This window comes from Maribacter spongiicola, assembly GCF_052119685.1.
GTDB classification, from domain to species: Bacteria; Bacteroidota; Bacteroidia; order Flavobacteriales; family Flavobacteriaceae; genus Maribacter; species Maribacter spongiicola_A.
In genome coordinates this window covers 57672-157779 of sequence record NZ_JBGQOO010000008.1, presented here as the reverse complement: position 1 = coordinate 157779, position 100108 = coordinate 57672, and the positions used below count along the sequence as shown (strand labels likewise).

The following is a 100108-nucleotide window of genomic DNA, read 5'->3' as shown; positions in this document are numbered from 1 at the left end:
GCGCCCGCGACCCAATCGGGACCGTTATCGCTAGAGACTACCGATGGACCGGCAGCGTTCAATCGATAATGATAGGCATTTGTTGTAGGTGTACTTTCTGTACCTTCAAATCTCCATTTCATTCTATCAGAACCATCATTTAGTGCAACAATTACGTTGCCATCTGCCAAAGCTGTTAGAAATTTAGAAGTTCTCTTGTTTACAATAAAGAAAGAATCATCACCTGCATCTAGAACTTCCCATAATTGGGCATCAGAACCATTGCCGTCATACTGCCATACATTACTTCCGGTCATTGGACCAAAACCTGCTACATCTAAAGCTCTACCGCTATGAGCCGCTTTAAATTCATAATAACCAACATCGGCAATGTCAAATTGAAATTGCTGCCATAGTTCTTCTTGATACCCTTGGTGAACAATATTTACAGAATTCCCCACTGCCCCGGCCAATGCTTGTAACGTGTTATTAGATGATACGTTTACTAAACGATATATTCCTGATTTAGGAGGTTTTACACTTGGCACAAGACTATTAATCCAACTTTCAATAAGCGCTACCCCAGCTTCATCAACTTGATTTTTAGCTAATGGCGGCATCATAACACCTGGTTGGACGCTGGCGGCACGATGATAAATTATAGATTTTAATGCTTCACCTTCGAATAAAATCTTTTCATCTGGGTCAATATTTAGAGATTCATTTACACCGGCAGTCAATAACCCAGTCTGTGCCAAAGTTCGGTCTAATCTTAAATCGAAATTTGCCCTATTCGCTGCGGCAGGATTATGGCAGTAAGCACAATTTAAATCTAGATATGATCTAGCTCTAGCATCTAAGCTACTATTTGTGTCAAGTATTGAGGTATGAGTTATATAGCCCGGAGTATCAAGGTCAGTTATCGACGCATCTAATATGCCTAAGGCACTTAAAGTGACCAATTGATTACCAACAGTACCCCCTACATCACTATAATTATAATTTTTATTTAAATATCTAGTTCTCGGACCCAATGTACCGCCACTCGAAGGATTGTGACAGGTTAGACATTCACCCTCAGAAGGAAAATGCCATTTAATTTGACGTGATGTTCCACCAACCCCAGTTACTTGTATAATTTCATCAATACCACTTTCTACCAAATAAGCTTCAGTTTGTTGCTCGTTCCATTTATAAGTTAAGAAGTAAAAGTTACCCTCGGTATCTTTAATAGAAAATCTAGTTTCAATTTTTTTAGTAATAGAAATATCATTATCATTAACAGGATAGTCAAAATGCTTTATTAAAACTGTACCAGTAGGAAAATTCCAATTACCGTTTTCTGAAAAGTTAATTTTCTCAGCTGGGGTATCATGAGAACCATTATTAGGTATGGCCATCCATCTCTTTTTAATAGCACCGTCTGAGTAAAAAGAATCAATTAAATCATAAGGCACGAATCCGTCTCTTACATTTAAATTAGCTACATCGCCTATGAATACTCCTGTTTCAGTCAATGTTTGAGGTGCAGATTGAATATCTGAGCTAGACTTCATTTTGTATAACTTAACTCCATCACCTTGTTTTAACAGATACAGTTCACCGTCTTTGTCTTGACCGAAAGAGACAATAGTTGTGGGTGAAAAATTCCCTACAAGACTATAACTTCCATTAGAGGTATCCACTGCCCAAATTTCACTCCCAATACCATAATCTGCACAAATATATTTACCTGTTAACTCAGGTATATCGCTACCTCTATACACATAGCCACCAATAATGGCATTAGCATCGGATCTTGGAAAAGAAACTAACGGTCTAGTATGTGCCATATTATTATATAATGATGGCAAACAATTCAACTTAGGTCCCGCAAAGCCTTCATAAAGTGGCCAACCATAGTTTTTACCTGCAGACAAAACATTAATTTCTTCATGAGTATCTTCCCCTACTTCACCAATATAAAAAACTCCTGTTTGTTTATCTTTAGTTAATCGATGAGGATTTCGGTGCCCAATAGAAAAATATTCTTCGAAAACGGTTCCATCAGCATTTACAAAAGGATTAGTATTTGGTATGGTATAAAATCTACCTGAAAATTCATCGGGATCACCTGCATCTACTCCTAAGCTACGAATAGGCATATGACTTGTATTGAGGTTCATATCAACATCTAATCGTAGTACCCCACCATCTAAATTTTCTGAGATTTGTTGCGCGTTCACATATGCTGCTTGATCACCTGTAGATACATATAGATAACCATCATTACCAAATTCCATTCCACCTCCTCTGTGGGTGGTGTTGAACATTCTTCTTTTAATTAATGTTACCCGCCTATTGTTTACGAACTGAAGCGTAGAAGTATTTACTTCGAAACGCTCTAAAACTAAATAATTACCATGAAATCTTTCTAACCCACATGAAAACGCCAAAGGACCTTCTAATGTTTTATCATTGGATTGTGTGGTATAATAAACATAAATGAAATTTTTACCGGCTACTGACCCAAATTGAGGATGTATACTTAGACCTAAGAAGCCACCATCCCAAACTTTACCCCCAACTTCTGAAGATAAATCAATTAACAAATTTTTCTGAAGTACATTAGGGTTATCATCAAACCAAAAAACTTTACCATCTCTTTGCCCTACAATTATCTTATTTGAGTTCGGCACCACATTAAAATTTAAGGGTGTATCGAATTCTAAGTTAAAAAAAGCAACATCATACGGTTGTGTTCCAGTAGGTAATGGATCAAATGAGGTATCAGATACTAAGTTGAATGCCTTTGAAGTGGTAAGGCCCGAACCAAAGAATAATGGAACAAAACTTGTCAGTAATATAAAAGTAAAAATCAATAAAATTAAACCCCTGTAATTCTTCTTCATAGCGTTGAAATCCTTATAATAGTATAGGGGAATATCAAAATTATACTATTTAAATCAACTAGAATTTAAGAGGTTTAAAATTCGATAAAAGACAAATTTAATACGTTCAAACGCACATTAAACCATAAAAATCTTCTTTTAAGTTAAATTACAGCTAATTAATATTAAGTAATTTAAACTCGTTTGTAATCCAAACGCCCTTTTGAAATCACCATTTTACTACATCGTTTCTACCCTAAAGATTACCTTAAACTTTTTTTGCCCCCTTTTGAACGAATATTTTTAATTGTACAAGAATTCATTTCTTTCTTTGTTACTGCGTAATTTTACGCGTTAAATAATATGAAATGAAAATTGACCTGCGTAAATCCGCATTTTTGAAATTCCTAGTAGTTGGTGGTTTTGGAACTATCATCAATATTAGCTTTTATACTATTTTTGTAAAATATGGATTACACTTTATTATAGCCTCATTACTTGCTTTTGTTATAGCAGTTACAAGCAACTATTATTTTAATTCTATTTGGACGTTTAAAAATAGAGCCACCCATAAAACAAAAATCAAAAAGTACTTTGAATTCATAAGTATAAGTGGTCTGAATTTAGTAACTAACTTAATTATACTAACTATCTCACTTTGGTTCTTAAATAAAAATATGACCTTTGGTGAGTTTCTATCAAATAATTTAAATTTTTTACTAGAAGGTGATGCTGTTTTTTATAACAAAATAGTATCGCAAATTATTGGAATTGGATTTGCTACAATTTTAAATTACTTAGGTAATAAATTCATAACCTTTAAAGAAGACCCCCAAAATACATTCATAAAGCCCTAAACCATGAAAAATAAAGTTTTAATCATTGTACCAACCTACAACGAAATAGATAATATACCTGTTATCTTAAAGCAAATATATGCTCAACAAGAATTTATTGACCAAAACAAAACGATTCATGTTTTAGTTGTTGATGATAATTCGCCAGACGGAACCGCAGGTTTAGTAAAAAAGCTACAATCGGAGCTTTACAGTGACAAACTGTATCTTTTACAACGTGAAGGCAAACAAGGGTTAGGTACTGCTTATATAGCTGGTTTTAAATGGGCTATTAGTAATAATTATGACTATGTATTTGAAATGGATGCAGATTTGTCTCATAACCCTAAATATTTACCTGAATTTCTTGAAAAAATAAAAACTTCAGATTTGGTTTTAGGAACCAGATATATGAAAGGTGGAGGTGTTGTAAACTGGGGAAAACACAGAATTTTAATTAGTAAAGGTGGAAATCTATATTCTAAAGTTATATTAGGTTTACCATTTAGAGATTTAACAGGAGGCTACAAATGTTTTTCAATTGAAGTTTTAAAGACCATAGACTTAGATTCTATTATCTCGAACGGATATGCTTTTCAGATCGAATTAACTTATAGAGCTTACTTAAGAGGATTTAAGATTAGTGAAACACCTATTATATTTCACGATCGCGTTGCAGGGAAGTCAAAATTATCTAACAATGTTTTTACCGAAGCCGTGAAAAATATTATTCTTCTTCGATTAAAAAAGAACTCACTTTTAAAAGAATTCAATAGTACTTCAAAATCTTTCAATACCGTTGAATCTGTAAAAGGATAATTAAAATTAGAAATTACCAAACATGTATTGACTCAATAATTATTGAAGGAAAATTAAAAGGTTTGGTACTAATTTATAAATCCTCTTTTACCATAGGAATATGGTGAAGGAGGATTTTATTTTTATAAGAAAATAAAGAAAGTTTTTTATTGAATTTTACTTGTTCAAATCATTTAGCTTATAAAGCATAAACCTATGAATCTCTTCTTCGTAGTATTGATTCTTCTCCATCACCAAGGTATAATTTGCCTCTAACAATTCATTTGAATACGGTTTGTCGACATTCGCCCGTAATACAACAAAATCAATTTCTTTATTTCTTACATACGAATTAAGGGCATCTACATCAAAAGGGTACACATCATAGTCAAAATTATGTTTCATGTAATAAAAGGTAGTAGGCTCAATGTTAGCCGTGTTATAAACACCCATATCAAGAAACATATAATTCAATAAAGTGGGATTTTTATACTCTTTTATATAATCTGCGAATTGATATTGAAATAAATCAGCTTTACTATAATCCCTCATATACGCATTATGATGCATAAAATTCATTATAACACATAAGATGACGATTGTACCTATTGTAAGATAGTTTGCCTTACTTTGAATTATACTTAATAGATTACTTGGTACTAATTTAAAAGCCAATAAAATACCTAAGAATATAAAGGGTGTGAATATTTGAAAATAATAATCTAATCGAATTCCGCCACCATAAACTGATAGAAAAAGAAAAACGAAGGGTACTAAAATACCCAACTTCACCATTTTACTAGTCTCTACTTTTTTGGTCATCAAATACCCAATAAGACCCCCGAGAAATAAAACACCAAATACCGGATTTTGTCTAAAATAGACAAGTATAATTTTACCAATTATAGTTACTAGATTCATTAACATTCCGTTAGAACTAGCATAATATTTGATATTCGTAATAAAATACACATCAATAAAATTAGAAAGGCCATCAACAGAATAAAAGTAAATTAACCAGGGTATACCTGATAACACCATTCCTAAGAGGAATAGTATACTGGCTTGAAAAGCCCTAATTATTTTGTTATTAATTAGTAGCGTAAATAGTATAACTAGCATCCATCCAAACCAGAAGCCTATCATTGAATATTTGATCCAAATTACAGATCCAGCTAAGACACCATTAAGCAATAATAATTTAAATGTCATTTCGCTCTTACCATCATTTTTTAAATGGCGAATTAGGTAAAACAAACTTGCACCTAATAATGGTATACAGTATTCTTCTGCACTATCACCATGAACAAAATTAGATACATTAACCATAAAAAATGCCAACAAAATGGTAGCAAAATTTGATAGTTGCCCATTTAGGTATAATCTGAAAATTCTTCTAGCAAAAAAGAGAAAAACTGAAAAAGAAATAACCTCCATCACATAAATACCAAAGAAGGTGTTATGTGATATCAAAGAACCCACACCATGAATTAAGTATAAGGTTGGACCTTTCTGTTCAAATATATCTTTATAAACCACCTTACCATCCATCATACTTTTACCGACCGTAAAAATAGCATTAGCATCTACCCAATCATTTAAAGGGTAGATTGGCGATGATTTAGAAGCAAACAAAAGAAATAGAAACGATACTAATATGGTAAAGCCTATTGTTTTGAGGAAATCAGTTTTAAAATTCATAAACTATTATAAAAAGTAAAAGTGACTATATTACGAGATATAGCCACTTTTATTGTGTTATGTTAATAATTATATTATTTATTAATAACCAACCTTTTAGAAATTGGTTCTTGACTATTCATTACCAATGTTATTACATACACTTCGTTATTAAAAATTGCAGTTGAAATTCTAAATTTATTATCATCTGCTATTTCTTCTGGCATGTATCTTCTTATTAATCTACCACTCATATCATGAATCATTAATCCGATTACATCATCCATATTAAAATCTCCAGAGAACGAAACCTCTACATAGTCAACAGATGGATTTGGTGATAAAACAACTTCGAAATCATCATTTTCAAGTACCGTTTTTTCATCTAGCACCTGTAACGCTATGCTACTCTCGCCAACTAAACCTCCATTATCTGTAACTATCAACGTGATGGTATAGGTACCAGGCTCAGCAAAAGTATGAACTGGGTTAACTTCAACTGAAGTACTACCATCTCCAAAACTCCAAGCATAAGACACAATCTCAGTATCATCACTAGACTGATCACCTGTAAAATTAATTTCAACTAAAGCCTCTCCAATTTCAACACTGGAAGAAATTACAGCAATTGGTGCTAAATTAACACCACCCGTAACAGTAATTTCTATAGTAGATGTACCAGTTAACCCTTCGCTATCGGTAACAATTAAAGTAGCCATGAAGGTACCTGGTGTATTATAAATATAAGTTGGGTTAGCTTCAGTGGATGTTTCACCATCTCCAAAATCCCATGCATAAGATACAATTTCATTAACACCTGTAGATTGATTTCCAACAAATGACACAACTAACGGAGCTTCTCCACTAGTAACATCAGCTGTAGCCACAGCTGTAGGATTTTCTACTGCAACACCATCAACGGTAATCTCTATTGTAGATGTTCCGGTTAACCCTTCACTATCCGTTACAATTAATGTTGCTATATACGTACCAGGTGTATTATAAATATAAGTTGGGTTAGCTTCAGTTGATGTTTCACCATCACCAAAATCCCATTCATATGAAACAATATCATTAACACCTGTAGACTGATCACCGGTAAACTGAACCGCTAAAGGCGCATCACCTTGTGTCACGCTAGCTGAAGCCACAGCTGTAGGATTATCTCCAACAACACCATTAACACTAATCTCTATGGAAGATGTTCCGGTTAAGCCTTCACTATCCGTTACAATTAACGTTGCAATAAACATCCCAGGAGTATTGTAAGTATATGTTGGGTTTGCCTCTGTCGATGTATCACCATTACCAAAATCCCAAGCATATGAAACAATATCATTTACACCTGCAGACTGATCACCGGTAAACTGAACCTCTAAAGGCGCATCACCTTGTGTCACGCTAGCTGAGGCAACGGCAACAGGAGTTTCATCTACTGTTACTATAATTTCAACAGTCATAGTATCTTCCAAACCACCAGCATCAGTTACTACCATAGTAACGATATAAGTACCTTCTGTAGTAAACGTATACGTTGGGTTAGCCTCGATTGATGTTTGTCCCAATTCAAATGTCCATAAATAAGATACTACACCTACATCATCAGTTGACTGATCACCAGTAAATTGCACTTCTAAAGGTGCATCACCTGTCATTACATTAGAAGAGGCAACAGCAACTGGAGCTTGATTATCTGCTGTTACTGTAATATCAATTGTCGTTGTACTCTCTAGTCCTTCTATATCGGTAACTGTTAATTCTACCGTATAGACACCTATATCATTAAAGGTATAAGTTGGATTAGCTTCTGTGGATGTTTCTCCTGGCTCAAACGTCCATAAGTATGTTTCAACCCCTACATCATCAGTAGACTGATCTCCTGTGAAATTAACTTCTAAAGGCACAATACCACTTGCAACATTAGAAGTTGCAACCGCAACAGGAGCCTGATTAGGAGCTGTAATTGTAATCTGTAAACTCATCGTATCTTCTAAACCTCCCTCATCAGTAACCGTTAAGGTAACATCATAAGTTCCTTCTGTGGTAAATGTGTAAGTAGGATTGGCAGCAATAGATGTCTCTCCAGGTTCAAATGTCCATAAATAAGTTTCGACACCTACATCATCTGTAGACTGATCACCTGTAAAAGCAATGTCAATTGTAGCTTCACCACCATTCAAATTAGAAGATGCCATAGCAACAGGTGCTCCATTAACATCAATGATTATAGTATCGGCGACATCTGTATAACCGTCACCATCTTCAATTGTTAAAATAACATCGTATGAACCACCATCTTCAAATGTGTATTCTGGATTAGCCTCATTCGAAGTATCACCATTGCCAAAATCCCATAGATAAGATACTATATCATTTTTGTCATCGGTAGAACCAGCACTAGAAAATTGTACTGTAAGGTCCTCATTACCTGTTAGCACATCTGCAGTTGCATTTGCAACAGGGGCAAAACCTGTACTTAAGAATTGCCATCTATAAATGTCACCTCCATTATCAGCATCAATATTAATATTACCGTTCGCTGCTTCTGTCAAGTAAAAACCACTCAATTTACTAATTATGTGATATGTATTATTACCCGCATCAACAATTTGCCATAACTGCGCATTGGAACCATTATATGTATACTGCCAAACATTCGCACCAGCAGCTGTATTTGAAGACTGCACATCTAAATATTGATCATTGGTATGTAATGTTCTTAATATAAAATAACCATCACCTGCATCTTCTAAAGCAAACTCTTGATAATCTGAACCATCATAAGCACCAGTAACTAAATTAGTACCTTGTATTAATTCGCCATTTGCAGCTCTAATAGTATTCTGTGTCTGCACGTTTACTAGTCTATACTCACCAACTACCGGAGCACCATTATCACCACCATCATTGTCATAGTTCAGACCTTTAATAGTAGCACCAAGTCCTTCGTAATTTGTATCGTTTATAGGGTCAACTACAAGCACATCAAATATAAAATCTTGTACCCCATCTGCAATAGCATCATCAACACCAGTTACTACAACGGTTTGTGGCGTATCCCAGTTTGTTGCATCGAAAATCAATTGCGTTTTATCTAGTGTAAATTCATCAGCACCAAGTAGCACATTAAATTCAAGAATAACTTGACCAGTAGGCACAGTATTCAAGGTTACATTAAATGAATCTGTATCTAAATCTTCATCAACAACTACAATATCTTTACTTACATTAACACCAGCACTAGCAGGAGTACCGATAGGCAAAAATGTCCATTTGAAAATATCTGTATTTAGATTAGCTACAACTTCAATATTGCCTTCTGGAGAAATTCGAAGATAGTTACCAGTAGATTTACTGATTATAAAATAAGTATCATCACCATCACCGGTATCAACTATTTCCCAAAGTTGTGCGTTAGTACCATTAAAATCATATTGCCAAACATTAACACCAACTCCAGCTCCTATACCAGCAACATCCATTGCTTTCAAACTATGTTGCGCGATGAATGAATAGTAGCCAGCTCCATCATAGTCAATTTCAAAATGCTCATTATTCGCACTTTGGTAAGGACCTTGCTGAACGTTAGCTTCATTATCTAGACTAGATGCCAAAACTTCTAAAGTTTGTCCGCTATTTTTATTTATAATTCTATATATACCTGGATTTGGTGGTGCTACACCACCACCATCGTTATCAGAATTAACTCCGTCTAATATAATCGTAGTACCAATATAATCAGCATCTATAGAATTTTCATTCGCTCTAATTTGAATTTGAAAATCTTGAGGACCATCTACATCTACATCGTCTACCCCAGTAACATCAACAGTTTGTGGAATGTTCCAATTTAAATTAGTAAAAACCAATACCGCATCAGACAACAAAATTTCATCCGCATTTAGAATAGCAGTTACATCTAATTCAACATCACCTGTTGGCTCAGCACCTAGAGAAACCTGAAACTGTGCGATATCTTCATCTTCACTTGTTGTAATAATATCAACATCAAGAACGATTTCTCTTTCTACAACAGCACCAATATCATCAAATCTCCATTTAAAAATATCTGTACCATCATCATCTAAAACCGCCACATTTCCATCGACTTGAATTCCTAAATATTTACCAGTACGGGAGTTTACAATATGAAATTCGTCATTACCAACCCCTAGTACTTCCCATTGTTGTGCATCACTACCATTGCCGTCATACTGCCAAACATTTACGTTTTGTGCAGCTCCAAACCCAGCAACATCTAAATATTTATTACTATGTACTGCGCGAAACTCAAAATACCCCGCATATGCATCTTCTAAGATAAAATGTTGGTTATCGGCACCTTGGTACCCACCCTGAAGTACATTAGCAGTATTGTTATTTGATGCATTTGCAACTTGTAATGTCTGTCCTGAGCTAACATTAACAATTCTATAAGTACCAGTATTTGGTGCAGGTAAAGGAGCTTGCAATCCATTGATCCAAGCTTGTAGCATAGCCACACCTTCTACATCTACTCGGTTTTTAGCTAACGGAGGCATTGCCTCACCAGGCGTAACACTATTGGTTCTGTGCCATAACACCGATTTGTTTGCATCACCAGCAAATACAATTTTCTCATCTGGCGTAATTCCCAAAGGTTCATTTACGCCTGCAGTTAACAATCCTGTTTGACTTAAAGTTTTAAATAATCTCAAATCAAAATCACCACGATTATTTGTACCCTCTTGATGACAATAAGCGCAGTTCAAATCTAAATAAGACCTTGCTTTATCATCTAATGAGCCATTTAAATCATTAATTGAAGTATGAGTCAATATACCAGGCGTATCTGTATCAGTAATAGTAGCGTCTAAAATACCTAGCTCACTTAGTGTTACTAATTGATTACCTACAAAACCACCTTTATCGGAATAGTCATAATCACTATTTAAATATCTTGAACGGGCTCCAAGAGTTCCCTGAGAAATATCATTATGGCAAGTAACACACTCACCATTATTTGGAAAATGCCAAGTATCTGTTCTTGTACCACCACCTACTAATGTAACTTGAACTGGCTCATCTAATCCATCTTCTTGTAAAATAGCATCAGTTTGGGCGTCATTCCAATTATATGTAACAAAGTAAAAGTTTCCATCACCACCTTTAATAGAAAACCTGGTTTCCATTCTTTTGACAATATTCGGGTTATTCTCATCAATTGGATAATCAAAATGCTTGATTAATACACTACCTATAGGAAAATCCCAAACACCATCTTCTGAATATGCGATTTGTTCTGCCGGAGTATCATGTGTTCCATCATTTGGTACTGCCAACCATCTCTTTTTAAGAGCACCGTCTGACCAGAAAGGATCTATACCTTCGTAAGGTATAACACCATCTCTAACCGTTAAATTTATCATATCGGTAAAGATGCCTGTATCACTTAAATTTTGAGGCAGATTGCTATAGTTCGTAGCTTCTGGTGATCTAAGTTTATATAACTTAACACCAGCCCCTTGACTAAGAATATACAATTCACCATCATAATCTTGACCCCAAGATACCATATTACCAGGAGCAAAATTTCCTAAAGAAGTATAGGTATTATTTGCTCCTATATCAACCTTCCAAATTTCTCCACCTACACCATAATCACCACAGATATATGAACCAGTAAGGTCATTATAATCTTGACCTCTATATACATAACCACCAATTATTGCATTTGCCTCTGCCCTAGGAAACTGCACTAAAGGCCCGGTATGCGCCATGTTATTATATAACTGAGTTAAACATACATCGCCTGCTCTTGTTCTAGGTGTGTAGGGAACATTTGCCTCGAATAAAGGCCAACCATAATTTAAACCAGGTGTAGCCGGGTTTACGACATTTATTTCTTCATGTCTATCTTCACCCACTTCACCAATATAAAAGATGCCGGTAGCACTATCTTTAGTCATTCTATGTGGATTTCTATGACCCAAAGTGAAGTATTCTTCAAAAACTGCCCCTGAATTATCATTAAAAGGGTTATCATTAGGAATAAAATATCCTAAACCAGAAAATTCATCAGCCTCCCCTGCTTGATTACCTAGAGTACGAATAGGTGCATGGCTAGTTGTACCACCTATCATATCTACATCAATTCTTAATACACCACCATCTAAATTTTCATCTATTTGTTGTGCATTGATATAAGCTGCCTGATCACCCGTTGTTACCCATAAATACCCATCATTACCAAACTCCATACCACCACCTCGGTGCGTAGTATTATATAGTTGACGCTGAATCATCGTCATTTTAGAATTAGGAACAGCCACCATTGTAACCGGGTTCACTTCAAATCTCTCTAAAACTAAGTAGTTTCCATGAAATTTTTCTTCACTACAATAAAAGCCTAATGGTCGTTCTAAAGCAGTATCATTAGATGCTGTACTATAATATACGTAGAAGTAGTTGTGCAATCCATCACCAAAATCTGGGTGAATTGACAATCCTAAAAATCCCCCATCCCAAACTTGTCCTCCGACAACATTTGATAAATCGATCACCGTATTTTTAACTGCAGTATTATCTGCATCGTCAAACCAAAATACCTTACCATCTCTTTGGCCAACAATAATCTTATTTTGACCCGGTACAACATTAAAATTTAAAGGGGTATCGAAATCGAGATTTGGATAAGCAACAACATAAGGATCTTGTGTAAAACCTGTATTAGGAAATACACCATCCAAATAATTACCAATAGGTTCTGCATCAGTTAAACCTGGGCCAAAAAACATAGGACCAAAACTCATTCCAACTGCAGACATTACTATTACCAAAGAAGTTAGGGCAACATTCTTTTTGTTCTGTAACATATTCTTGTAAGAAACTTTTCTCATTTTAAAGACTTCTAGGTTAATTCAAACAACAAAAAAAAGCTATTTAAGCTGTTTGAAGTATTAATATCGTCCAAAGGGATTTATTTACGATATAGTTCAATTCTGCAAATTTACCGCAACCCATAATCATTAAGAACTTTTTTCTGAGAAAAATAAAACATAATGCAATAAAAGAAAGAATAGGTCGTTTTTTCTAAAACTTGGAGGAATGGCAGAGTGGTCTATTGTAGCAAGTAATGAATTTTATTTGTAAGGTTAACGCCTTCGAGGGTTCGAATCCCTTCTTCCTCCGCAATTAAAAAGCCTGATTCTTTCAGGCTTTTTTTTATTAAAATTATTTTAGAGTTTAAATAAATTGCAACATGTCGAATTTATTTACTAGTTAAACCAATTGTCAAGAAAAAGTATTCTTTTCTCTTAAATAATGTTCATTTTTGAGTAAATATTCATTTTAAGTATATGTCAGAAAAAATTTCCTTTATTGGTGCGGGAATCGCTACAAGTTATACCTTAATTCCATTAATTGAGAAATTATTAATGGACACTAAGAGAGTTGACCTATATGTTATAGATAAAACTGATAGTTTCTATAGCGGAGTACCTTATGGCAAAAGTTCTGGAGAAACCGTTTTACTTATAAATGATTTAAAAAATTTCATCCCTTTAGATGATCATAGAACACGTTTAAAAAATTGGCTAGATAAAAATTTAGACGAATTATTACAGACATTTATGCTAAAAGGTGGAGAACTTTCAAAAGCATGGATAACAAACAATAAAGAGGATATTTATAGTGGTAAATGGGATGATTTATATATACCACGATTCTTTTTTGGAAGATATATCAAAGAACAAGTTGGTAACCAAATTGAAAAGGCTAAAAAAAGTAGTCACATCACCATTAAAGAAATAAAAAAGGAAGCTATAAACATTGATTCTACTGAAAATGGATTTGAAATAAAATTTAGTGATGAATCTACCTTAACATGTGACAAAGTAGTAATTTCAGCGGGGTCGTTACCAAATAAGAAGTTGTTTGAAGCTAATAAAAAAATTGCATCTAGCTTAAAATACGTCAACAATTTATATCAACCCACAATTGATGAAAATATAATTGATATTGTAGATGTAATTACTTTAAGAAATAAGAAAAAACTTATTACAAACATCTTAGTATTAGGTGCAAACGCAAGTGGTTTAGAAGCAATTTATAGAATTTTCGACCAACAATCTTTTAAAGATTCACAAAACTCGTTTACTTGTCTTTCAACTCATGGTACTATGCCAGACGGCAAAATAAATCACGATAAACTGACCGCCTTCAATACCCTAAACCTCGATAAGTTAAAGAAATTAGAGAACATTACTGCAGACCAAATTGCTGAAGCTGTAAATAAAGACCTAGACCTTGCCGAAGGCTTAAAACTAGGAGCCGCTTCTACTGTAGGTATCATCTCAAAAGGCTTTGGCAGCTTATTACCAAAGTTGAATAAAGAACAATTAATAAAGTTTGCATGTAATCATGGAAATCAAATCGGCAGAAGACAACGATGTGCAGGCGCTCATTATTTATCTGTCGTTAATAGGTTAGTCGAAGAAGCAAAATTTGCTCAAATTAAAGGTAGATTTGAAAATTTAAAACTTCAAGACGATTCATTTAAATTGAATTATTACTCGCCAGAGGTAAATGCTTCTAAAAGTTTAGAGAATTTTCATGTTGTAATTAATTGCCTAGGAAGCATTAATTTAGAAAGTGAATATATACCAGAACTATTTAAAAATCTATTCGACAAAAAGTTAGCCTTTATAAATGATTCTAAAATTGGATTAAAAATTGACGACCAATTACAAGCTTCTAAAAATGTTTATGTTGCGGGACCAATGCTAGCTGGGAATCTAATTGAGGATCGTGCACTATGGCATTTAGAACATTGTGGCAGAATCATTTGGAGTAGTGACATTTTAGCCAATAAAATCTTCGAAAACATTTAACAAGTCTCCAAATCATTTAAATTAATATAATTGCATTTACAATTAATTTAAGATTTAATTGAGCTAAAATCTGGCTTGACATTATCTATCTTTAGCGCGTAATTTTAACATGCGCCATCTATAAATGAACATTAATCCTAAATTAAATTTTTGGGTCTTTTTACTTTTTATTTTTTTTAACAACCCAATATTCGCACAGGTTTCTTATCAAGAAGCCTTCCCAAACCTTTCATTCAATTTCCCTACCGAAATACAACCTAGTGTAGACGGTACTAACCGCATGTTCGTCGTAGAACAGCCTGGGGTAATAAAAGTATTTCCGAACAAAGAAAATGTTACTGCGCAAGAGCAAAGTACATTCTTAGATATTTCTTCCATAGTTTCTTATAGTGCTGGTCAAGAAATCGGACTTTTAGGTTTGGCCTTTCACCCCAATTACAATACTAATGGATATATTTTTGTTTACTATATAGATCAGCCCAGTAATTATAGAATTAATATTGCTCGATATACTGTTAACAGCGCTAACCCTAATTTAATTGATGCTGATTCAAGAACAATTATAGCGCAATTCACTAAAAACCAATCAGATTCGAACCATAACGGTGGCAAAATTGCTTTTGGTCCAGATGGTTATCTGTACATCTCTATTGGTGATGGCGGCGGCGGCGGCGATCCACAAGGTAATGGACAAAATTTAAATACCGTTTTTGGTAGTTTACTTAGAATCGACATTGACCTTGATGGTAATAATCCGGTAGAAACAAACACTGAACTACCAAATGGAAATTATGAAATACCTTCAGATAATCCAAGACTAGGTCAATTGGGATTAGATGAGCTCTATGCCTGGGGTATTAGAAACACCTGGAAATTCTCTTTTGACCCCACTGGTAACCTTTGGGGATCAGATGTAGGTCAAAATTCATACGAAGAAATAAATATAATTACCAGAGGCGGTAACTATGGTTGGAACAGATTTGAGGCTAATACAGAACCAAGTTATGGTAGCGAAACATTACTCTCTACTTCACCTGATATTAAACCAATTTTCTTTTATGATCATAGTGCATCCGATGTTTCAATAACAGGAGGCTACACCTATAGAGGATCGCTAACAAGTAATAGCTTAAAGAATAAATATATTTATGGTGACTATGTTTCTGGTCGTGTATGGGCTTTAACATATAATTCAGCCAACGGAAGTGCATCTAATGAATTACTCTTTAAAACTAACGGAGAGTTCATTTCCTCATTTGGTGAAGATGAAGCTGGTGAATTATATTTTTCTGATTATAGGGCGAATGCTAAATTATTTAAATTAACAGAAACGATAATAGGTCCCGTAACCACTCCCGTAAACGGAATCGGAGAATGGAAAGCACTATCCTCAGGTATAGATGGTATTGTACAATCTATTACATCATCTACCAATGGCACGAGTTACATTGCTGGATCTTTTAATTCTGCTGGTGATATTAGTGCATCAAACTTAGCTACTTTGAGTATTACTGAAGTTTGGTCATCACTTGGTAGTGATATAGAAGGTTCTGTTCTAGCAAAAGCTTTAGCCCCCGACGGAACACTTTACATTGCTGGTGATTTCACCATAGTAAACGGCATTGAAGCTAATAATATAGCGAAGTGGAACGGTACTTCTTGGTCAGCCTTGAGCTCTGGTACTAACGGACCAATCTCAACCATGGCTTTTAACAAAAACGGAACTTTATTCGTGGGCGGTGTATTTACAACTGCCGGTGGCTTGAATGCCAATAATATCGCTAAATGGGAAAATGAATCTTGGAACTTACTTTCCGATCCTACGACTAATATTTCAGGAACAAACAATGAGGTCCGATCTATACATATAGACAATGACAATAGGGTCTATATTGGTGGAAATTTTGATACAGCTGGTGGAATAGCAGCTGCAAGAATTGCCTTATGGAACGGCTCTAATTGGTCTGCTCTTGGTTCTGGTACAAGTGGATTTGTACAAGCCATGGATTCTGCGGGTGACTATTTATATGTTGGAGGTAATTTTGCCATTGCCGGAGATAAAACAGTAAATAGAATAGCCCGATACCATAAAAATAATAACACTTGGGAAGCTTTAGGTACTGGAGTAAGTGGAAATGTAAACGCAATTACTAACAGTGGAACGTATATATACGTTGGTGGTACATTTGATACTGCAAGTGATAACGGTACAGTTGACAAAGTAGTGAACAATATTTCTCGTTGGAGTACGCAAAATGGTTGGCAGGCTTTGGGCACAGCAACAAATGTTGGGGTAAATACTAGAGTTAATGCTTTACAGTTTATTAAAAATGATACCGAACTTTTGGTTGGTGGTAATTTTAGTACTGCAGGAAATATCAATGCGAATAACATTGCAAAATGGGGAGCGGTTTTTTGCACTAACGAAAGTGTAATACCTGAATATTTGATTGGTGGCACTTGGGATAGTGGCAGCAACAACGTAACTATAACTGAAGGAGAGGACATAACATTAAGCATTTTACCTAATGACATTTCTTTTACCATCACTTTACCTGGAGGTTCTGTGGTAAATAATGATCATCTAATAGAGAACACAAATACCTCACAATCTGGTACATATACTTTCACAACGTCAGAAGGCTGCACTACAGATTTTATATTGACAATAGCTGCCGCTAGTAATGAATCAGATGATGATGGTGACGGAGTACCTAATACCAATGATTTATGTCAGAATACCGCAGCTGGAGCAATTACAGACACCAATGGCTGTTCTAGTGCACAATCAAATAATGATGGAGATGATGATGACGACGGTGTATTAAATATAAATGACATTTGCCCAAATACTCCTGATGGTGAAATAGTAGATGAAAATGGGTGTACAGCAACGTCATATCCTGCTAATCAGTTTAAAATTACTTCAACGGGTGCTTCTTGTATTAGCTCCGATAATGGATCAATATTCATTGAATCTTTAACTGATGAAGAATTTAATGCTACTATTACTGGCGAGGGTGAAAATAGAACTATTACCTTCACTGAAACGCTTACTATTATTGACTTAGCCAAAGGGGAATATAATTTATGTATATCTTCTAGCATCTATACCAATTATCAAAATTGTTCTAAAATCATTATTACCGAGCCTTTACCGTTAAGTGTATTGTTAGACTTCGATACTTTGACCAACAGCGTCAATTTAAAAATGAGTGGTGCCGATGAATATACCGTGCAAGTAAACGGTAAAAGTTTTCAAACTAGAAAAGAACAAATCAGCATTCCATTGTTAGATGAAACCAATACGATAAGTGTTAATACAAATCAATTATGCCAAGGGGAATTTAAAGAAACGATATACTTGGGAACGACTCCAATAATTTATCCTAATCCGGTTGGTAATAGTCTATCAATAGATTTAAAAACTCTTACCCTTGATAACATTGAAATAGCTATTTTTACAGAAGCAGGAGTTTTAGTACATTCTGACAACTATAAAGTTGAACAATCAATCATTGAAATTAATACTAGCTTATTAAGCTCAGGTATTTATTTTATAAGATTGAAGAATGATAACTTCAATAAATCCTTCAAACTTTTAAAACAGTGAAAAAAAGCGGATTTTTAGTTTTACTATTATTAATACTTCAATCGTGCGGTGTAGATTCAGATGTTTTGGAATACGCCAAAGATCAAATAAACATCACGCTTATCTTCCCTGAAGATGACTCTGAATGTACCGAAGGAATCATCGTTTCCGAAACACAAAGCGAGCTCGTTTTTGAATGGTCTGATGAAAATGATAATAGTCCGTATATCGTTCATTTAACGAAAGTTGAAAGTTCACAGACAGAATTAATTGAAAGTGATGACACGGACGTCGCCATTACTCTTGATCGAGGTGTAGCCTATTCATGGTTCGTAACAGGAAAAATTAATAGTAGTAGCGAAATTTGGAATTTCTATAATGAAGGACCAGGTTTAGAATCTTCTATACCCTACCCTGCTACAGCTATTTCCCCTGTTTCAGGAGCCTCAATATCGCAAACTAGCACATCGGTTAATCTAATCTGGAAATCAGAAGATCCTGATGACGACATTGTTTCTTATGATTTATTTTTTGGTGAAGCAAAAGACCCTCAGCTTTATGGAACAGATGTCACAGAAACAAGATTTAATGATATCCCAGTTGAGGCTGGAAAAACCTATTATTGGAAAATTATTACCAAAGATAGTATCGGTAATGAATCTACCTCAGAAGTATTTACATTTTCTGTAGGTTAACGTATTTTAAAAACTACATTAAATTTCTCCATTAGTTATAAAAAAAAGCCACTTTAGTAATAACTAAAGGGGCTTTATATATGATGTATTCTTATTAAAATTCTAATATCACAAACTCAGAACGTCTGTTAACTGCATGCTTTTCTTCTGGACAATAAGTATTGTCATCACACTCGTTTAATAGCTGGGTTTCACCATAAGCTTCTGTTGTCAACTTATCGGCAGATACTCCTTTAGACACTAGGTAGTCTTTTGTTTTATCGACTCTTCGCTGTGATAGCCAGTCATTATATTTCGAGGTTCCTCGAGAATCGGTATGGGAAGTAATTTTTAAAGTTAATGTTGGTATTTCTTCTAAAACCTGCGCTAAAGAGTCTAACACCTTTTTAGATGAAGAAGTAACAACTGATGAATTTAATCCAAAATATACATTTCCTAAATTCTCAATTCTCGACTTAATTTCTGTCTTACGCTTATTTATCGCATCTACTTTAGCTTTCTCAGCAGCAGCCAATGCATCTTCCTCCTGTTGTTTTTTAAGTCGCTCTGCCAATAACAGTTCGTCCTTTAAACGGTTAACTTCATTAATAGAATCTCTTTGACGTTGCTTTTCTTTTTCGATAGCTGCTAAAAGCTCTAGTTTTTCCTCTCCTCGTTTAGAAAGCCCTTTTTCAATACCGAATTGGTAAACAACTCCCGCTGCATGTTGTATATGGTTGGTGGCGCCTTCACCTTGGCTCATAGCCCATTTACCTGTAGAGTTAAAATCTAATCCCCAACGATCCGAAAACCATGTTCTAAAGCCGACAACTGCATTATAAGTACCTCTACCTTTACTATTTGCATCTGTATACCCAGCACCAATACCTACATAGGGATCAAACCAACCTGTCTGACCAATAATCTTATTAATATCATAAGTTACTCTACCATCGATTCCAAAATAACTGATATTTTCAGTAATAACAGCAGCATCAATAATATTACCTTCTTTATATTGGTTATAGGTTCCAATAGCTTCTAGACCAAGTCCACTTTTAAAATATCTACCAATACTTACTCTCGATGGAAAAGGAACAATATTCCATTCTTCACCTACATTAAAAATACCGTCAAAAACATTACCTGAATCATCTACAGCGTTTAAACCGACACCGAAAATCCAAGAGCTCTGTACAATACTATCTTTTGCCGTGATTTGAAGTTCATCTTGAGCAAAGGTTATAGAAGATACCATGAGAATTAATAATAAACTAAAAATTTTAGCCGTTTTCATAATATAAAATTTGGGTTTATAAAATGTAAAATTAGTTGTAGATCAGGAAGTTGACAAATAATTACCATGTACAGCAATTAAAATCGTTCGTTAGTTGAATGTAGAATAATAATCGACTAATTACTTTATAATTTTAAGAGTTTTTATACTTAAAGGCAGCTTGTACATACTGAAAGGACTCACAATAAAAGTATTTTCTTCTTTTGATGCTGTAGCCTTCAACTTATGCACTTCCAAGTAATCACCTTTTTCGTTCAACTGAAAATCAGCATAATTAGAAGCTGTACTATCGCCACACCAAATAAGAATCATATCGGTGTTAAAATCTATTGAAGGCGGAGTCAATCCAGGTTTTCTGGTCCGGTTTATTTTACCGTAAAAAGCGTTTAATTCTTTTTGATTTTTAATTAAAAGATACTCCTCTTGCTCAAAGCCACTATAATTCTCATTTAAAATAAGTTCCATATCCGTATCATTAGATTCTTGCAAGCTACTTTGAGCAGCGCTCTTACAAGAATTCAGTTGAATTATAGCTAATAGAAAAAAACAAGTAAAATATTTAAACATTTTTGAATCTTCCTTTATAAGCCCTTTCATATACTTCTTCGTAAAGCGGAACCACTTTTTGAATATCAAAACGCTGTGCTTCTTTTAAGGCATTAAGTTTGAATCTTTCTAAGACGCTATCATTCTTTAAAATGGTAATTGCTTTTGCGGCCATATCGTTGATATCACCAACATCACTTAAAAATCCACTTACGCCTTCGGTATTTACCTCTGGTATACCACCAGCATTACTAGAAATAACTGGAACTTTATTTATCATTGCCTCAAGAGCCGCTAGTCCGAAACTTTCTGATTCTGATGGTAATAGAAATAAATCTGAAAAGCATAAAATCTTATCGATCTCATTACTATTCCCTAAAAATATCACCTTATCTGATATACCTAATTCTTCGCATAAACGCTCAGCACCTTCTTTCTCAGGTCCTTCACCTACCATAATAAGTTTTGAAGGAATTTGAAGTTGAATTTTACTGAAAATTTTAATTACATCAGGTATACGTTTTACTTTTCTAAAGTTACTTATATGCGTCACTATGCGCTCGCCTTCAGTTGCCATGTTAGACCTTTGGCAATCGGTAAAAGAAGTACTGTATTTTTTGGCATCGATAAAGTTGGGTATAACTTCAATTTCACCTTTGATGTCAAAAGTATCTAAAGTACCTTTTTTCAAACTTTCAGAAACTGAAGTAACCACATCAGACTGATTAATACTAAAAGTAACTGCAGGTTTGTAGAAAGGATGTTTACCCACCAAAGTGATATCGGTACCATGTAATGTTGTAATCATTGGCACATAGATACCTTCTTCTTCTAACATTTTCTTTGCCATATAGCCAGCATACGCATGAGGTATAGCATAATGAACATGTAAAAGATCGATCTTATGAAGCTTTATGGTATCAACCAACTTACTAGATAATGCAAGTTCATAAGGCTGATAATGAAATAGTGGATATTCTGGCACATGAACTTCATGAAAGAATATTTTATTACTTAACAACTCTAAACGAACAGGTTGCTTGTAGGTAATAAAATGAATCTCATGACCTCTATTCGCCAATGCAATTCCTAATTCTGTTGCGACTACACCACTACCACCAAAGGTAGGGTAACATACTATTGCTATTTTCATTACAACAAAACTACCTTTTTTAATTCAGAATTGAATCGTAAATAGCCTGTTGAATTCTAGTTCTTAACCCAGATTTAACTAAAAGTGTGTTCGATGCAGATGGATATGTTCTGTTAGATAAAAATACGTAGACAATTTCTTCTTCTGGATCTGCCCAAGTATATGTTCCGGTAAAACCACTATGTCCGAAACTTTTTCTTGATACACAACCACAAGTCGGACCGCTATGTTGTAACTGTGGCTTATCGAAACCTACTCCCCTACGCACATTATTGTCACAGAAATAACAAGTGTTAAATTTTTTTACTGTTCGCGAATCGAAAAATTTAGTGCCGCCATAATACCCGTCTTGAAGATACATTTGCATAATCTTGGCGACATCATTAGAGTTACTAAAAAGTCCGGCATGACCGCCTACACCAGCTTGCATAGCTGCACCCATATCATGAACATAACCTTGTACGGTACCATATCTATAATAATCATCTTCCTCTGAAGGAACAATCATGTTCTTATCAAATTTATCTAAAGGATTATATGAGGTATGGTTTGCCCCAATTCTATTGTACAGAAAATTGTTTGACAAAGCGTCTAACCTTTGCCCGTAACTCTCTTCAACAACCTTTTTCATTACATAATAAGGAACGTCGCTATAACGGTATCTATTTGACTTTAAATCTTGTCTCCCTATTCTATTGTAAATAGAATCTTTGTATGCATCTGCTAAGTACAGATTATCATACACTTTTGTGGAAAAATCTGGTAATGGCGAATTTCTATAAAATTCACCAGATGGCTTTTTATTTTCATCTAGCGTATTGATGTAAAAAGGAATCCATGCAGGCAAACGCCCATAATGTGAAAGTGCTTTTAATACCGTAACATTTTTAATTTCGGTATTAGAATAATTAGGCACCAACTCTTCAAAAGTATTATTCAAGCCAATTCTACCCTCTTCCTCCATTTTCATTACCATTGGCAATGTGGCTAATATTTTAGTCAAAGAAGCCAAGTCATATATGTAATCGTTGGTTATTTTTTCTTTACTATCGTATGTTGGTTTACCGAAACTTTTCTGATAGATTACCTTTCCTTTTCGAGCAACAAGAACCTGACCACCAGGAAACATTAAACTATCTAACCCGTCGTTCATTAACTCGTCAATCCGTCTTAGTCCCTTAGAACTCATTCCAACACGTTCTGGTATACTATAGCCCAACCTACTTAAAGATTTAACTTGCACCCCGATATTCACGGGAAAGTTTTTGTGGGCACTAACAGGTAATTTACCAGTTGCACTTACGGCACCAAACAAAATTTCAGCTGTTTTTTCTTGTGCAATATCGCTATTCTGATAAGACATTACCACTGCATCGATATCGTTAAAGTTATCAATATCTGTTAATGCATAAGGTTTTGCGAATACACATAAAACAAGGTTAGAAGTTCGTTCGCTTGCTATTTCTTGTAGCCAGTTTAATTCTTTAATTGAAAATTTATAAGATTTCCACGGACTTTCATTACTCATGTGATGTCCTACAATTATTAAATTGAAATCTTTAAGTTTTGTTTTTAACGTATTAATATCACTAGCTTCGACCACGGTGATATCTGCATAGTTTTTCAATCCTTTTACAAATGCCTCATTATGTGAATCACCCATTTTTACATAAGCGATTTTTTTATTATCGAGATTTTTAATTGAAAGTAAGTCTAACTTATTCTTAACAACAGTAATAGCATTCTCAATAGCTTGCTCATAAATAATATCATCTTCAAGACCATTTAAATCTTTATACAAATTGTCTAAACGAATTGGCTTGTAGCTATTAAGACCTGCCTTATATTTTGCCTGTAATATTTTTTTGACCGAATAAGCTAATCGCTCTTCAGATAACCTACCTTTTTCGTAAGCTTTGGTTAATTTCTCTTTTGCGCTAACAATATTTTCTGGCATTAGTAACATGTCGTTACCTGCCATAAAAGCATCTAATTCAACACTACCATCTTTACCCTTTGTAGAGACCCCTTTCATATTTAGGGCATCGGTAAAAATTAATCCTTCGTAACCTAATTCTTCTTTTAAAATTCCGGATATGATTTGTTCCGATAAAGAAGAAGGCATCCCTTTTTTCATTTCAAGTGCAGGTACCTCTAAGTGTGCGACCATTATACTGCTTAACCCTGAACTGATTAATTTTTTAAACGGATACAATTCTAAGCTATCCAGTCTTTGTCTTGAGAACGGAATTACCGGCAAATTGTGATGAGAATCTACTTCTGTATCACCATGACCGGGAAAATGTTTTCCATTTGCCAAAACCCCTGCGCTTTCCATACCTCGGGCGAAAGCGGTTCCTTTATCAACCACATTATCTCTATCCTCCCCAAAAGAACGATTGCCGATAATCGGATTTTTCGGGTTTGTATTGATATCTAAATCCGGAGCAAAATTGATATGCACCCCTAATCGTTTAGCATGCTTACCAATTTGATGACCGACGTTTTCTACAATTGAATTATCTTGAATAGCACCCAAGGTCATATTCCAAGGGAAAGCATAGGTAGAATCTAGTCTCATGGAAAGTCCCCACTCGGCATCCATTCCAATTAATAACGGAATTTTTGAAGCAGCCTGATAATCATTCGTAAGTTTGGCCTGTTTTACCGGACCACCTTTTGAAAAAATTACACCGCCTAAGCTCTCTTGAACTATTAATTTTTTGATTTGATCAGTAGCCTGCTTACTTTGGTTAGAAGCTACACTTACCATAAAAAGTTGACCCAATTTTTGATCTAAGCTCATTTGAGCGTATTGGGTATCTACCCACCTCTGTTGAGCAGTACTGTCTTTGGTTACCAAAGGGTTTTGAGCTAGTATACTTGAACAGCAAAACAACCCACAAATAAGAATAAAAATATAGCGCATAAAAATATATGTACTGAGATAACTATTATGGATTGAAATTATTGCATTTCATCGATAAAACCCAATAAAATCTGATACTTAAGAAGAAATTATGTTAAAGGAAACGAGCATGCCAACTCTCAGAAGCAGGTACTTCCCAATGTTCAAGATATTCGCCTTTATTAGTTACTAGGTTATTGAAGACAATGGTATTCTTTGAAACAGCTTTTTGCTTTGCCATAGCTTTAAAATCTAACAAGCTTTTGTAAGCTACAAATTCACCTTGTTTATAAGAAACGTTCATCTTATCTAATAGAAGTACATCATACTTCTTTTCTAGAGCCTGTATAAAACGAACAGAGGCGTCTATTGAACATCCAGTAGCACCTTGATCAGTTTGATCCAGAGCGATTACAATAAATCGCTTGTATTTTATTTCGTATCCAGCTTGTAAATCATTACCATGTGCGGTCCACGAGGTTAAAAAAGCATCTAAATCAGACCCAATTTCAGTAATTTCACTTTCAGAAAAAGACCTGCTACATTGGTAAATCCAAACTCTTGCAGTCTCTGGTAACGTATTAAATTCTACTAGCAAATTTTATTTTTTTAACTATTATAAGTCTTCGGCCGTTGCAATCATTTCAGCAATATCCATCACCTGAACCGAATCTTCTTTTTCTTTATTCTTTACACCATCGGTCATCATCGTATTACAGAAAGGACAACCTGCTGCAATAATTTCCGGTTTAGTTTCTAAAGCCTGCTCTGTACGTTCAATGTTGACATCCTTATCACCTTTTTCAGGTTCCTTGAACATTTGTGCACCACCGGCACCACAACAAAGACCTCTTTGCTTACAGCTTTTCATTTCTATTAGCTCGGCATCTAATTTGCGAATTAAATCTCTTGGTGCCTCATATACGCCGTTTGCTCTACCTAAATAGCATGGGTCATGAAAAGTAATACGTTTACCCTTAAAGTTACCGCCTTCCATAGAAATTCTACCTTCGGTCAATAAATCTTTTAGAAATTGGGTATGATGAACTACTTCATAATTACCACCTAAACCTGGGTATTCATTTTTTATCGTATTAAAACAATGCGGACACGCTGTTACTATTTTCTTTATTTCATAAGCGTTTAGCACTTCTATATTCGTAACTGCTTGCATCTGAAACAAAAACTCATTACCTGCGCGTTTGGCAGGATCACCAGTACAACTTTCTTCTGTACCAAGTACTGCAAAAGAAACGTTTGCCTTGTTCAAAATCTTTACGAAGGCTTTCGTTATTTTCTTTGCTCTATCATCAAAACTACCAGCACAACCTACCCAAAACAAAACTTCAGGCACGGTACCCGACGCAAAAAATTCTGCCATTGTAGGCACTTTTAATTCACTTGCCATATCTATCTTTAAGATTCTTTACTCCAATTTAAACGGTCCATTTGGTTAAATGGCCAAGGTGCTCCATTATTCTCAATATTACCCATCATATTATTCAAATCTGTAGGAGCAGCAGATTCTTCCATAACCAAATATTGTCTCATATCCATAATAATAGATAATGGATCAATACTTATTGGGCAAGCTTCAACACAAGCATTACAAGATGTACATGCCCATAATTCTTCTGGTGTAATAAAATTATTAAGTAATTGCTTACCGTCATCTTTAAACACACCATTATTAGCATCAATATTCTTACCCACTTCCTCTAAACGATCACGGGTATCCATCATAATCTTACGAGGAGATAATTTTTTACCTGTTTGATTAGCAGGACATTCGCTAGTGCAACGACCACACTCTGTACATGTGTATGCATTTAGCAATTGTACCCAACTTAAATCTTGCACGTCTGATGCCCCGAACTTATCTGGAACTGCAGCATCTTCAGCCGGTTCTGCATAAGGGTCAGCATCTGGATCCATCATCATACGAACTTCATCTGTAACAGACTGTAAATTTCTAAATTGTCCCTTTGGTGTCAATTTACCAAAATAGGTATTTGGGAAAGCCAAAAGAATATGCAGGTGTTTTGAGTAGTATAAGTAATTAAGGAAAAACAAAATTCCCGCAATATGCATCCACCAAGCAGTACGTTCTATTAAAACTAATGTAGAAATAGACATCCCTTCAAATAAAGGAGCGATAAAACTACTAATGGGAAAAGACCCAGCAGCGGCATAATGCTCTGCGCCCATTTGTTGTAATTGGTAATCTGCCCCGTTCATGATCAAAAACAAAAACATTAAAACAAGCTCTATATAAAGAATTAGGTTACCATCTTTTTTAGGCCATCCTTCCATTTCTGGCTTAAAGAACCTTTTTAGTTTTATGACATTTCTTCTAATCCAGAATACAACAACCGCTATTATAACTAGTAATGCCAGAACTTCAAACGATCCTATTAAGAAATCATAAAGAGGTCCCAATACCGCAAACATTCTGTGTGTACCAAAAATGCCATCTAAAATAATTTCTAGAACTTCGATGTTAATGATAACAAAACCAACATAAACTATAATATGTAAGGCACCTGCAATAGGTCGCACGACCATTTTTGACTGCCCGAGAGCAATCTTAGCCATATTTTTCCAACGTTGTGGCTTATTGTCTGTTACCAAAGCTTCTTTACCTAAAAAAATGTTTCGTTTCAACCTTGAAACATTTTTCACAAAGAAACCAATACCCACTATCAGCAGGATTATAAAAATAATATTAGGGAGATATTGCATATAACTTAATCTTCTTTACTTCTCTATTGAATTTGCTGCTGGATCATCTTCAGGTACTTCATAATCTTTCTGCTTTTTACCAAAAACAGAAACATTCACATACCTCTTGGGGTTTAAACGAAAATCTTGTAATAATAAATCTAGTTCGCGAGACGCATTATTTAAGTTACCATACAATTCTTTGTCGTTCATAAGTAACCCAAGTGAACCATCGCCATTCTCAATTCTTTCTGTGACTTTATCTAAACTAGCCATTGTAGATTCTAGACTCGCCAAAGTTCTACCCAGACCCGCAGAATTTAAAGAATCTGAAAGCTTTGCAAAATTAGCAGTTAACTGCTCAAAATTTTCGAAAGAGCTATTCAGCTTTTCTTTATTACCATCTAAAACAGAATTAATTTGAGTAGCACTCGTATTCAAGTTAGTAATCAAAACATTTAACCCTCCGATAACTTCTTTTAATTCTCTTTTGGTCTTTTCGTCTAAAACAGAGTTAACATTGACCAGAACAGAATCTGCACCAGATATTGCCGATTCTACTTTTCGTACCAAAGGAGTTAGTTTTTGCTGCGCCAAGTCTGTAATACCCGGTCTAGTCTCTGTACGTAGTGTATCGCCAGATTTTGCAAACTCATTATCAAAAATGGTTCTGATTTGAAGCCCCTTTCCACCTATGATACCGGTGTCATATAATTCAACGATACTATTTTTAGAGAATTTGAATTCATTGCCTACTGTAAAGGTCACTAACAAATTACCTTTCTCATCTAAAAATTTGATATCGTTTACCTTACCAACACCGAAGCCGTTAATAGAAACGTTGGTACCAGATTGCAACCCGCCCACATTTGGGTAGACGGCGTAAAATGTTTTACTGTTATCAAAAATTGGGGTTGACTTTAAATAGCTGAATCCCATGATGAACAGTAATATGCCACCAATAACAATAATTCCTGTTTTTAATTCTCTAGATAGTTTCAAGCAATTATATTTTTAGTACTCTCAAAATTATGAATAATATTTACACTTTAGGGTGTTAAATTAGAAACCTCGTCAATCGCATCTTGAATCGGAATTCTCTCACCTAGTTTATACGCAACAATATATGCGCTTGAATACCCTTTTTCTTGAGCCTGGGTCTGCATCATTTTTGCCTCTCTATACGATCTGGTTTCACCATACATATAACGATACAAGTTTTTAAATGGCTCTTGAGAAAGATTTGAAAGCCCTTTAAAATTACTAGAATTAAGTACTACGTTTTTACTACTAGCCATCAATTGAATTTTAAATACAATAGATTCTGCAACTTCTTTTTCGTTAATTGCTTCTTTGATTTTTACCGCTGGTACTTCTGCCACTTCTTTTACCTCTTCAATTTTAGGTGAAGTAATAATTTCTTTTGGCTTTTCTACTTCGGCAACCACTTCTTTAAGAGGCTCTATAATAACTTCTTTCTTTTCTTCAACCTTTTCAACAACGACCTCTTTTACTGGTGGCGCCTTAGGTTTCTCTACAGTAGTGGCTACAGAGCGAACAGTTGGTTGTACGCCCTCTTTATAATGCAAAATCGCCTTCGCGATTGCATCACCCATATCATTTTGACCTTTGGTTGAATTTAAATAAGCTCCTTCATCTTTATTAGTTAAGAAGCCGGTTTCTACCAAAACACTGGGCATAAAAGTTTGGTGCAATACAATAAAACCTGCTTGCTTTACCTTTCTATCCGTTCTTTTCAATTTAGAAGAAAAATTCTCTTGAATCATAGTGGCCAAAGCTACACTTTGATCTAAAAATTCTTCTTGCATAATAGTTAATCCGATAACAGATTCTGGAGAATTAATATCATAATCGGCATATCTATTCTCGTAATTATCCTCTAGGTAAATAACGGAGTTTTCTTTCTTCGCTATTTCAAAGTTCTGCTTATTGGCATGAAGACCCAATACAAACGTACCTGCCCCATGTGCATCTGAAGTGTGAGAATCGCAGTGAACAGACACAAACAAATCAGCATTTGCTTTATTGGCAACCTCGCCTCTAACATAAAGATCAATAAACGTATCATCTTTTCGTGTGTAAATAACTTTTATGTCTTTATTGGTCGAGAGAATTTCGCCCACCTTTAATACAATGTTCAATGCTATTTTTTTCTCTAAATAACCATTTCCCAAGTTACCTGGATCATGACCACCATGCCCTGCATCTAGAACAACAATAAAAGGATCATCAGATTTAATTTCTTCATCTGATACCGTAAAAGATAGAAGTAATAACGCTGAAGTTAAAACTAATGAAATGCTTAAGAATTTTGTTTTCATATGTGTTGGGGATTATATCGCCCTTATAATGGTTAAATTTATTGTAAGACCCTACATAGGGATTAAAAAATATATGTAAGTTTGACATCTTAAATAACGGCTCACTAGACCGCTAAACCTTTACAAAAATAGGATATATAGCCTTGCAATCAAACAAACAATACTTACTTTTCCTATTCATGGTTTTTGCCGGTGCATTTTTTGCTATTGGTCAAGAAGGTAAAATTATACCGTTAACTATTAAAGTTGATAGAGATTCAATAATCGCGCCGTTATTACCACCTACCGCTGTAAATGACTCAATTGCAAATGATTCTATCGCCGCAGACTCCGTTAACAAGAATCCGCCTTTACTACTTGACAAGATAAAATATAAGGCAAAAGATTATGTAAAGCTAAGTCAAAAAGAAAATAAAATTTACCTCTACAACGAAGCAGAAATTTATTATCAAGATACCGAACTTAAAGCAGGTGTTATTATAATGGATTATATAAAGAACGAAGTTTATGCCGGTAGAATGGTCGATTCTTTGGGCAATTATACGCAACTACCCTATTTTAAACAGGGTGACAACATTGTAATACCAGATTCTATTCGCTTCAATTTTGATACTCAAAAGGCATTAATCTGGAATTCGAGAACAGAACATCAAGCGGCAGCAGGTGCTTTAGGCAGCGATGCTATGAAAGTTTATGCTGAAATCACAAAAAAAGAGAATGACTCGGTCTATTTTTTAAGCGAAGGAAAGCTAACTACATCTACAGACACTATAAACCCAGATTATTACATAAGGGTAAGAAAAGCAAAATTTGTACCTAAAAAGAAGGTAATTGCCGGTTTCAGTAATTTATATATTGCGGATGTACCCACACCTATAGCTATGCCTTTTGCCTATTTCCCTCTTTCGCAGGGTCGATCTGCAGGTATTTTAATGCCCTCTTTTGGTAATGACCCCAATACAGGATACTTTCTTCAAGACATGGGATACTATGTTCCTTTAGGAGATTATGCAGATGTCACCCTTTCTGGAGATTTTTATACGAATGGTAGTTATGCCTTCAGGACGGCATCAATTTACACAAAACGATATAAATACCGAGGAAATGTAAACCTGAGATATGAAAATCAAGTTAATAGTCAAAAAGGATTTAGCGACTACAGTTTGTTAGAAAATTATAACATTCAATTTTCACATTCGCAGGATACGAAATCTAGTCCGAATTCACGATTTTCAGCATCTGTAAACTTGGGTAGTAGTGAGTATTATAGAAATTCATTACAACAACGAAATTTACCCAACACACAGAACAACACATTATCATCTTCCATTTCATATTCAAAAACGTTTCCCAATTATCCGTCGGTGAATATGAGTTTAACGGCTACACATTCGCAATTAACTTCAGCAACAGCTACTGAATCTGACACAGATAACATTACTATGACCCTGCCAACATTTCAAGCAAGTGTAGAGCGTATTTACCCTTTTGTAAAACGAGACGGTATAAAAAAGGGAATTATCGATAATATCAATTTTCAGTATAGTGTAAACGCACAAAACAGATTGACCACCAACGATACAGATTTTTTAACAACAAAAATGTTCGACAATGCTCGTGCAGGTGTTAGTCATAGTATACCTATTGCTACCAATTTTAAGGTAGCTAAATTTTTCAGTGTTAGTGTTGGCGGTAATTACGAAGATGTATGGTCTTTAGAAACCTACAATCAGCGTTTTGATGCAGATACAGGGTCAGTAGTGAGAGATACAATAAGCGGTTTTGATCGCTATAACACTTACAACTTTAGTGCGAGTGTAGGTACCACCCTTTATGGAACTTTTAATTTAGGTGAAGACAAAAAAATACAGGCAATTAGACATACTTTAAGACCATCTTTAAGCTATGGCTATGCACCATCATTTGAACAGTTTTATGATGAATATCTTATTGGTGATGATGTTGAAGTTCAATACAGCCGCTTTCAAGGAACACTAAACGGAGCTCCGTCTTTAGGTAAATCTAACAGCTTAAGCTTCTCTTTAGCGAATACATTAGAAGCAAAGGTAAGAGATAAGGATTCTACCAAAATTGAACCTAAAAAAATATCATTACTAAGCAACTTCAATATTTCTACGGGATATAATTTTGAATCGGATTCACTTCGACTTAATCCATTAAGTATAAATGGAGGTACAAACATTCTAGACAACAAGATGTCTATTAACTTCTCTGCTGGCTTAGATCCTTATGCAATTGATAACAACGGAACAAGAATAAATACTTTTAATATCGATAATGGCGGAAGCCTTTTTAGACTTACCAGAGCAAATGCCAACGTTTCATATTCCATTAGTAGCGAGATGTTCGGTAAGAAAGATGACAAGGATAGAGATGAAGACGAAGATGATGACCCTTTCGATTATGTAGCGCAAAGTGGCGGTAGAGATGATGATCTTTTTGGTAGAGCCGATGATTTCAATTCTAACCCAGTTAGAAAAGATGAAAAGAACTCTGATGTAGAAAACCCCATATTCGGCACCAAAATACCTTGGAATTTTAGACTGGCCTATTCCGCCAATTACAGCAATTCGGCACGCCAAAATGAATTTAGCAGTCACTCATTAATGTTTTCGGGAGATATAGAACTTGCACCAAGATGGTCTGTCGGAGGCTCGTCTGGTTACGATTTTAAAAACCAAGGGTTCACATTAACTCAATTACGTTTTCAGAGAGATTTAAAAAGTTTTACCATGCGCTTTAACTGGACTCCCTTCGGAACCTATAAAAGATGGTATTTCTTTATCGGTATAGACTCTTCGATACTTAAAGACCTTAAGTGGGAGAATAGAAGCCAAAACTAACATCTAAATTTTATCGAACATGAAAAAAATTATCAATACCGAGAATGCTCCATCACCTATAGGACCATACAATCAAGCAATTTTAAGCAACGGAACTTTATATATTTCTGGTCAAATTCCATTAAATCCTAAAAACGGAGAATTGATTTCTGGAGATATTAAATTAGAAACTAAGCAGTCTATGGAAAATTTAAAGGCCATTTTAACCGAAGCTGAAATGACCTTTGAACATGTTGTGAAGTCGTCTATATTTCTTAGTGACATGAACCAGTTCACTGAAGTAAACGAAGTATATGCTTCTTATTTTAATGCGGAAACCGCACCGGCTAGAGAAACTGTAGAAGTTGCAAATTTACCTAAGTTTGTAAATGTTGAAATCTCTATGATCGCCGTAAAATAAGATATTACATATTAGATCGGTGAAAATCGACTAAACCTTCAATAGGTCTTTGTCTAATAACACCAACGATTAAGTCATTTCTAAGTAGTACTGAAGTTAATTCATCTCTTAGATAATGTGCAATACTACCTACAAAATTAATTGGCACCTTTGTCGCCAATTCAAATTGCATTACGTAGTTATTAATAAATTGTTGAAAGCCTTTGTCAATTACTCCTTTAGAATACGGGTGATCTTTGTTCTCGATTAAAAAACGAGCAAAGGTCGCCAAGTATGTATTCGGGTTCGGCTGCTTGTACAAATTCTCTTTAATAACATCGGCATCCAAATCATGAGAAGCAGCAAATTTATGCGCTAGATCTGCAGGCATTTTATGAAAATAGTAGTCACGAATTAATTTACGACCAAAGAAATTTCCGCTACCATCATCCATAGGTATATACCCTAGTGAAGTTACTTTTTGAAACAACTGGTTACCATCGTAGTAACTACAATTAGAACCTGTACCCAAAATGCACACGATACCTTGTTGACCCACTTTTGTTGTTGCAAATATGGCAGCATAGGTATCTTCTTTGACATCCGCCTTGGCTTTCGGGAAAAAATCTTTGAAAATATTCTTCAAGAATAATTTCATGCGATCGGTTCCACAACCTGCTCCATAAAAATAAAGATGCGAAACATTATCACGGTTTTTAGAAAGTTCGAAATTATTAGCCAAACGGTCTTCAATTACATCTTTAGTTAATACCTCTGGACTAAGACCTAGAGTTTGCGTAAAAAAAAGTTGTTCACCATTTTCATCTAAGGCGATCCAATCTGACTTGGTTGCACCACTATCTACTATTAAAATCATATGCCTAATGTCTTTAAAAAATAAACCTGAAAATAAGGAAAAACGGCCTCATTTTCAGGATATATCTTTATTATACTAAAATGAAGGTTATAAAGTATTAACGTGTTGCATTAAATCTACCATTTTATTGGAAAAACCAGCTTCGTTATCATACCAAGATATTAACTTGAAGAAAGTAGAGTTTAATTCGATACAAGCACCAGCATCAAAAATGCTAGTTCTAGGATCACCAATAAAATCCTGAGAAACAACATTCTCTTCAGTATATCCTAAAACACCTTTTAATTCACCTTCAGAAGCTGCTTTAAAAGCTTTTTTAATCTCTTCTAAAGAAGTTGCTTTTTTAACTTTCACGGTTAAATCTACAACAGAAACATCGGCAGTTGGCACTCTAAAAGCCATACCAGTAAGTTTTCCTATCAATGCTGGTATTACCTTCGTTACCGCTACAGCAGCACCTGTAGATGCAGGTATAATATTTAACATTGCGCTTCTACCACCTCTCCAGTCTTTTCTAGAAGGACCATCAACAGTCATTTGTGTTGCAGTAGTTGCATGAACCGTAGTCATTAAAGCTTCTTCGATACCAAAATTATCATTAACAACTTTAGCTAAAGGCGCTAAACAGTTTGTAGTACAAGACGCATTAGAAACTATAGTATCAGTTGCTTTAACATCTTTGTGGTTTACACCTACTACAAACATTGGAGCATCTTTAGAAGGAGCAGAAATTACAACCTTTTTGGTACCACCATCAATATGATATTGAGCAGTTTCTAAAGTTGTAAAAATACCAGTACATTCAGCAACCGTATCAGCACCTACTTCATCCCACTTACAATTCTTAGGATCTCTCTCTGCAGTAATACGTACTGTTTTACCGTTTACGATTAAGTGACCATCTTTTACTTCAACAGTACCGTCGAATTTTCCGTGAACCGAATCATACTTCAACAAATAAGCTAAGTGCTCAACATCTAATAAATCGTTGATAGCCACTACATCAACATCACCACGTTTTACAGTTGTTCTGAAGACCAATCTACCTATTCTACCAAAACCGTTTATTCCTATTTTCAAATTTGACATTTTCTCTATTTTTATTATTTAATATTATGTAGTCATTATTTCTGAAACTCTAATAAGTTCCTTATCAATCTTAGTATGTCCTTTGATTGCTTTATTAATAGGCGTCAATGTCAGTTTGTTGTCTTGAATACCAACCATTAGGTTAGTTTTCCCCTCTAACAAAGCTTCCACAGCCTTTACTCCCATTCTACTAGCTAGTACGCGATCATAACAAGATGGCGCACCACCTCTTTGCATATGCCCCAAAACAGATACACGAACATCATAAATTGGTAAATGTTCTTCAACGTATTCTTTAAGTTCAAATACGTTCTTACCAGACTTATCACCTTCAGCTACTATTACGATACTAGAAGATTTGCCCGATTCTTTACTTCTTTTTAAAGACTCAAGCAATCTATCTAATCCTAAATTCTCTTCAGGAATTAGAATTTCTTCTGCACCAGCACCTACACCTGCATTCAAGGCAATATGCCCAACATCTCTCCCCATTACTTCAACGAAGAAAAGTCTGTTATGCGAACTGGCCGTATCTCTAATTTTATCAATACATTCTACCACCGTATTTAAAGCGGTGTCAAAACCTAGTGTAAATGTTGTACCGAAAATATCGTTATCTATAGTACCAGGTATACCAATAACAGGAAAATTATATTCCCTATTAAAAATCATGGCACCTGTAAAACTACCGTCACCTCCAATTACTACAAATGCGTCTATACCTGCTTTAAGTAAATTCTCGTGCGCTGTTTTTCTACCTTCTGGGGTTCTAAAATCATCGCAACGGGCAGACTTAAGTATAGTGCCACCTTTATTGATAATGTTGTTTACACTACGGGCATCCATAGATTTAAAATCTCCCTCTATCATACCTTGATACCCTCTATAGATTCCTACACAATCTACCTTCAAGTAGGCACAAGTACGAACAACTGATCTTATGGCTGCATTCATACCTGGTGAATCACCTCCTGAAGTCAGTACCGCTATTTTTTTTATTTCTGAAGACATTGAACAATTTAAGCCAACGAAAGTAAGAAATCTTATGCAAAAAGAGAATAGAGATCAGTCGCATTTTAAGAAAAAATCAACGAAAAGGATTTCGCAATAGCATATTACCAGTCTTATTCTTAAAATTCGTTATTTATTTACAATAATGCATTTGATTGCTTACTGATTTAATGATTTTGGCTTATCGTAAAAACGAATTAAACTATCATTACCCATGACAGAAGATGGGGTTTCAGCTTTTTTTACAGGTTCTTCTTTCTTAAGTGGCTTCGTAGCCAGAATTTTCTGAAAAAGTTCTTTGAAATTATTAAAATCTACTTCATAAGATAAACCGGCCCCTTGGGTCGAACCTTGCTGATCAGACAAATAAGCCTGTATTTCGCTCTGTCTACTAAAGAAATTGGCGCTTAGAGTACCTTGTTCATTTAATAATACCTGTATTTCAAAATCGCCTGCTACCAAAGTTTCACTAGATGCACCGACCGGCACACCTACTTTGCCATTAAATAATATTCTATCGGATATCTGAGTAGATACCGTTACACCGATGCGATCATCGGTTTCTATATCTGATGATCTATCTAAAATACCTTGTTCATAAGATAGCCCTAAGTTAAATTTATCATTACCACCACTTAGAATCGAGTTTAAAATACTTGAGGCACTTTGAACCAAGTTACCGGTTATGGCTTGCTGATTAATACCACTTTGAGAATTAACGAATGTACCCTGTGCCAATAAAAATATGGCATTCTTCTCTTCTACCGTTGGATCCTGTAATCGATATTCTAATTCAGACTTTACAATAGAACTTGTACCCGGAAAATCGATGCCGAAATCTATATCTGGTTTTTGAAGTTGCCCTGTTAAACTGATAATAACGTCTGTGGGTATTCTACGTGTAAATCCGGCATCATCAAGCAAAGGTGCAGGGTTTGCATTTAATGAATATACCGCCTCCATATCTAAAAGCGCCTCCAATGGCTTTTGATCCCAGTTGATGGTTCCACCAGGTTCCACATTAAATTTTTTGTCTATTATACCGCCGAATTTATAATTAAACTCCCCCGTCACTACAACATAATCACCATACATTTCAAATTTACCATTGGTATTGATCTGTATCAAAATAATACCAACTCCCGTACCTTTTAAAGAGCTTCCTGTTTTGGTATCTGTAACAATTTCAATCTCGGCATCAGGTGTAACATCTAAGTTAAATTCTAGCTCTAGCCCCTGATAATCTTTTAATTGACGCTGACTTTCTAATCTTTTTTTATCGTTTTTCTCTATAAAATTGATGAACGAATAATCGCCCACACTAGCAACGTCGCTTAAAGGAATTTTCAACGAAGTACCTTTTGCCGTAGCCCCGTCTACGGTGATATTGAGTGCAGTTGTAGGTCCAAAAATTCGCCCTGTTCCATTTAAATATCCCGTACCGTAATATAGATCACCTTCTTTAAATTCGGTATTTAGAATTAAAAATCTGTCGTTTTTAGTATCGACATATAAATCTAACACCCAATCTTTAAAGAAACTATGGGTAATGGTACCATCTAAATTTGCTCTGGTACCTTTTGCAACATCTTCTAAGGCTATATTATCAAAATCAAAAGTCTGATCTTTAAGTAATACTCTTGATTGCGGGGCAAAGCTATAATCGACGTTTAAATAAGGCACAGCAATTCCAGCATTGTCTAAAGTTAATAGTCCGTTGAAAATAGGGTTATCCACATTGCCTTCAATCTTGACCCTACCATCGATATCGCCTCGTATATTATCGATTACGCCTTCACCTAAGGGACTAAAGGGTTCTAATCCGAAATTATTAAAGTTGGCAATAAGATTTGCTTTCGGTACATCACCTTTATTATCAATACTACCTACAACACTGAATTTTTCGACTTTATTATCTGATAATTGAGAATTGACTTGAAACTCTGATAAATCTTTATTACCAATAATATTGATAACCAGGTCACCAAGAGGGATATCATTAATACCGAAATTATCGATATTCAGATTCGACGATGGCAAATAGATGCCGTCTTTCTGTAATACATTTAAGGTACCGTTAACCTCGCCTTGCAATTTAAGACTGTCAATAACTGGTGTAATCTTATCTAAGGATACTATTTTGAATTGAAGCTGAAGATCCTTGTATGTAGAATCTGCCAGCTGCCCTTTTAACCTAATTTGCTCTTTCTCTTCATTGTTCATTACAATTTCTTGAATTGTAATACTATCAAGAGCTCTATTTAAGATGACCTTATTTTTAGAGTCACCATCTTTGTTCAACACCCATTTGTTACCTTTAAAATTGACATCGGATGTTTTAAGACCAATAACAGACTTATTGTCCTTATTAAAGGTGTGGTAAAAATTCAGATTATAAGAATCATTAAAATCACTACCTCCTTTAAACTCAGACCTAAAGAATAAGGTATCTTTTAAGGTGGTGTTGATCAGATTAAAATCTTTAAAATTATAATAAGGTGTATCTAGCTCACCTACAGAAACGAATGTATTGAATAGCGGATTCTTATTATCAATTCTGACTTCTATATTTTCGGCAGCGGTACCAAAAGCTTCTATACTTGGCGACTCAAAATTTAATTTAAAATCACCTTCATCTGCAACAATATTACCTTTTATAAAAGTGTTGGGATCGAAACGCACCTCTGGAAAAAATACATCTACAATTTTATTATAAATTTTAAAATTGAAAGAAAGATTCTGTCCGTCAGAAATTTGAAAAGGTCTATAGTTTGTATAAATACTACCTAATGAGTTTTGCACAAGTTTACCCAATTCTCGCACCTTAAAATTACCCTTCATAAAGCCGGTAATAATATCTGGGGAATTTATATTTATGGTACGATCCTGATCTTCATCGAAACTTGAGGTCACCTCAAAATCTTCAAAATAATACGTGTCATTTACATTTTGATAGCTTGTTTGGGTAAAATTGATATCACCGATGATGTTGTCTAATGTTGTACCGGTAATATCCATACTAACATTTCCTTTAAATACAGAAACACTATCATTTATAAAATTTAATTTTTTTAGATCTGCGTAGTCAACAGATGCAATAAAGTTGAAATTATTTCTAGTTTCTGCTACATTGGCAAGACCTTTGAAGTCAAATTTCAAGTTTTCGTCATTACTTACCAATGACCCATCGAATAATTGGTCTTTAATTACACCTGAAACCCTTAAATCTTGATAATTATAATTATTGAATTCAATAGAATATATCTGCCCAATAACTTCGGTATTCAATTTCTCTTTTACGAAACCTTTTCCTTCCACATTAAAATCTAACGTTGTTTTCCCTAAATTTTTATTTTCAGCAAAATCACCTAAATCAAAATCGATCAAAGAGATAAAACCTTTATAAGTTGCATTATCGATGCTATTAAAATCACTTAAAACAATATCAACATAGCTACTACCCACGGCAGTATTTAAATTGACCTTAGTATCTATAGAAGAATTAGTAATAAAGGCATTTCCCCTTATAGTAAACTGCCCTAATTTACTAAAGGTAGACGGTAACGAATTTCCAATTAAATTAGGCAATAAGGCATTTAATTGATAGTAACTGCTCGTTACATTCTTCATTTGAGCATTTAAGCTAAATGGTTTTTGCTTACTGAATAAATTTTTAAAATTAAAGTCGCCACGAATACCCGTATCATCAGATAATAAGAATAGATTATCGGTATTCAAATCATTTAGAACGCCGTTAACATTAGCATTAAAAGTTACTTCTTTTCCCTTGCCAAATTCATTGTACAGTAAGTTGATTTCATCAAAAGCCACTTTAGACTCTTTAAATTCTGCTACAACATTTACTTTATTCAAGAAGTCGGCAAAATCTTCGCGGTTATAATTAAATATCAAATTACCATCTATAGCAGAAAGTGGCGTTTTTATTTTCAAAGAATCGAAGCGCATTTGCTGCTTCGTGTACTTAAAATTAGTGGCCAACCTATCTACTTTTAAACCCCTATTACTATAGAAAGACATTTCTTGAATATCGGTAGAAACCTCGGGCCCGAGAATTAAAAAATCGCCAGCACTAATATTAAGGCTATCAAAATTTAAAACGGTCGTATTCTCTAAATTTTCGTCAATGTATTTAAACTTGCTTTTTAAGATGTCAATATGAGACGAAGACAACCTAAAAGGCGGCGTGCCTGGCTCCCTCGGCTTACCATCATCAAGCTTATCTACAAAAACCTCAAGATTCGTATTCCTTTCGCCGAAATAGGTTTTAAGATTAAAGTTTAGCTCATCGACAGAAATGTCGCCAAACTCCAATATACCCTGCGCTAAATTATTTATACTTAAAATTGAAGTTTTCAGTTCATTAACATAAAATAAAGTATCTTGTTTATAATCTTCTATAAAAACTCCTTCAAGAGATGTATTCCAAGAAATTAGTGAAACTTTTAGGCGTTCTATGTTTATGTGAGTGCCATATTGTTTGTTAATTTTTTTCGTAGCAAACTGTGCCAGTAAGGTCTGAACCACTGGCAATGAAAAAATGATGGTACCCAAAACACATATCAGCAAAAGCACCAATAATGTTCTAACCAATATTTTTCTCAGTTTTTTGATAGGTCTTTATGTTTTACCTTTGTTATTCAAATTTTATTCCAAATATGTTGGATCACGAAACAATTTATATACTTGCAATAGAATCTTCTTGTGATGACACTTCTGCGGCAGTTTTAATGAACGATAAAGTGCTCAGTAATGTTGTGGCAACCCAGGCTATTCATAACGAATATGGTGGGGTTGTACCTGAACTTGCATCAAGAGCGCATCAACAAAATATCGTCCCCGTTGTTCATCAAGCCATAGCCAAAGCAAATATCGATAAAAAACAATTATCAGCCATAGCATTTACACGCGGACCTGGACTAATGGGATCTTTACTTGTAGGTACCTCATTTGCAAAATCTTTATCGTTAGGTTTACAAATTCCACTTATCGAAGTTAACCACATGAAAGCCCATATTTTAGCTCATTTTATTGATGAGGAAACTATGAAAGCACCTTCATTTCCGTTTTTAGCGCTGACTATAAGTGGCGGTCATACGCAGATTGTTCAAGTGAATGATTACTTTGATATGAAAATCATTGGACAAACTTTAGATGATGCCGTAGGGGAAGCATTTGATAAGAGTGCCAAAATTTTAGGTCTACCCTACCCTGGCGGACCTTTAATTGATAAATATGCTGCAACAGGTGATCCGCATAAATTTGAATTTACCATACCCAATGTAAAAAATTTAGATTTTAGTTTCAGCGGATTAAAAACGAACATACTCTATTTCATTCAGAAACAAACGAAAGAGAATCCTGATTTTATTAAAAACAACTTAGAGGACATCTGCGCATCAATACAATATACTATAATTACCATATTGATGAAAAAGCTGAAAAAGGCCGTAAAGCAAACTGGTATAAAAGAAATTGCTATTGGCGGCGGAGTGTCAGCAAATTCAGGTATTCGCAAAGTTTTGACCGAAGCACAAACCAAATACGGGTGGAAAACCTATATACCCAAATTTGAATATTGTACCGATAATGCCGCCATGATAGGTATTGTTGGATACTATAAATATAAGAACGAGCAATTCTCTCAGCAAGATGTAACGGCAAAAGCTAGATATGTAATATCTTAATTCAAACAAAAGTATAGATGCAACTTTTTTACAATCCGAATATAAAATCTGAAGACACCGCTTTTACTTTTGATAGCAATGAAAGTAAGCATATTATAAAGGTGCTAAGAAAGAAGATTGGTGACGAATTATGGATCACCAATGGCGAAGGCATTTTATTCGAAGCTAAAATTGTTGACGATAATATAAAAAAATGTGCGGTTGAGCTTATCTCATCTAAAAAAACACATTCAAAATCGCATTGGTTGCATATGGCGGTTGCACCTACCAAAATGAATGATCGTTTTGAGTGGTTTTTAGAAAAAGCTACAGAAATAGGTGTAGATGAAATAACACCTATAATTTGCGACCGCTCTGAACGTAAAATAATAAAGTTAGACCGTATGTATAGAGTTTTAGAATCTGCAATGAAGCAATCTTTGCAAACACTCTTACCCAAACTGAACGAACCAATAACTTTAAAGGAATTTCTAGATCAACCTGTATCGGGCTTACAGTTTATTGCACATTGCGAAGAGAGTGAACGTCACGAGCTAAAAAGAAGAGTTGCAGCTGACCAAGATATTACCATATTAATTGGCCCTGAAGGTGATTTTTCTCCAGAGGAAATTAAAAAGGCAATGGATAGTGGTTATGCACCGGTTGCTATGGGCAAAACAAGATTAAGAACCGAAACAGCCGCAATTGTAGCCTGTACTATTGTAGCTTCTATCAATAACGGATAATTATAACCGTAAAAAATCATCCCTTCATTTTATCACAGCCGATTTTTGTAGATTTGAATATGAAAATAATCCTTTCTACCTACCTCTTTTTTATTTTCGTTTCTAGTGTGTCTGTCAATGCTCAAGAAATAGCCATCTTAAAATATCAAGGTGGTGGCGATTGGTATGCTAACCCAACTGCCCTACCCAACTTAATTAAGTACTGCAACAATAACATTGGTACAGCCCTAAATAATAAGCCAGAAACAGTTGAAGTTGGCAGCAGCTCAATATATCAATATCCATTTTTACATATGACAGGGCATGGTAATGTGGTTTTTTCAGATGAGGAACTAGAGAACTTAAGAAATTATTTATTGTCAGGTGGTTTTTTACATATTGATGATAATTATGGCATGAAACCATATATAAGTCGAGAGATAAAAAGACTTTTCCCAGATACAGCATTGGAAGAACTAGGTGCTGATCATGCTATTTTTTCAAATGCGTATTCTTTTCCGAAGGGTTTACCAAAAATACACGAACATGACGGACAGCGACCACAGGCATTTGCCATTTTTCATAAAAATAGAATAGTCTTGCTATTTACTTCAGAATCTGATTTAGGTGATGGTTGGGAAGACCCTACTGTGCATAATGACACCGCAGAGATTAGAGAAAAAGCTTTACAAATGGGAGCCAATATTATAACTTATGTTTTTAAAAATTAAACAATGACCTCAAAAACCATTTCGCAAGGTATACTAAGAGCCATAGGTGCTATAGTAGGTATAGCACTTTTACTCTATTTTCTTTACACTATACAATCTGTAATCGCCTATTTGGCCATTGCTGCAGTTGTCGCGTTAATTGGTAGCCCTTTGGTACGTTTTTTTAGATTGCGTCTTAAACTACCTAATATACTTGCCGTAATCATAACCATGCTCTTAATGGTTGGTTTATTGGTCGGTATTGTTGCCTTATTCATTCCTTTATTATCAGAGCAAGGCAAAAATTTATCTTTACTTAATATTAATGATTTACAAACAAGCCTAAATACATTGTACCATCAAATTACCAATTACTTGGGGCTTTCTTCCCATATAGTAGAAGATGTCATTGATGACACAGGTTTAGAAAAAAATATTTTACAAGGTCTCGATATTGGCTTTATACCCAACTTTTTAAATTCCTTTTTAAATGTTTTGAGTACGGCAAGTATTGGCTTGTTTTCAGTTCTTTTTATATCTTTTTTCTTTTTGAAGGACAGCAAATTGTTCGAACATGGTTTATTGATATTTATTCCTATAGATAAAAAAAAAGGCACTACAAATTCTATTGGCAAAATCAATGGACTATTATCAAGATACTTTGTTGGCCTGCTACTTCAAATATTTATTCTATTCGTAATTTACACTATAGTTTTACTTATAGTAGGTATTGAAAATGCAGTAGTTATAGCATTTCTTTGTGCCTTATTCAACATTATACCTTATTTAGGACCAATTATTGGTGGTGTAATTATGCTGACATTGACCATGACCAGTAATTTAGGTTCTGATTTTAGTGCAGTGATATTACCAAAAACAGGATATGTCTTTATAGGATTATTAATTGGTCAGCTGGTAGACAACTTTTTCTCTCAACCATTTATATTTTCTAATAGTGTAAAATCTCACCCGTTAGAGATATTTTTGGTAATTATCATTGCAGGATTATTATTCGGCACTGTAGGAATGATAGTTGCCGTGCCTGGTTATACGGCTATTAAGGTTATTCTCAAAGAATTTCTTTCTGACAATCAAATTGTAAAATCTTTGACCCATAATCTCTAAGCATTCGTGAATTCTGAAATACTAGCTAGCGAAGTACAGCAGTTTATCAATGATAATCTAAGTAGTGATATTCATAAAATACTTTTATCTAAGTCAAAATTTCTTGAGGTTTCTTCAAAAGAATTGGTCGAACAAATAGAATCGAAATTTAAAGCAAAAACAAAATTACCTACTTGGTTTGGATCAGATAATATTTACTACCCTAACAAATTAAATCTTTCACAAACCTCTTCAGAGATTGCGGCGAACTATAAAGCCACGTTAGTGAACGGCAATACTATTGTAGACCTAACTGCTGGGTTCGGTGTAGATTCTTTTGCTTTTAGCAAGAAAATGAACCATGTCATCCATTTGGATAGAAATGAGGAGTTATCAAAAATTGCACATCATAATTTTAAACAACTAAATGTTGTCAATATAGAATGTATTGCAGTTGACGGATTAAAATACCTTAAAGAAGCTAATACCCCTATTGAATGGATTTACATTGACCCATCAAGAAGAGATAAGGATAATAAAAAAGTTTATTATTTATCTGATTGCGAGCCCAATGTTATTTTTAACATGGAACTTTTATTAGAGAAATCATCCAATATATTAATCAAAACCGGTCCGTTACTAGACCTTAAAAGCGGATTGAAAGAATTGTCGCATGTAAAAGAAATACATGTTGTGGCAGTAAATAATGATGTAAAAGAAATTCTTTGGTTGATTGAGAAAGATTACAAAAATGAACCATTGATTAAAACACTTAACTATAAAACAGATTCGGTTCAAGAATTTCAATTTTACTTGAGCAAAGAACATTATAGTGCATCGCATTATTCTAAGCCGCTTAATTACATTTACGAACCAAACGCAGCACTATTAAAATCTGGAGCGTTTAAATTATTAGGCGAGCATTTCGATCTTAGAAAACTACACTCCAATTCTCATTTGTATACCTCAGATCAATTAATTACGTTTCCTGGTCGAATATTCAAGGTACAGGGCGTTTATGATTATTCTAAAAAATCATTAAAAAAAGAGGGTATCACTAAAGCAAATATTACCATAAGAAACTTCCCAGATTCGGTCATCAAAATCAGAAAAAAATTAGGAATTAAAGATGGCGGAGAAATCTATCTTTTTTGCACAACGGATTTTGAGGAAAATCTAATCATAATTTCGTGTTTACAGATCTTTCAAGATCATTAGAAGGCAAAAAATAGCTTCAAAATCATAGCATTTAACACAAATTAAAAATAGCTAAAATTGCCAAACTACAACGTTGTATATTACCATTTGACGTAATTTTATCTACATAATAAATTGAAAATGTTAAAATTTTAACGTGTTAAATTCCAAATTTCACAAGTGCTAAATTGCTGATACCTTAATAATTACGCCTATTAATACAGATTATTACAATAACAATAGCCATATATACGATTACAATGCTCGCAAAATTTTATAAATGAAATAACGGTTATTGAAGTAAAATTGCTATTATTATACCAGATTTTGATTTTTTTAACATTTAAACACTTCAATAAATAATTTTAAAAAGTCAAATTCTACACAATTTATTTAAACTAACAAACAACAACAATTATGAATCAAAAACGTGATTATCCGTTGATGAAATCCAGAAAAAGGTCTTCCTTTATTAAGACTGGAGTTTTATCAATGCTTGTTTGCTTAGGAGCCCAATTGGCCCAGGCAAATGAAAACACTAGTACTTCTAACGAAGTTGAAGTGAAAACACTTCAATCTACCATTACAGGAACCGTTCTTGATGACACTGGTCAACCATTACCTGGTGCCAACGTCGTAGAAAAAGGAACTACTAATGGTACACAAACAGATTTCGATGGTAACTATAGCTTAAATGTATCTGATGGTGCTACATTAGTATTTAGCTATATAGGATTTAAAAGCACACAAATTGCAGTAAATGGTCAGTCTACTGTTAACGCAACATTAGCTGAAGATGCTGCGGCATTAGACGAAGTAGTTGTAACTGGTTATCAAGTAATGACCAAACGTGAAACTACAGCTGCTGTTTCGATAGTAGCGGCAGAAGATTTGGCAGCCGTTCCATCAGGTAACATTGAGCAACAATTACAAGGTAGGGTTGCCGGTGTAACTGTTCTTACAAATGGACAGCCCGGAACAACAAGTCAAATTAGAGTACGTGGATTTAATTCATTTGGAAATAATGCTCCTTTATATGTTGTAGATGGGGTACCAACAACAAATGTAGATTTTATTAATCCTGATGATGTACAAACAGCTACAGTTCTTAAAGATGCTGCAGCAGCATCCATTTATGGAGCAAGAGCGGCAAATGGTGTAATAGTATATACTACTAAACAAGGTTCTAGATCTAAAAGAAAAACCTCTATGACTCTAAATGTTAATAGTGGTGTAGTTGATCCTAACGTAGCCGGATCTCCACAGATGTTGAATCCATTAGAAATGGCAAGATACACTCACATTGGATACGAGAATAATGCTGCAGTAAATGGCACAGCTGTTCAATATACTCACCCACAATACGGTACCAATGCCACACCTACAATACCTGATTATTTACATGCTAATGGTCAGAACGGTGTAAGTGCAGGAAATGTTGACTTAGCTGCGGTTAGAGCTGCTTATGAAGCTGATCCAGAAAACACTTTCTTAATAAGACCAAATTTACAAGGAACTAACTGGTATAAGGAAATCACTAGAATTGCTCCTCAAAGTAGAGTTTCATTAGGTTTTGATGGAGGTAATGAAAATGGGCGGTTTTACATGGGTGTTTCTGCACAAAATCAAGACGGTATTGTTTTAGCTCAAGAATTCTCAAGATATGCAGCACGTTTTAATTCTGAATGGGACGTAAACCCATGGTTGACCATTGGTGAAAACTTTCAGGTAACCTACAGATCAGCAGTTGGTATTGCAGGTGGCGGAGGTGGTGTTGAAGTTGCTGATGATGAATCTGAAGTATTATCTGCATTTAGAATGCCGACAATTATACCAGTTTATGATGAATTTGGGAATTTCGCAAGTACAAAAGCAGCAGGATTCAACAACCCTCGTAACCCTGTAAGAAGACTAAAATTAAACAACGGCGATGATAAAACTTATAGTGTCGGTGGTTTCGGTAATATGTATGCCGCTATAAAACCTCTTGAAGGTTTAACGCTTAGATCAAGTATAGGTGGTGGCTATAGTAACTATCATTATGTAGATTATAACTATAAGTATTTAGGAGATTCTGAGCCAGAAGCAAGTAATTCTTTTGGAGAAGGTAGTGGATATGGATTTTCATGGACATTTACAAATACTATTAACTATGAGAAACTTTTTGGAGAACACAAAATAACTGCATTTGGAGGTATAGAAGCTTTAAATACAGGTAGTGGAAGAAACATTTCTGGTGGTGGTATCAATCCATTTTCTACAGATTTAGACTTTCAAAGTTTGTCTGTAGTACAAAGCCCTGTGGTAAATAGTAATCAATATAAGGGTGCAACTTACTTCTCAACTTTTGGTAAGTTAGATTATAACTTTAACGAAAAATATTATTTAACAGGTGTTATACGTAGAGATGGTTCTTCGCGTTTCGGTGAAAACAATAGATATGGTACATTCCCAGCAGTTTCTGCAGCTTGGAGAGTAATTGATGAACCATTCATGCAAAATCAAGAGATCGTTTCAGATTTAAAGATTAGAGGTGGCTGGGGTCAAATGGGTAGTGATACTAACGTATCTCCAAACAATCAATATTCTTTATTTGCATCTGACAGAGGTAGTACATTTTATCCAATAGCTGGTCAAAATGGCGGCGCAGATGAAGGTTTTGCTGCTAGTAGAATTGGTAACCCAAATGCACAGTGGGAAACTTCTGAGACAACTAACATTGGTTTTGACCTTTCCTTATTTGATAATAAGCTAGAATTCATTCTTGATTGGTGGAAAAAAGATACCAAAGATTTATTATACCAAGTACCACTACCTGGTGTTGCTGGCAACTATGCAGCTGCTCCGTCAGTAAACATTGGTGGTATGAGCAACAAAGGTGTTGATTTTCAGATAATAGGAAGAGGTAACATTACTGAAGACCTTTCTTTCGAAGTAACAAGTACAAATTCATTCTTAAAGAATGAAATTACAGCTCTAGCGCCAGGTATTGAATCATTCGGTGACAATATTTCTTATAGAGGTATTGCACCTGTACGTAACTCAGTTGGCGAATCTATATCTACATTCTTTGGCTATAATGTAATTGGCTATTTCAATTCGGCTGATGAAGTAACAAATTCTCCTGCTCAAGCAGATAAAGCAATCGGTCGTTTTAGATATGAAGATGTAAATGGTGATGGTGAAATAACTCCTGATGACAGAACAGTCCTTGGTAGTGCTGTACCAGATTTTACAGGAGGTTTAGATTTAATTCTTCGTTATAAAAACATCGAATTCCAAACCTACTGGTATGGTTCTGTGGGTAATGAAATATTTAATCAATCTAAATGGTTTACTGATTTCTTTGGAACTTTTGAAGGTTCAGCTAAAGGCGTTGCAGCTTTTGGTTCTTGGACACCTGAATTGGGTAATAATGCTACAGCCCCAATTTGGGAAAGTGCTTCTAACTTAAGCACAAGTGCAGCAGCTAATTCATGGTATGTCGAAGATGGTAGTTATTTAAGATTAGTTCAGTTACGAATTGGATATAACTTTAATGACAACTTAGTAGAAACTTTAGGTTTGAGCAAATTCAGCATAGGCTTATCTGCAAACAACATTTGGACATTAACTAATTACAGTGGTTTAGATCCTCAAGTTGCTGGTCCTGATACCAATTTCGGTATTGATGTAGGTAACTTCCCTGTAACTCCTAGTTATGCTATAACCTTAGAAATAGGAATATAAATAACTATAAATCATAATATTATACAATAATTAGTAACTTTAATAAAAAGTAAACTATGAAAACATTTAAATTTAAAAAAACCTCATTTCTATTAGGCACGTTGCTCTTGGCGTCGATGTCATGTAGTGATGAATTTTTACAAGTAGCCCCAACAGACTCCCTTGCTGACGCTCAAGTTAGCACTAAGGCAGGTATTGATGGGCTATTAATTGGAACTTACGCTGCTCTAAATGGAGTATTCGGTAATCGATTTGAAGGACCTAACCATTGGGCAACAGGTTCAATAGTAGGTGGTGAAGCAAACAAAGGAACAGATGCAGGAGATTATGGTTCTTTGAATCCTATTCAACGTTACGAAGCTAGTCCTATTGACCCGAACAATGATTTCAACAATCTTTGGAGAGGTCGATATGAAGGAATCAGTAGAGCAAATAAGGTGCTTTCGGCAATCGCTATTTCAACAGAATTATCAGCTGCAGATGCGGCTAGACTTTCTGGTGAAGCCCGTATGCTAAGAGGTCATTTTTACTTCGATCTTAAAAAACACTTTAACAACATCGTAGTATTTGATGAAACTGTTCTTCCTGAAGATTTAAAATTACTTCCTAATAACGGTGACGCTTGGGGAATAATAGAGGCAGATTTACAATTTGCATACGACAACTTACCTTCTGAAAATGGAGCTGGTCGCGTAAACAAATGGGCAGCTGCAGCATTGATGGGTAAAGCCAAATTGTTTCAGCAAAAGTTTGGTGAAGCTAAAGATTGGTTCGATGACGTAATAGATAATGGCGTTACATCTAATGGAATCAAATACGCTTTATTAGATGATTATTCCCAAATTTATAATGCTGAAAATGACAACCATTCTGAAGCTGTATTTGATGTTGAATCTGCCAACAATACTGGTAGTGTAAACAATGCTAACTGGTTTGATGATTTAAATTACCCATACAACACAGGTCCTGATGGTCCTGGTAACTGCTGTGGTTTCTTTCAACCTAGTTTTGAAATGGCAAATTCATACAGAACTGGAGCAGATGGTCTACCATTGTTAGACGGGTCTTACAATAGTGCAGCAAATTCGGTTAAAAATGATTACGGTATCGAAGCAGATGAACCATTTGTAGAAGATGCTGATCCATTAGACCCTAGAATTGACCATGTAATTGGTAGAAGAGGTATTCCTTATTTAGATTGGATCGAGCACCCAGGAAAAGCTTGGATTCGTGATCAAGTTTATGGTGGTCCATATTCACCAAAAAAATACATCTATTACAGAAGCCAAGAAAATAGCTTTACCGATGGTAGTTCTTGGACTCGTGGTTACGCACTAATGAATTATACAATCATAAGATATGCCGATGTATTACTGATGGCTGCAGAAGCAGAAATTGAAGCTCCTGGAGGATCTTTAGCTACAGCCTTAGATTATGTTAATCAAGTAAGAAGAAGAGCAGCGAACTCAGAACACTGGGTTAAGGAATATGATTCTGGCGAGAATGCCGCTAACTATGTAATTTCAGAGTATACGGCATTTCCAAATGCTGATTTTGCTAGAGATGCTGTTCGTTTCGAAAGAAAATTAGAACTTGGAGAGGAAGGTCATCGTTTCTTTGATTTAGTAAGATGGGGTGTAGCAGCTGATGATTTGAATGCATATTTAGGCTATGAATCAACATTGTTAGTTACTAAATTTGGTGGAGCTAGCTTTACTGCCGGTAAAAATGAATATTTCCCAATTCCACAAGCACAAATCGATATTACCGGTGCTGATATATTACAACAGAATCCTGGATATTAATTTTTTGAAAAGCATAACTTTTTATTTAAAAATGGCTACCAATTATGGTAGCCATTTTTTTGTTTCTTCAGGTTGGTTCATGCATATTTGTAAAGAGTAATGACAACAACAAAAATGAAAAATACCATTAGTACCTTAAAAGTAATATTCGCAATAATTTTATTCGTGGGATGTAATAATAGTGAGTCCAAAAAATTATATTATTCAATTAACTATAAGACATCTGGACTTGATTTTAATAATCAATTAATTGAAAATGACTCTATTAATATTTTAGATAATGAATTTGTTTATAATGGTGCCGGGGTTGCTATTGCTGATGTCAATGCAGATGGCTTAGATGATATCTTTCTCACGGGAAATCAAGTAAATAACAGGCTATATTTAAATCAAGGAAATCTTAAATTTAAAGATATAAGTATAGAAGCTCAAATTAGTAAAAAAGATACCCTACAATGGTCTTCTGGGGTAACGATACTTGATATTAATTTAGATGGATTACAAGATATTTATATCTGTAACACTTTTAGAAAAGATAGTACTCTTAGAAAAAATCTTTTATACATTAACCAAGGTAATAACGATAACAATATTCCACTATTTATAGAAGAAGCTGCAAAATATGGTTTGGATGACCCTACCTATTCATCTCACGCCCAATTTTTTGATTATGACAATGATGGTGATTTGGATGTATTCATAGGTGTTAATCGAATTGAAGGTATCAATCCAAATGAATTTAGCCCCTTGACTGACGATGGAACATCAAAAAGTAAAGATGTTCTCTATGAAAACGTTTTCATAGATAGCCTCAACCAAAGAAAATTTATTGATGTTTCTGAAAAAGCAGGAATAAGATATCATGGATATAGCCATAGTACTTTAATAAATGACTTTAACAATGATGGGTATGCAGATATTTATGTTGCCAATGATTTTTTAAGTAATGATTTAATTTACATTAATAATCAAGATGGTACTTTTTCGAATAAAGCAGGTGAAATTTTCAAACACTTTAGTCTATCTTCTATGGGTAGTGATATTGCAGATGTCAACAATGACGGTCTAATGGATATTTTTACCACAGAGATGCAGCCTTATTATAATAAAAGAAAAAAACTATTTCAAGGTCCAAGTAATTATCAGAAAGAAATATTTACAAAGAAATTTCAGTACGAGCATCAGTATACCAGAAATACACTACAGCAAAACTTAGGAATAAATCCTGAAAATGGTTTACCGATTTTCAGTGAAATAGGTATGTTTGCTGGCGTTCAAGAAACAGATTGGAGTTGGGCCCCTTTATTCGCAGATGTCGATAATGATGGATGGAAAGATTTACTAATTACAAACGGATTCCCAAAAGATGTAACTGATCGTGATTTTGGAGACTTTAGAATTACTGCCAGTAGACTAGTACCAAAAGAACAGTTAATAGAGGCTATTCCAGAAATTAAAATACCCAACTTTATTTTTAAGAATAATAATGGAAACGGATTTATAGACCAAACTAAAGCTTGGGGTCTTGACTATGGAACGTTTAGTAATGGTGCTGCTTATGGAGATTTAGACAATGATGGCGATTTAGATTTGGTAATAAATAATATTAATGACAAAGTACTCTTGTTACAAAATCGTTTAAATGAAATTAATCCCAATCAAAACTATTTAAGAGTTAAGTTAAAAGGAATCGATAAAAATAAAGAAGCTATTGGCAGCTCTATAATTGTGTATTATGGATCTCAACAACAACGACAATCTTTACTTTCTGGTAGGGGTTATTTATCACAACCTGAAAAAATGTTTCATGTTGGTCTTGGAACGGTAGATAAAATTGATAGTTTAAAAATAATCTGGCCCAATGGCAAAGAGCAAATAGAATTAAAACCAGAAATTAATAAAGACATTGAAGTTACTTACAACCCAACCACTACGAAAGTCCTAAAAAATAATATAGCACTTTTTAAGAAGTCAGACGATAATTTAGGTTTAAACCACTTTAGTAAAGATTTAGATTTTATAGATTTTAATTTTCAAACCACCATACCTCATAAATTTTCCCAATATGGTCCTTCAATTTCGGTTGGCGACATAAATGGTGATAATCTAGAAGACATGTTTATTGTTGGTAGTAGAGGAGAAAGCGAAACGTGGTTCATACAAACGGAACAAAGTACTTTTATTCAAAAAAATGTCGCCTACAAAAGCAATGAAAAACTAGAAGAAGATTCGAGTTCACTTTTATTTGATGTCGATAACGACGGCGATTTAGATTTATATATAGCTAGAGGAAGCGCCCAATACCCTAGTGGTAATATATTATACAAAGATCAACTTTTACTAAATGATGGTAAAGGAAATTTTACAGATTTTTCTCAAGCTATTCCTGATTTGAATACAAATACTACTTGTGTAAAAGCGGCCGATTTTGACAATGATGGAGATTTAGATCTTTTTGTTGGCGGTAGAGTTTTACCATTTGCGTACCCATCATCAGATAGATCTTATATTTTCGAGAACCAATCTGAAGGCGATAATATTAAATTTGTTGATGTTACAGTTAAAATGAATCCGAAATTTGAATTCGCTGGCTTAGTCAGTGATGCTATTTGGACCGATTTTAATAATGACTTTTGGCCAGATTTAATTATAGCAAGTGAATGGATGCCGCTACGTTTCTTCGCGAATCGAAATGGCAAATTAGTTGAAATTACAGAAGATACCGGTATACAAAATCATTTAGGATGGTGGAATAGTTTGACAGCAGGTGATTTTGATAACGATGGCGATATCGATTATATAGCGGGTAATTTTGGAAGAAATATAAACTTTCAAGGAGACACTGCCCAACCTATTCGATTATATGCTAAAGACCTTGATGGAAACGGATCAATTGACCCCTTACTTTCTTATTATTTAAGAGATAGTTTAGGAACGAAAAAAGAATATCTATACCATCCTTGGCAAGATGTAACAAAGCAATATGTTGGTATAAGGAAAAAATTCAATTCATTTGGTGAATTTGGATCCACTACTCTTCCAGAAATGTTCAATGATGGTCTATTAGACGATGCTACAAAATTAACTTTTAATGAAATGGAGACTTCCCTAATAGAAAATATTGGAAATGGAAAATTCGTTATGCGTAAACTACCTTCAAATGTTCAACATGCGCCGATTTATGGAATGTTATCACAAGATATAGATGAAGACAATTTATTGGATATTGTTCTTGTTGGCAATGACTTTGGAATGGAGGTTCAACAAGGAATGGCCGATGCACTTGTTGGCTTAATTTTAAAGAATACAGGTAACTTAAATATGAAAAGTCTAAATTTAGCGGAATCCAATTTTTATGTTTCTGGGGATGCTAAAGCATTAGTCAACATAAATTTAAAAAATGGAAAAGAATTAATTATTGCATCGCAAAATAATGATTCTATAAAAGTACATGAATATAATACTCCTAGTTATTTTGCTATTGAAAAATTTCTTAAAAATGAGGTTAAAGCAATTATTACTTTTAAAGATGGAAAGAAAAGAATTCAAGAAGTCTATTGGGGAGATAGTTTTAATTCTCAATCAAACTCAACTATTTCTATCACCAAAAATATTACAGAGATAAATTTCTACAATAATAATGGAGAAAAAACAAGAACTTTAAAAATGTAATACGCTCAAATTAATCTACTTCAACTCCTGATTCATAAACCAATCATACAGTGCTTCTGTTTCGTAAGCTTTGATCCAGGCACTATGTCCGACATTGGGGTATTTAGTGAAGATGACTTCGTACCCCATTTCTTTTAATCTGGCTACCATGGTTTCAGATTCTTCTATTGGTATAGACTTATCTTTCTCGCCGTGAAAAACCCAGATGGGCATGTCCCTATTAATCCAAGAAGCATAAGGTAAGGGCGTCATACCACAAACTACTGCCATCGCAGCGAAGGTATCAGGATATTGTACTGCCATTTCCCAAGCAGCTCCGCCCCCTCGGCTTAATCCGGTTAAATAAATTCTACGTTTGTCAATTCTATTATTATCTACAATGGAGTCCAACAATTGCTTTACAGCCCTTGTATTCCACCACTTTTTCTCGTTTGGGTTCTGGGGTGCCAATATTAAAAACGGAAATTTTTTTCCCTGAACTATCAATTTAGGCGGACCATTTCTTTTCACCGTAACCAAGCTATCGCCAGATTCGCCACCGCCATGTAAAAATAATAGTATTGGGAAATCTTTATCAGGCTCCTCCTCATAATCTTCTGGGTAATACAAGTAATAGGCTAGATTTTCTTTCACATTCGTTTCCATTTCTGAATCTATCAGAATAGGTTTTGCTTGAGATGCACAACTTTGAAAAATAACCAGTAAAACAATATATAAAATTGACCTCATCTGTAAATTCGAAATTTCTATCAAATGTACCCCAAAAAGAAACTCTTTTAAAGTTAAAGTGGTTTTAGGTCCATTTGTACTCTAAAAGTTAGACGAACAAGAATTCAAAAACTTATTTAAAATTTTGCGAAACAAAAAAAGAGGATGCTCAATGCATCCTCCTTTTTAAATCTATGTTCTCTCTTTTATTTATCTGTATAAGGTAAAGTGACCTACATACTTAATTGCATCACTATTTGCATTAACTACATACCAATAATCGCCTGTTGGCACTTCTTTACCTTCATATTTACCATCCCAGCCGCTTACCTCATCTAATACAGCCACTACTCTACCATAACGGTCATAAATTCGAACCTCAACACCATCAAAAAGTTCTCTATTATTCGGCGACCAAATATCATTGAGGTTATCTCCATCGGGAGTGAAGAAATTAGGGAATTCTAACATACCTGTAAATTCAAATGGTACACTAAGCTCTAATTCACAACCTCTTGCATCTCTTACACGAACATTTACTATTCCACTTTCATTGGTTGTAAAGGTAGTTTCCTCACCAAAGGATTGTCCGTTGAAAAAGAACTCATATTCTCCATATCCACCAGCTGCAGTTGCAAGAACCTCATTTGGCCCGGTTTTATCTACTACTAGGCTCAAAGGCTCATATCCATCAATACTAAACTCCACCATATTGGTACAACCATTTTCATGATAAATGTGTACGATATGATCACCAGCAGGTAAATCACCCCAAACATACTCGTCGGTTGCATTTGCTGTTATAGCATCTGTAGGATCAATTGGGTCAAGAGCAAACATCAGCTCAGACAATAAGTTATTATTTTCTAATTGAATAGTTGTTGTACTTGTTGGGAATATACCATCACAGCCATATTGTACTAATGGCTCTGCCGTTAGATCTACCCCTATATTTATGGTAAACAATTCAGAAACGGAACAAAGATTAACATCTTGAATGTAAATAACATAAGAAGCTCCACCTTGCAAATCTTCTACAATAGCACCTGTATAAGGTGCAAATACAGCTGTACCCGATTCATCTATTGGATCGACCATTTCAATTTTGTACTCAAAATACGGAGTAGGGTTTACAGTAACATCGTTGAACGGAGTACCGCCTATTACGTCAAAAACAACCGAACCGTTATTGGCACCAATACATAACTCAGGTGTAGTGTCGATATTAATTATCTGTAACTCATCTGGCTCTTCAACTGTGATAAAATCTTTTTCAAAACAACCGTTGTCATCCTTTATTAAAATCTCATATGTACCTGCTGCAAGCTCATCAAAAGTATATGTACCAGGATTATCAGAATCACTAAAGAATTCGTTAAAGTTCGGTGCAATTGCAAATTGAATTAAACCTACACCACCTGCACTAACAGAAACAGTAATCGAACCGTCTTCTTCACCATTACAAGATACATTTGTTGGTATAGCATCAAAAATTATAGGATCTGGCCTAACAATTTCAAACGGACCATCTACAGCCTCACAAGTTAAACCACTTGTAACGCCAATCCAATAATCTGTACCTTCAGGAAGTCCTTCAAAAGTACCTTCATCTTGTGGACCTCTGAATATTGTTGCTGTTCCAAGATTAAAACCATCTGTAGGTTGCCCTATGTATAATGTAAATATATTATTACCTACACCGCCACTTGCAAAAGATTCTATTCTACCATCTAATTCAGATGCACAAGAAATTGGATCTACTGGAGAATTTGGTAAAAATTCAAGATCAGAAGCATCTGTCATGGTAATACCATTAGAACGTATTGCCGGGCAAGCACCTGCCGCGTTAACCTTTCTTACATCATATTGATATGTAATACCCTGTACACCTGTTGCATTAAAGGAATTACCTGTCATCGGCACATAAGTACCAATGGTTACTCCGTTTTCAACTCTTAAGTATTCGTACGTAAATAAAGGATCAGGATTCTCAACCGTCAATCTTATTTCACCATCTCCTCCACAACCTGGTACTCTTATTTGAACCAAAACTGGTTGAATTGGTGGTGGTGGATCAACATAGTAGGCATCAGTCACATACGAACATCCAAAACTAGAAGATACTTCTATTGCATACCAACCTGCACTAATATAACCGCCACTATCACCAATGAAAGTAGGTGTGTTCTGTAATCCACTTTGCGAAACAATAGCTGTGTTATCATCACCACTTAAATACAATAAAGTATAGTTGTAACCTGCCCCAGCAAAACCTCCACTTGCACCAGCCGTAGCTGTAATGGCGTCACCTGTTGTAGTGTCATAAGCTTCAAGCACCGCATTGTTACCATTAGGGCAATCTAGTGTTTGTGGCTCTCTAATACCTGCAAGAATTTGAGGCACTTCTTCTAATTCTATCTCTTCTGTATTTGTACAACCTTCTACATCTCTAACCTCAACTTCATAGAACCCGAAAGAAAGATTAGTAAATTCATTATCATTCGAAAAGGCTGCAATTTCAGTAGTATAGGTAGCACCGCCATCTGTGCTCATCAACAATCTATATTCATACGGAGTAGTATCCCAACCACCAATACCAGTAGCAATTATTTCACCTGTATCGTTCGTACAACTAACATTACCTATAGATTCTGCAGTTACTTGAAGTTCCCCATTGGGAGTTCTAATATTTGTAACATTACTTGTACCAGAACAGAATGGTATATCTGCAGAAACCACATCAACGATCAAGTTACCACCTGGTAAATTATCTATTCTCGCTTCGTCTCCATTAACATCAGGGTAGTTAGTTGTATCAAAAGTTTGAGAAGTTAAAAGTGTAGACCTTGTTACGTCTGTAGCTTCATAAACAAACACTTCAAACTCACCTGTGTAATTACCTACAGTTATGAATAACGCTCCATCATTGCCTGGCACTGCACAACTAACTGGTTTAGCCTCGCTAATTAAAACCGTTGGAATTTCTGGTGTATTAACCGTATGTACTGGCATAGGGTATGTACAACCCACTGTATTATCGGTTACTTCGAATAAATAATCTCCTACATCAGATAAGTAAACATCTACATAGTTATTACCCGATGTGTTGGTCACTGGAGCGACCGGAATTACCGATACCGTATTCACCGTAAAATCAGTTGTACCTATAACTTGTATACGTACACGTTCATCATCTCTACAGTTTAGAATATCGACCTCAATAATTGTTGGAACAACATCTGTAGGCGGATTAATTGTAGGTACATCAAAAGTTGTTTCACATCCATTACCATCTATGGCGTATACGGTAATATTCTGAGCACTACCATCATCAATGATTTCAAACGTATTAAGAGTTTGATAATTTTCAAAACCAGTGATACTATATTGATATCCTGAACCAACAGTACCTGCGTCTAACACATTTACCGTAATAATGGTTGAACTATATCTATTTGCACCAGGCTCACAAGCAAAATCTGCAGCACTGGCCGAAATACTAAATGCATCAGGATTTGTAATCGTATGTATTCCAGATAACACCTCACAATTGCGAGCCGTTACGACTTGAACTTGATAATCACCTGCAGGTAAATTTGAAAAAGCACCAGTATTATTTCTAGTTACTTCTGTAGTTCCTGAGGTTACATTATTTAATATATAAGTAATCGGAGTGTCTTGAGATGTGAATGGTACCAATGCATTTGCCGGACCAACTACTATCTCAATAGACCCGTCATTCTCATCTCTACAACTAATATCGATTGCTTCTTCTGAAACAATTACAGGTTGTGCTGCCTGATTTAAAATGATGTTTGATACCGTAGTTTCACAGAAACCAGCACCATCGTTCACAATTCGATCCGTAATTAATACTTCATATGTACCAGGAGCTAAACCTGTAAATATTGGATCATTTGTTTGTGTTATTGGACCTACTGCGCTAGAGGTATAATCGATACCCGTTAACTCATATGTAAAATCTCCACTACCACCAGTTGTTCCTATTGTTATTTCTCCATCTGCATCATTACACGTACTATCTGTTGAAAATCTACCTGTAGCTGACAAGAAATCATATACAATAGCAATACCTTCACTGGTACAACCGTTGGCATCTACTACATCTACAACATAATCACCAGGACTACTTACGATATATGTATACTCCCAAAAGGCACCAACTACTGTTGGTAGTTGCTCATCACCACCCAAAGTGAATCTTGGAGTGTTAACAGAACTAGGTACTCTTACTGTAATATCAAAGGCAGTTGAAGTAGGATCACATTGGTTTACTACAGCAAATGTTGGAATAGCTAAATCTGGATCTAATGAAATAATAGTAGCAATATCAAATGAAGTACAACCACTTGCGTCTCTTACGTATACATCATAAGTACCATCAGGTGCAGAGAATGTAGTATTTGTTGTCCAACCTGAAGGCGCTAAACCAGTATCCATAAAAGCAAATTCATATGGGCCACCAGAACCACCTCTACCTTGTACGGTAACTTGACCGAATGCATTACAATTTGCAGCAACTTCTTGTAAAATATCAATATCTGGTAAATTCTGAATTATAGTCACCGGAGCGGCATCTGTACAAGAGTCGGTTAAATTTTCAACCACTATCTGATAGTTACCTGGTAATTCAGGATACGAACCAGTATAAGGCAAGCCTATAGTTGTTACTGAGTTTTCAAGAATTGTACTTGATCCATCTGCATTATCAATTAATTCAATTCTTAAGGCATCGCCAATTACAAACCCTATTATATTATAAGTTATTTCACCATTTCTGTTGACATCACAAGCACCAGGTGTCGAACTTGCAGAAACATCTAATGTTGAAGGTCCGTCTACTGGAGATATTTCTTGTTCATAAGTACAACCCGTAACCACATCCAAAACAACAACAGTATAAGCCACTCCGTATTGTATACCATCTGTTGCATTACTAAACGTATGATCATTAACTGCCGGTGTATTATTTAAATTATAAAAACCTGGCTGATCTATTAATCTTATTTGATATGACCCAGAACCTCCACTTACAGTTACTGCATACGTAAAAGCGGTATCATCACAAGTTGCTGGTGCTGGTGGAGGTATTGGTGCAATCACTACTTCGTTTGAAGTAATTGTAACCGTATCAATATCCGTACAACCATTAGCATCAATAGTAATAACAGTATAATCTCCCGTTACTAAAAGTGGATCTAAAATTTGTATTGGAAAAGCACTTTGATTTTCTACACGCGTAATTTCTACTCCTGTATTGTCCTCAATTATAAATGTATAGTCAGGGGTTCCATCGGTTACGGCGTCAATATTGATTCCGCCACTAACTGGTCCGCTACCACCACAAACTGCCTGAACTTCAGAAACTGTTGTAGCTGGCGGTGCAGTTGTATCTAATACGATATCAAACGTATCGACTACAGTTTCACAACCTCTAGCATCTCTTACTAAATAAGAGTAAGTACCTACGGTTAAACTAGAAAATACAGTTTCGGTACCCCAGCCAGTTCCATTAAAATTTACTTCATATGGTGGTACTCCACTGGTAGCATCTGGTATAATAGTAACCGCTCCGTTATTTGTTGAACTACAACTTACCGGTCTCGCAACGTAAGATGCAGCTGCAATATTTTGAGGCGGATTTAAGGTGATTGAAACAGACTGTGCTACGCAACCACTACTTGTTGTATTATTATCGGTAATTCTGAAAACATAATCACCAGGCACATTTGTATCATAATCAAAAGTATTGGTAGTAAGTGAAAATGCCGCACCAAAAGTAGCACCTCCATCAGCACTAACTTCATATTGCTTTGTACCTGCACCAGAAGTATAACCACCATTAACACTTACGCTAATTCTACCATCAGCTCCTCCACAAGGTATTTCAGCTACAATGCTTGTATTCACTCTTAATTGAGGTGCAATAGTTATGGGAAGACTATCTGAACAGTCATTACCATCTACCACTTCAATTGTGTAATTACCAGGAGAAAGTCCTGCAAAACTTGGAGTTGGTTGTAACGTACCACCATTAATTCTATATTGATGTGTTCCAATAGCCGCTGTACCTGCCGTAGAAGTGACTGCAACCGTAGCACCAGTACCTGCAACGAAACAGAAATCTGACGACGGACCATCTAACACTATACTTGGCGCATCGATAGGGTTTAAATCGAATGAAAAAGTATCTGTACAACCTTCAGCATCTTCAACAGTTAATGTGTATGTTCCCGATGCAGAAAGATTACTAAAGGTTCTTCCAGATTTTGGTCCTATTTGTGGTCCTACAGGCTGTGTTAAGGTATATCTAAAAGTACCCCAACCACCAGTTGCATTTGCTCTAACGGCTCCTAAATTTCCATTTGCACAGCTCATATCAGTAACTGTACTCGTTGATAAATCTAAAACCGGAGCATCTTGAATATCGAAAGAAGAAGTATCGGTACAACCAGTATCAGCATCAGTTACGGTAATCGTATATGTACCTGCACCTGATAATGGTAAGATTACTTCATTAGCACTTTGAGGTCCGCCAGAGAATAATCCTCCATTAATATCATATGTATAGTTATTCGCAAATCCGTCAATAATGAAAGTACCCGTACCATCGGTTTCTCCATTACAAACTCTTAAATCTCCGCCAGATTTTACTCTAACACGAATAGAACTAATAACTACAGGTCTAAAACCTTCAGTATACGAACAACCGTTTACATCTGTAATTTGAAAAATATATGCTTGAGAAGTTAGTAAACCTGTAAAAGTTGCGTTATTTCCATTATCAAAATAAGCGGGACTAATAATTTCATATCTATTGATAGCCGCATTGCTTGTTGGTGTCAACTGCACATCTGTAGTACCAGCAGCACAACTAATATTACTTTGGGCAAAATCTAAATTTGTAGGTGGATCAACATCTAAAATATCAATTGCTGTAAGATCTAAACGACAACCACCTGCATCTTTAATAATAGGTGTATAGGTACCCGCAGCTAAATCGGTATAAGAAGTCGTTGCTGAGAAATTAACCCCATCAATACTAAAAACATATCCACTACCTGACCCACCAGAAAACGGACCAACAAAATCAATTTGTCCGCCAGTTGTTCCAGCTCCTGTACAAGTAACATCAGAAACTTTAGTTGCACTACCGGTTAATGAGCCTACAGTTATTACTGTTTGAGAAGCTAGGTCTAATGTACATTCGAATCCACCTTGTTGGTATCTTACTTCAATATCATTATAAGTACCCGCAGCTACCGAAATTTGTGGTGTACTTACCCACGGTGCAGTAGCACTTTCTCGATAAGAAATATTGTACCCTCTACCATTATTTATAGTAAACTCTAATTTAGCCCCACCGTTACTACATGTACCGTCGATACCTGCAACAGTTACATCTGGTGGCAATAAATCTTCAACATCAGAAGATGCGTTTATAATACAACCATTGGTATCGGTAATGACAAAATCATAGGTACCTGCAGTAGTTACTGTATATATTGTAGTACCAGAATCTGTAGCAGCATTACCAAATGAAGGTTGTACCGGTCCGCCATTTACGGTAAATGTATATGGAGCAGAACCTCCTGTAGTATTTAATGTAATGTCTACGCTAGAAATATTTGAACAACCAAAACTACTATTTACTTCGGTAGAAGCATCTAAAGCAGAAGCCCCAGCACCTATAGTTAAAGGGTTACCGCTTGTATCTACATTTTGTCTTGGAGCAGTAATTCCGTTTAAAGGATCTCCTTTACATTGTTGTGTTTCTACCTGTACCGTATATGTACCAAAACCTACTGCAGAAAATGTATAAGGGTTGGTTGGTATAAAAGCGGTAAATTCTTGGGCAACACCACTAGAATTCAACAAAGTGTATTTATAAGGACCAGGAACATTAGAAGCGGTAACAGTAATACTACCTGTATCGACACTACATAGTGCATCTGTAAAAGTTGCGGCTATTTCAATTTCCTTTTCCTCTATTGTAATAGGCTCATAAGGATATTCACAAGTATTGGCCGTATTTCTTAATCTTGCTAGAATATTATAAGTACCAGGTGTTAGGTTAGAAAATATAGCTCCTTGCCAAATAGTACCACCATCGATACTAAATTCGTAGGCACTCGATAAATTGGTAATCTGTATTCTACCATCAACACCACATATATAATCTTGTTTTACATATGTTTGGGTAATGGTACTTTTCTTTACTTTAAAATAATATGGTTGACCGTTTACAAGAACTCTGTATTCGGCACCTGAAGTAGCTGGTACAGAACTGGCATCTAAATTAAATGTTTGTCCAGAACTAATCGTAGAATAACAAGAAGCTGTAGTGCTCGGGCATTCTGTATTTACGTTCGCTGTGCAAGAGCCACCTAATACTTGCCATGAAACTGAACTATGCGGGCCACCAGACAAACTTATTGTACGATCATCAAAATCACCACATAGATTAAACCGTGCAATTGTAAATCCGTTATCATTACAAGTCTCTGTAGCATCTGCACCGACAATAAGTGTGGTAAACATTGCTGAGGTAGTAAAGTTAGACTTTTGTACAACTTGAACTTTCTTTTCTAAGACCGTGGTGTTTTTGGCAGAAACCGAAACAGCCTTTTTGATTACATGTGCCACCTCTTCGTACAAAGTGGTTACTTTAGAGTTGGCTAATGCCGTAGTACCAATTACTGAAATAACGATCAGAAGAAGTACATACAGCGCATACCGCTGTTGTTTTGGAAGCATAGGTTAAGTTTCGTTTTTAAGAACAAAGTTGATTTGGGATCTAATTAGTTCTTTGGTGTAATTTTTTGCTTATATTTTATCTTTTAAATAATCATGTGTTCTCTAACATAATTCTAACGCTCGTATATGAAAAATAGTATCATCTTCAACCTTTTATTCGTTATAACGCTTAATTTTTCTTGCGCACAAAATACTGATAACAAAGTAACTACACCAAAAGAGTCGGTTTTTACAACTGAGCTGTTCGTCGATGAGCTACATATTCCATGGGGGTTTACCTTCCTTCCTGACAATAGTATTTTAATCACTGAAAAAGAAGGTAAATTGATTCATTTTAAAAATGGAAAAAAAACGATAATCGGTAATTTACCTGAAGTATATAATAGAGGTCAAGGCGGATTATTAGATGTTGCCCTTCACCCTAAGTACAAAGAAAACGGATGGATCTACCTTACGTATGCATCAGTAGAAGGAGATGAAAAGGGCGGACATACCGCATTGATGAGAGCAAAATTGAAGAACAATTCTTTGACCGAAACACAAGTACTTTATAAGGCGGTACCGAATACTACAAAAGGGCAACATTTTGGATCTAGAATTGCTTTTGATAATGATGGATATCTTTTCTTTTCTATTGGAGAACGCGGCGATAGAGATATTAACCCGCAAGACATTAAAAGAGATGGTGGTAAAATTTACCGTTTACACGACGATGGGCGTATACCGAAAGACAATCCGTTTATAAGCGAAAAAGGCGCCAAGACTGCCATTTACAGTTACGGACACCGAAATCCGCAAGGGTTGATAAAGCATCCAGTTACAGGAGAAATTTGGGATAACGAACACGGACCAAGAGGTGGTGATGAAATTAATATCATTAAGAAAGGAGCTAACTACGGATGGCCTTTAGTCACCTACGGAATCAATTATGGCGGCACCCCTATTACCGATAAAACAGAGATGAGCGGCATGGAGCAACCTATACATTATTGGGTACCGTCTATTGCCCCTAGCGGAATGGAGTTTGTAACTACGGATAAATACAAAAATTGGAAAGGGAGCCTTTTAGTAGGATCCTTGGCTTTTCAATATTTAGAACGATTAGTAATGGATGGAAACAAAGTAACTACACGTGAAAAATTAATGGACGGACTAGGTAGAGTACGTGCCGTAAAACAAGGTCCAGATGGTTTTATTTATGTCGCCGTTGAAGGAAAAGGTATTTATAAACTAATTCCGAAAAAGTAGCATAATAGCAAGCACTCGAAATCAAAAAAGGTCTGTAATCAAACATGGTTACAGACCTTTTTTTATAGTATCATAAAATATAGAAGAGCTACTTACCCCCTACCGGCATCAATAGCCAGCTTAACGGAGCCATGCTTTTTCAATAAAGCTTCAGCGGCGGCGTATTCAATATTCAGCCCTTCCATAATATAGCGCGTACCACGATCAACCAACTTATCGTTGCTTAATTGCATATTCACCATCTTATTCCCTTTAACTCTACCAATTTTTATCATTAAAGCGGTAGATATCATATTTAATACCAGTTTTTGAGACGTACCACTTTTCATTCTTGTACTACCGGTAAGAAATTCCGGACCTACATTAATCTCAATAGGTATATCAGCAATTCTAGCAATTGGTGCACCAGGGTTGTTGGTAATTGCAGCCGTTAATATTCCGTTTTTCTTAGCATCTTCCAATCCGCCAATTACATAGGGTGTACTACCAGAGGCAGCTATACCGACTACCACATCATACGTATTAATATCATGAGCTTTTAAATCTATCCATGCCTGCTTGGTAGCATCTTCGGCATTTTCAACTGCTTTTCTAATGGCAGTATCACCACCAGCAATTAAACCGACCACACGTTCATGCGGCATACCAAAAGTTGGGGGAATCTCAGAAGCATCTAGAATTCCCAATCTACCACTGGTACCTGCACCTATGTAAAATAATCTTCCGCCTTTATTAAATCTTTCTGTTAAGGCATCTACAAGCTTCGTTACTTGCGGAATCGTTTTTTCTACTGCATCGGCAATCTTCTTATCCTCCTCATTCATTTTTTGAAGAATAGTAGTAGTATTCATCAACTCTAAATTGTCGTGGTTCGACGGAGTTTCGGTAATTTTCTTGTAATCCATATACTTATAAAATTTTTATATCGTGATTTCTAAATGCCTTTAGCAATGCATCATCGGGCTTTAATTCTGTGATCATGGTATTAATAGAATTAATATCACACGTTTTATAGCGGTGTTGAGAATTCAGTTTTTCAGAGATAGATAATAAGACCGTTTTCTTAGAAGCTTTAATCACCGCTTTTTTGATTTGTACAATATCCCAATCGAATTCTGTTAATCCGTAGGTTGCATCAACATATCCTGTACCGATAAAGCTATAATCAAATCGTATCTCAGATAGATGATGAATGGCATTTGCGCCAATAGCAATTTGTGCTTCCTTCGAAATTTGTCCCCCAATAGAAATTACATTAATATTTGCTTTATGAGACAATTCCATAGCAACCGGTAAACTAATCGTAAAACAAGTAAGGTTTAAATTCTCAGGTATAATTCTTGCAAGCTCCATACACGTAGTACCACCATCTAAAAAAATAACGGCACCATCTCGCAGCATACTAACTGCCTTCACCGCAATTGCCGCCTTATCTTCTATCTTATATATATTAGTGTTTCTTGCACTATTGGTCATGTAGCCCATAGAGATTGCACCACCATGAACTTTACGCAATTTATTTTCTGCATCAAGCTCTTTAACGTCACGCCTTATAGTATCAATTGATACGTCTAAAGCCTCGGCAATATCTGTTATAAGTATTCTATTATGTAAGTCAACTTCACTTAAAATGGTTTGTTGACGTTCTTCTTTTAGCATGTAATAGCAACTTTATGTACTTGTGATTATCACAAAGATAATGATTTTTAACACATGCTGTTTTATGTCGTTAATATTACCAAAACAAAAATTAATTATTAATTAACAGCAAAATACAGCAATATTTATTGCAAAAAACTGCATCTAATAAAAATAACGCATATATTTGCATGATTTAAAAATCTAAAAATCTACCACAACCTCATGAAAACAGCTATAAAAAATTCCAAGATCGACATCACCCACAAACCGATTGGTCAGTTCGAAGAAACCCGATTCGAAAAAATTCATAATGTCATTTTCGAAGACTCCAATGAAGCTTCGATAGTCGTAGCTCATGAAATTGCTGCTTTAATAAAAAAGAGACAGGGACAAAAGAGAAATTGCGTTTTAGGTTTAGCAACTGGTTCTTCTCCAATACGGGTTTATGAAGAATTGGTTCGTATGCACAAAGAAGAAGGTTTAAGTTTTAAAAATGTTATCACTTTCAACTTAGATGAATACTTACCGATGGAGCCGAATAACATACAGAGTTATTTTTACTTCATGCATGAGCATCTTTTTAATCATGTAGATATTCCTGAAAAAAATATTCATATACCAGATGGCACCGTAAGTAATGAAGAAACTACAGCATACTGCCTAAGCTACGATCGTAAAATAAAAGAGCATGGCGGTTTAGACTTTCAATTACTGGGTATTGGTAGAACGGGGCATGTAGGTTTCAATGAACCAGGATCACATTTTAATTCTGGAACACGGGTAATTACTTTAGATCACATCACAAGAGTAGATGCAGCACCTTCATTCTTAGGAATAGCCAATGTACCTAGAAAAGCAATTACCATGGGGATTGCCACAGTACGAAAAGCCAAAAGAATTGTTTTATTGGGCTGGGGAGAAAACAAAGCTGGTATCATTAAAAAAACTATAGAAGGCGATATTTCATCTCATGTACCGGCAACCTATCTGCAAGAACATGACAATTGTACTTTTGTTTTAGATACAGGTGCAGGTAGCCAATTAACTAGAAATAAGACACCTTGGTTAGTTGATGCTTGCGAATGGAACGAGGAGTTAAAGGCTAAAGCCATGGTTTGGCTTTGTGAAACTACAGGCAAAACTATTTTAAGTCTGACAGATAAAGATTATAATGATAACGGTATGGCCGATCTTTTAGCCTTAGCCGATTCTTATGATCTAAATATTGAAATGTTCAATAAATTACAACATACCATTACAGGTTGGCCAGGCGGCAAACCAAATGCTGATGATACCCACAGACCAGAACGAGCTATACCGGCTATAAAGCGAGTAATCATTTTTAGTCCGCACCCAGATGATGATGTTATTTCTATGGGCGGCACTTTTGACAGATTAGTCGAGCAAGGTCATGATGTACATATTGTATATCAAACTTCTGGCAACATTGCAGTTTCAGATACCGATGCTAGAAAATATGCTGAGATAGCCATGCAAATTAATCCGTCAGATGAGGCTAAAAATATTATAAAATCTATAGCAGAGAAAAACGAAACACGCATAGATGCTCCAGAAGTTAGAAATTTAAAGGGAAAAATAAGAAGAGGGGAATCATATGCCGCTACCAGATACATGGGGCTTGATGATAATAACGTACACTTTTTAGATCTTCCTTTTTATGAAACAGGTACGATAAAGAAGAAAAACTTATCTGATGAAGATATTAAGATTGTGGTAAATATTATCAAACAGATAAAACCTCATCAAATTTATGCCGCTGGCGATTTAGCCGATCCACATGGTACACACAAGGTTTGTTTAGATGCTGTATTTGCAGCATGCGAAGAATTGAAATCAGAGTCATTCATGAAAGATTGCTGGTTATGGTTATACAGAGGCGCTTGGCATGAGTGGGACATCAACGAAATTGAAATGGCAGTACCAATGAGTCCGGGGCAAGTATTGAAAAAGCGATATGCTATTTTCTGTCACCAATCTCAAAAAGACGGAGTGATGTTTCAAGGTGATGATTCAAGAGAATTCTGGATGCGTGCAGAAGAAAGAAATCGTGACACTGCCAATAAATACAAAGCAATGGGCTTATCATCATACGCCGCAATGGAAGCCTTTGTAAGACATAAATTCAACTAACAACTAAATTGAATTAAAAGGCCTATTTTTAGTTTTAAAATGGGCCTTTTTTACATTTATGACAAAACAATTAACACTACTCGTTCTACTTCTTTTACTTCTTAATTCTTGCGGAGTTTTTCAATCATACGAAAAACATCCGAAGAGAGAGTTTAGAGGCGTATGGATCGCTACGGTGGTCAATATAGATTGGCCAAAAAATGGCAATGATACTTCTGAGAAACAAAAAGCGGACTACCTTAAAATTCTAGATTTTTATGAAAAAGAAAATTACAATGCTGTAATCGTTCAAGTACGTGCTGCAGGAGATGCTTTTTATGAATCTGATTACGCGCCATATTCTCGATTTCTAACGGGTGATGAAGGCACAGCACCAAAATGGAATACAGATGTTCTTGAATGGATGATTAACGAAGCTCACCAACGTGGCATGGAGTTTCACGCATGGCTAAATCCGTACAGAGCAACTTTCGATGAAAATTTCGAAATACTTTCTGAAACCCATGATTACTGTAAACATCCAGAGTGGATCGTGCATTATGGCAAAAAAAACTATTACAACCCTGGGCTACCAGAGGTACGCAAGCATTTTTCTAATATCATTGCAGAATTGGTTGCTACCTATGATGTAGATGCTATTCATTTCGATGATTATTTCTATCCCTATAAAATAACCAATGAAGTTTTTAATGACTCTTTAGCATTTGCAACTTACGCACAGAAAGATCAGACTATTGATGACTGGCGACGTAGCAATATAGATTCTCTCGTACGTGAATCTCACAATACTATAAAATCGATTAAGCCATGGGTACAGTTCGGTATTAGTCCGTTCGGGGTTTGGAAAAACAATTCGACCGACCCAAAAGGATCAGATACTAAAGCAGGGCAAACCACCTATGAAGATTTATATGCAGACCCGCTACTTTGGATGGAAAAAGGGTGGATTGATTACCTAGCTCCCCAAGTTTATTGGAGTATGGATCTGCCAGTAGCATCGCACACCAAAATTGTAGACTGGTGGGCTAAAAACAATTATGGTACTAACCTATATGTTGGTAACGGTCCATATAAAATCAGAAACAACAGCGATAAAGCTTGGGATGATATTAAAGAGATTCCTAACCAATTAGTACTTGCACGAGAGACTCCGGAAATTCAGGGTAACATTATGTTCAGTGCCAAATCTCTAATGAACGACAACGATGATGTTGTTGAATATATTCACAAGAAGTATTACAAGTTACCTGCTTTGAACCCTATTTCTTCGTTGGCAAAAAATCATATTTCTACGACACCCAAACTTTTAGATGTTTCTATAAATGCTGATGAGGTCATTTTAGAATACGATGACTTAAGAGGCTTGCGTTATGCACTTCTGTACAAGGCTGGCAGAAAGGTAAAAGAGGAATATTCTATTAAAAAATTACTATCTAAAAATTTAGTGATAGCGAATTCTAATTCCATTCGCATATCAAAATCAGATTACCGTAGATCATTTTACAGTATCAGCTTTATTGATTTTTATGGTGCAGAAACGAAACCAACGGTCATCAACCTAAAGAACAATCTTAAAAATGATTCAAAAAGATAAGGGCGCCTGGGCATGGGTTCCAGTTTTATATTTCACACAAGGGTTGCCGTATGTTTTGGTAGTTACCGTTTCGGTAATTATGTATAAAAAATTAGGCGTTAGCAACGAAGACATTGGTCTATACACCAGTTTATTGTATCTACCATGGGTATTGAAACCATTATGGAGTCCGTTTGTAGATCTAAAAAGTACTAAGCGTAAATGGTTTTTAGCTATGCAACTGTTAATTGCTATTTCACTATTGGGCGTTGGGTTGACCTTACCGACTAACATGTTTTTTATATCATCATTAGCCTGTTTTTGGATGGCCGCTTTCGCCTCTGCAACCAATGATATAGCATCAGACGGGTATTATATGTTAGGTTTGACCGAAAAGAAACAATCTTTCTTTGTAGGTATGCGAAGTACTTTTTACAGACTAGCGATGGTCACCGGTGAAGGATTAATAGTTGTTTTAGCGGGATTTTTAGAGAACAAATATGGTGACAATACCAAAGCCTGGAGCGTAACCATGTCGGCAGCAGCATTTCTAATGTTGGTCATGACAGTTGCCAACTTCTTTGTCACACCAAAGTACGAATCTGAAAGCACCGAAGAAAAAGAAAAGCCTGCAGGGTTCTTAGAAGTATTTACTTCTTTTTTCAAAAAACCAGGTATCGGCATTGCGCTAGCGTTTATACTTACCTATCGTTTGGGTGAATCTCAATTGGTAAAAATGGCTTCTCCGTTTTTGTTGGATACCCCCGATAAAGGTGGATTAGGATATTCTACAGAACAACTAGGTACTATTTTCGGTACAGCGGGAGTTATCTTTCTTTCTATAGGTGGAATTTTAGGAGGAATTTTAATTTCTAGGGACGGACTAAAAAAATGGATGTTACCCATGGTTCTTTCGCTTAATTTACCAAATATTCTATACGCAGTGTTAGCAGTCACCGATACCACCAATATTTATGCAGTTACAGCAACCGTTATATTTGAAAAATTCGGCTACGGATTCGGTTTTGCTGCATTTTTAATGTACCTCATTTATATTGCAGACGGCAAGTCTAAAACATCACATTATGCCATTGCCACAGGCTTTATGGCGCTGGGCATGATGCTACCAGGCATGGTTAGTGGTTATATTCAACAATGGCTGGGTTATGACGGGTTTTTCGTTTGGGTAGTTATTGCTGCCTTACCTGCGCTATTCTTATTAAAGTTCATTTCTTATCCCGCAGATTTCGGTAAAAAAACAACAGCTCCCAATGAATAAAATAATACCTACAAAAGAAGCTATAGAAAAACTCTCTTTGACCGAGAAAGTCGGACAGCTTTTTATGCCCGCAGCTTTTATAAATGATACAGAAGAAGAAATACAGCAATTAGAAAAACTAATTTCTGAACACCACGTTGGCGGACTCTGCTTCTTTCACTCCAGAGCAAGTGCGGCGACTAATTTTGAAGGCAAGAAGAAGGTAGTTATAAACGAGAATAGTTTTAACACTTTAAAAAACCGGATCAAAAGATATCAAAAAGCAGCGACCTATCCCCTACTAATTTCCATTGATGCCGAATGGGGATTAGCCATGCGAATAGAAAATACTCCCCAATACCCATATGCAATTACTTTAGGAGCAAATACTGATAACGAAGCCTTAGTATTTGAAGTTGGTAAGCAGATTGCCAAAGATTGTAAAGCGGCTGGTATTCATTGGAATCTTTCGCCTGTGGTAGATGTCAATGTGAATCCGAATAATCCCGTAATTGGGTATCGATCTTTTGGTGATGACAAGAGTAATGTAGTTACGATGGCAACTGCTTTTGTAAAAGGTACCCAAAGCGAAAATATACTTACAAGTATTAAACATTTTCCGGGTCACGGCGATACCGCTACAGATTCGCATTTGGGTTTACCCGTTATTGATAAATCGAAAGAAGAACTTATTGAAAATGAATTGTATCCTTTTCAAAAATTAATAGACGAAGGTGTAGATTCTGTTATGGTAGGGCATTTATCCGTTCCCGCTTTAACCACTAGTCCAGAGTTACCTTCAACCATAAATAAAGATATTATTACAGGAGTATTACGTAATGAAATGGGTTTTGACGGTGTTGTTATTTCCGATGCGCTGAATATGCATGCGGTATCTAAAAATTATCCTACTAAAGGAGAATTAGAATGGCTCGCATTTGACGCTGGAAATGATATATTATGTTTTGCAGAACATATAGAAGAAGGCATTCAGCATATCTTAAAAAATGCCACTGAAGATCAGATTAATAAAAGCATTGAACGCATTTGGCAGCTGAAAGAAAAAGCTACTACAAAAGAAGATTCAACTCTTGAACTGACCGACCCAAGTTCTTTAAATAGAAAAATAGCAGAAAACTCACTGACTTTACATCATGGTACTGCTGCAGAGATCGCAGCATTTAAAACAACAAATTTCTGTACGTTGACCATAAAACGATTTGGCACCGACCAAACGAAGCAAGATATTTTAGATAATATCTTAGAAATGAAAAAAGAAGTTGAACAGGAAACCGAAATCTTACTTCTATTAACTCCGCCACAAATAAAACCGACTAACAACTTCGGATTCTTTGATGCCGAAATCGATTTTATAAACGAACTGTTAGCTTCTAAAAATGTTGTTCTGTATTACTTCGGTAATCCGTATGCATTGAAGTTTTTTAGTACCGAAAAAACCACTGCTACCGTAATTGCGTATCAGAATTTTAAAGAGTTCCAAGATGTGGCAACCGAACATTTTTTGGGCACTTTGGAAGCAAAAGGAAAATTGCCATTTAATATTGAAAAAAACCTATGAATCATAATGGATGGTTAAGAGTTTTAGCAATCATAATACCCTACTTTCTAATAGTAGGTTTATTTCAAGTTGCGGGTGCTTTACTTGCAGACGTGCCGATGGGCGATATAGACTATCAAGAAACAACCATTCAATACGTAATAACGACAGCTTTTTCTTTCTTAGGTACATTTCTACTCATATGGCTTTTTATGAAATTTGTAGACAAAGAAAAATTTATAGAAGTAGGACTTCAAATTAAAAACAGAAAAAAGGATATTGCGATAGGCATATTATTTGGGTTAATAATTATGACTATTGCCTATTTTGGCTTAGCAGCTTCAAAAGAGATTGTATTCTCTAAATTAAATTTTAATTTCCAAGAATTGTTTTTAACCACGGTGTTATTCACACTAGTAGCAATTTTAGAAGAAGTGCTGTTTAGAGGATATATTCAAAAAAACCTAATGCTCTCATTTAACAAATATGTTGCATTAATAGTTGCTTCTGCAATTTTCGCGTTAATGCATGGCGCCAACCCTAATATTAGCTTGTTTAGTTTACTTGGGCTTTTCTTGGCCGGCATGGCTTTGGGCGCAACATATATGTATACGAAAAATTTATGGTACCCAATAGCATTCCATTTTAGCTGGAATCTCTTTCAATCATTACTTGGTTTTAATGTTAGTGGGCAAGATATTTATAGTATTATTGAATTTACGGTTCCTGAAAACAATAAAATTAATGGAGGTCAATTTGGCTTTGAAGGCTCTATTTTTTCTCTAGTCACCGAATTAATTTTAGTGTTTTTAATCATCTATTATTATCAAAAAAAAACCAATTGATTGCAAATGAAAATATATAAAATTATTGGTCTCATGTCGGGCACATCATTAGATGGTCTTGACCTTGCCCATTGCCACATTTGGGAGAAAAATGGGGTGTGGGAGTTTGATATTAAAGAAACAAAAAGTGTTAAGTATTCATCAGAAATGTTGAACACCCTTAAAGATGCTATTAGTTTATCCGCAGAAAAACTTATAGAATTACATAACACTTATGGTACTTACCTTGGTGAGCAAACCTCAATATTTATAAACGAGAACAAGTTAGAAGTAGATTACATCGCTAGTCACGGTCATACCACCCATCACAGACCAGAAATGGGTCTTACTTTTCAAGTAGGTTCGGGACAACATTTAGCTAATGTTACAGGTATTAAAGTAATTGCAGATTTCAGAACAAATGACCTGGCACTTGGCGGGCAAGGCGCACCATTAGTACCTATAGGTGACCGCATGTTTTTCAATGAATATGATTATTGTCTAAATCTTGGTGGTATCAGTAATGTATCTTTTGAGGTAAAAGATAAAAGAATAGCTTATGATATCGGTTTGGCAAATATGATTTTAAATTATATCACCAGAAAGGAAGATTTAGAATATGATGAAGATGGTAAACTTGCGCGTTCGGGTAACATAAACCGTAAGATGTTAGAGCAGTTAAACAATTTAAAATACTACCTACTACCACATCCAAAATCCATCGGTTATGAATGGTTTTTAGCCGAAGTGGTTCCTATAGTTGAAGACACCCATGATACCATCGAAAATTTACTTCATACAGCTATTCACCATATATGTGATAAGGTAGCACAACAAATCAATCTGAATTTTAAACATCATAAGCAGCAATTACTGGTTACAGGTGGTGGCGCATTAAACTCCTTTTTAATAGAAACTTTACAGCAAAAATTAGGCGAGACGACAAAAGTAGTTGTGCCAGAAAAGATAATCATAGAATTCAAAGAAGCTTTGGTATTTGCGCTAATGGGCGTATTAAGGGTTGAGCAATTAACAAATGTACTCTCATCTGTCACTGGTGCAAAAAAAGATTCCTCAAGCGGAGTATTGTTCATACCCAATTAAACTTTTTTACCTAATTTACTCGGTAATCGAGATTTAAAGACCCGGCAATTAATCGCTGAAGCAAACTAATTTTTATTTGAAGTATCGTGTGATTAAATCAAGGTTATTCAATTCATAAAAACCGAAATAGACATGTCAGAAAAACAAAAGAAAGCAACCGCTTACTGGAAAGAAAATGTTAGGTACCTATTCATTTTATTGGCTATTTGGTTCGTTGTATCCTTTGGGGCGGGCATTCTATTTAAAGAAGCTTTAGACACTATTAAAATAGGTGGTTTCAAATTAGGCTTTTGGTTTGCGCAGCAAGGATCTATTTATGTATTTGTAATTCTAATTTTTGTTTATGTAAGACTCATGAACAAGTTGGATAAAAAATACGGCTACAACGAATAACAGCACAACCATCAACCACCAAAAAAACCACATTATGAGTGTTCAAACCTGGACGTATATTTTAGTAGGACTCACCTTCGCTCTTTACATAGGAATCGCAATATATTCAAGAGCCGGATCCACGAAAGACTTTTATGTTGCCGGTGGCGGAGTTTCACCACTTGCAAATGGTATGGCAACTGCAGCCGATTGGATGTCTGCAGCATCATTCATTTCCATGGCAGGAATTATATCTTTTGCTGGCTATGACGGCTCTGTTTATCTGATGGGCTGGACAGGTGGCTATGTATTACTAGCTTTACTTTTGGCTCCCTATTTACGTAAATTCGGGAAGTTCACAGTCCCTGATTTTATTGGTGATAGATACTACTCAAAAACAGCACGTATTGTGGCTGTAATTTGCGCGCTGATTGTATCATTTACTTACGTGGCAGGACAAATGCGTGGCGTTGGCGTAGTATTTTCAAGATTTCTACAAGTAGACATTGACACTGGGGTAATTATAGGTATGATTATCGTTCTTTTTTATGCTGTTTTAGGCGGAATGAAAGGCATCACCTATACACAAGTAGCTCAGTACTGTGTTCTGATTTTTGCCTTTATGGTTCCTGCCATTTTTATATCTATTCAAATGACCGGAAATCCTATTCCCCAATTAGGTATGGGATCAACTTTAACTGATGGCTCTGGCACATTTTTACTAGATAAATTAGACGGATTATCAACTGAACTAGGGTTCAACGAATATACCGACGGCTCTAAATCTTTAACCGATATTTTTGCCATCACCCTAGCATTAATGGTAGGTACCGCAGGGTTACCGCATGTAATCGTTCGCTTCTTTACCGTTAAAAAAGTAAAAGATGCACGCAAATCTGCCGGACTAGCATTACTGTTAATTGCTATTCTATACACTACGGCACCGGCTGTTGCTGTATTCGCGAAGACTAATCTTATTAATACCGTTAGTAACGAAGAATATACTAGTATGCCAGTTTGGTTTAAAAACTGGGAAGAAACCGGATTATTATCTTTTGACGATAAAAACAAAGATGGCAAAATTCAATATGTAGCCGACAAAGCTAAAAACGAGTTAACCATAGATAATGACATTATGGTACTGGCGAACCCTGAAATTGCAGATTTACCTGCATGGGTAATTGCTTTGGTAGCAGCTGGCGGATTGGCAGCAGCACTCTCAACAGCGGCGGGTCTATTGTTAGTTATTTCAGCTTCAGTTTCTCATGATTTAGTCAAGAAAGTATTTAAACCGAATATTTCTGACAAAGCAGAATTATGGGTAGCTAGAGGCGCAGCAACAGTTGCTGTAGTTATCGCAGGTTATTTTGGTATAAATCCGCCTGGATTTGTAGCTGCCGTGGTAGCACTGGCATTCGGTTTGGCAGCGGCATCATTCTTCCCGGCAATAGTTCTTGGTATATTTTATAAAAAAATGAATAAAGAAGGAGCCATTAGCGGAATGGTAGTCGGTATCGTTCTAATGCTTTACTATATGACCAAGTTTAAATTCGGCTGGTTTGGTGGCGGAACTCCTGAAGATTGGTGGTTCGGTATTTCACCAGAAGGGTTTGGTAGTATCGCTATGATTGCTAACTTTATTGTAGCAATTATTGTTTTACAATTTACCCCAGAGCCACCTGAAAATGTTCAAGAAATTGTAGAAAATATAAGAATACCCAGTGGTGCAGGTGAAGCCACAGGACATTAAATGAAACAAATCAACATTCAACAACAATCAAAGGTATTCAACACCCTTTGCATATCAAATTAACGCATACCATGAGTAATTACCACATTAAACATCTCGAGGAGTATTATCAAGTCTATCGAAAATCGGTCCGTAATCCTGAAGCGTTTTGGGAAGAAATTGCCGAAGAACATTTTGTTTGGCGTAAGCGCTGGGACAATGTGCTGAGTTGGGATTTCAAGAAGCCCGAAATCAAATGGTTCGAAGGTGCTAAATTGAATATTACCGAAAACTGTTTAGATCGTCATTTACCAACAAGAGGTGAAAAAACGGCAATCATATTCGAGCCCAACAATCCTGAGGAAGAAGCACTTCATATTACCTATAGGCAATTACACGAGCGCGTTTGCCGTATGGCAAATGTTTTATTGGATCATGGCGTTAAAAAAGGTGATCGGGTATGTATTTATTTACCGATGATTCCTGAATTGTCGGTAGCACTTTTAGCATGTGCACGTATTGGCGCAATACATTCGGTGGTATTCGCAGGTTTTTCATCGCATGCACTATCAACTCGTATTAATGATTCTGACTGTAAAATTATACTGACGTCAGACGGATCTTTTCGCGGTAATAAATCAATCGATTTAAAAGGTATTGTTGATAAAGCTCTAGAAGCTTGCCCTGGCGTAGCGAATGTTTTGGTCGTAAATCGTACAGGTTCTGATATTCATATGGAACCAACAAGAGATAAATGGCTACAACCATTACTTGATGAAGCATATGCAGATTGCGTAGCCGAAATTATGGACGCTGAAGACCCGTTATTTATTCTATATACTTCGGGATCAACAGGAACCCCAAAAGGGATGGTCCACACTACAGCTGGTTACATGGTGTATACAGCATATACTTTTAAAAATGTATTTCAATATAAAGAGAATGATGTGTATTGGTGTACTGCCGATATTGGATGGATTACAGGACACTCGTATATTGTTTATGGCCCGTTAGCAAACGGAGCAACGACTTTGATGTTTGAGGGCGTTCCCTCGTATCCAGATTTTGGTCGTTTTTGGGATGTGGTCCAAAAGCATAAAGTAAACCAATTTTATACAGCGCCAACTGCAATTAGAGCATTAGCAAAAGAGAACTTAGAATATGTTGAAAAATATGATCTATCGAGTCTTAAAGTATTAGGGTCAGTAGGTGAACCTATAAATGAGGAAGCTTGGCATTGGTACAATAATAATGTGGGTAAAAAGAACAGCCCTATTGTTGATACTTGGTGGCAAACTGAAACTGGCGGTATAATGATCACCCCTATTCCGTATGTAACCCCCACCACTCCGACTTACGCAACGCTACCATTTATTGGCATTCAACCCGCTTTGATGGATGAGAATGCCAAAGAGATAAAAGGAAATCAAGTTGAAGGTCGTTTATGTATTAAATTCCCCTGGCCATCGATCGCAAGAACTATTTGGGGAAATCATGATCGTTATAGAGACACCTATTTTTCAGCATATGAAAACATGTATTTTACAGGTGATGGGGCTTTAAGAGATGCCGTAGGATATTATAGAATTACAGGTCGTGTAGATGATGTCATCATTGTATCTGGTCATAATTTAGGGACTGCACCAATTGAAGATGCTATCAATGAGCACCCGGCAGTTGCGGAATCTGCTATTGTAGGTTTTCCACATGATGTAAAAGGAAATGCACTCTACGGATATGTTATTTTAAAGGAAACAGGTGAAAGTAGAGATCGCGATAATCTAAGAAAAGAAATTAATCAGCAGATTACAGAACATGTGGGTCCTATTGCTAAACTAGATAAAATTCAGTTTGTAAACGGACTACCTAAAACACGCAGCGGTAAAATTATGCGTAGAATTCTTCGAAAAATTGCCAGTAACGACACCAGTAATTTAGGAGATACAAGCACGTTACTAAATCCTGAAATTGTTCAGGAAATTATGGATAATTCGTTATAAAAGAACATTCAATTCTCAAGATGAATAATTATAAAATCCATCAGAATCATTTAACCGTGATTCTGATGGATTTTAATTCATTACATAAAACCTCGATTGTAAATAAAACTAAACTCAGAGATATATAAAAATAATCTATGATCAATTTGTAAATGCACGATTACTAGCAAAAAGAGGTCGTGTTTTAAAGGTCATAAACAGCACTACAGATATGAGTCCGCATACACCTAAGCCCGCAAAAAGTGCCCAAACCGAATCTTGAATAAAGCTACCCACGAATATGGATATCGGTATAGAAAGAATGGTAGAAATGAATCCGGTAATCGCAGCACCTATTCCGGCAATATGTCCAATAGGTTCCATTGCAATGGATCTCATATTTCCCCAAATAAATCCTAAGCATAAAAACAATAGCGAAAGAAATATTAACAAGACAGTAATGCTAGGATCTTTAGAACCGAAAAAAAACAAAGTATACAACAAGGCAATAGAAGTAAATGCTACCAAAGCTGCAAATGATAAATTTCGCATACCAAAACGCAGCACCAAAGTTCCGTTCATCAAGGTCGAAAATCCGACTGAAAGTGCCAACCCTGCAAACACATAAGGGAAAGTTTCGGTCAATCCGTAAAGCTCCTCAAAAACATGTTGAGCAGAACTTAAATACACCAAAAATGCGCCTGTAATAAATCCCGAAATCATGGTACAAGAAACGGTCTCTTTATATTTAAATATTTCTTTAGTACCCTTTATAAATACATTATACGAAAAAGGCACCTTATATTCCAGCTTCAATGTTTCCTCCTGTCTTTTATAAAACCAAATCCCCACTACCAATGCAAAAAACAACTGTAAATAAAAAATACCTTGCCAGCCAGTAAAACCCATAACCGCTTTACCTATAGCTGGTGCTACAACAGGTACGAGAATAAAAAAAGCCGTGACAAATGACATAATTTTTGCCATATAATCGCCGCGATAGGTATCTCGAATAATAGAAATACTTATAGTTCTTGGCGCTGATAAACCTACACCCTGCAGTATACGTCCAACCAGCATAATTTCGAGATTTGGGGCTAATAGACAAATGATACTTGCTACCAAAAAAACGGTAAAACCGAAGTAAACAATTGGTTTTCTACCCAGACTGTCTGATAGTGGACCAAAGAACAACTGCCCTACTCCCAAACCTAAAAAAATCATGGTAACCAATAATTGGTTCTGTGTGGGATCCAAACTATTTATAGATACACCAATATCGGCTATCGCCGGTAAAATTGCATCAATAGTTAACGCAACAATTGACATTAAGGAAGCCATTAATGCAACAAACTCAAAATTCGGTTTTACCTGTTCATTCTGCATCATGCAAAAATAAGGCTTAACAATTCATGCAATGTTATTAAAAGTTGATTTTTGAGTTTAGGGTTTTTTGAAATTCAAATATGTACTTTTGCAATAAATTGAATTGTATGCTGATTATAGGTATCGCCGGTGGAACGGGTTGTGGAAAAACTACTGTAGTAAATCAAATTATAAATGAATTACCAAATGAAGAAGTTGGGGTAATTTCACAAGATTCATACTATAACGATTTATCTCATTTATCGCTAGAAGAAAGAAGAAAAACCAACTTTGATCACCCAAGTTCAATAGATTTTGCACTTCTTGAACAGCATTTGATCGCCCTAAAAAACGGACAATCTATAGAGCAACCGGTATATTCATTTTTAGAATGCAATAGAACTGCAAAGACCATACTTACGCACCCTACCAAAGTTATCATCGTAGAAGGTATTTTAATAATGACCAACTCTGCCATTCGTAAAATGTTCGATATTAAAATATTCGTACATGCAGATACCGATGAAAGACTGATCAGAAGATTAAAGAGAGATGTAAACGAACGAGGCTGGAATTTAGATGAAACTATAGAAAAATACCAATCTGTAATTAAGCCAATGCACGAGCAGTTTATTGAGCCAACAAAAGAGTATGCAGATATTATAATTCCGAATAATAAATACAATACGGTTGCCGTTGAAATTGTAAAGAGTATCATCAACGAAAAAATCATGCAAGAATAATGGCATTCAAAGATTTAAAACAAAAAAAATGGTTCAAAATCATGACCAATATGTATGTATTGGTGCTGTCCGTTTTTGTTGTTTGGATGCTTTTTTTTGACACCAATTCACTTTTAATTCATCTAGAATTAAGAAAGGAAATAAAAAAATTAGAGAAAACCCAAGATTTCTTAAAGGATGAAATAGCTAGGGATAAAAAGATTATTGAAAAATTATCTGATGAAGATGAGCTTGAGCGCTTTGCTCGAGAGGAATACTACCTAAAGAAAAAGAACGAAGAAATTTACCTTATCGAATACGAGGATAGTCTAAAACTGAAGGATAAAGAATAGTTTTTAATATCATTTTAATAAGTTTTACACTTTCTACATACTACACAATAATCAGCGACTTAACCATTTCATAATTAAAAGTTTAACGCTTAATTAATGAAAACTCGGCGCTTATTCACTTAGTGTTAACAAAAAGCTTTCATTAGCCCCATAAATAATTGTATTTTTACCACCTAACTTACTTTGAACATGGGCAAGATTATTGCTATAGCCAATCAAAAAGGAGGCGTAGGTAAAACTACCACTACAGTTAACTTAGCTGCCTCTTTAGGTGTAATGGAAAAAAAGGTTTTATTAATCGATGCTGACCCCCAAGCAAATGCAACTTCTGGGTTAGGTATTGATGTAGATGGTGTTGAACTAGGTTCATACCAACTGATGGAACATACCAGAACCGCGAGGGAAACTATAATACCTACAACATCCCCAAATGTAGACCTTATTCCTGCACATATCGATCTTGTTGCCATTGAAATAGAATTGGTAGATAAAGAGGAGCGTGAGTACATGATGAAAAAGGCTATTATAGACCTTAAAAAAGATTATGATTATATATTAATTGACTGCGCACCATCATTAGGGTTACTGACCTTGAATGCGTTAACAGCTGCAGACTCGGTAATTATACCAATTCAATGCGAATACTTTGCATTAGAAGGTCTAGGTAAATTACTGAATACAATTAAGAGTGTTCAGAAATTGCACAATCCAGATTTGGATATTGAGGGCATGTTGTTGACCATGTACGATTCTAGATTACGATTATCGAACCAAGTAGTTGATGAAGTAAGAAAGCATTTCGGTGATATGGTTTTTGAAACTGTAATTCAACGTAATGTAAGATTAAGTGAAGCTCCTAGTTATGGAGAAAGTATAATCAAATATGATGCTGCAAGTAAAGGAGCAACAAACTATTTGAACATGGCTAACGAGATAGTCAAAAAAAATAAGCAGACGGTTTAAGTATGGCAAAAGCGACAAAGAAACAAGCTTTAGGCAGAGGCCTTTCGGCTCTTTTAAAAGACCCGGATAATGATATAAATACGGCATCAGATAAAAATGCAGATAAAGTAGTTGGTAATATCATTGAACTTGATTTAGAACACATTGAGGTGAATCCGTTTCAACCTCGTTCTAATTTTAATGATGAGTCTATAAAAGAATTAGCTGCCTCTATTAAAGAACTTGGTGTAATTCAACCTATTACCGTAAGAAAATTAGGTTTCAACGAGTATCAATTAGTATCTGGAGAACGAAGATATCGTGCATCTAAACTTTTAGGTCTAGAAACCATACCAGCATATATTCGTATTGCTAATGACCAAGAGTCATTAGAAATGGCGTTGGTCGAAAATATACAGCGACAAGATTTAGATCCCATTGAAATTGCACTTTCTTACCAACGTCTTATAGACGAAATTAATCTTACACAAGAAAGATTGAGTGAGCGTGTTGGTAAAAAACGGTCAACAATAGCCAATTACTTGCGGTTGTTGAAATTAGACCCGATTATACAAACAGGAATGCGAGATGGCTTTTTAAGTATGGGGCATGGTAGAGCTTTAGTTAATATTGACAAAAAGCAAGATCAAATTTCTCTTTACGAAAAAATAATATTTGACAATCTTTCTGTTAGAGAAACAGAGAGTGCCGTAAAAGCGTATCATGCTGATGATGTGCCTATGCAAGAAACAGCAAAGCCAGCTCAAAAAGAAGCTTCTGTTTTTGTACGTAAGGGTATTAAAGAACTTACTGATGCCTTATCGGTAAAAGTGGATATAAAATCTACTGATAACGAAAGAGGCAAAATAACCATACCATTTAAGTCTCAAGAGGAATTTGACCGTATCAAAAAATTGATAACAGGTGCGTAGCTATCTTTCATTATTTAGTACATTATTATTATTCATTAATTTCTCCTTTTCTCAAGAGGAGCAAGATTCTATAGCTAAAATTGAAATAGATAGTGTAAAGGGCGACCTTGCAAAAAAAGGTGTCGTTTTTAAAGATTCCGTTTCCTTCAAAAAAGCTAAAAAAGAATTCAATCCGTTAGCACCTAGTAAAGCTGCATTTTACTCTGCTATTTTACCAGGTGCCGGTCAAATTTATAACAAGCGCTATTGGAAAGCACCTATTGCTTGGGGACTTATTGGCGGTAGTGCATACATGTATAGTTGGAACAATGACCAATATCAACGTTTCAGAACAGCATTCATAAGAAGACAAGCCGGCTTTACCGATGATGAATTTAATGGTGAGGGCACATTACCTCTTTTCGATGTAGACAGATTAGAAAATCAGCAAGAGCGTTTTCAAAATGACCGCGACCTTTGGTTAGTGGCTGCAATTGGTATGTATGTATTAAATATAGTAGATGCCAATGTAGATGCACATTTAAAACAATTCAATATTGACGATGACCTAAGTATAGATTTTGAGCCTTATTTTGATTTCAACCAGATAACCAACAGTCCTAATTACGGAATGGCATTAATTATAAAATTTTAAGAATGAGAATCGCACTTTTCGGATACGGAAAAATGGGACATATGATAGAGCAGATAGCTCTAAATCGTGGTCATGAAATTGTCGCCAAAATTGACGAAAATTCTGAAAATATTGATTTTAGCACTATGGATGTTGCTATTGATTTCAGTATGCCAGAAGCTGCTTTCGGTAATATTACCAAATGTTTACATAACAATGTACCAATAATATCAGGTACCACTGGTTGGTTAAACAAATACGATGATGCTATTACACTTTGTAATGAAAAAAAAGGAGCATTTATATATGCTTCTAATTTTAGCTTAGGAGTAAACATTTTTTTCGAGCTGAATAATTACTTGGCAAAAATGATGCAAAATCTACGAGAGTATAATGTAGAATTAGAAGAAATACATCACACTCAAAAATTGGATGCCCCCAGCGGTACAGCCATAACATTAGCAGAAGGTGTAATTGCAAACTCTAATTATAAGCAATGGAAATTAGAAAGTGCAGCTAAAGAAACTCTAAAAATTACATCTAAAAGAATTGGCACTGTACCAGGTACACATACCGTAGCTTATGATAGTATTGTTGACAGTATTGAGATAAAACATACTGCTCACAACAGAGAAGGTTTTGCCTTAGGCGCAGTAACCGCAGCTGAATGGATCATTGGCAAAACAGGCGTTTTCTCTATGAGAGATGTGTTAAACCTAGGTTAAAAACGTAACAAAAAACAATCTTTAAGACTCATGAATTATTGATGACTTAATAGCATCAAAAAAATTCATACTATTTCAATAAAAATTAAAGAATATGAACGGCACTCAATGGATTATTTTTATTCTCATTGTACAAGTAATACATTTTTTAGGTACTTGGAAACTTTACGTCAAAGCAGGAAGAAAAGCTTGGGAAGCAGCAATACCTGTTTACAATGCTATAGTTTTAATGCAAATTATCAATAGACCAAAATGGTGGGTTATATTATTATTCATACCCATTATCAACTTATTGATGTTCCCGGTAATATGGGTAGAAACCATAAGAAGCTTTGGCAGAAATAGTAAATTAGAAACATGGATCGTTGTATTGACACTTGGTCTCTACATTTACTACGTAAACTACACACTAAATGTTAAATACGTTGAAGACCGTTCTTTACACCCGAAAACTGCTGCAGGAGAATGGGTCAGTTCCATTTTATTTGCTGTTGTTGCAGCCACACTAGTACATACCTATTTTATACAACCATATGTAATACCAACGGGATCATTGGAGCGCACCTTAAGAGTTGGTGATTTTCTTTTCGTAAGTAAGTTTCATTATGGTGCCAGAACGCCGATGACAACAGTTGCCGCACCAATGGTACATGATACATTACCAGGCTTAGGAATTCCTTCTTACTTGAAAAAACCGCAACTACCCTACTTTAGATTACCAGGGTTTACCAAAGTAGAAAGAAACGATATTGTCGTTTTCAGTTGGCCTGCCGATACCGTTCGTGTATTTTTCAAAAAAGAAAAAGGTGTTGACAAACCAATAGATAAAAAATCGAACTATGTAAAACGTTGTGTAGGCGTACCAGGCGATTCTTTAGAAGTTCGTAATGGTTACGTTTTTATAAATGGAAAGCAATTAGAATTACCAAAAAGCGCTAAACCACAGTTCGACTACGATATCTATAGCTCCAAAGGTGTATCGTCTAGAACACTTGATAATTTGGGCATTACCGATTTCACTAGAAAATATCAATCAAGTCCGCTGAATCAAGATCAAGTAAATGGATTAAGGTCTTATATAATGGGCTTTAATCAAACTGAGAACGGTCAACTAGAGTTATATACAAAAGGGTCTGGTATACCTGCGAATGTGATATCTAAATATAGATTAGCATTAAAAGAGATAACCGACAGAAAACGTACTGTGCCACTAACAGCTGATATGGTTTCTTCACTAGGTAAAAATCCTGATATAGATTCTGTAGTTCAAATAGTTGCAGAAAAAGGAAGAAGAGGCATCAACTTATTTCCTCAGAGTCCCGATTACCCTTGGAACTATAGTCAACTAGGACCTATTTACATTCCACAAAAAGGAGCTACAGTAGAACTGAACCTAAAAGTTCTTCCTCTATATAAAAAGATAATAAAGGAGTACGAAGAGAATGAGATTTCAGTATCTGGCAATCAAATAAGTATAAATGGCACCCCAGCTACCAGCTATACTTTCAAACAAGATTACTTTTGGATGATGGGTGACAATAGAGATCACTCTGAAGATAGTAGAGCTTGGGGATATGTACCAGAAAATCATATTGTCGGAACACCTATTTTCATATGGATGAGTTTCGATAATTTTACAGAAGGCATTGCCAATTGGAGACCAAGATGGGATCGTATTTTCACTACCGTTAATGGTGACGGAGAACCGCAATCTTATTTCAAATATTTCTTGATATTACTAGTAGCCTATTTTGTAGGTAATTGGTTTTGGAAACGTAAAAAGGATAAAAAGTGAAATTAATTCATCCCTCTTATTTTCCGAATATACTTACGTTCAGTTATATTATGCACCACCCAATTTGCTGGGAGGTGCATGACAATTACCAAAAACAGACATTTAGAAATAGAACTTATATTTCTAATGACAGAGGTAAACATATATTGAGCATACCAATCATTCATGCCGGTAGAGCAAATGGAAGGCAAAAATATAAGGATGTTTTAATAGACAATTCTTATCCATGGCAACGACAGCATTGGCGTACGTTAGAAACGACCTATAGAGCATCGCCTTTCTTTGAATTTTATGAAGATGAAATTAAGGCTCTTTATAACCAACCTTACGAAAGGCTGTTAGATTTCAATTTAAAGACGATAGAGACAATTTTTGATTGCCTACAACTAGAAATGCCACTAGCAAAATCAGATTCATTTGCAATTACCCCAGTAGACAATGAAGATTATAGATTTTTGATTAGCTCCAAGTTACAACACCAATTAGACATTAATTCGTATACTCAGGTTTTTGATGACCGACATGGTTTTCTACCCAATTTGAGCATATTAGATGCACTTTTCAATCTTGGTCCTAATACAGTAGACTATTTAAATGCCGAGTTTATAACTCCAGCTAATGATTAGGTTTTTAGCGCATTACGGAATCCATTTTATAGTACCCATTTTAATTGCTATTTATTTTTACAAGGAAAATAGGTTATGGGCAGCCGTTATACTTTTATCAGGTATTCTAATTGACATCGATCATGTATTAGCAACACCTATGTTCGACCCAAATCGATGTAGCATCAATTTTCACCCGTTACATACCTATTGGTCAATCGGCATATACACGCTGTTATTCGCGTATAAAAAGACACGAATTATAGGTTTAGCATTGCTCTTACATATTTTAGCTGATACAGTCGATTGCTATTTTATTCGCTAGGTGGTTTAAATGTTGCCATGATGGGCTCATGATCAGATAAATCTATATTATAATTTTTATGAGAAAGTACTTCAAATGAAGAATCCAATAACAGCATGTCAATTCTAAAAGGAAATTTCCAAAATTTTATAGTTTCACCATAACCGTGACCTCCTTCTAAAAAGCTATCATTTAAATCTCCTTTAATATCAAAATAACTTTTAGAGAATTGAGTATTATTAAAATCGCCCGCAACTATAACTTTATATGGACTTTTATTAACATGTTGTTTTACAATCAAAGCTTGCTTTTGTTGCTTTGCAAAAGAATCTCTTAAACGAACAAATAAACGATCAGACCGCTCATATTTTATACTATAAGGTCTTACTCCAAATGATTCCATATGAAGATTAAAAACTCTTAATGTATCATTCTTTACTAAAAGGTCAACAAAAAGCCCACCATTATAAGTATCAGGAAAGTCTAACGTTCCATTATTTATAATCTTATATTTAGAATAAACAGCTAAATTCTTACCTCCTTGTACTTCTTCCAAACTTTCTCTTTTAGAAACGTATGGGTAGTTCCGCAACATATCCTCTTTTATGTAAAAACTTTGAAATTCTTGAAATAAGAGAACATCTGGATTTTCATCTTCTATAAAATCCACAATTTCAGGAGCTGTGTTAATTTCATAATCATTATCACTATTATGAAAACTCAAAACATTATAACTCATCAAAGAGATAGTTTTAGAATCAGCAATATTTTTTGACCGCCCATTAAACGCGATAAAAGAACCTAAAGTAAAGTAACCGAAAACCAGTACCGAAAGAGACAGCAAAAGGTATATCTTCTTACCTAATAACCAATACAAGAAAAATAGCATATTGATTATAACCAAAGCTGGCACCGTTAAACTAATAAATGCTAAACTTGCAGAAGATGTGTAAGGTACTATACAAGCTAAAAATAAACTGAAAGCAACTATCACGTTTAAGAATAACATGAACTTTTTAAAAAAAGACATTTTCTTCATGCTTAATTCTCTTTACCAGCTTTAAACAAAAAGTCTTTTTCTGCCTTTGAAAGACTTTCATAACCAGACTTACTTATTTTATCTAGAATAGCATCAATTTTCTTTTGATGCGTTTTTTTATTATAATCGGCAGCAGATGTTGCATTTGCAGCAGTGGTTTTATTTTTATATACCGTTTTCATGGGTGCTTTCTTCTCTGATCCTCTAAACAGGTTGGCTATACTATCCATAAACCTAGAAAATCCGGATCCTATATCATTCCCTTTTAATAATTGACTAGCATATAAATAGCCCAGAAATGCACCTCCCAAATGTGCTAAATGTCCGCCAGAGTTACTAATAGGCAATTGAATTAAATCGCTTAAAACTAGCACAGCTCCAACCATCCAGAGTTTAATATTGAAAAATATGACCCTAACTTCTTGATTAGGCAAATAAGTACAAATGAATATCAATACAGCACTTGCACCTGCCGAAGCTCCTTTTAACGTGGCATTGACATTAAAAAAAGCAGGAAATACATTATAGCTCAGAACATAGAGAAGACCTCCCAAAATGACTCCCAGCAAATACACATTCAAAAAACGCTTTGGATCAAAGAGGTTTAAAAAGATACGACCAACGAAATAAATCATTAGCATATTAAAAAAAAGATGAAAAAAACCTCCATGAAAAAAGGAATAAGTAACAATAGACCATGGTTGCAAAGCGATATCAACAATATCATTGGGTAGCTCAAACCACTTCAAAATGATATTCTCTTGTAAACCTAATAAAAATGGGATTAAAGCATTTACAATAAAAACTACGACATTGACCGCAATTAGTTTCTCTGCAATATTTAACCTACTAAACTGATATTTTAAATCTGGTTGAGCCATAATCTAGTTCCACCTATTTTTATTAAATTGATTTTTCTTCCAGTACCACATCATTATAAATCCAGTTATAGCTCCTCCAATATGAGCAAAATGCGCTATGCCTTGACCGAATAAACTATAACCCGTAACTCCAGAAAACAAATCTAACCCAATTAAAACGGGAATGAAATATTTGGCTTTTATAGGAACCGGCAGAAACATTAAAAATAATTCACTATTCGGATAAGACATGCCGAATGCCACTAAAATACCATAAATAGCTCCTGATGCCCCAACCACTGGTGTATTGAAAGCTGCTAAAAAATTATCAATAGTATCTTTCCCAGCAATGGTGTACCACTCTGTATTATACTGTCCACTATTTATAATTTCTAAAATACTACTTTCAGAAATACCTGCATCTACCAAAGCACTCATCCCTGCATTGTAGTAATAATAATTAACCCCAATATGAATTAATGCTGCACCTAAACCCGCTGAAATGTAGAAAAACAAAAATTTATTTCTACCCCACATACGCTCTAATGGTGTACCAAATGCCCACAGCGCGTACATATTAAATAGAATATGCATAAACCCACCATGCATGAACATATGAGTTAATATCTGCCAAAGCTGAAAATGATCGTTCTTGGGAAAGTACAAAGAAAACCACTCGTACATTTGCTCGCCATACATTTGCGTAGCTATAAAAAACAGCACATTTATAATAAGTAAGTGCTTTATTGTTTCCGTTAATCTTCCCATTTATATAAATTTTCGTTCAATATCATTTTCTGTAATAGTAACATATACTCTTTTGTTAAACGGACTCAAAGTCGTTTCTTTACACGCGAATAAATCATTCACTAATTTCACCTGAGAAAACTCGTCTAAAGTCTCACCAGTTTTAACTGACAATGTTTTTGCCAATGTTTTTGCCAGCATATCACTTTGCGAGAAACTATCGCCTGGTATTTCTTGTTGAAAATCAGAAATTAGTTGCTCCATAATCATCTGCACTTCACTTTCAACAACTAGTACAGGTACACCAGAAATCTCTACTCCGTCTTCGGCAATTTCACCGAATACAAAACCGACAGTACATAAATTCTCTTTAATCTCTTTCAAAATGTTTATTTCCCCTGGCGAAAAAGACAACGACAACGGAAAAAGTAATTGCTGACTGACAGCCTCTTTTATGGTAATATTCTTTAAAAAATTCTCGTAAAGCACACGTTGATGTGCCCTACTTTGATTTATAACCACCATACCCGATTTTATGGTCGTTATAATATACTTTTTACGTAACTGAAATGTAGTAGTCGTATGTTCTACTGAATCTTTTTCATTATCAAAAATGCTACTATTTACAACCTCTGACTCAAATTCTAAATGACTCGCACTTGTATCGGTATTAGTTTCAATACCAGTATACAGACTCTCCCACCCATCTACTTTTGGCTTTGAATAACCACCACCAGAATTTCCTCTAGACGGCTGCACAGTTTCAAAAGGATTGAAAGTTGAATCTACCACAACCTGCGGTATGCCGACCTGTTTATTCTTATATGAATACGGAGTATCTAAATTTTGATTTTGTTCAAAATCTAGAGCTGGCACTACATTGAATTGCCCCAAACTATGTTTTACCGTAGACTTAAGCATAGCATATAGGGTATGTTCATCATCAAACTTAACCTCTGTTTTTGTTGGGTGTATGTTTATATCGATAGTACCCGGATCAACCTCTAAATTCAAAAAATAACCTGGGTGTGTACCTGGTCTAATGACCCCTTCAAAAGCACCTAAAATGGCATGATGCAAATACGGACTCTTTATAAACCTATTATTGGCAAAGAAAAACTGCTCTCCCCTGCTCTTTTTAGCAAATTCAGGTTTTTGAATATACCCTGAAATTTTAACAACATGAGTTTCCTCGTCAACAGGCACTAACTTCTCATCAGTTTTTCTACCGAAAATGTGTACGATACGTTTTCTGAAATCAGTAGCCGGTAATTGAAAAACATCGCTACCATTATTGTAAAAATTAAACGCTACCTGCGGATGCGCCAATGAAATTCGGTGAAACTCATCGGTTATATGCCTAAATTCTACTTGATCAGATTTTAAGAAATTTCGACGAGCAGGTATATTAAAAAAAAGATTCTTAACCAACATTGAGGTACCCTTAGGGGCTACGACAACTTCTTGACTTACAATTTTACTTCCTTCGATTTTAATCTTCGTACCAATATCATCATCTTCAGTTCTGGTAAGCATTTCTACATGCGCGATAGCAGCAATTGAAGCAAGAGCCTCGCCTCTAAAACCTTTGGTATGTAAATTAAAAAGATCTTCTGCTTTTTGAATTTTAGAAGTAGCATGGCGTTCAAAACTTAAACGTGCGTCTGTACCGCTCATGCCCTTACCATTATCAACCACTTGAATTAGTGTTTTACCACCATCTTTAATAATCAATTGTATTTCAGTAGCACCGGCATCAATGGCATTTTCCACCAATTCTTTCACCACTGAAGATGGGCGCTGTACAACTTCACCCGCAGCAATTTGATTTGCTACATGGTCAGGTAATAATCTAATAATATCTGCCATTATGTAGTAAAGAAGATTGTAAGATCAAAATCGATTATGTAAAGAAAAATAAGAAGTAAAACGGCAACTATAATTACCATTCTGATTTTTAAATTGCGATCCCCTTTTCTTTTGGAGTCCTCTATAGCACTATTTATTTTCCTTTTTAAGCCTCGAGATGTATTTAAAGTACTACGGAATTGGTCGAATTTAGGTTCCATTTTAAACGGATTGCCTTTTCCTTTACCATCATAATACCTAGGATTGTATTCAAATGACCTATTTTTTCGTAACCGCGTTATTTTGCTCAACATCCCCATAACTCCAAAGTTACTTAAAATAGAAAAATAGGGCATGTTACCAATGCCAAAATTTGTTAACATCTTACGACACTAACCTAATACTCTTAAAAATAAAAGAAAATAGAGCTGTTAAAAAGGCTACTAACTACCTAAAACTGCCATTTTTATTGCGGCAATAGCGGCTTCAGTACCTTTATTACCATGCTTACCACCACTACGGTCTATAGCTTGTTGCATATTATTATCTGTAAGTACACAAAAGATAACAGGCACATTGGTCGTTATATTTAAGTCTTTGATACCTTGAGCGGTAGCCTCACATACAAAATCGAAATGTTTGGTCTCCCCTTGTATAACACTACCAATAGCAATTACGGCATCAAGTTTATGGCTGTTGATCATTTTTTTTGAACCAAAAATGAGCTCAAAACTACCAGGCACATTCCATCGTATAATATCAGATTCTTGTGCACCACAATCAAGTAGCGCTTCAAAAGCACCAGAAAACAATCCTTCTGTAATTTCTGAATTCCATTCTGAAACAACAATCCCAAACCGAAGTCCGTTCGCGTTTGGGATTGTTGCCTTATCGTAAACCGATAAATTTTTATTTACTGTAGCCATTATTCTCCACTTTTAGCCATACCTATAAAAGCATCTATAGAAGCAGCATTTTCTGATTTTGGAAAATCGTCTTTAATTCTTTGGAAAAAACCTAAAGCTTTATCCTTATCTCCCATTTCTAAAGCAGTAATACCGGCTTTATATAAAAATCTAGGAGCAGTATATTCGTTACCACTATGTTTTACGGCAGCCTCGTAGTAACCTAAAGCATCAGAAGCTTGGTCTAATTGCATAAAAGCATCACCCAAACCACCTTTTGCCAAAGCACCTAAAACAGCATCATCAGAACTAAAATCTTCTAAATATGTAATAGCTTCTTGATAATTGTTCATATTCAAATATGACATACCTGCACCGTAATTTGCAAGGTTAGCAGCTTTAGTACCACTATATTCTTCAATAATATCTAAAAAACCATATTTACCTTCAGCACCTTCTAATGCTAAAGTAAACAATGAGTCTTTTGCAGTTGTTGCAACCAATGCTTGGTCGAAATATTGTTGCGGATAGTACATCTCATTAGCTGCACTAGACTCCTTCGGTTTCTCTACAAATTGGTTGTAAGCTAAATAGCCCAAAACACTGATAGCAATAACACCAATGGCACCTAAAATGAAATTCTGATTCTTAGAAACCCACTCTTCTGATCTAGAAGCTCCTTCATCTAAAGAACTAAAAACCTCAGCTGTTGTGCTTTCCTGTTCGTCAAATTCCTGTTGCTCAGCTTTTGTTTCAGGTTTATATCCTCTTTTCTTATATGTTGCCATCTATAAATTTATTGGTCGCGCAAAAATAATGGTTTTATTGAAATCGCAAAGTGTATTTATTCGTTATTTTTGGATATTTTAAGCAAGTTTACATTCTCCCAATTTTTAAATCCGATTTTATTAATGCTGCTGAGACAATTATCATTGATCAATTACAAAAATTTTGAAGCAAAAGAACTGACGTTCGATGCCAAAATAAATTGTTTTGTAGGTGATAACGGAATTGGAAAAACCAATATTCTCGATTCCATATATCACCTATCATTCGGCAAAAGTTACTTTAACCCGGTATCTTCTCAAAACATTCGTCACGGTTCAGATTTTTTTGTAATCGATGGTACTTTTGAAAAAGAAGGTAGGGAAGAGAAAATTGTTTGTAGCCTAAAAAAGAATAATAAGAAAATTATTAAACGTAACGGAAAAGCATATGATCGCTTTGCCGACCATATTGGTCTTCTACCGCTAGTTATTATTTCGCCCGCAGATAGAGACCTTATTATAGAAGGTAGCGATACCAGAAGAAAATTTATTGATGGTGTTATCTCTCAATCAGACAAAAGCTATTTACAAAACCTCATCAATTACAATAAGGTGGTTTCGCAAAGAAATGCGCTATTAAAGTATTTCGCTGCGAACAGAACATTCAATAAAGATACTTTAGCTGTCTACAATGAACAAATGAGTACCTATGGCACAGAAATCTTTAAAAAGAGAACATCGTTCTTAGAAGCTTTTATTCCTATTTTTCAAGAACAATATAAATCTATCACTGGAAATACAGAAGATGTCTCCCTTTCTTACGATAGTAAGTTGAAAGATTACGATTTAATTACACTGTTAAATAAAAATCTAGACAAAGACCGCGCCCTACAATATACAAGTGTCGGTATACATAAAGATGACCTTAACTTTGAAATCAGCAACCACCCCATTAAAAAGTTTGGTAGTCAAGGACAACAGAAATCTTTTTTAATAGCTTTAAAATTCGCACAGTTTCATTTTATGAAATCGCAAAATGACACTACCCCAATTTTAATTTTAGATGATATTTTTGATAAGTTGGATGAGCATCGTGTATCGCATATTATAACTTTAGTGAATGATGAAAATTTCGGACAGATTTTCATTAGTGACACCCATGCGGATAGAACGGAAAGTGTTGTTAAAAAAATTCATCAATCCTATAAAATCTTTAAATTGTAATGATGAAAAAATTACTGATTCTGAGCTTCCTAATTCTTGCTTCTTGTAGTTCTAAAGTTGATAAAAATCAATTACACCTATTAAATGGCTATTGGGAAATAAAAGAGGTTACCTTTAAAGACGGAGCAAAAAAAGAGTATTCTATTAATAGTACCGTTGACTATATACAATTAGATTCTCTCACAGGATTCAGAAAAAAAGTAGACCCAAAATTCAATGGTACTTTTGAAACCTCTAATGATGCAGAACCTTTTCATATTAGAATATCGCATGATTCTATTTTCATGAGCTATAATAACAATTCGAACACTTGGGAAGAGGTACTGACCAAACTATCTGAACAAAGTTTCTCAGTAAAAAACAAAGACGGACTCATTTACCAATATAACAGATTTGAACCTATAAATATAACCCCATAATGGCAAGCAGAGGCAACGATAATACTTCAATGAAAGACGCAATTTCTGCATTTATTCAAAAGAATAAATTGGAAAAAGGGATGGACAAAGTAGATGTAAGAACTGCATGGGCCAAACTTATGGGTAACGGCGTAAATAATTACACCACAGAAATTGAATTAAAGTTCGACACACTTTATGTGGCCTTAAGTTCTTCTGTATTACGCGAAGAATTAAGTTTAGGGAAATCAAAAATTGTACGAATGCTAAACGAAGAAATCGGAAAAGAGGTCGTGAAAAAATTAGTACTTAGATAGCTTTTGACTGTTGGTTGTTGGTTGTTGGTTGTTGGTTGTTGAAAATATCATAAAAAAAGCCAGTCCTATCGAACTGGCTTTTTTTTATATGTAAAAATTCTACTTAGTAAATTTCTCTACCTGCAAAATGGAATGACCCTTCAATAGCTGCATTCTCATCACTATCTGAACCATGTACTGCATTCTCACCAATACTAGTAGCAAACATTTTACGAATAGTACCTTCAGCTGCATCTGCAGGGTTGGTAGCACCGATCAGTGCTCTAAAATCTTCAACAGCATTTTCTTTTTCTAAGATAGCCGCTACAATTGTACCACTTGTCATGAACTCAACTAATTCACCAAAAAATGGACGCTCTCTATGTACACCATAAAATTCTTGTGCATCTCTTAAGCTCAATTGTGTATATTTCATCGCTACGATTTTAAAACCAGCAGCAGTAATTTTTTCTAAAATAGCCCCAATATGTCCGTTTTTAACGGCATCTGGTTTAATCATTGTAAACGTTCTATTCGTACTCATATCTTAATTTTTGCGCAAAAATACGTTTTTATACATATCTCACAACTATTCGTAGACTTGTTCTAGTTTCTCCAACACTATTCCGTTATCTGCAACTATTTTAAAATCAACCTTTTTGGCGGTAAAATCAAACTCTAATATTCCGAAACTTTCTGTAAATACAACTTCGCCTACTCTATATTTATTAGGCTCACCGGTAAAACCTCTATAAGCATGTGTAAGTCCGCTACTTGTAAAATCTATTAATGGATAGTTCATACCATCAATAACCGTTTTTGAAAATTCAGAAATATGTCGATCACCAGATAGTACAATTACTCCCGCTGCTTTAGAATCTGCTATCACCTTTGCCAACTTATCAACCTCATGCGGAAAATTACCCCAAGCTTCGAATCCGTGTTCATTGGACAAGTACTGAACACTGCTGACAATAATATTAAAATCAGATTTAGATGTATTCAGTTCATTTTCTAACCATGCCCACTGCACATCACCTAACACAGTACCGTCGCCATATTCGTTTGGTTTAACTCTTTTCGAAGTTTCAGTATCGGGCGTTAATGGTGTTCTAAAATAGCGTGTATCAAGCATGATAAAAGTGATAGAATGTTCACCTATATCATATTTCTTGGCATTATAGACTCCTTCCCGCTTTCGTAAAGGACTATTTTCTGGCACGTTCATAAAATTCAAAAACTCTTGCTGACTGGCATCTTTAGCCTCAAACTCTACTCCGCCATCATTTAATCCGTAATCATGATCATCCCAAGTACCTAAAATATCAGTGGTTTCTACTAGCTTTTTATATTCCGTTTGCTCCTTCTGCTTATTATACATCGCTCTTAAAGCCACCATATCATCGGTATCGGCATAAATATTATCGCCGCCCCATACCCATACATCGGGCTTGGTATTCAAAATATCATCCCAAAGAAGATTAGGCAAATCTATTCTATTACAAGAGCCGAAAGCCAAGGTAAAATCGGGCTTGGCAGATTCATTTTCAATTGGTATTTTATTTGAAGAACACCCCACCAATAAGAATGTAGCGATAAAAAAGTACGTAATTTTCATATGAGATAGTTAAGTCTGGGTAAAATTAAGGCTTTCGTTTTAAAGCCTATATTATTAAATTGTATCTTTGCCGCCATGAATTTAGAGCACCTAAACGAGCTTAAAAAGCTACTTTCTTCACCAAAGAAAATAGCGATTATACCACATAAGAATCCCGATGGAGATGCTATTGGATCAACATTGGCACTTTGGCATTATTTGGTTAATACCGGTCATACAGCTAGTATTGTTGCACCGAACGACTATCCGAAGTTTTTAAAATGGATGCCAGGCTCAGAGCAAATCTTGAATTTTGAAAAAGAAAATTCGCAGTCCAAAGCATGCATTAATAATGCTGATATCATATTTACATTAGATTTTAACCACCTAGGTCGTGTTGGTCAAATGAGCGAGATATTAGAATCTGCAAAGGCTACTTTTGTAATGGTAGACCATCACCAAGAGCCATCAGATTACGCTAAGATCATGTACTCAGATGTAAAAATGAGCTCTACTTGCGAGATGGTGTATGTACTGATCAATCAATTAGGCGATGAGAACAGTATTACCCCAGAAATGGCGAATTGTATATATACCGGTATTATGACCGACACTGGTTCTTTTAAATTTGCCGCTACAACAAGTAATACACATAGAGTCATTGCCAATCTTATGGATAAAGGTGCTGAAGGAACAGAAATTCATCACCGTATATATGACACTAATTCTCCGAGTAGACTACATTTATTGGGTTGCGCATTGAAGAATATGGTCATACTAGAAGAGTATTCTACGGCCTATATTACAATGAGTCAAGACGAATTAGACACCTATAACTATCAAAAAGGAGACACCGAAGGTTTTGTAAACTACGGGTTAACTTTAGATGGTATTAAATTTGCCGTCATATTTATAGAAAATAGAGAAGAAGGTATTTATAAAATTTCTTTTAGATCAGTCGGAGAATTTTCGGTAAATGATTTCGCAAGAAAACATTTTAGTGGCGGCGGACATACAAATGCCGCTGGCGGAAAAAGTGATGATAATTTAGAGGAAACTATTACCAAATTTACATCGCTACTACCTTTATATAAGAATCAATTACAATCATGAGATTAATTTCATTTTTATTTTTAGCTATTTTGGTCGTTAGTTGCGATGGACCTGAACCAAGAAAACCCATTCAAACAAAAAGCGGAAGTTTCTTTAAGGCTTCTATAGAAAGAAGCCGCAAACTATTGGAAGCCGAAGAAAATAAAATTCAAGAAGTTATAAAATTAGATTCTTTAAAACACTACTCGCACAGTAATTCTGGATCATGGTATCATTACTTAACGGTAAATGAAGAAAGCAATTACACACCTAAAACAGGAGATTTAGTAGCATTCAGCTATGATATATTAACCTTAGAAAACGACACCATCTACTCGAAAGAAGAAATTGGTGTAGTTACCTATAAAGTAGATAAGCAAGAGCTTTTTTTAGGTCTTAGGGATGCCGTAAAGATGTTAAAAGTTAATGAACGCGCCACTTTTCTTTTTCCGTCATCGATTGCTTATGGTTACCATGGCGATGAAAATAAAATAGGAAGCAATGTGCCTATTAAATCTACAATTACAATTTTACAAATAGAAAAACAAGAAGACAACACAGTAAATTAAAATGACCATTATGATTAAAAAAATGTACTTGCTTGCAGTTATAGCCTTAGTATTAGCCAGCTGCAAAACCGGAAAAAGAGCCGATTTAGGAGACGGTTTGTTTGCCGATATCAAAACATCTAAAGGCGATATTATTGTTCGTTTAGAGCAAGATAAAACTCCTGTTACAGTTGCTAACTTTATCTCTTTAGCAGAGGGAACAAATACCTTTGTTAGCGAAGAATATAAAGGCAAAAAATATTATGACGGACTAATATTTCACAGAATTATGAAAGATTTCATGATTCAAGGTGGAGACCCATTAGGTCAAGGAACCGGAAACCCAGGTTATAAATTTATGGATGAATTCAATGATTCATTAGTACATGATAAAAA

Annotated in this window: 70 protein-coding genes and 1 tRNA gene (1 of these 71 running past the window's edge); 41 read left to right on the top strand and 30 right to left on the bottom strand. The window is 35.3% G+C overall.

Annotated elements, in window-relative coordinates:
* Positions 1–2870, bottom strand: a 2870-nt coding sequence (locus tag ACEN2N_RS13255; RefSeq protein ID WP_441824774.1) for a PQQ-dependent sugar dehydrogenase, incomplete at its 3' end; no start/stop codon positions are given.
* A gap of 347 nt (positions 2871–3217) precedes the next feature.
* Here ACEN2N_RS13255 and ACEN2N_RS13250 point away from each other — a divergent pair.
* Both ACEN2N_RS13250 and ACEN2N_RS13245 read left to right on the top strand, forming a co-directional pair.
* Entirely contained in the window at positions 3218–3706 is a 489-nt protein-coding gene (locus tag ACEN2N_RS13250) for a GtrA family protein (protein WP_441824773.1), read from the top strand.
* A gap of 3 nt (positions 3707–3709) precedes the next feature.
* Positions 3710–4504: a polyprenol monophosphomannose synthase gene (locus tag ACEN2N_RS13245; RefSeq protein WP_441824772.1), complete on the top strand. Its 795-nt coding sequence runs from the start codon at positions 3710–3712 to the stop codon at positions 4502–4504.
* Between the two features lie 156 nt (positions 4505–4660).
* Here the strand turns inward: ACEN2N_RS13245 and ACEN2N_RS13240 are convergent, their stop codons facing one another.
* Entirely contained in the window at positions 4661–6184 is a 1524-nt protein-coding gene (locus tag ACEN2N_RS13240; protein ID WP_441824771.1) for a hypothetical protein, read from the bottom strand.
* Positions 6185–6258: 74 nt separating this feature from the next.
* Positions 6259–13041, bottom strand: coding sequence for a PKD domain-containing protein (locus tag ACEN2N_RS13235; RefSeq protein ID WP_441824770.1), 6783 nt, complete (start codon positions 13039–13041; stop codon positions 6259–6261).
* Positions 13042–13243: 202 nt separating this feature from the next.
* Between ACEN2N_RS13235 and ACEN2N_RS13230 the strand changes: the two genes are divergently transcribed.
* The 4 genes from ACEN2N_RS13230 to ACEN2N_RS13215 all read left to right on the top strand — a co-directional run bounded on the left by ACEN2N_RS13230 (position 13244) and on the right by ACEN2N_RS13215 (position 19320).
* Positions 13244–13333, top strand: a tRNA-OTHER gene (locus ACEN2N_RS13230).
* 167 nt (positions 13334–13500) lie between these two features.
* A complete protein-coding gene (locus tag ACEN2N_RS13225) occupies positions 13501–15033 on the top strand; it encodes an FAD/NAD(P)-binding protein (protein ID WP_441824769.1) in 1533 nt (510 codons plus the stop codon).
* A 124-nt stretch (positions 15034–15157) separates the two neighbouring features.
* The gene (locus ACEN2N_RS13220) at positions 15158–18646 is read left to right on the top strand and encodes a PQQ-dependent sugar dehydrogenase (RefSeq protein WP_441824768.1); all 3489 of its coding nucleotides are present in this window, start codon (positions 15158–15160) and stop codon (positions 18644–18646) included.
* Positions 18643–19320, top strand: a complete 678-nt coding sequence (locus tag ACEN2N_RS13215) for a hypothetical protein (protein WP_441824767.1) — start codon at positions 18643–18645, stop codon at positions 19318–19320. The genes ACEN2N_RS13220 and ACEN2N_RS13215 overlap by 4 nt, the downstream gene beginning before the upstream one ends.
* Before the next feature lie 94 nt (positions 19321–19414).
* Here the strand turns inward: ACEN2N_RS13215 and ACEN2N_RS13210 are convergent, their stop codons facing one another.
* The 9 genes from ACEN2N_RS13210 to ACEN2N_RS13170 form a co-directional block, all read right to left on the bottom strand.
* A complete protein-coding gene (locus ACEN2N_RS13210) occupies positions 19415–20596 on the bottom strand; it encodes an OmpA family protein (protein WP_441824766.1) in 1182 nt (393 codons plus the stop codon).
* 120 nt (positions 20597–20716) lie between these two features.
* Positions 20717–21163, bottom strand: coding sequence for a hypothetical protein (locus ACEN2N_RS13205; protein ID WP_441824765.1), 447 nt, complete (start codon positions 21161–21163; stop codon positions 20717–20719).
* The gene (gene bshA / locus ACEN2N_RS13200) at positions 21156–22295 is read right to left on the bottom strand and encodes an N-acetyl-alpha-D-glucosaminyl L-malate synthase BshA (protein WP_441824764.1); all 1140 of its coding nucleotides are present in this window, start codon (positions 22293–22295) and stop codon (positions 21156–21158) included. The genes ACEN2N_RS13205 and bshA overlap by 8 nt, the downstream gene beginning before the upstream one ends.
* 19 nt (positions 22296–22314) lie before the next feature.
* A complete protein-coding gene (locus ACEN2N_RS13195) occupies positions 22315–25224 on the bottom strand; it encodes a glycoside hydrolase family 3 N-terminal domain-containing protein (protein ID WP_441824763.1) in 2910 nt (969 codons plus the stop codon).
* A 94-nt stretch (positions 25225–25318) separates the two neighbouring features.
* Positions 25319–25801, bottom strand: coding sequence for an ABC transporter ATPase (locus ACEN2N_RS13190; protein WP_441824762.1), 483 nt, complete (start codon positions 25799–25801; stop codon positions 25319–25321).
* 18 nt (positions 25802–25819) lie between these two features.
* Positions 25820–26611, bottom strand: coding sequence for a (Fe-S)-binding protein (locus tag ACEN2N_RS13185; protein ID WP_441824761.1), 792 nt, complete (start codon positions 26609–26611; stop codon positions 25820–25822).
* Positions 26612–26619: 8 nt separating this feature from the next.
* Positions 26620–27945: a 4Fe-4S dicluster domain-containing protein gene (locus ACEN2N_RS13180; RefSeq protein ID WP_441824760.1), complete on the bottom strand. Its 1326-nt coding sequence runs from the start codon at positions 27943–27945 to the stop codon at positions 26620–26622.
* Between the two features lie 15 nt (positions 27946–27960).
* Positions 27961–28926: an MlaD family protein gene (locus ACEN2N_RS13175; RefSeq protein ID WP_441824759.1), complete on the bottom strand. Its 966-nt coding sequence runs from the start codon at positions 28924–28926 to the stop codon at positions 27961–27963.
* 47 nt (positions 28927–28973) lie between these two features.
* Entirely contained in the window at positions 28974–30266 is a 1293-nt protein-coding gene (locus ACEN2N_RS13170; RefSeq protein ID WP_441824758.1) for an N-acetylmuramoyl-L-alanine amidase family protein, read from the bottom strand.
* Between the two features lie 179 nt (positions 30267–30445).
* Between ACEN2N_RS13170 and ACEN2N_RS13165 the strand changes: the two genes are divergently transcribed.
* Positions 30446–33130 carry a putative LPS assembly protein LptD gene (locus tag ACEN2N_RS13165; RefSeq protein ID WP_441824779.1) on the top strand — a complete coding sequence of 895 codons (2685 nt, stop codon included), beginning with the start codon at positions 30446–30448 and terminating at the stop codon, positions 33128–33130.
* A 19-nt stretch (positions 33131–33149) separates the two neighbouring features.
* Positions 33150–33530, top strand: a complete 381-nt coding sequence (locus tag ACEN2N_RS13160; protein ID WP_441824757.1) for a RidA family protein — start codon at positions 33150–33152, stop codon at positions 33528–33530.
* A 4-nt stretch (positions 33531–33534) separates the two neighbouring features.
* On the opposite strand, the gene ACEN2N_RS13155 is transcribed toward ACEN2N_RS13160, so the two are convergent.
* From ACEN2N_RS13155 to ACEN2N_RS13140, 4 genes are all read right to left on the bottom strand, one after another.
* Positions 33535–34386, bottom strand: a complete 852-nt coding sequence (locus ACEN2N_RS13155; RefSeq protein ID WP_441824756.1) for an N-acetylglucosamine kinase — start codon at positions 34384–34386, stop codon at positions 33535–33537.
* A gap of 87 nt (positions 34387–34473) precedes the next feature.
* A complete protein-coding gene (gene gap, locus ACEN2N_RS13150; protein ID WP_441824755.1) occupies positions 34474–35475 on the bottom strand; it encodes a type I glyceraldehyde-3-phosphate dehydrogenase in 1002 nt (333 codons plus the stop codon).
* Positions 35476–35499: 24 nt separating this feature from the next.
* Positions 35500–36486 (bottom strand): 6-phosphofructokinase, encoded by a 987-nt coding sequence (gene pfkA / locus ACEN2N_RS13145; protein WP_441824754.1) that lies wholly within the window; start codon positions 36484–36486, stop codon positions 35500–35502.
* A gap of 159 nt (positions 36487–36645) precedes the next feature.
* Positions 36646–41100: a translocation/assembly module TamB domain-containing protein gene (locus ACEN2N_RS13140; protein WP_441824778.1), complete on the bottom strand. Its 4455-nt coding sequence runs from the start codon at positions 41098–41100 to the stop codon at positions 36646–36648.
* Positions 41101–41162: 62 nt separating this feature from the next.
* Between ACEN2N_RS13140 and tsaD the strand changes: the two genes are divergently transcribed.
* The 8 genes from tsaD (at position 41163) to ACEN2N_RS13100 (ending at position 55112) form a co-directional block, all read left to right on the top strand.
* Positions 41163–42191 carry a tRNA (adenosine(37)-N6)-threonylcarbamoyltransferase complex transferase subunit TsaD gene (gene tsaD / locus ACEN2N_RS13135; protein ID WP_441824753.1) on the top strand — a complete coding sequence of 343 codons (1029 nt, stop codon included), beginning with the start codon at positions 41163–41165 and terminating at the stop codon, positions 42189–42191.
* Positions 42192–42208: 17 nt separating this feature from the next.
* A complete protein-coding gene (locus tag ACEN2N_RS13130) occupies positions 42209–42916 on the top strand; it encodes a 16S rRNA (uracil(1498)-N(3))-methyltransferase (protein ID WP_441824752.1) in 708 nt (235 codons plus the stop codon).
* A 59-nt stretch (positions 42917–42975) separates the two neighbouring features.
* Positions 42976–43626, top strand: a complete 651-nt coding sequence (locus ACEN2N_RS13125) for a DUF4159 domain-containing protein (protein WP_441824751.1) — start codon at positions 42976–42978, stop codon at positions 43624–43626.
* Positions 43627–43629: 3 nt separating this feature from the next.
* Positions 43630–44730, top strand: a complete 1101-nt coding sequence (locus ACEN2N_RS13120) for an AI-2E family transporter (protein ID WP_441824750.1) — start codon at positions 43630–43632, stop codon at positions 44728–44730.
* A gap of 6 nt (positions 44731–44736) precedes the next feature.
* On the top strand, positions 44737–45927 hold the full coding sequence (locus tag ACEN2N_RS13115; protein WP_441824749.1) for a THUMP-like domain-containing protein: 1191 nt from the start codon (positions 44737–44739) through the stop codon (positions 45925–45927).
* A 396-nt stretch (positions 45928–46323) separates the two neighbouring features.
* Positions 46324–49635: a SusC/RagA family TonB-linked outer membrane protein gene (locus ACEN2N_RS13110; RefSeq protein ID WP_441824748.1), complete on the top strand. Its 3312-nt coding sequence runs from the start codon at positions 46324–46326 to the stop codon at positions 49633–49635.
* A 56-nt stretch (positions 49636–49691) separates the two neighbouring features.
* Positions 49692–51440: a RagB/SusD family nutrient uptake outer membrane protein gene (locus tag ACEN2N_RS13105; RefSeq protein ID WP_441824747.1), complete on the top strand. Its 1749-nt coding sequence runs from the start codon at positions 49692–49694 to the stop codon at positions 51438–51440.
* A 114-nt stretch (positions 51441–51554) separates the two neighbouring features.
* Positions 51555–55112, top strand: coding sequence for a VCBS repeat-containing protein (locus ACEN2N_RS13100; RefSeq protein ID WP_441824746.1), 3558 nt, complete (start codon positions 51555–51557; stop codon positions 55110–55112).
* Positions 55113–55127: 15 nt separating this feature from the next.
* Here ACEN2N_RS13100 and ACEN2N_RS13095 read toward each other — a convergent pair whose 3' ends face one another.
* A complete protein-coding gene (locus tag ACEN2N_RS13095; protein ID WP_441824745.1) occupies positions 55128–55841 on the bottom strand; it encodes a prolyl oligopeptidase family serine peptidase in 714 nt (237 codons plus the stop codon).
* Between the two features lie 189 nt (positions 55842–56030).
* A complete protein-coding gene (locus ACEN2N_RS13090) occupies positions 56031–64598 on the bottom strand; it encodes a T9SS type B sorting domain-containing protein (protein WP_441824744.1) in 8568 nt (2855 codons plus the stop codon).
* Between the two features lie 126 nt (positions 64599–64724).
* Here ACEN2N_RS13090 and ACEN2N_RS13085 point away from each other — a divergent pair, with 126 nt between their 5' ends.
* Positions 64725–65846 carry a PQQ-dependent sugar dehydrogenase gene (locus ACEN2N_RS13085; protein WP_441824743.1) on the top strand — a complete coding sequence of 374 codons (1122 nt, stop codon included), beginning with the start codon at positions 64725–64727 and terminating at the stop codon, positions 65844–65846.
* 92 nt (positions 65847–65938) lie between these two features.
* Here the strand turns inward: ACEN2N_RS13085 and murQ are convergent, their stop codons facing one another.
* Together murQ and ACEN2N_RS13075 are read right to left on the bottom strand one after the other, a co-directional pair.
* Positions 65939–66751 carry an N-acetylmuramic acid 6-phosphate etherase gene (gene murQ, locus ACEN2N_RS13080; protein WP_441824742.1) on the bottom strand — a complete coding sequence of 271 codons (813 nt, stop codon included), beginning with the start codon at positions 66749–66751 and terminating at the stop codon, positions 65939–65941.
* Positions 66752–66755: 4 nt separating this feature from the next.
* Entirely contained in the window at positions 66756–67505 is a 750-nt protein-coding gene (locus ACEN2N_RS13075; protein ID WP_441824741.1) for a DeoR/GlpR family DNA-binding transcription regulator, read from the bottom strand.
* Between the two features lie 204 nt (positions 67506–67709).
* On the opposite strand from ACEN2N_RS13075, the gene nagB reads away from it, so the two are divergent.
* From nagB to acs, 9 genes are all read left to right on the top strand, one after another.
* Positions 67710–69638 carry a glucosamine-6-phosphate deaminase gene (nagB, locus tag ACEN2N_RS13070; RefSeq protein WP_441824740.1) on the top strand — a complete coding sequence of 643 codons (1929 nt, stop codon included), beginning with the start codon at positions 67710–67712 and terminating at the stop codon, positions 69636–69638.
* Between the two features lie 58 nt (positions 69639–69696).
* Positions 69697–71232, top strand: a complete 1536-nt coding sequence (locus ACEN2N_RS13065; protein WP_441824739.1) for a glycoside hydrolase family 10 protein — start codon at positions 69697–69699, stop codon at positions 71230–71232.
* The gene (locus tag ACEN2N_RS13060; RefSeq protein WP_441824738.1) at positions 71216–72490 is read left to right on the top strand and encodes an MFS transporter; all 1275 of its coding nucleotides are present in this window, start codon (positions 71216–71218) and stop codon (positions 72488–72490) included. The genes ACEN2N_RS13065 and ACEN2N_RS13060 overlap by 17 nt, the downstream gene beginning before the upstream one ends.
* A complete protein-coding gene (locus tag ACEN2N_RS13055; protein ID WP_441824737.1) occupies positions 72483–74048 on the top strand; it encodes a glycoside hydrolase family 3 protein in 1566 nt (521 codons plus the stop codon). The genes ACEN2N_RS13060 and ACEN2N_RS13055 overlap by 8 nt, the downstream gene beginning before the upstream one ends.
* The gene (locus ACEN2N_RS13050; RefSeq protein ID WP_441824736.1) at positions 74045–74872 is read left to right on the top strand and encodes a CPBP family intramembrane glutamic endopeptidase; all 828 of its coding nucleotides are present in this window, start codon (positions 74045–74047) and stop codon (positions 74870–74872) included. Before ACEN2N_RS13055 ends, ACEN2N_RS13050 begins: the two co-directional genes overlap by 4 nt.
* Before the next feature lie 6 nt (positions 74873–74878).
* Positions 74879–75955: an anhydro-N-acetylmuramic acid kinase gene (locus ACEN2N_RS13045; protein ID WP_441824735.1), complete on the top strand. Its 1077-nt coding sequence runs from the start codon at positions 74879–74881 to the stop codon at positions 75953–75955.
* A gap of 132 nt (positions 75956–76087) precedes the next feature.
* Positions 76088–76348: a DUF4212 domain-containing protein gene (locus ACEN2N_RS13040; RefSeq protein ID WP_303599669.1), complete on the top strand. Its 261-nt coding sequence runs from the start codon at positions 76088–76090 to the stop codon at positions 76346–76348.
* A 34-nt stretch (positions 76349–76382) separates the two neighbouring features.
* Positions 76383–78077, top strand: coding sequence for a sodium:solute symporter family protein (locus tag ACEN2N_RS13035; protein WP_441824734.1), 1695 nt, complete (start codon positions 76383–76385; stop codon positions 78075–78077).
* A gap of 71 nt (positions 78078–78148) precedes the next feature.
* A complete protein-coding gene (acs, locus tag ACEN2N_RS13030; RefSeq protein ID WP_441824733.1) occupies positions 78149–80056 on the top strand; it encodes an acetate--CoA ligase in 1908 nt (635 codons plus the stop codon).
* Positions 80057–80197: 141 nt separating this feature from the next.
* Here acs and ACEN2N_RS13025 read toward each other — a convergent pair whose 3' ends face one another.
* Positions 80198–81421 (bottom strand): multidrug effflux MFS transporter, encoded by a 1224-nt coding sequence (locus ACEN2N_RS13025; protein WP_441824777.1) that lies wholly within the window; start codon positions 81419–81421, stop codon positions 80198–80200.
* A gap of 107 nt (positions 81422–81528) precedes the next feature.
* Between ACEN2N_RS13025 and udk the strand changes: the two genes are divergently transcribed.
* The 9 genes from udk to ACEN2N_RS12980 all read left to right on the top strand — a co-directional run bounded on the left by udk (position 81529) and on the right by ACEN2N_RS12980 (position 88412).
* A complete protein-coding gene (udk, locus tag ACEN2N_RS13020) occupies positions 81529–82143 on the top strand; it encodes a uridine kinase (RefSeq protein WP_441824732.1) in 615 nt (204 codons plus the stop codon).
* Positions 82143–82475 carry an FtsB family cell division protein gene (locus ACEN2N_RS13015; protein WP_133673608.1) on the top strand — a complete coding sequence of 111 codons (333 nt, stop codon included), beginning with the start codon at positions 82143–82145 and terminating at the stop codon, positions 82473–82475. Before udk ends, ACEN2N_RS13015 begins: the two co-directional genes overlap by 1 nt.
* Before the next feature lie 189 nt (positions 82476–82664).
* The gene (locus tag ACEN2N_RS13010; RefSeq protein ID WP_441824731.1) at positions 82665–83438 is read left to right on the top strand and encodes a ParA family protein; all 774 of its coding nucleotides are present in this window, start codon (positions 82665–82667) and stop codon (positions 83436–83438) included.
* Between the two features lie 2 nt (positions 83439–83440).
* Positions 83441–84349: a ParB/RepB/Spo0J family partition protein gene (locus ACEN2N_RS13005; protein WP_441824730.1), complete on the top strand. Its 909-nt coding sequence runs from the start codon at positions 83441–83443 to the stop codon at positions 84347–84349.
* A complete protein-coding gene (locus tag ACEN2N_RS13000) occupies positions 84342–84983 on the top strand; it encodes a DUF5683 domain-containing protein (RefSeq protein ID WP_441824729.1) in 642 nt (213 codons plus the stop codon). The genes ACEN2N_RS13005 and ACEN2N_RS13000 overlap by 8 nt, the downstream gene beginning before the upstream one ends.
* A 2-nt stretch (positions 84984–84985) precedes the next feature.
* A complete protein-coding gene (gene dapB / locus ACEN2N_RS12995; RefSeq protein ID WP_441824728.1) occupies positions 84986–85687 on the top strand; it encodes a 4-hydroxy-tetrahydrodipicolinate reductase in 702 nt (233 codons plus the stop codon).
* Between the two features lie 94 nt (positions 85688–85781).
* Complete coding sequence (gene lepB / locus ACEN2N_RS12990) at positions 85782–87482, top strand: signal peptidase I (RefSeq protein ID WP_441824727.1); 1701 nt, start codon at positions 85782–85784, stop codon at positions 87480–87482.
* The gene (locus tag ACEN2N_RS12985) at positions 87479–88108 is read left to right on the top strand and encodes a WbqC family protein (protein ID WP_441824726.1); all 630 of its coding nucleotides are present in this window, start codon (positions 87479–87481) and stop codon (positions 88106–88108) included. The genes lepB and ACEN2N_RS12985 overlap by 4 nt, the downstream gene beginning before the upstream one ends.
* Complete coding sequence (locus ACEN2N_RS12980) at positions 88101–88412, top strand: DUF6122 family protein (RefSeq protein ID WP_441824725.1); 312 nt, start codon at positions 88101–88103, stop codon at positions 88410–88412. The genes ACEN2N_RS12985 and ACEN2N_RS12980 overlap by 8 nt, the downstream gene beginning before the upstream one ends.
* On the opposite strand, the gene ACEN2N_RS12975 is transcribed toward ACEN2N_RS12980, so the two are convergent.
* From ACEN2N_RS12975 to ACEN2N_RS12945, 7 genes are read right to left on the bottom strand one after another with little or no spacing between them, the layout of a single operon-like run.
* Positions 88402–89430 carry an endonuclease/exonuclease/phosphatase family protein gene (locus ACEN2N_RS12975; protein ID WP_441824724.1) on the bottom strand — a complete coding sequence of 343 codons (1029 nt, stop codon included), beginning with the start codon at positions 89428–89430 and terminating at the stop codon, positions 88402–88404. The two genes, ACEN2N_RS12980 and ACEN2N_RS12975, sit on opposite strands and share 11 nt — an antisense overlap.
* A 2-nt stretch (positions 89431–89432) precedes the next feature.
* Complete coding sequence (locus tag ACEN2N_RS12970) at positions 89433–90311, bottom strand: rhomboid family intramembrane serine protease (RefSeq protein ID WP_441824723.1); 879 nt, start codon at positions 90309–90311, stop codon at positions 89433–89435.
* A gap of 3 nt (positions 90312–90314) precedes the next feature.
* Positions 90315–91058 (bottom strand): rhomboid family intramembrane serine protease, encoded by a 744-nt coding sequence (locus ACEN2N_RS12965; protein ID WP_441824722.1) that lies wholly within the window; start codon positions 91056–91058, stop codon positions 90315–90317.
* Entirely contained in the window at positions 91059–92906 is a 1848-nt protein-coding gene (gene mutL / locus ACEN2N_RS12960; RefSeq protein WP_441824721.1) for a DNA mismatch repair endonuclease MutL, read from the bottom strand.
* Complete coding sequence (locus ACEN2N_RS12955; RefSeq protein WP_441824720.1) at positions 92906–93268, bottom strand: riboflavin synthase subunit beta; 363 nt, start codon at positions 93266–93268, stop codon at positions 92906–92908. Before ACEN2N_RS12955 ends, mutL begins: the two co-directional genes overlap by 1 nt.
* A 60-nt stretch (positions 93269–93328) precedes the next feature.
* The gene (gene ribH, locus ACEN2N_RS12950; protein ID WP_441824719.1) at positions 93329–93811 is read right to left on the bottom strand and encodes a 6,7-dimethyl-8-ribityllumazine synthase; all 483 of its coding nucleotides are present in this window, start codon (positions 93809–93811) and stop codon (positions 93329–93331) included.
* Positions 93811–94578, bottom strand: a complete 768-nt coding sequence (locus ACEN2N_RS12945) for a tetratricopeptide repeat protein (RefSeq protein WP_441824718.1) — start codon at positions 94576–94578, stop codon at positions 93811–93813. The genes ribH and ACEN2N_RS12945 overlap by 1 nt, the downstream gene beginning before the upstream one ends.
* A 123-nt stretch (positions 94579–94701) precedes the next feature.
* Between ACEN2N_RS12945 and recF the strand changes: the two genes are divergently transcribed.
* From recF to ACEN2N_RS12930, 3 genes are read left to right on the top strand one after another with little or no spacing between them, the layout of a single operon-like run.
* Positions 94702–95781, top strand: a complete 1080-nt coding sequence (gene recF, locus ACEN2N_RS12940) for a DNA replication/repair protein RecF (protein WP_441824717.1) — start codon at positions 94702–94704, stop codon at positions 95779–95781.
* A 2-nt stretch (positions 95782–95783) separates the two neighbouring features.
* Positions 95784–96200 (top strand): lipocalin family protein, encoded by a 417-nt coding sequence (locus ACEN2N_RS12935; RefSeq protein ID WP_441824716.1) that lies wholly within the window; start codon positions 95784–95786, stop codon positions 96198–96200.
* On the top strand, positions 96200–96496 hold the full coding sequence (locus ACEN2N_RS12930; RefSeq protein WP_441824715.1) for a DUF721 domain-containing protein: 297 nt from the start codon (positions 96200–96202) through the stop codon (positions 96494–96496). Before ACEN2N_RS12935 ends, ACEN2N_RS12930 begins: the two co-directional genes overlap by 1 nt.
* Positions 96497–96599: 103 nt before the next feature.
* Here the strand turns inward: ACEN2N_RS12930 and ACEN2N_RS12925 are convergent, their stop codons facing one another.
* Positions 96600–97019 (bottom strand): nucleoside-diphosphate kinase, encoded by a 420-nt coding sequence (locus ACEN2N_RS12925; RefSeq protein ID WP_027066423.1) that lies wholly within the window; start codon positions 97017–97019, stop codon positions 96600–96602.
* 45 nt (positions 97020–97064) lie between these two features.
* Positions 97065–98093, bottom strand: coding sequence for an alkaline phosphatase D family protein (locus ACEN2N_RS12920; RefSeq protein WP_441824714.1), 1029 nt, complete (start codon positions 98091–98093; stop codon positions 97065–97067).
* Positions 98094–98168: 75 nt separating this feature from the next.
* Here ACEN2N_RS12920 and ACEN2N_RS12915 point away from each other — a divergent pair, with 75 nt between their 5' ends.
* The 3 genes in view from ACEN2N_RS12915 to ACEN2N_RS12905 are tightly spaced (at most 13 nt apart) and all read left to right on the top strand, a layout consistent with a single transcriptional unit that may run on beyond the window.
* Positions 98169–99185, top strand: a complete 1017-nt coding sequence (locus tag ACEN2N_RS12915) for a DHH family phosphoesterase (RefSeq protein ID WP_441824713.1) — start codon at positions 98169–98171, stop codon at positions 99183–99185.
* The gene (gene gldI, locus ACEN2N_RS12910) at positions 99182–99733 is read left to right on the top strand and encodes a gliding motility-associated peptidyl-prolyl isomerase GldI (RefSeq protein ID WP_441824712.1); all 552 of its coding nucleotides are present in this window, start codon (positions 99182–99184) and stop codon (positions 99731–99733) included. Before ACEN2N_RS12915 ends, gldI begins: the two co-directional genes overlap by 4 nt.
* Before the next feature lie 13 nt (positions 99734–99746).
* Positions 99747–100108: the beginning of a peptidylprolyl isomerase gene (locus ACEN2N_RS12905; RefSeq protein ID WP_441824776.1), read on the top strand. The gene runs 775 nt beyond the window's last position; 362 of the gene's 1137 nt are visible here — the first part of the coding sequence; the start codon lies at positions 99747–99749; its stop codon lies off the right edge, out of view.

Excerpts from the sequence above, each read along its gene's own strand:
- ACEN2N_RS13055 (WP_441824737.1), top strand. The coding sequence starts at position 72,483 with ATGAATAAAATAATACCTACAAAAGAAGCTATAGAAAAACTCTCTTTG.
- ACEN2N_RS12915 (WP_441824713.1), top strand. The coding sequence starts at position 98,169 with ATGAATTTAGAGCACCTAAACGAGCTTAAAAAGCTACTTTCTTCACCA.
- gldI (WP_441824712.1), top strand. The coding sequence starts at position 99,182 with ATGAGATTAATTTCATTTTTATTTTTAGCTATTTTGGTCGTTAGTTGC.
- ribH (WP_441824719.1), bottom strand. The coding sequence starts at position 93,811 with ATGGCTACAGTAAATAAAAATTTATCGGTTTACGATAAGGCAACAATC.
- udk (WP_441824732.1), top strand. The coding sequence starts at position 81,529 with ATGCTGATTATAGGTATCGCCGGTGGAACGGGTTGTGGAAAAACTACT.
- ACEN2N_RS13155 (WP_441824756.1), bottom strand. The coding sequence starts at position 34,386 with ATGATTTTAATAGTAGATAGTGGTGCAACCAAGTCAGATTGGATCGCC.
- ACEN2N_RS13205 (WP_441824765.1), bottom strand. The coding sequence starts at position 21,163 with ATGTTTAAATATTTTACTTGTTTTTTTCTATTAGCTATAATTCAACTG.
- tsaD (WP_441824753.1), top strand. The coding sequence starts at position 41,163 with ATGTTGGATCACGAAACAATTTATATACTTGCAATAGAATCTTCTTGT.
- ACEN2N_RS13120 (WP_441824750.1), top strand. The coding sequence starts at position 43,630 with ATGACCTCAAAAACCATTTCGCAAGGTATACTAAGAGCCATAGGTGCT.
- ACEN2N_RS13075 (WP_441824741.1), bottom strand. The coding sequence starts at position 67,505 with ATGCTAAAAGAAGAACGTCAACAAACCATTTTAAGTGAAGTTGACTTA.
- ACEN2N_RS13235 (WP_441824770.1), bottom strand. The coding sequence starts at position 13,041 with ATGAGAAAAGTTTCTTACAAGAATATGTTACAGAACAAAAAGAATGTT.
- ACEN2N_RS13220 (WP_441824768.1), top strand. The coding sequence starts at position 15,158 with ATGAACATTAATCCTAAATTAAATTTTTGGGTCTTTTTACTTTTTATT.
- ACEN2N_RS12930 (WP_441824715.1), top strand. The coding sequence starts at position 96,200 with ATGGCAAGCAGAGGCAACGATAATACTTCAATGAAAGACGCAATTTCT.
- murQ (WP_441824742.1), bottom strand. The coding sequence starts at position 66,751 with ATGGATTACAAGAAAATTACCGAAACTCCGTCGAACCACGACAATTTA.
- ACEN2N_RS13185 (WP_441824761.1), bottom strand. The coding sequence starts at position 26,611 with ATGGCAAGTGAATTAAAAGTGCCTACAATGGCAGAATTTTTTGCGTCG.
- ACEN2N_RS13225 (WP_441824769.1), top strand. The coding sequence starts at position 13,501 with ATGTCAGAAAAAATTTCCTTTATTGGTGCGGGAATCGCTACAAGTTAT.
- ACEN2N_RS13040 (WP_303599669.1), top strand. The coding sequence starts at position 76,088 with ATGTCAGAAAAACAAAAGAAAGCAACCGCTTACTGGAAAGAAAATGTT.
- bshA (WP_441824764.1), bottom strand. The coding sequence starts at position 22,295 with ATGAAAATAGCAATAGTATGTTACCCTACCTTTGGTGGTAGTGGTGTA.
- ACEN2N_RS12945 (WP_441824718.1), bottom strand. The coding sequence starts at position 94,578 with ATGGCAACATATAAGAAAAGAGGATATAAACCTGAAACAAAAGCTGAG.
- ACEN2N_RS13050 (WP_441824736.1), top strand. The coding sequence starts at position 74,045 with ATGAATCATAATGGATGGTTAAGAGTTTTAGCAATCATAATACCCTAC.
- ACEN2N_RS13015 (WP_133673608.1), top strand. The coding sequence starts at position 82,143 with ATGGCATTCAAAGATTTAAAACAAAAAAAATGGTTCAAAATCATGACC.
- ACEN2N_RS12935 (WP_441824716.1), top strand. The coding sequence starts at position 95,784 with ATGAAAAAATTACTGATTCTGAGCTTCCTAATTCTTGCTTCTTGTAGT.
- ACEN2N_RS13195 (WP_441824763.1), bottom strand. The coding sequence starts at position 25,224 with ATGCGCTATATTTTTATTCTTATTTGTGGGTTGTTTTGCTGTTCAAGT.
- ACEN2N_RS13250 (WP_441824773.1), top strand. The coding sequence starts at position 3,218 with ATGAAAATTGACCTGCGTAAATCCGCATTTTTGAAATTCCTAGTAGTT.
- ACEN2N_RS13240 (WP_441824771.1), bottom strand. The coding sequence starts at position 6,184 with ATGAATTTTAAAACTGATTTCCTCAAAACAATAGGCTTTACCATATTA.
- ACEN2N_RS13085 (WP_441824743.1), top strand. The coding sequence starts at position 64,725 with ATGAAAAATAGTATCATCTTCAACCTTTTATTCGTTATAACGCTTAAT.
- ACEN2N_RS13130 (WP_441824752.1), top strand. The coding sequence starts at position 42,209 with ATGCAACTTTTTTACAATCCGAATATAAAATCTGAAGACACCGCTTTT.
- pfkA (WP_441824754.1), bottom strand. The coding sequence starts at position 36,486 with ATGTCTTCAGAAATAAAAAAAATAGCGGTACTGACTTCAGGAGGTGAT.
- ACEN2N_RS13060 (WP_441824738.1), top strand. The coding sequence starts at position 71,216 with ATGATTCAAAAAGATAAGGGCGCCTGGGCATGGGTTCCAGTTTTATAT.
- ACEN2N_RS13210 (WP_441824766.1), bottom strand. The coding sequence starts at position 20,596 with ATGAAAACGGCTAAAATTTTTAGTTTATTATTAATTCTCATGGTATCT.
- ACEN2N_RS13160 (WP_441824757.1), top strand. The coding sequence starts at position 33,150 with ATGAAAAAAATTATCAATACCGAGAATGCTCCATCACCTATAGGACCA.
- ACEN2N_RS13105 (WP_441824747.1), top strand. The coding sequence starts at position 49,692 with ATGAAAACATTTAAATTTAAAAAAACCTCATTTCTATTAGGCACGTTG.
- mutL (WP_441824721.1), bottom strand. The coding sequence starts at position 92,906 with ATGGCAGATATTATTAGATTATTACCTGACCATGTAGCAAATCAAATT.
- dapB (WP_441824728.1), top strand. The coding sequence starts at position 84,986 with ATGAGAATCGCACTTTTCGGATACGGAAAAATGGGACATATGATAGAG.
- ACEN2N_RS13110 (WP_441824748.1), top strand. The coding sequence starts at position 46,324 with ATGAATCAAAAACGTGATTATCCGTTGATGAAATCCAGAAAAAGGTCT.
- ACEN2N_RS12975 (WP_441824724.1), bottom strand. The coding sequence starts at position 89,430 with ATGAAGAAAATGTCTTTTTTTAAAAAGTTCATGTTATTCTTAAACGTG.
- ACEN2N_RS13165 (WP_441824779.1), top strand. The coding sequence starts at position 30,446 with ATGGTTTTTGCCGGTGCATTTTTTGCTATTGGTCAAGAAGGTAAAATT.
- ACEN2N_RS12920 (WP_441824714.1), bottom strand. The coding sequence starts at position 98,093 with ATGAAAATTACGTACTTTTTTATCGCTACATTCTTATTGGTGGGGTGT.
- ACEN2N_RS13180 (WP_441824760.1), bottom strand. The coding sequence starts at position 27,945 with ATGCAATATCTCCCTAATATTATTTTTATAATCCTGCTGATAGTGGGT.
- ACEN2N_RS13125 (WP_441824751.1), top strand. The coding sequence starts at position 42,976 with ATGAAAATAATCCTTTCTACCTACCTCTTTTTTATTTTCGTTTCTAGT.
- ACEN2N_RS13045 (WP_441824735.1), top strand. The coding sequence starts at position 74,879 with ATGAAAATATATAAAATTATTGGTCTCATGTCGGGCACATCATTAGAT.
- ACEN2N_RS13005 (WP_441824730.1), top strand. The coding sequence starts at position 83,441 with ATGGCAAAAGCGACAAAGAAACAAGCTTTAGGCAGAGGCCTTTCGGCT.
- ACEN2N_RS13035 (WP_441824734.1), top strand. The coding sequence starts at position 76,383 with ATGAGTGTTCAAACCTGGACGTATATTTTAGTAGGACTCACCTTCGCT.
- gap (WP_441824755.1), bottom strand. The coding sequence starts at position 35,475 with ATGTCAAATTTGAAAATAGGAATAAACGGTTTTGGTAGAATAGGTAGA.
- ACEN2N_RS13065 (WP_441824739.1), top strand. The coding sequence starts at position 69,697 with ATGACAAAACAATTAACACTACTCGTTCTACTTCTTTTACTTCTTAAT.
- ACEN2N_RS13090 (WP_441824744.1), bottom strand. The coding sequence starts at position 64,598 with ATGCTTCCAAAACAACAGCGGTATGCGCTGTATGTACTTCTTCTGATC.
- ACEN2N_RS12925 (WP_027066423.1), bottom strand. The coding sequence starts at position 97,019 with ATGAGTACGAATAGAACGTTTACAATGATTAAACCAGATGCCGTTAAA.
- ACEN2N_RS13100 (WP_441824746.1), top strand. The coding sequence starts at position 51,555 with ATGAAAAATACCATTAGTACCTTAAAAGTAATATTCGCAATAATTTTA.
- ACEN2N_RS13025 (WP_441824777.1), bottom strand. The coding sequence starts at position 81,421 with ATGCAGAATGAACAGGTAAAACCGAATTTTGAGTTTGTTGCATTAATG.
- ACEN2N_RS12980 (WP_441824725.1), top strand. The coding sequence starts at position 88,101 with ATGATTAGGTTTTTAGCGCATTACGGAATCCATTTTATAGTACCCATT.
- nagB (WP_441824740.1), top strand. The coding sequence starts at position 67,710 with ATGAAAACAGCTATAAAAAATTCCAAGATCGACATCACCCACAAACCG.
- ACEN2N_RS13245 (WP_441824772.1), top strand. The coding sequence starts at position 3,710 with ATGAAAAATAAAGTTTTAATCATTGTACCAACCTACAACGAAATAGAT.
- acs (WP_441824733.1), top strand. The coding sequence starts at position 78,149 with ATGAGTAATTACCACATTAAACATCTCGAGGAGTATTATCAAGTCTAT.
- ACEN2N_RS12965 (WP_441824722.1), bottom strand. The coding sequence starts at position 91,058 with ATGGGAAGATTAACGGAAACAATAAAGCACTTACTTATTATAAATGTG.
- ACEN2N_RS12955 (WP_441824720.1), bottom strand. The coding sequence starts at position 93,268 with ATGTTAACAAATTTTGGCATTGGTAACATGCCCTATTTTTCTATTTTA.
- recF (WP_441824717.1), top strand. The coding sequence starts at position 94,702 with ATGCTGCTGAGACAATTATCATTGATCAATTACAAAAATTTTGAAGCA.
- ACEN2N_RS13010 (WP_441824731.1), top strand. The coding sequence starts at position 82,665 with ATGGGCAAGATTATTGCTATAGCCAATCAAAAAGGAGGCGTAGGTAAA.
- ACEN2N_RS13170 (WP_441824758.1), bottom strand. The coding sequence starts at position 30,266 with ATGAAAACAAAATTCTTAAGCATTTCATTAGTTTTAACTTCAGCGTTA.
- lepB (WP_441824727.1), top strand. The coding sequence starts at position 85,782 with ATGAACGGCACTCAATGGATTATTTTTATTCTCATTGTACAAGTAATA.
- ACEN2N_RS12970 (WP_441824723.1), bottom strand. The coding sequence starts at position 90,311 with ATGGCTCAACCAGATTTAAAATATCAGTTTAGTAGGTTAAATATTGCA.
- ACEN2N_RS13095 (WP_441824745.1), bottom strand. The coding sequence starts at position 55,841 with ATGAGGTCAATTTTATATATTGTTTTACTGGTTATTTTTCAAAGTTGT.